Genomic DNA, 115,343 nt, shown 5'->3' on the forward strand with positions numbered 1-115,343 from the left:
GGAATAAGAAAGAGGAATAAGAAAGAGGAATAAGAAAGAGGAATAAGAAAGAGGAATAAGAAAGAGGAATAAGAAAGAGGAATAAGAAAGAGGAATAAGAAAGAGGAATAAGAAAGAGGAATAAGAAAGAGGAATAAGAAAAGTAAATTTCCCTAAAATAAATGAGTTAAATCTTGAATAATTATGCTACTTTTAACATATTATAAAAAGAATATAAGACAGAATGTACTTAACCGAATCAAAAAAATATCTCAAAGATTATCCTGAAATAACTAAAGACTTCAGAGGTTGTAATGACGAACAAATTGTAGCTCTTGAATCTCTACTCAATGTAAAAATCCCCGAAGCTTATAAAGAATTTTTAAGATGGTTTGGTTTAAAAGGTGGTCAAATAATGAGAGGTTCGGACTTTTACTACCGTTACTTAATTGGAGAAGCTTATGAAGACTATATAGAAGAGGGAATTTACAACGAAGATGTGAGTCTAAAGAAATTCGCTATAGAACTTCTTGATGAATATGGGTTTGATGGAGAAAAATTATTAGAGGATGCAATTGTAATAATGAGCCATCAAGGGACTGCTTATCAATATATAAAACTTGACGGAAGTGAGAACCCTAAGGTTTATATGTTTGCAGAACAAGGTGATTGGTTAAAAAATGGTCCGATGGTCTGGGCGGAATCATTTAGTGACTATATGGTTAATATGTTAAAACAAAATATTGATTCATTGAAACATATTGGGTATTTGAAATAAAAACGCTCTACAACACTATATATAGCAAATAGGGCGATTAGTGTTTAATCGAAAGGTCGTTGTCTATTTGCAAAGTCGCCAAATCTTTTGATTTGGTATTAAAGAGAAAAGTTAAAACAAAATACAAAAGATTTGGCTTGTGGCTAAACCGAAAATAATTGCTTGTTTTCTGCCCAACTTGCCATATATTAAACGTTAGCAACAACCATAAGAATCAAAGAATATAATGGCGACTGATGGACCAAAAATAATAGATGGAGATACAGCACATGATACCTATTGGGGGATTATGGACATGTATGATAATGAAATAAGTGTCAAAAAAATACAAAAAGAATTCTTACACGACATTGACTATTATGATGACTTTGACTATGAAATTTATTTGACTTCTTTGGCTTTAGCTTTTTGGGAAATTGGATTAATGAATGATTCTTTATTTCAAAAAGTAAATGATACTATTTTGAAAGGAGTTGGAGTGAAAGTTTGGACTGAAGAATGTAATGAAAAAATTGGAAAACAAAGAGAACAAGCACTCAATCGTCTCATTAAAAAAATAAGTGTCAAAAACGAAAAGATTCGTAAACCGAAAAAATATCGTAAAGTAATTAACTTTCATTTCCAACCAAATGACCTGTTGACTTTTAAATTAAATGATGGGCTTTATCGTGCAGTAATTTGCGCAAAAATAACCCAACAAAGAGGACAGTGTACTTATGATTTAGTTGGAACAACATATATTGGAGAAACTAAACCTGACAATCAAGTAATAAAAGATTTTGCAATTACAGGTAGATGGATACCTTGTGGATATGACAAAAAAGAAATAGTCGAAATGCAACCAGAAATTGACAAGCTATGGAAAATAATACCTAATACTTCAAATAAATTTCTTGGATTATCATATCATTTAGTTACTCACAAAGCTTTTTTCGAATTTAAAGAAAAATTTGAAAAAGTAGGAGTCGTAAAACTCAAGGAGCCATATAAAAAAGAAGGAGGTTATGGTTATGAATCAACTTTTGATAGATTTGAAGATATTTTCGGGGATATTGAAAATCACATGCAAATTTTTAAAGAAAAAAGTATCCCAATAAAACATTTAATAAATACCAACGAATAAAAGGCAGTTGCCAACAATGCTATAATTAATAAGGGTTTTTGTGTTTAATTCAAAGTTTAGAGCTTTAAACTAAGTCCGCCAAATCTTTTAATTTGGCTTTAAAAATGAAAAGATAGAACAAAATAAAAGTTTTGGTTAAATGCTTAATCGAAAGTTCACTACTCTTAGTTTTCATGATAACAATATTTAAGATGTTAGGCGAAATAAAAAAAATTAGATAAATGGAAGGGGATTTATATTTCATCTATGTACTTAAATTAGAAAATGGAGGTTTTTATGTTGGCTCAACTAAAAACTTAAAAAAAAGACTAAGAACTCATTTCAAAAATGGAGGAGCTATGGCGACAAAAGAATATAAAGCAATAGAGATAGTTGAAATAAAAAAACTTGTAGATTATAAAATGAAACACGGATTTGCTCACGGTAATTTAGAAATTGGAACAGCAATCCAGTATTCGAAAAAATATGGAAAACATTTAATTCGTGGAGCAAAACATGGAAATGGATGGCAAGATGAACCATCATCAAATAGTATAAAGATTATAGCTCGATTTACAAAATTTATGTCTTCTAATGATTATAAAACACTTCTTAAAAATGCAAGGCAAATCGATTTAACCACATTCAGAATGAATGAAAACTGAAAAACTTTGCGTAATACAGATGGTGGTTGCTCTACATTTAGCCAAACTAATAAAATTAGATAATAATTCGCATTTTAAATTCTTTGCAAAATGACTAAAACAATAATAAAATTAGGATAAACCGATACTCCAAACAGTATCAATTTTTTATGGTAACAAACGCTACCACATCAAGTTTCAAAACCACATTTTACATCTTTTGAAGCTTATTAAGCTAAAAGCCTGATTTACAACAATACATCCTCTTTTCTAATATTTCACTAAAACTACGCTACCACAGTACCACCTACTACATACCTATTATTATATATTATATATACTTAATATTAAATATAATAGTAATAAGAATAAAGGCAGCTATACAAAGGAAAATGTGGTTGTTGTGGTAACAAATTGTGAAGTGTGGTAGCGTAGTAGTTTGAAAACAACACTTTTTATTTTTTTATTTTTTCTTCCATTTATAAACCTCTATTTATGACATTCATCAGATTTCAACCTAAATCAGACTAACTACTAACTAATTCAGGGAGAAAACATACTAAATCAATCCAAATTATACAATCAAGGAAGATCCACTCCTGGTAACATAGTAACGCATGCCGAAGCTGGTGAAAGCTATCATAATTATGGGCTTGCCTTTGATGTAGTGGAGATTAAAAACGGTAAAGCAATCTGGAATAACCCCATTTGGAGCAAGATAGGTAAGAAAGGTAAAGCGATGGGGTTCGTTTGGGGTGGTGATTGGAAGAAAAAAGACAAACCACACTTTCAAATGACTTTTGGAAAACACCATTCGCAACTGGCTACCTTGTATCGTCAGGGATTAAGAAAGGGTAATTATGTAACACTGGTATAACACTACAACTACCCATCGTTAGACATCTTATCGCAGGGATATTGATTTTAGGAATTGGTTTTTACTTTGGCAATTCTTTATTCCATAAGAAGCTGACAGAAGCCAGAAAACAAACGAATGAGATCAATGGTAAGTATGAGCAACTAAATGAAAGCTACACGCTATTAGAAAGTCGTACGGATACTTTGCAGCGTGTTGTTATTGAATTAGCTAAAAAAGAACATATCTCTATTGACAACCATATTATAGATACTAAAGTGAAGAAGGGTTCTACCTTAAATTTTGTTCCGGAGACAGAAGCTAATTTGAAGATTCCTATAAAAGATTCTCTAATTATCAAACCTAAAAGAAAGAAAAGATTTTTTAAATGGTTTTGAATATAGGTTTAAAATTTAATCCTCAATTCCTATTAGGCTTAATAATGTTTAGATATGTTTGCATGTTTCGACACTTTAACACATGTTTAGAACAAAATACGAGGTAAACCCGTAACTAAATTTTCCCCTTTTTTACTTTCTTTGTGTTATAGAGAAAGTAACTAACTATAGTTAAACAGAAGATCAAATGTCTTTTAATTTAAAAGAAATCAATAAAAAGCAAACTAATGACGTTATAGATAAGAATATTTCTAGTCTATTTATTATAGAAAAAATAGGATATTTTCTTATTCTAATTAGTGGTGTATTACCTTTTGTACACTCATTTATTAAGCATGAAGTTTTAGATGAAAGACTTTTTGGTTTTACAAGTGTTCAGTCATTTTTATACTCGTTTGGAGTACATATCAGTATTCTTTTTCTTAGTGTAGGTATATTTTTTGTCACTTATATTCCTTCAACTGAAGATAGATATAAAGAAGTTCAAAAATTGTTACGTTACACTTTGATTTCTCCTTTTGCTTCAGCAATATTCTACAATACTTGGGTTTTTATTCCAAATATAGATTATAACTTAATGGCTTATATTTTTCTATCAATATTCATATGCGTAATTTCAATTTTTATATTTTTTAAAATTAATAAAGCTATTAGCATTTCAAAAGTAACTTATGAAGGTCAGTTAAACAGACTTAGAAATAGCATCAATTCTATTAAATTGAATTTTTCGCAAAATAGCTTGCCAAATAAAATCATCGAAGATATTCTTGATAAACTACAGAATTTTGAAATCTCAAATAAGTTCCTTAGTTCAGATATTAACTTGAATTCTCTTGCTACACAATTAAACACTAATAGTAAATATCTTTCTAAAGCAATTAATCAGAAGAAAAATAAAAGTTTTACGCAATACATCAATGATTTAAGAATTGAATATCTGATCAAAAAACTTCACTCAGATAATTCTTATTCAAAATATAGTATAAAAGCCTTATCGGAAGAAATTGGTTTCAAAACATCCAATGCATTTTCACGTGCATTCTTAAAAAAAATGGAAATGTATCCATCACATTATATAAATCAACTAAAAAAATAAAAGCTTCATTTTTAGCTATTTTATAGGTGCGTTTTCACTGAATCGTCACTACAACCTCTTGTTTAATCACTTTAAATACTTATAGCTTTGCCAAAATTTAAAATTATAAAAATGGCATTAGAGAATCTAATAAGTATCAATTTTACAGATAAGGAATTAGCAACCTTAGATGGACATCTTGCAGGAATCAAAACGGTATTAACAGGAAAAACGGTAAATCTTACTCCTGATCAAAGGCAACAATACGGTCGTATTGCCAATCAAAACAAATTGATAGTGGATAAAGCCAAAAATTATATGGAACAAAACCCTTCTTGGGTTCCAAAGTTTCTGGATAAAGAAGAATTTGATAATGATTACACAGCTCGTAAACAGGTAGAAGATAGAGTTCAGTTATTAGGAAGCTTATCACAACAACTATTAGATACAAAAACCTTACTGGATCACGATAATTATACTAATTCGCTAACTTTTTATAGAATGGTTCGTTTTCTAGCGGGTGAAAATGAGCCTGGAGCAAAAACAGTATATGAAGATATGAAAGTACTATTTAAAAAAACTACAAATAATACATCAAATACCTCTGATGAAACAACCTCCTAATAATTTTTAACAATCAAACTAGAATAAAAAACCGATTATATAGTGGTTTTTTATTTTTAATAGATGTAATCCCATCTATATGTACTTCTAGGTTACTAATTAAAGTACTTAAAGCCCCTATTAAACCTTTTTGCATATAAAATAACCATAGCAATGCATTTAAGCAAGTCTTACGTGCACCAAATAACTCAATCTATGCCTTTGAACAAGTTGTGAGATGCATTATACAACTACTTCTAATTACTTCATTAATTCGTTAAACTAGTTCTTTAATGGATGATACCCCATATGAGGAGGGATTAAAGCTATCTAATTTGGGAAAAATGCACTTATCAAAGGCTTTTTAATACTTTGATAAGGGGTTATAAGCATTAAACAAATAGATTGAACTACTTCATAGAGTCTTTTTACCAGTTGCTATCCGGTAAATTAAAAAATAGTACTGTAAATTCCGTAAAGTCGCAGTGCGTTTTCACGGAATTTGCACTACAACTACTTGTTTTTGAATATCTCCCAACAGTATATTTGACCTTTGTCTAGGAAAAATAATATAACTCAAATTATATCCAATATGAAAAATAACACTCTAAAAACCAATCTAAAACAAAATGAGTTTATGGGTTACATAGTTAAATCTTTAGGAATGCAGATGGAAGATTTTATGACTGTTGTATTTACCAACAATACTCATACTAGATGTTATGAAAAAATAATTTTTAGATGGATGATCAAACTTTTTGATAAAGGAAAATCAAAAAATCAAGCATTAAAAATCATTTATAAAGCACGAATCTTTGTGATCCTGAGAAAAAGTTCACAAGCTAATTTTACACCTGAACCTGTATATAATTTACAAGACCTCTTGCCTATGCTAAGTATGAATACAACCTATCAAAAATTGACAGATGAAGAAAAATTACTAGTTCAAAAAAAAATCGAAGCTTGGACAGATACAAATTCGCCACAAGATATTATTGCACAAGCTTTGAGCAGTGTAAATCCTCCCATAGAAGTAGAAAAGGAAACAAATAAGATTAAAGTAAATCGTACTACTATGGCCAGCATTAAAAAAGTAATTAGAAGTATCAATCCTAAAAATTATTGGGAGAAAAATAAAGAGGAAAATAGTAGCTTTTGATTGAGTTTGGTCTATGATCTTTCTATAGTACCCCGATCCATGATATCGGGAGTTTTTCTCCACTAAACATACTGCTGAAATCTCTATGGAAGCTCGCCAAAGTTTCTTCCATTACATAGAGATATTCTGTACTACTTAACCGACAGTAGTATGTAACCCTAACAGGAGAAAAGCCTCCCCGATATTACAAATAAATGATCTCTTAACTATCTACAACCCTTATTTCAAGGACACAGATAATATACGTTTACAAACGACTACAAATATTTACAAACGAAAGTAAAGATTTACCAACCGAATATAATTTGCTTCCTATCTAGTTTTGTGCCAGCACATTATAAAAATTGAAATTTCTTATTAAATCAGGGTCACAATTTCCTGCTCAATGTTACTTACTAATAGAGAGGTTATTAAAATATGGATTAGAAGATTCAAATATCAATTAAAAATAAGCTCTCCAAAACAATTTTTGTTTAACTAAAAATGATGCCTATGAATTAGAAAATTGAAGAATTGAGGTAACAAATTAACTGTTTCTGTTACTTACTCACACAACGTTGTATTAATATAAAATTTTAACACTTTAAATCTTTAAAAATGAAAAAAACAAAACATTATTTATGCCTATTGATACTATGCTTTATCACCATAGGCTATGGTCAATCTGATGATGAAAATGACTGTGATCATAAATTAAAAACTGCCTTAACCTATTTGACACAAGGCGCACCACTACCAGAAAGTTATCAAGAAAGTATTGTTGATCTAACGAGTGATTGCTTAGAAATATATTCAACTGATGCTTTTTTAGTAAAAGGAATTTATCAATGGCAAGGATACATTTCCGAACCAGATGAATTGACAGCTTTTTATAATATAGAACACGCTGCTTTATTTGGTAATCAAGAAGCTGCTTTTCTTCTCGGGTTATTCTATAAAAATGGAATAGGTGTAGAACAGAATTTCATTAAAGCAAAAGAATGGTTTACTATTTCCGCTGATGCAGGGAATCAAAAAGCTTTATTTGCTTTAGGATATTTTTATTTAAAGGGTTAAGCGTAAATCAAGATTATACGAAGGCTGTAACATATTTTAATAATAGTGAATATCCGATGTCAAAACATTATTTAGGAATTTGTCATTTTTTCGGATATGGAGTTATAAAAAACGAAAGTTTAGGCTTAGAAATACTTTCGAAAAACGATATCGATAATAGTGAAAACTTATTAGCATATTTAATAAATGGGGATTATGAATATACTCCAGATGAAACCGTAGTTCCTGATTTACCTTTTTACATAGATAAATTTAATACTCAGGTAGACAATGCTCATAATGAATATCTATATGATTTTTATGAAGGTAAAATTATAGAGTATGATTGGTCAGGTAAAGAAATTGTACGTACTACTGATATAAATCTTCAAATCTTATTTAATGAATCTCTTAATGAATTTGATTACTTAATTAGCTTTGAAGGTAATTCAGTCGGTTATTTTGCAGAAAACTTTTTAAGTACTGTCTCATTTAATAATCGTTCTTTCAAGATTAATAAGTTATTTCCTGATGATATAGGAAATTCTAGTATATCACGCAAAATGCAAGATGGTCTTTTTTCAATAAGGACAATAACATCAAGTCAGTTTCCTACATCTTTTTTTAGAAATACAGAATCGTCTGGTATTGTACCTAGTGAAGAATTGATAGTAGACGAATATTTAGTTGCTACCTTGAATTATCAAACTCCTCAGTATAGTGACGAACCCGGGGCACCTATGCTAATGGTGGCTAAACCTACTGGATATGCAACAAGGATATTCAAAGATAATGTGCTAGAGGAATCATATTTTGTGTATCCCAATCCATTTAGTACTCACTTATCAATTGGTTATGAATTAGAAACCTCTGCGTCGGTTACTTTGGAAATTTACAATTCTCAAGGAATACTGATGAATACAATAATTCCTAACCAATTACAATCTGCTGGGATTAATTATAAAATGATAGTTACAGATGCTTATCCATCCGGAATCTATTTTGTAAGGTTATCCGTAAACCCTTCAAATGGAGAAGAAAAAATATTATCAAAAACTATTATAAAACATTAATCATCAAATCTAAAATATATACAATGAAAAAATTAGTAACTTTTATTTTTATACTTTTTTGCTATCTAAATCCTACAGCTATTTTAGCTCAATTTGATATTTTGGCAAGAGAAGGAGAAGGCTTTAAATGCCATCAGAACATTGCGACTGTAATTTTTATGTAGAATATACTGAGACTACTATAAACCTTCAGGGTCTTTCCAATGCACTAAGAGCTGCAAGACTAAGAGAATTAGAAGATATTTTTGAAAAAGAGATAGAAGATCGATTAAACGAAGATTATGACAATTTTGATGATGCCGCATTGGGACTTTTCAATGAAACTTACTCTGAGTTTAGGTCAAAAATTGGTATAAAAACCGTCAGAAATAATTATATAAGTAATTATAGGGAAATTAGAAATCGACTTTCTACAGTATTTCCAGAAGCACAAGTGCTTAATATAAGAAAAAATGAATTATCTAGCTCATCAAGTAAGCTTGGATACCTTAAATTAGATGATGATACATATTTAAGAGATTTAACAAGCACCTCACAAGTAAATGATAAGTTAAATATAGTCAATGATAAATTAGATGATCTTAACGATAGCTATGCCTTTCCTCATAAAATCATTACCGGTTTATCTATATTAGAGAAAGATGATAGTTCGTTAAGGGAGGCTATTGCACAATCATATCTTAATCATTTTGATAGTCATGGTAATTTTGAAGATAAAATAAGATTAATGCAGGCATATTTAATCGAGAGGGGGCGAGTAGGTCCTACTTTAGGAGTTTATGATCCTCCGATCCTGAATACAGATGGGTCTACACAAGCATATAATGAAGCATTGGCAGTAGGCTCTAATGAATCATATTCACCTGATTATACTGACAAAGAAGCAATTGAGCTATTTGCAATTAATTCGCTAGGAGAAACTACAGCAAATTATCTCAATGTTAATATAAATCTAAAGGACGAAGTACTTTCATATATAGGGTCAACTACTTATGATAAGCCAGAAATGAACTGTACTTATTTCTTATTTGATACCTACTTTAGTGGGGAGCAGTTTAATACTATTCCTTCTTTTTATGATCCAGATGGGATCAACTTTAAACAAAATGCGTTCAATCCTAATCTAGCAGTTTCTTTTAAACTGACCCCAAATGCTCTTGATGAAGGTTTTGAAGGGTTTGGCAATGTGCTTTACGAATTCTTTAAGAACCCTAATGTAAGAAAGGACTATAAAGGAAAAATAATAAGCGATATTTTTTTTAGAAATAATATAAATCGGTCTCCTAGTATAACAGATGAGCAAATTGGCACTCTTTTTGAATTCACACGGACAGAATCAAGAGATAGAATGTACATTAAATTTGCTAATAACATAGGTAGTTCTTTGTACCCTAATGGTATTGCTATTGGCAATATCTTATTAGGTAATGAAGATTTTGAGTTAGCAATGCTTATGGCGCAGGGAAATCAGGAATTAAATGACTTTCTTGATGCTAACAATTATAGTGAAGATTCAGTGCTATTTGCTAAAGAAGCTGTAGAAGTTTTAAATAATGGAGGGGAGGTAGATTTTTTTAGTAGAGTAATAAAGGATTTAAGTTTTTCAAGTTCTAAAGCAAATTGTGTTTATGAAAAACTGGAATCAAGAAGTGATAGTTTCAAAAACATCATTAATAATTTTAAAAGTCCCGACCCAGTATCTTTAGACCTCCTTTTTACCGTATCTCCGATACCTAATGACGCTTTTGGCAATGAAATTAACGGTCAAACCTATGTTCCTAATCAAAACGGGGTTATTAAGATAACTTTAAATGAAACAAATTTAGATGAAAGGACAGAATTAGGATTAGCCCGTACAATAATTCATGAAGCTATACACGCTGATATGCATAGGCATTTGATTGCTATCTTAAATAACGGCATAACTTTTGATAATCTTACTTCAACACAATTAAATGAGTTAACTGAATCAAATAGGTTTCCTGAGTTATTCGATGCAATTAATCTTTATGGTTTGAATTACTATCAACACGAATTAATGACTCAGAGATATCTTGGTGTTATTGCGGAAGCTTTGAAAGATTACGATAATGCTTCTAGAAGTGATGGATTTTATATTGACATTGCTTGGGAAGGATTACAAAGAACGACGAAATTTCGTGAACTTGATAGTGATGAACAAAGTAGATTACAGAATGAATGGAAAAAATTTATGATAACAGATAAAAAAAATTGTGATTAATGAAAAAGTTTGTAATTATTTTATTGTTAACTACTGCCAATGTATATTCTCAAAATCATAAAGAAGGTAATCCACCTCTAAATAGCGAAAGTATTTTTATTCTTTTAGATAGAAAAGATGAGTTAATACTTATTGAGAATGATAGAGACGTATTTCTGTTTTTAGACAAACAAGGATTAAATGCAAAAAAGTCTCAAGATAGTATTTATAAAAAATTAAAATCTCCTTATGAATTAACAAAAAATGGACATCTCATAGTTAAGGATCAACCTTTTATTGATCCTTGGTTACAGTTTACTCTTAGTTCCAAGGTTAAATCCATTGAGGCTAGTAAATTAGATAATTATGATTTAAAAAATGGTATAGAATTTATCAAATCTCATTCAAAATATATTGATAAGTTTGCTGTTATCAAAAATTCTGTAGATTCCTGTTATCATATTTATAAAATTTATATCCACGCAATTGAATGATAGAAGCTTTTAAGACAATAGCGGTTATAACAAGTTTACTTTTTACTTCCATTCTTTTAAGTCAGGAGAAAAAGAGAGATACTTTATTTTTTAAATATGATAAAAATTATCTTATTACTTCTAAAGTATCAAAAGATAGTTATTTAATTAAAGATGGTTACTATAATAAAGGAGGGCTTTTCTTTTTTGATAAAAAGCAAGATCATTACAATTTACAGCCTGAAAAAGTTTTAAAATTCAAAAAATTCATTAGATCTTCAAAATTATTTTACAACAAGAAGAAAACTAGAAAATTAAATAACCGTAAGCTTTTAAATTATTTAACTGACTATGTGGTCATTTTTGTTACAAAAGAAGATGCTAAAATAAAATTCATTGAAATGAATACTGGTATCGAAATAGAGTAATAACGATTATTAAGAGGGAGTGGTGTATAACTATTCCCTCTTCTATTTATAACACTTTCATTTTTGTAGATACAGAAAAATTAAACATAATTTCATTATTCAATAAGCTATGAAAAAGATTAATAAAATAATAAATCCTAATTTTGGAGGGCGTATGTTTACACAAAATCAAAAATTTAATATTAAAAAGAGTTTTTATTAATTCATAATGAATCCGGAGACTTCACTATGGATTTTGGAGGGATTCAAAATTGAATAAATTCAGTTTTTGATTTGGCAAAACAAAATAATGATTTAGACAAAGATTTATACTTACAGATATTTGATGTTTCTGGTAACATCTTAGTAAATGACTATGTAATTATTTAATTACACTTCTATATTTCAGGAAGCATGGCAACTGCATTTTCGTCATCCAAAAGTCCCATTGATTTAAGATATCTTTCAGTAGTTTTTACCGTGGTATGACGGCACATTTTCTGAATTTTGATAATATCTTTTCTGCTTTGTACCAATTCACGCAAGCTGTATGCTTAAAACCGTACAACGTATAATCAGGGTCATTATCAAAGCCAAAATGTTCTTTTGCGGACTAGATCGCCCTTTTGAGTATCCCAGACATAGAAAAGTTTATAATCTCCTTTTGCTGAATTTGATTTTACACGTCTCGCTTTTTTGAACTGTGGCATATTTTGATACTGGTCTTTACTCTTTAGTTTAAAACTATCTATTAATGTGGCTTTTCCTGCCACCTCTACTGCCAACCTTCCCTCTCTAAACTAGTAAAGCCTTCATTGTCTACTGACAATGAAGGCTTTATATTAGTCGGGGTGGCAGGATTCGAACCTGCGACCTCCGCGTCCCAAACGCGGCGCGATAACCGGGCTACGCTACACCCCGAATTGATTATCTTTTAACGGCTGCAAATATATGTAAACTCTTTTATTAAAACCTATACAAAACTTGAAAAGATTTATAAAACCGTACTCCATTCTGCTCTGCTCTAAATTATAAGTTATTTTTAAGAAACTATATACCAAGAGTACACGATATTTGAAAAAAATACCTTTTTGAAAAATATAATAACATTCATCTTTTTAATATTGACTACATGCTCATATACTCAATATACTGTCTCTGGAAAAATAATCGATCAAAATACCAGAGCACTATTGACTAACAGTAAGATAACAGATCTGATTTCTGGTAATCAAACAAGCACTGATACTAACGGGGAATTTAATTTTATGATTGAAGGTAATATAATAGAAATCTCACAGATGGGATATCAAACAAAAAAAATCAGTTTCAGTAAAGATCAGTACCTGCTTATAGAACTGGCTCCAACCGTTACCAATCTTAGTGAAGTATATGTTAATAGTCAATCCATTCTAATACCAGAAAAATATGCTACAGAATCTGTAGAGGTAATCGACAGTAATGATATGAGACGTGGTAACATGGTAGAACTACACCCAATTCTTAATAAAGTTCCTGGCGTTTTTATGCAAAATGCAACACTTAATACAAATAGAATTACCATAAGAGGCATTGGTGCACGTAACTTATTTGGTACTGCCAATATCAGAACCTATTTTGGAGATATCCCATTGACAGATGGTAATGGAGAATCATCCATAGAGGATCTGGAACTTGCCTCGGTTTCCCGAATTGACATCCATAAAGGACCTGCTGCCAGTAGTTATGGTGTAGGCTTGGGAGGTACAATTCTACTAAAACCACAATATACATACTCGCAAAAAACTGACGCCTTAGTATCAACATCCCTAGGTAGTTATGGCTTACGTAGATTCGTAACAAAAGCTTCCATCAGAGGAGAAAAATCAAACCTCACTATTCTTTATGGCAATACACATTCAGATGGATATAGATACAACAATGAATATGACAGAAATACAGTGTCCGCAATTTCCAGCATTACATTAGGAATAAAAGACACACTTTCTTTTTTAGGTAGTTTTATGAATCTAAAAGCAGAAATACCAAGTTCCTTAGATCAGGAAGACTATATAAATTCTCCTCGTCAGGCGGCATTTACCTGGGGGAATTCGCAAGCTAATGAAGATGTAGATTATGGAATATTCGGACTTACCTGGCAACACGGTTACAATAAAAATCTCACACAACACACCAGTATTTTTACATCTTTCAGAACCAATGATGAAGATAGGCCTTTTAATATTTTAGAAGAAAAATCAAACATTGCAGGGATAAGAAGTAGAATAATAGGTAATACTTCCTTAGGGCAAAGAGCTATCAAATGGACTATAGGTGGTGAGTTATTCTATGAACTGTATGATAATAGTACATACCAAAACTTGTATGAAGAGTTTCCTACAGGAACGGGTAGCATACGAGGTAGTCAACTATCTGATCTCGATGAAATAAGAATTTACTACACTTTGTTTGCAGAAGTATTTGTAAAAGCAACCGAAAAACTACGTTTTAATGCTGGTATACATCTCAATCAAACTTTTTTTGATATTCAGGATAATTTCATGGATAATGGTATTGACAGTTCTGGCGATTTTTCTTTTTCTCCTATAGTTTCTCCTAAACTGGGAATTAATTATAAATTACACGAACAAGTAATTGCTTATGGCAGTATTGCTCATGGATTCTCTACTCCTACTACTTCAGAAACCTTACTGCCTGATGCAGAATTCAATCCGGATTTACAGCCAGAAATCGGTTGGAACTATGAAATTGGAAGTCGTTTCACTCTTTTAAATAATAAACTAAAAGGTACTTTATCTTTGTATTCTCTTAGAGTAAAAGATTTATTGGTTACCAGAAGAACTACAGAAGATAACTTCTTTGCAATTAATGCAGGAAAAACAACTCATAATGGCATAGAAGGCGAAATTAATTATACACTAATCAAAACTAAAACCGGCTATCTGGATTTCTTTGTAAATGCCTCTGTGTATGATTATAAATTTGATGAATTTATTGATTTAGAAAGTGATTTCTCAGGAAATGATCTTACCGGTGTACCATCAGAAGTGATCAATGCAGGAATCGACCTCATCACTACAAAAGGGCTGTATGGCAATCTAAACGTTCAACATGTAGGAGAGATTCCTGCGAATGATAATAATACAGTAATTAGTAAAACCTATCAACTAATTCATGGGAAAATAGGATATGCTAACAATCTTGGCAAACATTTGCGTTATAATATATATATAGGAGCTAATAACATATTGGATACTACATACGCATCACAGCTTCAGGTGAACGCCACTGGGTTTGGAGCTAATGCTCCCAGGTATTTTTACCCAGGGTTACCTTTTAATGCATTTAGTGGGGTCGATATAAATTATAGATTATAAATAATTATTTGTAATTTTCATTAGTAAACTAAAAGTGAATCATGAAAAAGATCATAATATTTAGAGTAGTATTGCTAACCATCTTTAGTTCCTGCGCTCAGGAAAAGGAAAACGATATTCTATTGGATACGGACCCTAAAAATTATACAACTGAGCTGGTGGTACCTGATTTACAAATCCCTTGGGGAATGGTCTGGTTGCCTGATGGCAGCATGTTAATTACTGAGAAAAGTGGAGAACTTATTCATTATAAGGAAGGAAAAAAGAATACCATTAGCAATGTACCCGAAGTATCTAATAGAGGCCAGGGAGGTTTACTGGACATTGAATTACATCCTAAGTATGAAGAAAATGGATGGATATACATCACATACTCTTCTACAGAAGGTTCAGAAAAAGGGAGTCACACAGCATTGATAAGAGCGCAATTAAAAAATAACCAACTTACCTCCATTGAAAAACTATATAAAGGAACTCCTAATACAACACGAGGGCATCATTTTGGATCTAGAATAGAGTTTGACACAAACGGCTTCTTATATTTCAGCATTGGAGAACGAGGAAATAGAGATGAAAATCCACAAGATATCACTAGAGATGGAGGTAAAATATATAGATTACATGATGATGGAAGTATCCCGGAAGATAACCCCTTTATCAATCAACAAGGTGCCAAAAAAGCAATCTTTTCTTATGGGCATCGCAACCCTCAAGGTATGGCACTACATCCTACAACTGGTACTATCTGGGTACACGAACACGGACCCAGAGGAGGAGATGAAATCAACATTATTAAGAAAAAAGCAAATTATGGCTGGCCAGTAATTACATATGGTATTAATTACAGTGGTACATCAATTACAGATATGACTGCTAAAGAAGGAATGGAGCAACCTATGTATTACTGGGTTCCTTCTATTGCTCCCAGTGGCATGGCCTTTGTTACTAGTGATAAATACCCCGACTGGAAAAATGACCTGCTCGTAGGATCATTAAAATTTCAGTATCTGGAGTTAGTTGAACTGGATGGCAATAAAGTAATAGGACGAAAAAAACTTGTAGAAGACATCGGTAGGGTTCGCAATGTAAGACAAGGACCAGATGGATATATTTATGTAGCCGTAGAGAATAAAGGAATTGTAAAAATTACACCTAATTAAAGATGAAAAAACACGTTAAAAAACTCATCCTCCTGGAAGCAATTGTCTTTCTAAGCTGTCTCTCTCTTCTGACTGGTCAAGAAGCGCATAAAAACAATAGCACAGAATACACCTCATTGTATCAAGATACCGAACTATCAAAAAGTATTGCGCGGGGTTCAGAAATTTATACAGACTTCTGCATGCAATGTCATCTTCCTGATGGAAAAGGAACACCAAAAGTGATTCCTCCTTTAGCAGGATCTGACTGGTTAGTAACTAAGAGACAAGAAAGTATTCATTCTATCAAATACGGTTTACAAGGTCCTATTAAAGTAAATGGTCAATCTTTTAATAGCGCTATGTCCTCGTTAGGACTAGAAGATGAAGAAATTGCAGATGTTATGAATTATATTATGAGTAACTGGGGAAATACACAAGAAAAAATGGTGACTACAGAAGAAGTAACCGCTGTAGAAAAATAAGAGTAAGTAATAATTTATGAAGGTTCTGTTGTTTTTTATGATAGTATACTTGGGGACTATTGGATATGCTCAAGGAAGATATGAGGAATCTCCTAACACGTATAAATTCAGATATAAGTCAGAGGCATTTAGAGGTTCTAGGCTTTCAATAACCGCAAAACTAAGAGCCATTAAAAACAGTCCTAAGTATTCTGGTATCCCTGCAGAAATACAAGTAGAATTAGATCATCTTTTTATAGCTGCAAAAGATCAGGCATTACCTAAACTATATAAAGAAAATGCAATTTTGTTTCTCGATGCTTTATACAGATATGAAGAGTTTGTAATTCTATATAATAACTCACTATACGAAGTTATAGAAAAATTAAAACGAGATATGAAACGTATCGATTTTAAACTTGAAAGAGAATTCACAAAATCAAAAGCAGTATTGGATCGGACACAAAAAGAAGATCCTACCAATACCAAAGAAATAAATCATATTGAAAAAGAACTTTACAAAAATCAAGTCAGACTAGCTAGTCATAGATGGATGAAGAAAAAATTTGATACGTATAAAGGTATTAATATGGTAGAACAACCTGATCAACTTATTAAAGATTTTAAACAACAAGCAGCAGCACAGGTGTTTTCATTATTTAATGAAGAAAAGAAATATGAAATCAAAACTTATCTGGAAAATGAGATCATAGAGTTTTACTACAACAAATCACTGGCAGAGATCGATCCAGAAATACTGGACCTTCAATATATTAATAAAATATAGTTTTAAAAAAAACAGTATCATTATTTTGCATACAAATGGTAGTAACCCCTACAATATATAAAGTAATAGGATTGATGTCTGGCACATCACTAGATGGCCTTGATATCGCTTATTGTCACTTCCAGAAAATTGGTGACAATTGGTCTTTTACTATTCCGGTGGTAGAAAGCATTGATTATACGGCTGAATTTAGGGAAAAGTTAAAAAACACAGTACAGCTGGACGCCGCTTCATTATTAACCTTTGGTAATGAATATGGTATCTGGTTAGGAAAACAAGTAAAAAAATTTATCAATCGCCATAAGTTAACAATTGATTTTATTGCCAGTCACGGTCACACTGTATTTCATCAACCAGATATTGGACTAACCTATCAAATAGGTTCTGGACAGCATATAGCAAGTAGTTCTAATCAAAAGGTAATCGCAGATTTTAGAACAAAAGATGTTGTACTTGGCGGTCAAGGAGCACCACTGGTTCCGATTGGCGATCAATTACTATTTGGTCAATACGATTTCTGTCTTAATCTGGGAGGCATCAGTAATATTTCGTTTCAATTAGAAGATAAAAGAATAGCATACGATATTTCTCCAGTAAATATGTTACTTAATTTTATTTGTAAGCAAATTGATTTAGATTATGACCACGGTGGACAATTAGCTCATACAGGAAAATTAAACCCAGTTTTATTGAATCGTTTGAATGAATTGACATACTATAAAAAGCCTTTTCCTAAGTCATTAGGGTATGAGTGGTTTATGAATAAGGTGATCCCGATTATCAATAATACTAATGATACCGTAGAAAATTTATTGCATACCTCTGTATATCATATTACAGAACAAATAGCTAACAGCCTGAAAGAGACAAAAAAAGAGAACTCAACACTTTTTATTACTGGTGGGGGAGCTAAAAATCATTTTCTAATAGAAACTTTACAAGAACGATTAAGCAAATTTTCTAAAATAATTATACCTGATGAAAATAGTATTGATTACAAAGAAGCCTTAATCTTTGCTTTCTTGGGTGTTTTAAGAGAAAGAAATGAAATAAATTGCTTAAGCTCTGTTACAGGAGCTAAAAAAGATTGCGTATCTGGTGTGGTATTCTATCCATAATTCGTTTATGCAAATCTACTTCAGAAGTCTAAGTTGAATTCTGAATTGAGAAGTAGTCATAACTCGAAAACTATTTCTAAATTTGCCAAAAAAAATATACATGCTAATTATTGGTATTGCAGGAGGAACAGGTTGCGGAAAAACAACTGTAGTAAATCAAATAGTAAATGAATTACCCGAAAACGAAGTATGTGTTATTTCACAAGACTCCTATTACAAAGATACCAGCCACCTAAGCTATGAGGAAAGAACGAAAATAAATTTTGATCATCCACAATCCATTGATTTTGATTTATTAGTAACCCACCTTAGTGATTTAAGAAATGGAAATACAATACAACAACCTGTTTATTCCTTTGTAGATCACAATAGAACTCATGAAACAGTTATTACAAAACCTAGCAAAGTAATCATCGTAGAAGGAATTTTGATCCTTACCAATCCTCGCATACGGGATATGTTTGACATAAAAATATATGTACAAACGGATAGTGATGAACGTCTTATTAGACGATTAAAAAGAGATATTTCTGAAAGAGGCAGAGACATGGAAGAAGTATTAGATCGATATCAGAACACCTTAAAACCTATGCACCAGCAATTTATTGATCCAACTAAAGAGTTTGCTGATTTAATTATTCCAAATAATAACTATAATAATGTCGCTATTGATATTGTTCGAACAATTGTAAAAGAACGTTTGACTTAACTTTTGTACCTTTATAACTAAAATTATATAATCCAGATTGAAGCTAAAACGCTATTTCGAAAAGCTAAGGAATACACCTGCATTGATTCCTGTTTTTGCCATATTTTTAAATAAATATGTCCTCATAGTCCTTGTCTTTATGGTTTGGATGTTATTTTTAGATGCTAACTCTTGGTTTACTCATAGAGAGCTTGATCAGGAGATTAAAGAATTAAAAGATAATAAGGAATATTATAAAAAAGAGATTATTAAAGATCAGAAAGATATAAAAACGCTTAAAGATAGTAATGAGCTCGAAAAATTTGCTCGAGAAGAATATTTTATGAAACGTGATGATGAAGAAATATACATTATAGAATATGAGGACAGTATTTTAAAAAATGAAGACGATGACTAAACCTTTATTTACTGATTTTGAACAAGTTTCTGCAAAACAGTGGAAACAAAAAATACAATTTGATTTAAAAGGTGCTGACTATAATGATACTTTGATATACAAATCATTAGAAAACATTGACGTTAAACCCTTCTACTCAAAGAACGATCTTCCTAAAAACAGTGTATCTATTGATCATACTACTTCTTGGAAAAATACTCAACAAATAGAAGTAACAGAAACAAAAACAGCCAATACAAAGGCACTTAATGCCATACAAAAGGGAGCTGAAAGCATCTACTTTATAATTACAAAAGAAACCATTGATCCAGAAGAACTGTTGCAAAACATTCCTGTAACTATACCAATATATATAGAACCTAATTTCCTTTCTGTAGAATATTGTACAAAATTAAACCAAGTTGCTTCTCATGTAAAACATGAATTATACCTTTTTACCGATATTATAGGAAATTTAGCAAAAACCGGAAACTGGTTCACTAGCCTAAAAGAAGATTATCAGAGATTAGGTTCAATTATAAAAGAGTCTTCGCACCTTAAAAGTTGTTTGAGTATAGATTTAGGTCTGTTACAGAATTCCGGAGCAACAATGATCCAACAATTAGCATATGGACTGGCACATGCAAATGAATATTTACACTTTATAAATACCGACAAAAGCATTGATTTTAACGATAAAAAAAACGATCTAATACACAAGAACCTTGTTTTTAAAGTAGCTATTGGAGGGAATTATTTCTTTGAAGTAGCTAAACTAAAGGCTTTACGCCTATTATGGTCTTCTCTATCTTCAGAGTACCGGATACTAAAAAAATGTCATATATTTGCATATCCTTCACACAGAAACAAAACGATCTTGGATTATAATGTAAATATGCTTCGTACAACTACAGAATGTATGAGCGCGATCATAGGAAATGCAGACACAATTTACAATCTTCCTTATGATACAATTTATAACAAGGAGAATGATTTTGGCAATAGAATAGCAATAAATCAGCTTTTAATTTTGAAAAACGAAAGCTATTTTGACAAAGTAAACAATCCGGCATCAGGATCTTTTTACATTGAAAACATAACAAATCAATTAGCAGAAAAAGCTCTCGATTTGTTTAAAAATATCGAAAAAAATGGTGGATATTTGAACCAATTAAAACAAGGAATTATACAAAGAAAAATTAAAGAAAGTGCAGAAAAAGAACAAGAACTTTTTAACGCTAAAAAACTAATTTTAACAGGAGTAAACAAATACAAAAACAACAATGAGAATACTCCTACAATTAAAAAATCAGTATCTTTAGATAAAAAACCAAGAAAAACCCTTATTAATCCTATTGTAAGAAGAAGATTAAGTGAAAAAATAGAAAAAAACCTTATATAACGCCAATAATTAGATACTTATTGTTATCTTACGCCTTATTAACAATTAATTAACATTATCAAATCTAAATCGATGCCCCATAAGATTAGATCATTGACGACTTTTTTAATAGTCACTTTGTTTTTTACCTCATATAGTAAAGCACAAACATTTGATTGTCTTTCTATTGATGAAAGCAATCTTGCTAAGAAATCTTTTGAATCGTTTCAAGAAGATCTCTTCACTTATTACAAATTTAACAACGATACCATAAAAATATATCGTAAATTTTTAATGGAAATCGCAAGTTTATCCATTGACTTGAAAAAATTTCCGTCAGCAGTTTCCATACAACTTGCTCGTGATTTTAAGAATAAAGCAAGCGATAAAAAGTCAATTTGGGTGCGACTTAGTGATTATGAACAGGATGAAGCTACAAAAAAACCTTCTCCATATATCCCACCTGCCAAAGGAGAAAAAGAAGAAATATTAACATTCAATTATAGAGGAGGCTTTATACAATGCCTCAAAAACACAAACGCAAGTGAGGATTTTAAAAAGATCATACAGACCTTAGAAGATGATGCCAATGTAAGCACTTCTTTAATTGCTCAGAAACTCTTTTATATGACAGATAAGGAAATTAACACCCCTCAAGTCAAAAAATTCATAGCGTTTGACATCTATTTCTCTATTCTGATTGTCATAGAGAAAGCATTTGGATAAGATCTAACAATTATAATATTCACAACTAAACACAATATAATTTCCGTTTTCTGTAATAAATAAGTATTTAAACTGTAATTTTACATGGTTATTGATATTTATTTCTTCTATGAAAACTCAATTATTATTTTGTTTTTACATCGACCCACTTCTTATACCATTTAGCGATGTTATAAATGAAAAAAAAATATTCCAATATATAAGAAGAAGGAACACTCATAGTATTTGTATTACTAAATATCTTACTTTAAAAAAATTACAATCTCGTTTAAAAAAAACAAGAGATTTCACAATGTTTCAATCTATCTTTGAGACTAATCATTTCAAAAAAAATATTCAGATTTTTGTTAATGGTTGTTTTTGTTACTTCCAACAAAAGGCATATATAATCAATTCAGCAACCCTGAATGAATTGAATGTTGATTCATCTATTGAAAAACGAAATTATAGTAATGGCTAGAAAAAATATTCAACATCTCACCTTGGCTTCGGGAACCTCAACTATCCCAAATAAAAATAACTCTGATGTTTTCATCAGTGCAGAAGGTATTGATATAAAAAACAGCTATACTGAAGAAGATATCTCAAACATAGAACACCTTAACTTTGCAGCAGGTATTCCACCCTATTTACGGGGGCCATATACTACAATGTATGTACGTCGCCCCTGGACGATCCGTCAATATGCAGGATTCTCCACAGCGGAAGAAAGTAATGCTTTTTACCGTAGAAATCTCGAAGCCGGTCAGAAAGGATTGTCCGTTGCTTTTGATCTTGCTACACATCGCGGTTATGATAGCGATCATGAGCGGGTTTTTGGTGATGTAGGAATGGCTGGAGTTGCCATTGATACTGTAGAAGACATGAAAATTCTTTTTGATCAGATTCCTCTGGATCAAATGTCTGTATCTATGACAATGAATGGAGCTGTACTACCCGTCATGGCATTTTACATCGTAGCTGCAGAAGAACAAGGTGCTGATAAAAAAACACTTTCAGGAACCATCCAGAACGATATCCTCAAAGAGTTTATGGTACGCAATACCTATATCTACCCTCCTGCTCCTTCAATGAGAATTATCGGTGATATTTTTGAATATTGTTCTAAAAACATGCCAAAATTTAACCCAATCAGCATTTCCGGGTACCATATGCAAGAAGCAGGTGCTACCTGTGATATAGAACTGGCATATACACTCGCAGATGGAATTGAATATGTAAAAAAAGGAATTGAAGCAGGGATGGATATCGATACTTTTGCTCCTCGCTTATCTTTTTTCTGGGCGATTGGCATGAATCATTTTATGGAAATTGCCAAAATGAGAGCAGCGCGAATGCTTTGGGCAAAATTGATCAAAAAATTTAATCCCAAAAATCCAAAATCATTAATGCTACGAACCCATTGCCAAACCAGTGGCTGGAGTCTTACTGCCCAAGACCCTTTTAATAACGTAGCCAGAACATGTATTGAAGCTAGCGCAGCAGCTTTTGGAGGAACACAAAGTTTGCATACGAATGCTTTAGACGAAGCTATTGCATTACCTACTGATTTTTCCGCTAGAATTGCCAGAAATACGCAGATTTACCTACAGGAGGAAACACAAATAACTAAAACCGTAGATCCCTGGGCAGGTAGTTATTATGTAGAAAAATTAACCCATGATATTGCAGAAAAAGCTTGGGAACTCATTGAAGAAGTAGCATCACTAGGAGGAATGACTAAAGCCATTGAAGCAGGTATTCCTAAAATGAGAATTGAAGAAGCTTCTGCGCGTAAGCAAGCTAGAATTGATAGCGAACAAGACATTATTATTGGTGTTAACAAATTTGCATTAGACAAAGAAGATCCTATCGCAACCTTAAAAGTTGACAATGATGCCGTAAGAGAACAACAAATAAAGGGGCTAAATGATGTTAAAACTTCTAGAAATGAGGCTGCCGTGCAGAAAGCATTGCATAAATTAACACAAGGAGCTAAAGACGAAACTAAAAATTTGTTAGCTTTAGCAATAGAAGCTGCCAGATTGAGAGCTACATTAGGAGAAATCAGCATGGCGCTGGAAAATGTATTTGGAAGATATAAAGCAGAAATTAAATCATTTACAGGAGTGTATGCTAAGGAAATAAAAAATGACGAATCCTTTCATAAAGCCAGGGAACTCGCCAATCAATTTGCCGATCTGGAAGGTCGTAGACCAAGAATTATGATTGCTAAAATGGGGCAAGACGGGCATGATCGAGGTGCAAAAGTAATTGCAACAAGTTATGCGGATGTAGGTTTTGATGTGGATATAGGTCCTCTATTCCAGACACCTGCAGAATCAGCAAAACAAGCCATAGAAAATGATGTCCATATTGTCGGGGTATCATCACTGGCTGGCGGACACAAAGCACTTGTGCCTCAAATTATTGAAGAACTCAAAAATTATGGAAGAGAAGATATTATGGTCATCGTAGGAGGTGTAATACCACCAGATGACTATGATTACTTATTTCAAGCGGGTGCTATAGCCATTTTTGGTCCCGGAACAAAAATTAGTGAAGCGGCCATCACCATTTTAGAGATTTTGATTTCAGCATTTGAATAATTTAAAAATACTATGCAAGCATAGTATTAAAATATAAATTGTAACTTTCAGCAGAATACTGATAATGATACTTATATAAAGAATATGGATTATACTAAAAAAATGCTTCGTGATGGAGCACTTGAAGGAAAAAACATTGTCGTTACCGGAGGGGGAAGCGGTCTAGGAAAATCAATGACAAAATACTTTCTGGAACTTGGAGCAAAAGTAGCAATTACCTCGCGTAATTTAGAAAAGCTGCAGAATACAGCAAAAGAATTGGAAACAGAAACGGGAGGAACCTGTTTTCCTGTTCAGTGCGATGTACGTCATTATGACCAAGTAGAATCAATGAAAGATGCTGTAATTAAAGAATTTGGTTCTGTAGACATTTTACTCAATAATGCAGCAGGAAACTTCATTTCTCCTACAGAACGATTATCTGCTAATGCTTTTGACACGGTTATAGACATTGTTTTAAAGGGAACCAAAAACTGTACATTAGTCTTTGGGAAGCATTGGATTGACACAAAATATAAAAACACTACAGTACTTAATATAGTCACTACATATGCCTGGACAGGCTCCGCCTATGTAGTACCCAGTGCTACCGCAAAAGCTGGTGTTTTAGCAATGACCAGATCATTAGCTGTAGAATGGGCAAAGTATGGAATGCGATTTAATGCAATCGCTCCGGGACCATTCCCTACAAAGGGTGCTTGGGATCGATTACTACCTGGCGATATGAAAGAAAAGTTTGATCTTTCTAAAAAAGTACCGTTAAAACGTGTAGGAGATCATCAAGAGTTAGCCAATCTGGCTGCATATTTAGTTTCAGATTTCTCTGCATATGTAAATGGAGAAGTAGTAACCCTGGATGGTGGAGAATGGTTAAAAGGTGCCGGACAATTTAATCTTTTAGAACAAGTTCCTGAAGAAATGTGGGATATGCTAGAAGCAGCTGTACGCGCCAAACGAAATACATAAAAGATACGACTGTTATTAAAAATCCATTATCAGACATGTCTGATAATGGATTTTTAATTCATTTTCTACAGCATAACTTTTGTAAGGTTTTAGAGATTTTTGCAAAACTCATTTGTACTCATCAATAAAAATAACACTTCATAATTCATTTTAACTTGATCTATTTTGGCAAAAAAAGAAATGAACTAACCATTTTTTAATATGTTATCGGTTTTATTATAGTATAATCACCTGAATGTTGTAACACTAATCGCTTGAATTCATAAATTGTAGTAACATACGCCACGAGTCGGCACATTATAATATTCTTTAAATTTGATTTAAATAAAAAATTACAACTAGACCTGAAACAACAAGGTATATTTAATTAAACACGGATCACACTTAATTTTATGTATCAATGTTAATAATTTCATTTTTATACTGTGTAAATAGTTGTATTTTTAACACCTAAAAACAAATATCCCCCTATGGGTAAAATTATAGCAATTGCCAACCAAAAAGGAGGCGTGGGTAAGACTACAACCTCAGTTAATTTAGCCGCTTCTCTAGGAGTTTTAGAGAAAAAAGTGTTACTTATTGATGCAGATCCTCAGGCTAACGCAACATCGGGGCTTGGCTTAGATGTAGACACCATAGAGAAAGGAACTTATCAAATTTTGGAACATACTTTAAACCCAAAAGAAGCTATCCTCTCTACAAGTGCTCCTAATGTAGAGATCCTTCCTTCTCATATAGATCTTGTCGCTATAGAAATTGAATTGGTTGATAAAGATCAAAGGGAGTATATGCTAAAAAGAGCGCTTGAAAATATTAAATCAGAATATGATTATATTCTGATTGATTGTGCACCTTCTCTGGGACTTCTTACACTAAACGCTTTAACTGCTTCTGACTCTGTACTAATCCCGATTCAATGCGAATATTTTGCTTTAGAAGGACTCGGCAAATTATTAAATACTATAAAAAGCATTCAGAAAGTTCACAATAAAGAATTAGATATTGAAGGCCTTTTGTTAACAATGTATGATTCACGATTACGTTTATCGAATCAGGTAGTAGAAGAAGTACAAAAGCATTTTAATGAAATGGTTTTTAAAACAATCATTCAAAGAAATATCCGTTTAAGTGAAGCACCCAGTTATGGCGAAAGTATAATAAATTATGATGCTTCTAGTAAAGGTGCCAGCAATTACTTAAGTTTGGCACACGAAATTATAAAGAAAAATAGTTAATGATTCATGGCGAAGGCAACAAAAAAACAAGCATTAGGTAGAGGGTTATCGGCATTATTAAAAGACCCTGAAAACGACATTAAATCAGTAGAAGATAAAAATGCGGATAAAGTTGTTGGTAATATTATAGAACTGGATATCAACAGTATTGAGGTAAATCCTTTTCAACCCCGAACTAGCTTTAATGATGAAACACTACAAGAACTCGCTACATCCATTAAAGAAATAGGCGTAATCCAACCCATAACGGTTCGTAAACTAGATTTTGATAAATACCAACTTGTTAGTGGAGAAAGGAGATACAGAGCTTCTAAGCTGATAGGACTCAAAACGATTCCTGCTTACATACGTATCGCCAATGATCAGGAATCACTAACCATGGCATTGGTAGAGAATATACAACGCCAGGATTTAGATCCAATTGAGATTTCCTTATCTTATCAGCGATTGATCGATGAAATTAATTTAACCCAAGAACAATTAAGTGATCGGGTGGGTAAAAAAAGATCTACAATAGCTAATTATTTAAGACTTCTTAAATTAGACCCTATCTTGCAAACTGGTATTCGGGATGGATTCATTTCTATGGGGCATGGACGTGCTTTAGTTAATGTGGAAGATACGAAGCAACAATTAGATATTTATGAAAAAATAATTAGTAATTCGTTATCTGTTCGTAACACTGAACAATTAGTACGGTCTTTACATAATAAGGAAGAAAATTCAGTTCCTGAAAAAACTGAGAATAAAATGCCACATTATATTGCCAAAGGAATCAAAGATTTTGCAACATACTTTGGAGCAAAAATCGATGTAAAAGTGTCTGGCAATGGTCGTGGAAAATTAATTATTCCATTTTCTTCTGAAGAAGATTTTAAACGTTTAAAGAAGCTTATTAATAGTGAAGAGTAATCTCATCTATATCACCTTAATTGTGTTTTTTTCTTTTCATCAAATCTCTGCGCAAGAGGAGGACGAAGGAGAAGAATTAAAAATCGTGACAGAAGAAGTTGCTGTTAAAAAAAAGAAAAAAGAAAAAAAGTTCAAGCCTTATGAACCTTTAGCTCCTGCGCGCGCCGCGTTTTATTCAGCAATCTTACCTGGTTTGGGTCAGTTAAACAATGGCGACTACTGGAAAGTACCTATTGTGTATGCTGCACTGGGAACAACCATCTATTTTTATAGTGAAAACAGCAGAGTGTATAACAGGCTCAGAGATGTTTATAAAAAGAGAATTTCTGGCGTAGACGCTGCCGATCTTGATTTTTCGGATTTTTCTGATGATCAGTTAATAAGCCTGCAAACAAGTTTCCGAAAGGATAGAGAGGGATTTCTTTTAGGTACTGTTGCTATATATTTAGCAAATATTATTGAAGCTAATGTTGCTGCTCATTTAAGACAATATAATATATCAGAAGACCTAACATTTAAACCAAAATTAAATTTTAATGAGTTTAATGCCAGACCTAGTTATGGTGTATCATTAAACTATAGTTTTTAAAAGTTATAAGTATAACTTTTATAATTACACAACTACCAAAATATGAAAATCGCATTGCTAGGATATGGCAAAATGGGTCAAACCATAGAAAAGATAGCTATCAAAAGAGGGCATACTATTGTGCTCAAAGTAGATAAAGATGACACTAATTACGATGTATCTGTAGCTGATGTAGCTATTGATTTTAGTATTCCCGATGCCGCCGTGAATAATATTACAAATTGTTTTAACGCCGGAGTACCTGTTGTTTCAGGAACTACTGGATGGCTATCTCACTATGACCAGATGGTAGCTTTATGTAAGAAACAGAAAGGAGCGTTCATTTATGCATCCAATTATAGTCTGGGAGTGAATTTATTTTTTGAACTTAATAAGAAATTAGCTAAAATGATGAGTCCTGTAGAGGGCTATGATATCAAAACAGAAGAGATTCATCATACTCAAAAACTAGATGCGCCTAGTGGAACCGCTATCACATTGGCAGAAGGGATTATTGAAAATACGACAAAAGAATCGTGGCAATTAGATCATGGAGATGCTACTACTATTCCTATTGTTGCGAAACGAATAGGAGATGTTCCCGGAACGCATTTAATTACCTACACCTCTGATGTAGATGATATAGAAATTAAACACACAGCACACAATCGACAAGGTTTTGCTCTTGGTGCAGTTGTAGCTGCAGAATGGTTACATACAAGAACAGGAGTTTATGGGATGAAAGATGTTTTGGGCTTATAAAAAAGAACACTAACTGTACCTTGTTTATCAATAACATTACCGACATAAAAAACACATAGAATGACACTCACAGAATGGTTTATTTTTTTCATAGTAGTACAAGTACTACATTTTTTAGGCACATGGAAATTGTACGTAAAAGCAGGTAGAAAAGCCTGGGAAGCTGCAGTACCTGTTTATAATGCAGTGATATTAATGAAAATTATCAATCGATCATGGTGGTGGGTGATTCTTCTCTTTATCCCCGTCATTAATGTCATCATGCTTCCTATTATCTGGGTAGAGACTATCCGTAGTTTTGGAAAAAATACGACAACAGATACAGTCTTAGTGATTGCAACCCTAGGCTTCTATATATTCTACATAAACTATATGGTGGATGTAACCTATATTGAAGATCGCAGTTTAAAACCAAGAACTGCCGCTGGAGAATGGACAAGTTCTATTCTTTTTGCCGTAGTTGCAGCCACAATTGTACACACTTATTTTATGCAACCGTATACTATCCCTACGGGCTCTTTAGAAAGAACATTACTCATTGGTGACTTTCTGTTTGTAAGTAAGTTTCATTATGGAGCCAGAACTCCTATGACTGCTGTCTCGTTTCCTATGGTGCATGATACAATCCCAAAATTAGGAGTCAAATCTTATCTTGAAAAACCACAATATCCATATTTTAGAATTCCCGGATTTCAGAATATCAAACGTAACGATATTGTTGTCTTTAGCTGGCCAATCGATACCGTGCGCTTTTTTAGAGATCCATCAGGTATTCATGTCTATAAACCTATCGACAAGAAATCAAATTACGTGAAACGTTGCGTAGGTATTCCTGGAGATTCTTTATCTATTATAGATGGAAAAGTACATATTAACAACAAACCTTTACAACTTCCGGAAAGAGCAAGAGTACAATACTCTTATAGCTTACAAACAAAAAGTGGTTTTGACCCAAAAGCATTATATGATCGATATAAATTAATTTATGGTCGCAATATATATCCCGTAGACAATAGCGGTGGGTATCATATTCAGGAATTATCAGAAGAAAATGCCAATAAGCTTAAGAACAATCCTTTTGTTACTAGTCTTCAGCGATCTATCGCTCCAAAATCCGCAAAAAACCCTTCGATATTTCCTAATAATGGAAAAGTAAATTGGAATATAGATAATTTTGGAGCTATTTATATCCCTGAAGCTGGAAAAACCGTCAAAATGGACTTACAGAGTTTTTCTTTATACAGAAGGATTATCGAGGTATATGAAGGTTCTGAAATGGGTATTAATAACAAATTAACTGTCAATGGTACAGAAATACTTCTTAATGGAAAACCTATAGAAAATTATACCTTTAAGCAAGATTATTATTGGATGATGGGAGACAATCGCCATAATAGTGAAGATAGCCGTATGTGGGGATATGTACCCGCTAATCATGTCGTAGGAAAACCAGTGTTCATCTGGATGAGTTGGGACTCTAACGGAAAAGGGTTTAACAAAATCAGATGGGAACGCTTATTTACAACTGTAGGAGGAAGCGGAGAGCCTGTATCTTACTTATACTACTTTCTGATTGCTCTGGCAGGATGGATCGGTTTTAAACAATATAAAAAGAGAAAGAAGGCTTAAGTAAATAGATGATTTCAATCTTCTTCGTAGAATCTTTGACATAAAAAATAACGATGTTGACCCTATGGAAATTAACATCGTTATTTCAAGCTGACATTAATAAGATAAAGTTAAAAGAATTATATCCATAAAGAGCTGACTGATTTAAAAGCCGTCCAGAGTTATTCTAAAAAAACAGGTATCGATCATTAAACAACAAAAAAAGAACTCCAAAACATTGAAAACTACCCTACTCCATCCGATGTATTTTGGATCTATAGCACAGTATATAGCTATTGCCAAGTCTGATACTATCATTTTTGAAAATCAGGATACCTATCAAAAGCAAACCTATCGCAATCGTACCTATATCTACGGAGCTAATGGTAAACTATTACTTACGGTACCTATCAAGCATACAGGAAAAGACAAACGCCAACTTTATAAAGATATTAAAATCGAAAATGATTTTCAGTGGCAATTATTACATTGGAAATCCTTGGAGACTGCCTATCGTACCTCCCCTTTTTTTGAGTATTATGAAGATGATTTTGTTCCGTTATTCAAAAAAAAGAAACAATTTTTACTAGATTTTAACTATGAGTGCATGCAAGTAGTTTGGGACTGCTTACAATTAGATTTATCCTATAATAAAACAAATTCTTATCAGAAGGAAGTTACTGATAGTAACGACCTGAGAATGCTTGTCAATGCACGTAAAGAAGCACCTATAGAAATAGAAAGCTATATCCAGGTATTTACAAGCAGACATGGATTCATCCCTAACCTCTCTATACTTGATTTACTTTTTAATGAGGGAACAAATGCGCTCGCTTATTTAGAAGAGCAATCTATTTTTTAATGATTAGACCTATCATACATTATGGCTTTCATTTATTAGTTCCATTAGGTATTGCCCTTTTACTATATCCAAAAACTTGGAAAAAAACATACCTTATCTTGATAGGTGCAATGCTAATTGATTTAGATCATTTATTAGCAGAAGACATTTTTGATCCTAATCGATGTAGTATTGGATTTCATGTTTTACACAGTACATACGCTATTATAGGGTATTTTATATTACTGATCCCAAAAAAGACCAGAATTTTTGGCATTGCTTTACTATGGCATATAGGTACTGATCAACTAGACTGCTGGATGATGTGATACTTTATAAATTAGTATCATAACCTTTATTGTTCGATTTATTTGGAGTGTAGTAAGAATCCTTTTTTGATTTATAAAATTTTTAGTACCTTCAAAATGTGTATAATTAGGATTTAACCTTAAATTCATCATCCCAGATCTATGAAAAAAATTTTACTTATCATTTTTGCTATAGCCTTGTTTTCTTGTAAAAATGAAGGAGAAACAAAAGAAAAGCAAAATACCAATCAAACAAGTGTAATACCTCTAAAAAGACCTGATATCAAATCATCCATGGTTGCTAATCTTGCTGATAAATTATCTCCTGAAGAATCAAATACCCTTTTTACCAAAAGACGAAAAAAAGAATTAAGTATTGATTATCGTCATCTCGATGTCTATACATATGAGGATATAGAAGGCACTCACTATTTAGTCAATTCAAAGCATATACTCTCTGAAGAAAAAGATACTTTATATGATAAAATGAAATTGTTTGATTTACGGTATAAAGACAAACAATTTAAAAAAAGATTTACGGTTAAGGATAATATTGATTCCGCTTGGGAAACCTCTATTTGGTTATGGACGACATATTCTGAAATCGATGATTTTGATGGAGATGGTTTAACTGATCTGATCCTTGTGTATGGAACTACGGGTCAGGATATGTATGTAGATGGTAAAGTCAGAATTGTGATTTATAGCAAGAAGAAAACTACGATCAGGCATCAGAATAGTGATCTGGATGACGGAAGAATCACTAAAATAAAAGCTTCTTTTTATGTATTACCTTCTGAAATACAAGATGTAGTAAAAGAAAAAATGAGATTAATGATGGAAAACGGTCATGCTCGCTTTGCTGCCAATTGGGAAAAAGAAATGGCTAATAAATCTTATAATATCTTAGAAAAGTAAATGAACTTTATATAGTTTTTAAAATAATAACCGCTTTTTAAATCCAATTGAATACTGCTCCCTATAGAAATCAACTACGTAACATACTCAATATAGTTAGTTTAGGTATTGATAAATATGTAATAGTTATTTTTCAAAAATACTTATGGGTATTCTATTACGATCGTATTTCTTTAGTTTATTATTTTTTAAATCAATCCCTATTAATGAGGTCCAAAAATTGTCAGAATCAGGAACAAATTCATAGGATATATAGAGGCTTTCCTGCTCCCAGGATAAAGGTACCGGTACCATTTTAGAAATAGAATATTGATTAATTATAGAATCAATCGGAGCTTTATTTCTCAATAAATAAAAGTTTTCTTTTTGTTTTTTTTCATTATAATCGCCAAAAGATAAAAATGAAATTGTATCATTCTTTATAATCATCTTATAATGAGCATAGATAGTAGTAGGAGTGAAAAGATTTTTATGTATTGTTTCTCTTAAGTAGATAGAATCTTTATGAAAAGATACACCTTTCTTAAAAACAACATCATTTTTTGACATACACACGTAGTCTTTACGTTCTTCACTAACACTACTTGTTTTGTTATAAGTTGCAATAATTTGGCTCTCTATTTGGTCAGAATAATACTCATAATTCTTTCTATATAAAGTATCTAATTTTTTTTGATCCTGATCTAAAACAATAATTGTATCCAAGCCACTAACATCAAAATAGTGCTGACCTATAGTATCCTGAATTTTATACCTTTCATGATCTTCTGTTTTACTAATCAGTTCCCCGATATAGCTTTTGAGGTTTCCATGAAATTCCTTGAATGGATCAGGCGTCAAATCATTAAAAGACAATGATATATAATAATCTTCTTCCTGATACATAGGCTGCAATACTCCAATATAGACAGATTCTTCCTGCATTTCATTGACAATAATAGAATTTTGTAAACTCTTATGATCTTCAGAAATGGACTCCCTTTCTCCTGATAAAGTTATTACTACCTCCTTTGCATCTTGATTATCTTTAGTATCTTTCTTACAAGAAAAGTTAATGATCAATAATGTTAATAGCACACTTGCTAAAGATACTTTTTTAGTAATCAAAAAATTCTTAAATATCATACATCCACACTATTACTTTTAATTACCTTTTGTAACCAAAGTGCTGATTTTTTTGGAGTACGCTTCAATGTTTTAAAATCAACATAATGCAGTCCAAAACGTTTGTCATATCCGGAAGCCCACTCAAAATTATCCATAAATGACCACGCAAAATATCCTTTGAGCTTTACTCCTCCATCAATTGCTTGCTGACAAGCTTCTAAATACCCTTTATAAAAATCCAAACGTTCCTGATCATCAACTGTACCATCAATAAGTTCATCGGCGTATGCACATCCATTTTCAGTAATATAAATATCAGGTTGATCGTACCGTTTATTAATCCATTCCAGCATTTTTTTACAACCCCAGGGTACCACTGCCCAATTCATCAAAGTAAGATTCCAATCTGGGTCTAATGACAAATCGACATCCTGATCTTCTGAAATTCCTCCATTACCATATACATTCTGTTCTTTACTATTCCCATCATTATGGGCTGCATACATGGTAGTGTAATGATTGAGCCCAAAGAAATCAGAAGTACCTTTAACCATTGTCTGTTCGGCTGATGAAAACTTAGGGAGCTTTTCTCCTAGCCTTTGTTTCATTAATTCTGGGTAATCCCCTTTATAAATCGGATCTGTAAACCAAGCCAGGAAAAATTGCAAAGACCTTTCTGCTGCTTCTTTATCTTGCTCGCTATCGGTAAGCGGTTCTCTCCAATCACAATTATTCGTAATCCCGATTTGCCCTTGCTGGTGACTATATTTTTCTCTATAAACATGAACTGCTTTTGCATGTGCTAAAATTAATTGATGACCTGCCAGATATGGCTCTGAAGTAGATATTCTACCGGGCGCAAAAACCCCCTGTCCATAACCTAAGATAGCTACTACCCAAGGTTCATTAAGTGTGATCCAATGTTTGACACGATCACCAAAACGTTCAAAACACACATCGGCATAAGCAGCAAAATAATCAGCCATCTTTTCTCCTAACCAACCATCATCTTCTAATTGTAAAGCCAATGGCAAATCCCAATGATATAAAGTAACCCACGGAACAATATCTGCTTGTATTAATTCATCGATCAAGTCCGAATAAAATCGAATCCCTTCTTCATTAATGCTATCTTTTCCCGTAGGAAATATCCTTGCCCAGGCAATAGAAAATCGATACGCTTTGACACCCATTTCCTTCATCAATCGAATATCTTCTTTAAATTTATGATAATGATCACAAGCAATTGCTCCCGTTTCTCCATTATGTGTTTTACCAGGAATACTAGAAAAAGCATCCCAAATAGATGGTCCTTTACCATCTAAGTCTGCTGCACCTTCTATCTGATAAGATGAAGTTGCCGTACCCCATATAAAATCATCAGGAAATCTATTCATATCTTAAAAAATTAATAATTCTGTATTTATTCTATACTTCTTCTTTGATTTAAATCAGTCGTAATCTCTCCCATTTTTTCACTTGTCAATGGATATAAGAACATAATGCCTGCTGCCACAACAGTAACAATAGCAGGAATCCAACTCATCAACATCACTAACCCTGGAATCGCTTGTTTTATGGATGAAGCATCTTGCCCGTTATAACCATATAAACCTAAAATAAGACCGATAATAGCTCCTGCAATACCACCACCAAACTTAGTAGCAAATGAACCCGCAGAATAGATAAGTCCTGTAGCTCTTCTTCCGTTTTTCCATTCAGAAAAATCAGCAGTATCTCCTAACATTACAAAAAATAAAGTAGGAAACATAGCAGAGGCAAATTCTGAGACGATTCCAATAGTAAAAATAGCACTAATATCATCTGGGTTACAGAATACCAATAAGGTATTTACGGCACCAGAAAATAACAATGCATATATAAATAAATTACGTTTGCCGATTTTTTTACTTAAGGAGGCAGTGATCAATGCACCAGCTATAGATGCAACCATGAGTCCCACTAAATAAGAAGCTGACAATAACTGATCATTTAAATAATGTGTAAAATAATAAATAACAACACCTTGTTTTATGGAGTTATACACATTAAACAATAGTCCTATAACTAAAAGGATGATCCATGGTTTATTGGTGATCAAATCCTTAAAATCTTTCTTTAAATTTGTTTTTTGATTTTTAGGAGGTAATACCCTTTCTTTTGTAGATAAAAAGGTAAGTAACATTAATAACGCAAGAAATGCAGACATAATATACATTGATTTACTATACCCCTGTTTTTGATCTACAATAGATATATCATCGACAGATAATTCTTTTTCACCAGTAACAATAAAAGAGTAGATACCTCCTTTTTTCATAGCAAAACTTTTACCATTTGTAGATTCTTTATCATCTTGATAATGAACCGTATCATTCCACATAAATGTAGCGACACCATTATTTGTCTTTATATTAACATGCTCCACATCTTTTGACGCTTCAACTTCTACTTTAAATGATGTTTCATCTATGGTATTAATCGCAATAGATGGATTCACATTCCCAAAATAAGCAACTAAAAATAATAATGCTCCTTGTACCAGCATACCACCTGCAAAGGCACCTGCCATTCTAAAAGACCCTATACTGGTTCGTTCCTTATCATTACCTGTCATTACCGCCATTAAAGCTCCATACGGAATATTATTAGCAGTATAGATAAGTGTGAAAATTATATAAGTGATATAAGCATACACAATTTTACCATTCTCGCCCAACTCGGGACTGGTAAATAACAATGATAGAATAACAGCAAGAGGAACGGCCGTCCATAAAATCCAAGGCCTGAATTTACCGTACTTGGAATTGGTTCTATCACCTATAATACCCATTAACACATCGCTGATACCATCGCTAAACCTTGCAACCAGAAATAAGACTCCTACCGTAATCGGACTTAATCCAAAGACATCAGTATAAAAAATCATGAGAAAAGTGGCAACACCTCTCCAAGCTATATTTGCCGCGCCATCTCCTAACGCATACCCTATTTTTTCTTTTATTGAAATCTTATTATGTATTTCCATGTATTGTTGTTTTCATAAGTATAAACACATACTTATTTTTTCCTAAGATCATATCTTGTTAAAAAAATCAGATCTGTTTTTTTTAATCCCGAAGTAAAGTTCAAAAATTATTAGTATATCTTATAGAAGAGTAAAATCAGGTAGTAACATAGACAGAATATTAAGGCTATTTGTAATTTCATGGATACGCTTTTTTAACTATAAGGGATATAAAAAAAGCTGTCAATGACGACAGCTTTTTCTGAATTAAATAGTGAAAATACTTTCATTTTATGCTACTTACAAAATCCAGCAATCTATAAAAGTAAAACTATATAACAGTAGACTACTAATAAATCCATGTAGCAGCTTTTCAACTAAATCCCTCTACTGTTATAGAGTTTTTTATTTAATAATTTATTAAAGTGAGTTATTGTCTGATAAATTCAATGCATTAACAGCATTAGATATTTCATATCCTAATCGCAATCCCTCTGTACAATCCATCCGTATATGAACACCTAATGGTATTCTGGAGAACGCATTTTCTTCTGCCATTTCCGAAAAAGAAGCAAACTGTCTTGGTGTTCCTAAAAACTCTGTAGTCCCTTTATGAGAATTATCGGTAAAGTCTGTCGCATCTCCAACTAAATCTATGAATAGGCCGGCTGCGGCTGAAGCAAAAGAAGAATGTCCTGAAGGATATCCCGGAAAACTAGGATTAGGCCAATAAATAAATTTAAATAGATTAGTTTGATAATCAGCATTTATATATTCCTGAATATATACATTAGGACGCATCACCATGTACTTATATTTATCATCCCACGTGGAGACAGCAGCATCATTAAGTGAAAAACCTAATTTAAGTAGTAATACTAAGGATTCTTGAAGATCAAGATTATACTCATCAATAATCTGTGAAGCTATAGAAATTTGTCTTCCTGGTGGACTCATCATTAATCCTTCTACATCATCAGACCAAAACTCTGCAATCCATAAGTCATCATTATTTTCTGCGGCTGCTTTTGTACTAACATCATACACTTCTAACATCTGTTGATAATAACCACTTTCTGGAGCAGCACTATATTGATCTACAGGGGGTACTGAAGTGGTTTCTTCTGGAGAAATTACAAAAGTACGAACCTCAGACCAATATGGAAACAACGCTCGTTCTTGCGCTGCACTATAGGTCCAGAAACCTGCTCCTACGGGAGGTTCATAAGACGTAGGTTGAGGCGCAAGAATTTGTTCTTCTGCTGCTATATCAGTCTTGCTATAATCGATGATAGTACTAGCAATATACTGCCCCCACCTCTTAGAATCCTGTACTAACCGTCTAGACAATCTGGATGACAATTCTCTTTCTTTTCTAACCTCTAAACCTCTTATTGCTCTAGAACTATTTTCTGGAACATTATAGATAAAATGATCCAAAACTCTTGCATAGCATGCATTTAAAGCAATAAGTGGATCAATATTTCTGGGGGCTCTATTAATTGTAAGCCCGTCTAAACGAGCACTATTAGAAGTATACCCATTCATATTAACTACTACAGTCTCATAAGTCGCCAAATGAATGTATGCCAAAGCTCTTGCAGTCGCATTAGGTCTCATTCCGGTTGCCTGACGGTCTAATTCCAGAAGCATGTCGCTCCATTCTATAATAAGATTACTATTAGATCGCGAAACCTCTGGTCTTTTATCATCCGTATCTTCAATTTCTAGATCTTTTTCTAATACTTCTGATTCAAATTCTTCTGTAGCACATGATTGTAATATCAAGAACGTTGCGGATACAAAAAGTATCCAGGTAAATTTCATTTTTTTCATAATGTAATTAAGTTAGGTTTTAGAGAGTAAGTATCTCTTGTTTGTGTTAAAAATTTAAGTTGAAAAGGGTAAAATTATTAGCATATATTCGTTGGATTTATTACTCTAAGAGACTGTTTTTCAATATATTGATTGTTAACTTTTTGATTCGTGCACGTTTATAGTTTAAAAGCGTTATTATCTCTTTCCGATTCCGGTTACTAACTGGAAGGTTATCCCCCAATTTTCATTGATTAGATTACCATAATTGTAAAAATGATTTAATCGAACTCTGGTATGAGGAGAAACTACATAAGAGAAGCTATTTACTAGGTTTCCTTTCGTTACTGTACGGTCTTCATTATCGGGCATTCCGAATAAAACAGCATTAGAAGTACTGAGAATAAATGTACTTTTAATATAAAATTCTATGTTATTTTGTAAAGCTATGTCAAAACTATCATTTCTTATTTTGTAAGAACTGATACCTCCATACACCTGACTTTCAAACTTAAATTTTTCCTTTATTTTTTTTACAACATCTGCTCCAATTCGTGTTAGATACCTTTCCTCAATTCCCTCTCCTACTTTTCCTGCCATCGCAATAAGTCCATATTCAAAGGATTTAAACAAAGGGGATCCTATTCTAGAGGTACCGAGCCAAGACATTGTATACTGCGGATCAATAAACTCAAAAGTATCTCTACCCATTCTCTGCTCAGCATTTAAATCTGGAGCATAACTTATTAAGGGCCCTGCCAATAAACCACCTGTATATAATGCAGCTTCAAAATCATATTTTTGTGATATTGCTGTTTTAAATGAGACACCCAAATCTTGGGTAAACCCTAGATCCAAGTTTAAAACATTGGCTGTAAAATCAGTGACAGGATCTATTTTGGGGTTATGTCCAAGCTTAATATTAGAATATCCAACAAAAAAACTAGTACGATCCCATTTTGTAGCAAATGACAACCCTAAATTCTGTAATTTTAGTTGATAAGTAAAGAAAGAGTCATCGTTTAAACTTCCTATAAAATCCAACGAAAATCTTGATCTAAAAGAACTCAAAGCTACAGAACGCACATAACCCTTTTGTAGAAGCCGTTGATTTTTAGCCAAATACTGATAAACTAATCTATTCTTAGGTCCTGATGTGGATAAATCAAATTGTTCAGTCTCACTAAGATATCCAACGTGTAAATTGGTTTGTAAATAGTGGAAGCGATTTGTTTGTTTTAACCTTTTTAATGAACTTTGAGCTTCTGTTTTTATAAAAAATAAACACAGCATACCCGTGATCATAAAAATGTGATTTCTCATTATTGTTAAATTGTGGTTGAGTTAAGTTGTGGTTGAACTCTTATTAATAGTTATACATTTGGTTTCTTATACGTACTTTTTCTCTTAATTGTTTAGGTAACTTAACACGTCCCATCCATAAAGGCACAATACGTTCATAAGAAATTAAATAAATGTCTAAAACATCTTTTTCTAAAGTTGGGCAGGTAATATATACTTTACTTAATCCTTTCTTAAAATTATCAACCCATTTACCTGTTTTGGTGTCAGTCATGAGCACAGATTGCTCATACTCTCTAGGCATTAAATCGGTATCAAATGATATAGTAGGTTGTGCTGGATTATAGCGTCGACCTTTGGGATACACATTAAAACCAAAATGCAATCCGTATAATTTTTGTTCTTGTATTTGTGCTAGATCGATATTTGTAATTGTAATGGCAAATGGAGCCCATTTTCCGGTAATTTGTATTTCGCTCAAGCAATCTGTTGTTGCAACATCTACAGCACTTACTGATATTGTATCAAGATATTGCAACCAATTCATATCAAAAGATAGAGCTGTAGAAGGAGAATAAAAGCCTTCATCTCTAAACTGAGCCAAATGAATAGGTTGCTTTTTTGGATCTAAAATACTTTTATAGGTTTCTCTGGATAAACTAAGAGGATCTTGGTTCAGGAATAACCCATATTCAATTTTGTAATGCTCTTCCATATCTAATAATTCAATCTGCCTTTCAGACTGATGACCTACTTCTAGCATTTTAGTATTCCAAATTTTCTTGATAGGATTTCTTAATGTATTAAAATCAATTATTACTTCTTCTGACTTTTTTGACAATTTGTTATAGTCAAATCCAGCGACATCAAATCCCTTAACATCCAGATCAGGGTTTTTAAACTTGACTAAATTTTGATAGAAAGAGGTATCCAACAAAAACCATGTATGAGCAAAAATCTTTGATTGATTATAGTTCACAGCGCTATGCAAACGTTTACTAAAATCAGAAAAATCTTCTGAGTTTAGATTGAACTCCCATTTCCCCGCAGATAAACAACCATTTGTGATACTGGCACGGTGTACTCTATCTAGAGCTTCTTTATACTTATCAGACGATGATTTTCCTTTGACTATTTTAAACTCATCAAATTCTTTTCGTAAACTCACTCCATATCTATTAAACTCTTCCATTAATAACTCTGGATAACAATGTTCTCCTTGTGCGTCGAATGATGGAACTAAACGTAATAAATCAAAATCAGGAACCATTACTTTATTTCCTTTTCCATCTTGGAAAGTAAAGTCAACCATAATTGTGCCTTCTGGCATCATATCCTTTAACTTTAGTTCTACTATATCAAAATGTATGGCTAGACTATCTTTGGCAAATACCTCATCCTTTTCCCAGGCATCATACCTATAGCTATCACTTGGGCTAATGGCCTTTATTCTCATTATTTTATCAGGAAATTGGTCAAAAAACGAACGTATAATCTCGGGAGAACTTGTGTTTTTTTGGCTTCGAGTATCATTCCATTTATAGGAATAACATCCTGTTTGCATACAGATTGCTAAGATCATAATGCTTTTAAGTGTCAATTGTATAACACTTTTTCTATAATAAAAATTCATTGTGTAGTTGGTTAATGCAGGTTATTGTTTATTCAAATACTTTCAAACATAGTTGCTATAACGTTTAAAAAGTTAGGTTATCAGAGTCTCATGTAGACAATTCTGAGTTAAAGAACGAAAAGTATTATTGGTATATTGTTTTGTTAAAATGGATCGTAGATAACGTTATTTTATTTTTTAACCACCACTGCTACGAGTTAAAAAATCCTTACTAACTAAAAAAGAATCAGTTACAAAATAAAAAACGTGTTAAAACACTTATAATTAGTTAACAAAAATTTATCTTTTTGAAAATAATATTCAGTGAATGACCTCTTTTATTCAGTGAATGACCTTTTTTGTTCAATAAATATAATGCAACAACTTGCAACGAAATAAATGTATGAGATCCAGAAAAAGCGATAACAATCAAATTTTTAATCAATAGATACTGGTATATATAATTTGCTAGATGATAAGCTAAGTATTAGATCTTAATTCTTTAAAAAATTTCCAATCCACGTATACGCTACCAGGCCAATGATAGAAATCATTCCCAGAAAATAAAGGTCTTCATGAAATAGGGGACCTATTAACCCAGCAAGAAGAATTACTCCTCCTATTCCCAGGCTTATCAGTTTAGAGGATTTTTTCTCAATCAAAACTCCTTGGGTTAATGGTATAATAGCGCATAATGCTGAAACAACAATTAATAAAAACACTTCATACCCAAGTCCAAAAAACAATGCTGTGCATACTACTGCGAGCAATACACACGAGAAAAACAATAGTCCGGATGCTTTATCTTTTGTATCCAGTAAAAACTTTCCGTGTGAATGAAATAACAAAATCATACTGGATAACGGACCAATAATCCACCCTCCTAATGCAAATAATAGATAGGGAACAATGATCAATATTACCAAATATGGATATTCAGTAAATTCTACAGCTTTTACTAAAAATCGATATACCAAATAAATCCCTATAATAAAAAACCATTGATTTTTAGTTTTCATATTAGAAATCCAAAAAGCATATTTTAAATAAGATCGATATACAAAATTCTTTGCTTTGATCGCCTCCAGCATTCCGTTCTGCGCATATCTCGAAGTAGGATCACTTTTCAGAGATTCCTTAAAATGATTCATGGCATCTTTATAATTGCCTTGTTCCAGCTGCACCCATCCTACACTAGCGTGAGAAAAGCTTCCTTCAGGATCCTGATGCAATGTATTGCCGATAGTTTCCTGTGCTTCTTCCTTTCTGTTCAATTTTGTCAATGCCTGTGCTCTTACATTGAGCGCCAGTACGTTATTAGGATCTAATGCCAGCCCTTCATCAGCAGATGAAAGACTTTCTATATACTCCTTTTCTCCCAAAAGAATATATCCTTTATACCCAAAATAATCTGCATTATAAGGGTCTAATACGATAGCTTCTGTAATAGCAGCTAATGCTGTCTTAATATCATCACGTTGCAATGCTAGTGAAGACCTATTAAAAAACAACTCATCCTCAATAGGATATTGTGAGATCAGACGTTCATTTAGTTCTTCTGCTTTTTTGTATTCTTTGAGTTCTACAAAACAGCGCACTACTAAACTCTTTGCCGTATAATGCTCAGGCTCTCTTTGCAAACCCTCTTGTAGTGATTTTAATGCCTCTGCGTACTTCCGTACCTGAAAAAGTTGAAAACCCCTTTCAAAAAATACATTCTCCATTTATTTTTTAATTTTCAGATAAGACAATATCTCATCATATAATCCCGAGTCATTGGCATACAAAGCATAATTTTTAGATGTTGTAAACCATTCTTTTGTACTAGGCTTTATTGATTTTATAGCTTTCAGAATATCTTTTGTTGTTAATGGCTTAGGGATTCCATCGCTAAACGACTGCATTAATTTTTGTTCAATGGCTACATCTATAGAAGCTAGTATATCGGCACCAGAAAACTCTTTAGCTGCTTTTGCCAATGCCTTATGGTCGATCTTATCCACTGGTTTATCTTTTAGCATGATCTCATAAATAGCTGTTTTTGCACTGAGATCCGGGGGAGAAACAAATATAATTCTATCAAATCGACCTGGTCTTCTAAATGCCGGATCTAAATGCCAAGGAGTATTGGTAGCGCCCAGTACCAATATACCATCATTATCACTTTCAATACCATCTAACTCTGCAAGAAACTGATTGATTACATTTCTACCCGCAGATTTATTCATATCACTGCGATTAGCCCCTAATGCATCAATCTCATCGATAAAAATAACACAAGGTGTATTTTGTCTGGCTGTTTCAAAGATTTCGTGTAAATTCTGCTCACTACTGCCAATCCACATATCTAAAATATCATTAATCCCTATACTAATAAAATTAGCATTGATCTCTCCAGCTGTGGCTCTTGCCAAATGGGTTTTACCACACCCGGGAGGTCCATATAACAAAATACCTCCACCGATCTTTTTACCATACGCTTTATACAGATCTTTATGTTCTAAAGGCTTAATAATCTTAAGAGAGATTTGATTCTTTACCTCATCCATGCCTCCAACATCAGCAAAATTGATAGTTGGTTTTTTAAGAAACTGTACTGCATCTTCATCTATAAAATCTCCTGCATCTTCATTTGTGGTTTGTAATCGTAAAACCTTATCAAAATCAGCATTTTGATAGGTTTTATCCAGACTTAATAGTTGTTGATATGTTTCTTTAGCTTCTACAATATTATCTTCTTGTAAGTGGCAATAACACAATAATTCTAAGTATTCAATTTCTGTAGGATCATAGGATATCAACTCTTCTAAAATAATTTCTGCAGCTGCTGTTTTCTCTAGCCTAAAATAACATTGTGCCAGTCCGAATTTAGCCTCTGTACTCGCCCCGTTTAATTTTAACACTTCTACATATTGTTCTTCTGCAAGAGGGTAATTACTTCTATCTAGATATGATTTTGCAATCCTTAGTCTTAACGGTATATTATCTGGAGAAAATGAAAGTGCTTCCAATAGATCATCTATAAAGTCTTTGCTCATTGAATTCGCTTGTTATTGTTATTATGAAAGTGATAAAATTAAAGTTTTATCTTTGAAAATATAGGGTAGTGATCAGAAAGTTCATCTTTAAACGTAGTAAATTCTAATACTTCTGCCTCGTATGGCACTAATATATAATCTATTCTTGCCGGAAAAAACTGAAACTCAAAAGTTTTTCCAAAACCACTCCCCGCTTCCCTAAAAGTATCCTGAAGGTTTTCTGATGTTATTTTATCGTAGACATAAGAATAGGCCGTATTATTAAAGTCCCCCATCACAATATTCTTATACGGAGATAGCTTCATATGATCAATTAACTGCTCTGCTTGTATTTGTTGTATTTTAAATGAAAACTGAATACGTTTTAATAATTTTTGTGAATTTTCTTTCATCCTACCACTTGCAACATCGCTTATTTTATGAGATTGTAAGTGCACGTTATATATCCTAAGAGTATCAGTAGGTGTAATCACATCTGCAAAAATCACATTATTAGCTGTATTCTCAAAACTTAAAGATCCCCTATTCAACAATGGATATTTAGAAAAAATAACTAATGCCAGTTCTCCATGATTGCGATTAAAATACTCATGTTTATGTGGATATTGATCAAAATCTATATCTGGATTATTATAATACTCCTGTGCACAAAAAATAGTTGGATCTTGTTCTTTTACCAAGCTGGAAATATCTTGTGGTATCGTCTCAGAATCAATCCAGTGAAAACGATTAAAACTATGTACATTATAACTTAAGAACGACAATACACCCGATGCTTCATCAGATGTTTTTCCTTGCAATTTATACAAAGAAGTAACATGAGAAATACCTAATATTAATACAATCAAGGATACTAATAATCTACGATTCAACTGTACTGCCCAATAGATTAAAAATAAAACATTAATTAGAATCAAAATTGGTACGGCGAGACTCAATACAGATAATAAAGGGAATGTTTGCGGTGAAACATAAGGGAGCAAATAAGAAAGCAATAAGACAAAAGCCAACAGGGAATTGATCAGAAAAATAATCTTATTAGTAAGCTTTCTCATTATTTCTATTTACCTGCTTTAAACAAAAAATCTTTTTCTTTTTGAGTTAAACTATCATATCCACTCTTACTAATCTTATCAAGAATTGCATCTATTTCTGCTTGATTAGGATTTTTTGTAGAAACAGTTTTCTTACTTTTTGGAGTTGTACTCCTTGTTTTTTTTGCTTTATGAACTGTACGTAAAGGGCTTTTCTTTTTGGGTTCAAATAAGGTTACAACCCAGTCCATCATGTTCTCAAAACCGGCACCTATATTTTTACCTTTTGCAAGCTGACTTGCATACACATATCCAAAAATAGCACCTCCAAGATGAGCAAAATGTGTTCCTGCACTATCCGGGTTAATCTGAACAAGGTCGAGTACTACAAAAAAAGCAGCGATATGCCAGAATTTTACAGATCCGATAAACATTAATCGTATTCCTAGATTAGGAACTTTTGTAGCTACAGCAATTAATACCGCCATAACCGATGCAGAGGCTCCTATTAAATAGGCATTTTTTGTGGTTAGTGCTGGAAATAATGCGTATGACACCATAAATAAAAGCGCTCCACAAATACCTCCTAAAAAATAAACTGTCCATGCATTTTTGCCTGTGAAAAAATTTAAAAAATATCTTCCGGAAAAGTAAAGGATCAACATATTAAAAAAAATATGACCTAAACCGGCATGTAAGAAAGCATAAGTAATAATAGTCCAGGGCTTGTACCAATATTGATCCAGATCGCTAAAGAAAACTAACCATTCTGTTACAAAATTAAAGTTCCATCGCATTAAGGATGCCATTGCTGAAATAATGCCAAAAAACACAAATGCCAGCACATTAATCGCAATTAACTTTTCTATTGCGGTAGCCGTTTGATATTTTAATTTTAATGTATCTTTAAATGACATTAGTACCAACGATTTTTATTAAACGAATTCTTTTTCCAATACCACATAGTTGCAAACCCAATAATAGCTCCTCCTATATGAGCCCAGTGTGCAATATTACTCATTCCATAAACACTAAAACTTGATATTCCACCTAATACATCTGGTATAAAATAAAAAGCCATTAAATATTTCGCTTTTACCGGAAAAGGAATAAATAACATACGTAGTGGCTGATTCCAATATAAAATACCAAAAGCAGCTATAATACCCGATACAGCTCCAGAGGCACCAACCATATTACTATAATATGATTTATACATCGCACTAATGCTATCTTCTGTGGTAAACTGCAAAACCTTAGTACTGTAACTTCCTGTTCTTAAAAATTCTAAAACTTCATTTTTTGCGAAACCAGCTTCCAGAAAACTTTGATACCCTGGTAAGAACTGTATATAATGAAATAAAATCTGTAAACCTAACGCTCCCAAACCTGCAGAAAAATATAAAAACAAAAACTTCTTTTGTCCTATTATATTTTCTACCTGACTACCAAACATATATAGTAAAAGCATATTAAATAAAATATGCGTTATGGATTGCTGACTATGCATAAACATATGCGTCACAATTTGCCATATCTGAAAACTATCATTCATAGGAAACCACAAAGCAAATAATTTATACCCTGCTTCTCCCAATGAAATAGATCCTACAAAAAAGATCACATTGATGATCAATAAAGTCTTTACTGTATCTGTAATTCTACCCATTTATATTTAAAATTTTTTATCTATATCATCTACTGTTAACGTGATGAATGTCGGCTTATTATCTGGTGTTACTGTAGGCTCTGTACAAGCAAACAGACTATTTACCATGTGCTGTTGTTGCTCTTTTGCCAGCTCTACTCCTGTCCTTACTGCTACGCTACTGGCAATGGAACGAGCTAACAAATCTGTTTGTGAAAAACCACTATCAGGTAGCTCATGTTCCATATCACTAATCAATTGCTCTAATAAAACCGCAACTTCACTATCTGTTGTCACTGCAGGAATACCATTAATAACTACTTCTTCTTCAGCTAATTTCTCAAACACAAACCCAGTATTCTCCAACTGTTCTTTTACAGTCTCCAATAATGCGATTTCCTGTTTAGAAAATGAAAGCTCTAAAGGAAATAACAGTTGTTGACTTACAGCACTTGCCATTGTTATATTACGAAGCATTTCTTCATATAAGATTCGCTGATGTGCGCGATGCTGATTAATGATTACCATACCACTTTTGATTGTCGTAACAATATATTTACGTCGTAATTGATACGTAATGTTATGCGCTAATTCTGACTGTTTATCTCCTGTAAACAAAGAACCTGTTACTTCTGCACTTTCAAAAGCTACCGTAGAAAAATCACTTTCTATAGGTGATGTGGTCACTATATCTTTTGTGTCCAAACCAACATATAAATTTTCCCAAGTACCACTTGTTTCTTTTTTATAGTCTTTAAAATTAGATCTTGATGTAGTACCCTCCTTCTCTGAAGTGTTTTCTTCCTTAAAAGGATTAAATGTTCTATCGATTTCAATTTTGGGTACCTGAGCAGCTTTACCTTTATATTCATAAGGTGTATCCATAGATGAATCCCTATTAAAATCAAGTACGGGTGCCACATTAAACTGCCCCAGGCTATGTTTTATAGTAGAGCGCAACATCGCATACAAGGCATGTTCATCATCAAACTTAATTTCTGTTTTAGTAGGATGAATATTTATATCTATGGATTTAGGATCTACACTCAGATATATAAAATAACTGGGATGCGCTTTTTGATGCAGTAACCCTTCAAAAGCAGAACTCACTGCATGGTTGAGATATGCACTTTTTATAAATCGATTATTGACAAAGAAGAACTGCTCTCCTCGTGTTCGTTTTGCATACTCTGGTTTTCCTACAAAACCTTTTATACTCACCAAATCTGTTTCTTCTGTTACCGGAACTAATTTTTCATTCGTTTTCCCTCCAAAAATATGTACAATTCGTTGTCTATGATTAGAGGCAGGCAAACTAAACACCTCGCTGCCATTATGATACATATCAAACTTAATATCTGAGTGCACCATGGCTACACGATGGAATTCATCGATAATATGTCTTAACTCTACGGTATTAGATTTCAGGAAATTACGTCGTGCAGGAATATTATAAAACAAGTTTTTTACGCAAATAGCTGTTCCCTTAGGTGCTACACATGCTTCTTGTGAGATCACCTCGCTACCTTCTATTTTAATTTCAGTTGCTACCTCATCAGCATCTTGCCTGGTCTTTAATTCTACATGAGCAATAGCAGCAATAGATGCTAAAGCCTCCCCTCTAAAACCCTTGGTACTTAATTGAAAAAGATCTTCTGCACTTTTAATTTTAGAAGTGGCATGACGTTCAAAACTTAATCTGGCATCTGTAACGCTCATACCGATACCGTTATCAATCACTTGTATCAATGTTTTACCAGCTTCTTTAACCACTAATTTTATATGGACAGCTCCGGCATCAATCGCATTTTCTAATAACTCCTTAACTACAGAAGATGGTCGTTGCACTACCTCTCCGGCAGCAATCTGATTAGCTACGTGATCCGGTAATAGTTGGATGATATCTGACATGTATTATCGCGCAGTAAATATGGATAAATCAAAATCTATTAAGTACAAAAAGATAAAAATCAATATCATCGCTATATAAATAACTCTTTTATTGATGGAACGATTTCCTCTGTTGCGACTTGCTTTTCTATCCTCGCTCCATTGTGCTCCAAAATCGATGGCATTAGTTGTTTCCCTGTATTTTGTAATTCTATTTTCGAAATCATAAATATTACCATCACTCTTTCCTTTATAATAACGAGGAGTGTAATTATATCTTCTATTGATTTTTCTTTTTGGGATACTTAACTTCACGACTTGTTCCTTTCTTTTTGTATTATCCAAATATACTTAAAATGCATTATAATCTACCGCTTTTAGCATGACAATAACACTGTAATTATGAATAGCAAGGATGGTGCCGTTTTTACAGAATAAATAAAAAATTGAGTTATAGATGACTTTTACCTGATATCTTGCAACACAAAAGTTATCTATTTATTAAAACTTAGCGTCTTTTCTCAATTGAGCCATTTTTATAGCGGCTATCGCTGCTTCGGTTCCTTTATTCCCATGTTTACCACCAGAACGATCAATAGATTGCTGGATAGTATTATCAGTTAATACACAAAAAATCACAGGAATATCATGCTGTATATTCAGATCTTTAATTCCTTGGGTTACACCATCACACACAAAATCAAAATGCTTAGTTTCTCCCTGAATTACGCTTCCGATAGCAATTATGGCATCTAACATATCATAAGCTTGTTGCATTTTTTTGCAACCATAGATCAATTCAAAACTCCCGGGAACATTCCAGCGTACAATATTATCTTTCAGAGCCCCACAATCCAGTAGTGCATCAAAAGCTCCTTGAAAAAGACCTTCTGTTATTGTGTCATTCCATTCTGAAACAACAATCCCAAACCGAAAATTCTTCGCGTCTGGGATCGTTGATTTATCGTATTCTGATAAATTTTTATTTTCTGTAGCCATACTAATAAGTTATAAGTACTAAGTATAAGGAGTAAGTGTATAATTACAACTCAACAACCTGTATAAACCCAAAACTATTTTGACATTCCTTGTGCTCTACCTAGATGTACATCTACCTGATTAGCCTCTGTACTCTTAGAAAACTCTTCCTTTATTCTTTCTAAATATGTAATTGCAATATCTGCCTTTCCTAAATCGATAGCGGTAATAGCTGATTTCAACAAAAATTTTGGAGTTGTAAATTCGTTAGCCTCTGTGTTAGCAGCTTTTTCATAAAAGCCAAGCGCATCTTCCATCTTGTCTTGTTGTGCATATGCATCACCAATTCCTCCTAATGCTAAAGCTCCTAAAATCTTATCATCACTATCAAATGCAGAAAGATACTTTATAGCTTCTTCATATTTATTCATATTAAGGTATGAAAATCCAGCATAATAATTTGCCAGGTTTGAGGCATCTGTTCCACCGTAATTTTCGATAATTTCCAAAAATCCGTATTTACCATCTGCTCCATTTAATGCTAATGTATATAAAGAATCAGTAACTACTCCTGTTCCATTTACTGCCTGATCAAAATATTGCTGCGCTACAAAAATCTCATTAGAAGCTTCTTGTTCTTTTGGCTGCTGGAAATACTTATCATATCCTAACCAACCCAATACAATCAATGCTATAGCCCCGACTACAATAAAAATATATTTCTGATTTGCTGCAACCCACTCTTCAGTTTTAGAAGCACCTTCATCTAAGGTATTGAATACTTCTGCTGTTGTTGAATGATCTTCTACCTGCTCAATCTCTTCTTCTTTATTTTTTGGTTTGTATCCTCGTTTCTTATAAGTTGCCATAAATTAAATTTAATGAACGGCAAAAATAAAATATTTATTCATAATTAAAAGCGAAAATATTTGTTATTTTTCAATATTTTGCACTTCTTGTTTGTGAATTCCTGAATAGCCACAAACATCTGAACACAAGTGTTTTATGATTCTAAAATCCATCTCTTTACTCAATTACAAAAATTTTGATTCTATCAATTTCGAATTTGATGATAAGATAAATTGTCTTGTTGGTAATAACGGAGTTGGAAAAACCAATATTCTGGATGCTATTTACCATTTATCTTTTGGTAAAAGTTATTTCAACCCAATTACTACACAAAACATAAAACACGACACTGATTTTTTTGTTGTTGAGGGGCATTATAACAAGTTAGATCGAGATGAAAAAGTAATTATTAGCGTTAAAAGAGGGCAAAAAAAAGTTATTAAAAAAAATGGTAAAGCATATCAAACTTTTAGTGAACATATTGGCTTTTTACCATTAGTCATTATCTCACCAGCAGATCGCGATTTAATAATGGATGGTAGTGACACCAGACGCAAATTTGTAGATGGTGTGATCTCTCAAAGTGATCCACATTACCTTTCTACATTATTAAAGTATTCTAAAATTTTATCACAGCGTAACTCATTATTAAAATATTTTGCTGCTAATAACACTTTTGATCCTTCTACTTTAGATATTTACAATCAGCAACTTAACGAATATGGTAGTTTAATTCATCAAAAACGTTCAGAGTTTTTGCAAATTTTCATACCTATATTTATAGATCGCTATCAAGCGATTAGCTCAGGAAAAGAATCGGTCTCTTTACAATACCAAAGTAAACTATCAGAAACAAATTTAATCACTCTTCTAGAACAAAGTTTAGCAAAAGACAGGATGCTACAATACACAAGTGTCGGAATTCACAAAGATGATCTTTCTTTTGAGATTGATGGTCGCCTTATTAAAAAATTTGGAAGTCAGGGACAACAAAAATCATTTTTAATAGCTCTGAAATTAGCTCAATTTGATTTTATAAAGAAACAAAGTAAGGTACATCCATTATTACTACTGGATGATATTTTTGATAAGTTAGATGAACAGCGTGTCGAACATATTATAAAACTTGTAGATGATCAGAATTTTGGTCAACTTTTTATTACAGACACTCATGCAGATAGAACTGAAAATGTGGTTAAAAAGATTTCTCAATCTTATAAAATTATTACATTGGACTAATCAGTAATATAGTGTTGTAAATACTCTATTATTCTTGTATTCCTATCTGTTTATAAAAACCCAATACCTTTAATATAAATACAAATGACTAAAAATATACTATACTTACTATGTATCATACTACTATCCAATTGTGTCCAGACTAATCCAGAGAACTACATTACCTATATTGAAGGATATTGGGAAATCGAAAAAGTAATTACACATGAAGGATTGGAAAAGCAATATAACTTCAACCAAAATATAGACTTTTTTGAAATACACGAATTAAAAGGTTTCCGTAAAAAAGTTCAACCTCAATTTGATGGAGGTTTCATTACTACTAAAGATCAGGAGAATTTTACGTTAAAAATTGAAAATGACAGTCTCAGAATCTATTATAAAACTCCATTAATGGAATGGAAAGAAACCATAATTTCTGCAAAAGAAAATGAAATGATCATAATAAATGAGGTTGGAAATCTTTATTTTTACAAACCTTATAAAAAAATGGATCTATAGTAATGGCAAGAAGACAAAATGACAACCAACCCATAAGTGATGTACTCAAAGATTTCGTCAATCAAAATAAGTTACAGAGTGGACTAGACAAAGTAGAGGTGCGTGATGTATGGGAGCAAATCATGGGATCTGCCATCCATAAATATACTAGAAATATCAAGCTAGATCGCACCACCTTATACGTAGAACTCACCTCTTCTGTACTAAGAGAAGAATTAAGTTATGGTAAAGAAAAGATTATCTCTAATCTCAATGAAACATTAGGTAGAGACTTAATAAAAAAATTAGTGTTGCGCTAATCTATCTTTTACATATTCTATTTCTGTTTTTCCATGTGCTGCTGGTTTTCCTTGATCGTCAAGATATACCATAGTGATATTATCAACTTTAATAATCGTTTTTCTTGTTAATTTGTTTCTTACTTCGCATTTAAGTATTAATGAAGAATTTCCAAATTTTACTACATCCATACCTATTTCTACAATATCTCCTTGCACTGCGGAGCTTACAAAATTAATTTCAGACATATATTTAGTTACAACCCGATTGCTTTCTAATTGTATAACTGCGTATAATGCTGCTTCTTCATCAATCCATTCTAACATTCTTCCTCCAAATAAGGTGTTATTAGGATTCAGATCTCCTGGTTTCACTAGTTTTCTTGTATGGTATCTCATGGGGCTTACTTTTTTACAAATTTACAGAAATAAGCCTTGTTAAATGTGGGTTTCATTAGCTTATGGAAAGAATTATTAAATTCGGAATTTCAAAGAAAAGAGTTTATCAAATTGTGGTTTTTTACCATCACAAATTAAATTCTTTTTATTTTACAAGTTCATCTTGCTATGTATAAGTTTGTATATGCCGATTATGGTATTATTAATTCTCTACAAAATTCTGTTCCATCAGGACAATCCGGGGTTTCTGTTGTTATACAAATTTCATAAGTACCTGTATCAAATTGAAAGAAAAAAGTATTATCTCCACTCTGACCCCCGTCTTGTTCTATAAAATCTCCATTAATTACCCACTCATAGATAACATCTCCTACACCATCAAAATCCGCAAAAAAGTTATAAGTATTAGAATTACCTTCTTGTTCAATCTCAAAGAAAAGATCTGGGCATTCCTCTACAAATAGTTCCTGACAGAATGTAGCTCCTTCTGGGCAGGATGCAGTCATAGCTTCTATACAAATAGTATGCATTCCTGCACTCAATGTTTCATTATATATATTGTCCCCATTAGTGCCACCATCAGTTTCCTTTATCACCTCATCTACAATCCATTGATATATAACATCATTTATGCCCTCAAAATCTGCAGTGAAAGTATATGATGTTTCTAAGTTATTTTCAAAAGTAAACGCTAATTCAGGACAAGCAGTAGTCACATCTATAACATTACAAACAACTACTTCTTCAAAACATGTTTCTGATTCTGTTTTCAAGCAAACATTGTAAACACCCGGACTATCAAATTCATACAATAAAAAATTAGGTTGACCATCAGAAATTCCATTACCCACAAAAACATCATTTATAAACCAGTTAAATGTATCTATTTCTCCTGTAGAAGTAAAATCAGATTCAAAACTATACTGTAAACTGAATGCATTTATAACATCGGATGTAAAATCAATTTGTGGACAAGAGGTCTCACAAGATTCAAAAACTTCATAAAAACCAAAATAAGAATCTATGGTAGTTTTGCTAAAATCAGGCGCTGTGGAAACGTCCAACGGAAATTTGAATAGCGGCTGATAATTTTCCTCTTGATTCCCATAAAACAATCTAAAATCTTCATCGTTCGATAAAATTATTTCAGTACCACTAGTCGTAAATACTGTTGTTGGATATTCGAGTATAAAACACGTTTCATAAAATGCCTCAAATTCATCTCGTAATGTATGAAACTGACAGTCTTTTAATACCATTAATAAACTAGTTTCATTAGGAATTGAGATTGAAGTATTTGTATTATTAAACTGTATGGTAATTGGAAATTGTAATCCTGTAATATTAAAATTAGTTCTCTGACTGGAAATAACAGATAACAATCCATCATAAGAATCTATACGGATATCTGCAGTAGTATTATACCCCAAAGTAATTGGATACACAAACTTAAAGCACTGTTCTACTTCTGATAACACTATGCCATCCGTCCCAAATTTATTTAAAATTGTAACTATAGAGCTACTTGAAGTAATACTACCCGTATTATCATTAGGAAAAGAAGAATCATCATCAACACAAGCACTCATCAGCACTACTGTTATTAATACTAAAAATCGTATGTTTTTAACTAAACTCTTCAAACCAGTTTGTCTTTATCTATATAACGCTTTACCCTCAGATATTCCCTACCCTATAATAACAATATCTACTCAATCATCTCTTAAATCCTTAGACTCTTTGCAGATCAAATATACAAGTTACAATCTAATACTTCTACACAGTATAAACAAAGTTCCCTGAAAGCATACTGTCACCTCCAGGGAACTCGCCCAAATAATTTAAATTATGTACTTATTCAAGTACCAATGTTTTACAAAAACTAGTTCCGTTAGGGCAATCAGGTGTTTCTACTTTTACACAGATCTCGTAAGTACCTGAAGCAAACTGATAATAAAACGGATTATTATGTGGAAATTCTGGAGATTGCCCGATATACTCATCATTAGCAAACCATTCTAAAACTACCTCATCTATACCATCAAACGCTCCTGGGTAAAAATAATAAGCATTACTATCTCCGTCTTGTTCTGCTTCAAAAGAAAGTTCTGGACAACTGCCTTCAATTATAATTTCCTGACAAAACTCATTTTCTTCTGGACTTGGGCACTCTGGAGTTTCATAATTAAGACAAATAGAATAAGTGCCTGGTGTCAGGTTTTCTAATGATAATTTGTGATCTCCTTGATGATTTGTTCCTTCATCTTCTACAGGTGCATCATCAATAAACCATCCATACCATTCTAAAGTATCTCTACCTTCAAAATCAGCATACAGATAATCCCCATCTCTAGAGAAAAACAAGTCAAGACAGGGTTCAGTGCTCTCCTCGATTACAATTTCCTGACAGAATTCATTTTCTTCCGGACTCGGGCATTCCGGAGTTTCATAATTTAAACAAATAGTATAGGTTCCTGGAGCTAAATTTTCTAATGACAACTTATGATCTCCTTGGTGATCTGTACCTTCATTTTCTACAAATTCGCCATTAATAAACCACCCATACCACTGCAAAGTATCTTTGCCTTCAAAATCTGCATATAAATAATCTCCATCTCTGGAGAAAAATAGATCCAGACATTCATTAACATTATCGGTGTCGTCGGTGTCATCTTCATTACAAGAAGTAAATCCAAATATGAATGTCAAAATCACTACAAAATAAATACTATTTCTTTTCATCATTTTACTGTTTTTAATTATGATTTGTTTTTAGTTTAAGAAACCTTAAGTGCCTCTACAGTAGTAAAACGTTATATAAAAAGAATACCCTACCCCTTTCATTTAAAAAAGTATTACATATGTTATATTTAGTATCAATTCATCAAATAAATTACCTTGACCCAAGAGTACTAAGGATGAAAAATAATACCATTCAGTTACAATGATCAGGAAATAAGACTTCCTTATCCTCATTCTATACACCACACACAAGGTAGAGGCTCAAGAAATTCTATAGATTAAATCAGATAGTGATAACAGTATTTACATCTAAAAGAGTTACTACAACATTTAATACAAAAAAGCATATAAAAGATTTTTATCAAAGTCATAAGGTTTGGAATAAGAAGTGAGCATAGCAACAGATTTATTTTATTTGTATACACCTCAATTATTAGAAACTTTACACTTTGTTCTCAATGCGCAGGCAAAACTGTTTTGACATTAAGAAAAAAAAGATATAGATTTGAAAAAATACCAATCTCAGAATGTCTGACCCTAAAAACAATACCTGTGATGAACAGGTTTTTGATTCCTTCTTTAAAAGCCATGCAAAACTTTTAAGAAGTTATCTATACTACAAATTTGGAGATTTAGATCAAGCTGAAGATATGGTTCAGGATTCCTTTATAAAACTATGGAATAATTGTACTAAAGTCCCACTCGAAAAAGCAAAAAGCTATGTATTCACAGTTGCTACTAATATGGGAATCAGCAACACCAGGCATCAAAAAGTCAAATTTAAATACCATAATTTTATTACTCAATGTAAAAGTGATAGCACTAATGAGTCTCCAGAATTTATTATTCTTGAAAAAGAATTTATGGAAAAATTACAAAATGCCATTGCTGATTTACCAGAAAGGCAAAGAGAAGTTTTCCTTCTCAGCAGAATAGATAAAAAGACATATAAGGAAATCGCTGCATTATCAGATGTTTCCGTTAAAGCAATTGAAAAACTAATGCATAAGGCATTAATTAGTCTTAGAGCGAAGATTGGAAATATTTAATAAAAATGAAACTAAGTGGTAGGGTATTTATTAACTAAACCGTTTCTATTATATACGCATGAACTATGTTAGACGATAAAAAAGATGATATATTCTTATCCCGGTGGATAAATGAAGAACTTTCTGAAGAAGAACTTCGTGATTTCCAGGCACACCCTGACTATGAATATTATTTGAAGATAAAAGTTGGAACGGATTCATTGCAATTAATGAATTATGACGAAAATGAGGCATTACATTCGATTAAATCTAAGCACCAAAAAGCATCTAAAAAAGAAGTAAAACCTATCATCAAATTATGGCCATATGCTGCGGTCGCAGCTTCTGTAGCTATTATTTTTAGTCTATTTTTATTAAATCCTAAATCATCATATACCTCAACATACGGGGAACAACTCGCGGTAACCTTACCTGATGGCTCTGAAATGCTACTAAATGCAAAATCTGAAGCAAGTTTTAATAAGGATAATTGGGATACAAACAGAACTATCAAATTAGAAGGAGAAGCATATTTTAAAGTAAAAAAAGGAAGCACATTCACCGTTATGACTAAGAACGGAAGTGTATCGGTTCTTGGAACCCAATTTAATGTACAATCACTTTCTTCATTTTTTGAAGCTGTATGCTATGAGGGCAAAGTACATGTAGAAAGTGGAAATGATAACAAGATTCTTACCGCCGGCAAAGCCTACAGAAACATTAACAGCACATCACCCGAGCAATGGGAGTTCACTGCTATTGAACCTTCTTGGATTCATAACACAAGTTCTTTCAGAAGTACACCAATACAGTATGTCTTCAGGCAACTAGAAAAACAATATGAAGTACATATCAATAGCAAAAAAATAAATACTAAACTTAGGTATACAGGAACCTTTCCTAACAATGACTTGGAGTTGGCACTTAAAACAGTTTTTAGTACTTTAGGTATACAATATGAACTATCTCAGGATGGCAAAATAGTGGTTTTAGAAAATTAATACAATGACCAAACTTTTATGTGTATGCTTATTTGTAGTAAGTATGGCTGTTTTTTCACAAGAAAAAACAAAAGTTTATGACATTAAAAATGAACTATTAGTTGATATAATTCCTATTATTGAAAATACATATGCTATAAAATTTTCTTACCTTGATATTACACTTTCTAATAAATTTGTTTCAGCACAATTTACCTCAGAAACTAGTTTTACTGAGCTATTACGAAGTTTTGAAGAACAAACTCAATTAAAATTTGAGAAAACAGGAGATAATTTTATTAGTATCAGAACATATAATAACACTGATACTATTCATATTTGTGGATATATCTTAGACGAAAATGAAAAACCACTTGAAAACATTCGTGTCTTTATTAAAAGTTCTAAAATAAACCTTGTCACAGGCGCTAATGGCTACTTTGAGAACAAAGAGGTTCCTTTTAGTTCTGCAATATTGATTAGCGCTGATGGATTCAGACAAAAAGTAGTAACAGCTTCTTCTCTTTTAAACAAGCAATGCTCTCGTATCTATATCAAGAACACCGTAGAAGAATTGAACCCTGTGGTTATCAGAGAATATCTAACCAGAGGTATTACATTAGATAAGAAAGTAATCAATATTAAATTAAATGATATTGCAATCTTACCAGGACTAACTGAACCGGATATTCTGCAAAGTATTCAATTAGCGCCGGGTGTAAACAGTCCATTTGAAACTGTATCCGGAATCTATGTACGAGGTAGTGTACCCAGTCAAAACTTAGTTTTATGGAATGGTATTAAAACATATCATCAAGGACATTTGTTTGGCATGCTATCAGCTTTTAACCCATATGCTGTCAAAGAAGTGGATTTTCATAAAAGTGGAATCAGTGCTCGGTATGGTGATAGAATTGCAGGTGTTATTGATATCAAAACAGATAATGAGGTTGCTAAACACTTTACAGGAAATACAGGTTTTAATATGATCAATACTGATGCGGTTATCCACACCCCTATCATTAAAGATAAAGTATCACTGCAACTCTCTGGAAGAAGATCATATACTGACATCTTAGAAACGTTTACTTATAAACAATTTTCAGATCGCGTTTTTCAGAACATTTCTATTACAGAAAATTCAACAGGTACAGAGGTAAAAAATGATTTCTTTTTCATGGATTATAATGCCAAACTAATCGCAGATATTTCAGATGCTGATAAAATTGAGATCAATGCATTGTACAATAAAAATGATTTGAATTATAAAAAAAATGATGGTATTACTTCTCTTAATGATGATTTAATCACTGAAAATGAAGGCTATAATATAAGCTGGAATCATATCTGGAATCGCAAACTAGTCCAATATACCAATAGTTATTACAGTAAATACCTTCTTAACTATCAATTTAAAACAGGAATATCAGGAACTACTACTGAAATTGAAAGCAAAAAAAATCAGATAAAAGATATAGGTGCTAAGCTGGAACTACATTATGCCTTAACTGATCATCAAAAGATTATTGGCGGATATCAGTATTCTAATAATGCTATCAAATATGCTTTTATCACTACAACTCCAGATTATGAGTTGATATTAGATCAAGATGATCGATTACTTAACACACACGCTTTATTTACAGAATACAGGTTTGAAACCTTCAATAATCTATATCTATCTGCAGGAATACGATGGAATCAATATGTGGGTGTATCAAAAGCTTTTATAGAACCCCGTATCTTTATTCAAAAAAATCTTTCGCCAGTCTGGAAAATTAGTGCCACCGGAGAATTTAGAAGTCAGGCAGTAAGTCAGATTAAAGAATCTGTAATTAGTGATTTACCCTTGGAGAATCAGGTTTGGACACTTGCCGATGAAGAAAAATTTCCTGTTATCACTAGCTATCAAGCCACTTTAGGTAGTAGTTTCAGAAAAAACAAATGGCATTTTGATATAGATGGGTATTATAAAAAAATCAACAATATTACTTCATTAACGGCAGGTTTTATTAACCCTGTTGATAACAACTATCATTTAGGAGAAAGCAACATCTATGGTATTGATTTTTTCTTAAAAAAACGCTTTAAAAAATATAAAACCTGGGTCAGCTATTCATATATCAACACTCAGAATACATTTGAGAATATTAATGACAATAAATCTTTTCCAGGTAACTGGAATATTGAACATACTATAAAGTGGTCTCACTTCTATAAAATACAGAATTTTCAATTCTCTCTGGGTTGGATATGGCATACTGGCAAATCATACACTAATATATCAAACATATCTACAGATGGCAATCTTATCCTACTGGATTATGACCAAATTAATGGTAATAACTTACCAGTATATCATAGATTAGACTTCTCTACCATCTATGATTTTAAAATCAAATCTAATCCTAGACTTACTTATCGTCTTGGTTTATCTGTAGTGAATCTTTATGGTCGAAAGAATTTATTAAACCGAGAATTTAGAACTACCAATTCATTAGACAATCAATTGATTAACAGAGATATCTTTGCACTGGGAGTTACACCTAATATAAGTTTTAGAGTGTTTTGGTAAAATAAAAGACCATTCAGAAATTTCTGAATGGTCTTTATAATACAAAAAATACTTCTATTGTTTAAAATTGTTCTCTTCCAGAAAAATGGAAAGCTCCTTCTATAGCAGCATTTTCATCACTATCACTACCGTGGACTGCATTTTCACTTATAGAAGTTGCAAATTTCTTACGAATTGTTCCTTCTGCTGCATCTTCTGGATTTGTTGCACCAATTAAAGTTCTAAAATCTTCTACTGCATTATCTTTCTCTAAAATAGCAGCTACGATAGGACCACTAGTCATATAATCCACTAATTCCCCATAAAAAGGACGTTCGCTATGAACTGCATAGAAAGCTTTAGCATCATCTGTAGTAAGCTGTGTTAATTTCATTGCTACTACTCTAAAACCTGAAGCTGTAATTTGCTCAAGGATTGCTCCAATGTATCCTTTTCTTACCGCATCCGGCTTAAGCATTGTAAAAGTTCTATTTGTTGCCATTTTCAAAATTTAATATTTATCATATTTTCCTATAAAAAGGAAACTTATTTTTTTTAAAATCTCCCGAACATTAGAATCGAAAGCATTTTTTTGCAAAAATATAGATAAAAGGATCAAAAACAAGAAATATCCTTATAAAGTATCGCTACAACTTATCTTTACATTTTAAAGTCTCTATAAGTGCTTCGTAAAAATGAAAATTTTATGGTACCGAACTCAATGAATAATAGGTATAAATAGTATATTCGCTGACCTATGAATACAACAGAGATCAAAGAAATAAAAGAGTTATTGAACACTCCTAAAAAAATTGTAATTATCCCACACAAAAATCCTGATGGAGATGCTATCGGTTCTACTTTAGCATTACATCATTATTTATCTGGATTAGGACATCATTCTGTAGTAATCACTCCTAATAATTACCCTACATTTTTAAAATGGATTCCTGGAGAAGACACTGTACTCACCTATGACAATGATAGAGAAACTGTAGTTTCTAAAATAAAGGAGGCCGATATTATTTTCACACTAGACTTTAATCATCTTTCGAGAAGTGGACATTTAGAAACAGTTCTGGCAACTACAGATACAACGTTCATAATGATTGATCATCATCAACAACCAGATACATATGCTACATTTACCTATAGCGACACAGGAATGAGTTCTACTTGTCAGATGGTATATCATTTTATAGATAAATTAGGAGATCTCGATAAAATTAATGCCGATATTGCAACTTGCATTTATGTAGGGATTATGACGGATACGGGCTCATTCAGATTCAGATCTACGACAAGTAATACCCATAGAGTATTAGCGGATCTGATTGATAGAGGTGCTGATAATACGGCTATTCATGAAAAAATATACGATACCAATACCTATTCGAGATTACAACTACAGGGAGTAGCTTTAAAGAATTTAAAAATTCTGCCAGAATATAATGCTGCATACATTACTATATCTCAAAAAGAATTGGATGATCATAATTTTAAAAAAGGAGACACAGAAGGATTTGTGAATATGGGATTATCACTGGAAGGAATAAAATTTGCTGCTATTTTTATTGAAAATAAAAATGAAAAAATCATTAAAATTTCATTGAGATCTAAAGGCGATTTTTCTGTGAATGAATTTTCCAGAAATCATTTTGAAGGAGGCGGTCATCATAATGCTGCAGGAGGAAAAAGTGATCTTTCATTAAAGGAAACTGTTGAGAAATTTATTAGTATCTTACCAGACTATAAAAATGCCTTACACTCATGAAACCACTTTTGATAATTTTTAGTTTTTTGACACTTCTCATTGGAGCCTGTAAAACTCCAGAAGCGAGGAGACCTATTAGTGTTTCTTCAGGATCTTTTATGAATACATCTATAAATAGAAACATTGAACTAACGGCAAAAGAAGAAACCAGAATTCAACAAATTATCAAAGAAGATTCTCTACACACTTATATTTCATCAGAAGGAGGCTTCTGGTATCACTATCATAAAAAGGATACAGTTTCTACAAGTACTCCAGAGTTTGGAGATGTAGTTCATTTTACGTATAATTTAAAAAATCTGGATGGTCAGCTAATTTATAGCGAAGCCGAAATTGACACTGTAACCTATTCTATTGATCAGGAAGAATTATTTTTTGGACTGCGAGAGGGCTTAAAGCTTATGAAAGAAGGAGAAATTGTGACATTCCTCTTCCCATCTTATCAATCTTACGGATATTATGGTGACGATGATAAGATTGGGACAAATATTCCGTTAATATCAAAAGTAACACTCAATAAAATCGACAAACAATCAACAACAGAAATTAAAACTTCACAAAAAAAATGAAAAAATTAAATCTTTTAGTTTTAGCAATTATTGCATTCACCTTTAGCAATTGCAACGACAAATACCCTGATTTAGCAGATGGAATCTATGCAGAAATCGTAACCAATAAGGGTACTGCAGTAGCAGAACTATTTTATAAAGACACACCATTAACTGTAGGAAACTTTGTTTCTCTTGCAGAAGGAACCAATACGATGGTTGATGATTCATTAAAAGGAAAAAAATATTATAATGGTATTATCTTTCATAGAATTATTAAAGATTTTATGATCCAAACAGGAGATCCTTTAGGAACCGGATCAGGAGATCCCGGTTATAAATTCCCGGATGAATTTGTAGATTCTTTAACTCATAAATCAAAAGGAATTTTATCCATGGCAAATTCTGGGCCGGCAACAAACGGAAGTCAGTTTTTTATTACTCTAAAAGAAACACCCTGGTTGAATAACAAGCATACCGTTTTTGGAGAAATCGTAGTAGGGCAGGAAATCATAGACAGCATCGGAGTTGTAGAAACTAAAAAGCCTGGTGATAAGCCGGTAGATGAAATAAAAATGCTGGAAGTAAATATCATTAGAAAAGGAGCTGATGCTAAAAGTTTTGATGCTAAAGCAGCTTTTGAGGAAAAATTAGCAGTACTAGAAGCAGAAAAATTAGAAGCAGAACGTATAGAAAAGGAAAGACTTGCAGAAATAGCGCTTAAATATCCTGGTGTTGCAGCAGAGCATGAAGAATTAAGAAAAAAAGCAACGAAATTAAAAAGTGGATTAGAAATTCTTTTAACAGAAGAAGGAAATGGTGAGAAACCAAAATCTACGGATATGGTTAATCTTAATTATGAAGGGTATTTTAAAGATGGAAAAATATTTGACACTAACAAAAGAGAAGTAGCTGAAGAATTCGGAATATTTAATGAGCGTCGTGCAGCACATCCAAAAGGATATGCTCCTATGACCATGAAATATTCTCCGGATGCGCAAATGATCCCAGGTTTTGCAGAAGGAGTTCAACAGATGAAAGTAGGTGATAAAGCAATCATCTTTATCCCACCACATCTTGGATATGGTGATAAAGCAACAGGACCTATTCCTCCTAATTCTGAATTAATTTTCGAATTAGAACTATTAAGTATTGCAGAAGCACCAACACAAGCGGCACCAGTGAAATAAAATAGTAGTTGCTCTCATAGAATGATCAATGTAAGCATAAAAAAAAAGACCTATCAAATTTAAAAAATCTGATAGGTCTTTTTTTCTATATTCTAATATAATGTAAACTTCTTAAAATCATTATCCTTATTTTAAACGATAATATACTCCTAGAACTAAATAACCTTCTAGTGTATCACTAATCCTACTTTCAGTATAGTTTGATGTGTTTATATTCTCAGCAATCTCAGAGTTATCAATATTAAGAATATTATTTCCCTCTAAAGTAAGTTCCCAATTATCATCCAATTTATACCTAACTGTAGGCTTTATATCCATTATTTCAGTTTGAGTCAAATCAGTTTTATAAATTGCATATTCTCCTCCAAGACTCCAAGACGCCTTCTTTTTAAAAAAACTACCCGTAATATATAGATATGGTTTAGTAACCACAGATTTTGTTTCAATAGAATTCACACTCGTACTATAATCAATTATTTGATAGTCAACTCCCAGATTATAATTAACTCCTTTTCTATATCCAGAATATATTCCTAATTTTTGACTAAATCTTGATGTTTCTGCTATATTATCGAGCAAACCAATCTGGTTTTCTTCCTGATTAAGAAACCAGTCAGTATTAACAAAAATATTTGCTTTCAATTTACGAACTCGATAATTAATACGAGACCCTAGCATCAACCGCTGTCTGTTATCTCCAACAATGTTTTGAGTATTGACCACATTAGTTTGACTCAAAAAAGTATTAGATGACAAAAACTCTGGGGCATAATTATAATCAGCAAATGCAAAAAAATTAGATCCTGTACTCGCTTTAAAATTCATAAAATAAGCTCTAATTGTATGAGATGGAAAGATTTCATTCTGGGCTACCATACTTATCGATGATTTAGTAAAAAAATCCTCTGCTACATCTCCACTATGAACCGTTTTACTGCCAGGTAATTCAAAATCATAAGAATAGCTAATATCTAATTGTTTCGATGAATTAATCTTATAATTCATCGAAACTGATGGGAGTACAAAATAGTCATCGAATACCTCATCAAATCTCTTAAAAAACAAATATCGATATTCTAAAGCTGTTTTATATTCCAATTTTTTAGCAATTTTCCCTCTATATCGTACTCCTATATAACTATCCGTTCGATCCGTTTGTGTTGTCTGAGTAAACTCATCTCTTACTGCAATCTCATTACCAAAAACATCATCAGAGAACAGTACTCCTTGATGAATATCCAACTTTGCATGTTTGTAGTTAGTTACCGCCTGTAATTCATAACCAAAACGTTTTGAATTTTGTTTTTGAAATTGTGTGATTTTAAAGTCATCATTAAAATTGAGTCCCAGAAAGGGAGCGCTTGCTGTAATATCCAAGTTTGCGTCTAATTCTTGTATTTCTGCTAATCCAGACCATTTTAATAATGTTTTAGCACCTATTCTACCTACAAAAGATAGTTGCTGATCCAGACTCCACCCTTCATTATCATATTGTTGCAAAAAATCAGTACTTCCATTTTGATCTGATGTATTAATCCTATATTCATCATCAGATTGCTGAGGGCTATAATTTACAACATAACTAAAAAAACTGTATTCATTAGGCTGATAGCCTAGTTCTAATAAGCTGGTATTCAGAAAAAAACCACTTGTTACATTTCTTGTTTCTTCCTGAAAAAGAAGATCATCTTCAAAAAAATTTCTAGTCAACAAAAAGCGTTGTTTTTGTGCAGTATTACTAGATAAATTGAGTAGAGATATTTTAAAGTTTTCTTTTGGCTTGTAGATAAAACTAAAAGCTCCAAAGCCATTTTCTCTTTTTGAAACATCTGTAGTAGGGTCAAAAAACTTAGGAGTTTGTTCATTTTGTTCCCGTATTTGTATCCCACTGGAACTAAAATCATCTTGTTCTATAGTCTGGGTAAGCTGATCATATTCGTTAGAAGTAATTGATTGTCTACCTAATGAATTATAATCTCCTATAAATCCAATTTTAAGCCTCCCTCCTAACCGATATAAATTTACATGGCCTAATGTTTTATCTGCATACCCTCCACCAGCTTTGACATCTCCTGTAATTTTATTTTTATATTCATCCTTAATACTGATATCCAGAGCTCGCATTTGCTTGTTATCAAATCCACTAATATTGCCAAAATCCTTAAACTTATCCAGATATCGGATGCCTTCTACCATCTCAGAGGTAACGCTCTCTGCTGTTAAACGATGTTGCTTCTTAAATAATTCTTCTCCATCAATTAACAGCTTTTTAATTGCCTTTCCATTCACCGTAATTAGTCCACTCGCATTGAGTTCTACCCCAGGTAACTTATCAATGACATCAGCAAGATTATTTTCCGTACCATTTGTTAGTGCCTTTATATTATAGGTAATAGTATCAGTACTAATCTCCATAACTTTAGGCTCAAATTTTAAAATAACTTCTCCCAGATCCTCAGCATTTTCTGTAAGAATATAATTTTTCATCAAGGTATTCTGGTCATCCGATACCACGAGTGTATCTTCTAAGGGCACAAATTGCATATGGGTTACCTTAACACTATAAGTACCTGCACTTTTAAGTTTAATAACATACGCCCCATTAGTATTAGAAGTGCCATAAGAAATTAATTTTTCACCCTTATGAATCTGTATATTTGCAAAAGATACCTTTTCATTAGTATTATCTGTAATGGTACCACGTATTTCATATTGTGCAAAAACAGAAAAAGAAAATAATAAGGAAAGTAATATAAAATATTTGTGCATAAAAAAGCTGGATTGCTCAGAAAATTTAATTAAAAATACAAGAACTTTTTATGTTTAGCATAAAAAGTTCTTGTATTTTTAATTGATTTATAATAAGAATGTTCAACACATAATTATTGTGGTCTGGAAATAGTTCTTACTGACCCGTCAGGTGCTGTAAACGTTCTCGGCTTGGTTAATTCCTTTCTCAATATCAAAAATTCTTCTTGTGTCATTTTATTGCCTTTTGTAGGACGTGGTATATCAATATCCTTATCTAATTTTTTAATTGATCTTGCAGCAATCAATACCTTATCATTAATCTGTACTTGTAAAATTAATCCTGGTAGTCCCCAATATTCTCTTGGCCCATCATTGATAGCGATATCTTCTGTAAACCACGCTACTATTTTGGCTCCATTCTTTTTTGTTGACTTTGCCAGCGTGCACGAATATCCAGAAATCGTATCTTTTATATCTGTAATTTCCCACTCAAATATAGGCAAAACATCTTGTATCAAAATATCTTCTCCATATTCAAAATTTGGCATAAAATTAAAATAATTCATGAGAAGTACTTGTTCTTTTTGATTTCTATAATAGTTGCTAGTTGACACGGCACTAGACACTTGCCTCTCTACTGCACTTTTTTCCTTATCATCTACTTCATAATTATGCTCAGAATATCCATAAAAAGACTCTCCATTTTTATACAATAATGTCATTACAGGTCTATCCTCTTTTTCGCTACTTTTAAGCTGCTCTCTCAAATCTTCAATATTACCATCTTTAAAAGAAAAGTACTCATTATAGTTCACTACATAAGATTGAGAAAACAATGAACACGACACTAATAAAAAAGATAGTATAAATAAATTTTTCATAATTATTTTATTAGAAGATATATCTAAAAACTTCGCTTATGTTTTCAATTATTCGATATAGGTCGGATCGTTTGAACCTGTCCATCGGGTGTTGTTATCGTCCTTGGACGAGTCACTTCTTTAACATATTTCTGGAATTCATCTTGAGTCATCATATTGCCTGTGGGTTTTTCCAAGTTTGTTTGCTTATTCTCTTGCCGTATAGAGGTCATTATATATAGAATCCTAGTTTCAACCTGTAGTTGTATAATAAGCCCGGGCAGTCCAAAAAAACCATTAACTCCATGCATAATCGGTATCTCATCGGTATACCATGCCGTTATTTGCTCCCCATTGATATCTATTGTTGTCGCTAACGTGCAATGATATCCAGAAATCATCATTTTTTTGTCCCTAATTTTCCAATCATACCGTTCTAATTGTTCAGAGATCACAGGGTTTTCAGTCTCTCCTAAGGGAGCCAAAAAATCACCAAAATCTTTCATAAATAGATTTTCTTCTTGATTTTGGTAATACACAGAATGACGCATACGAGTAGTTGATATCTTATTTTCATTACTGTTTTTTTCATCGCTTATTTCTTTACTTTCTGCTATTGGTCCACATAATGAAACTCCATTACAATATACCAACTGCAAATCTGGTTTACTATTTTTATCAAGAGGGTTATTTACCAGTGTTTTACTCATCTCTACGAGATCTCCATGAATACTTTCATAATACATTTGATACCCTATGGTAAAGGTTTGTGACCAGACTGGACATAATACAGCAGAAAATAATAAAAGAAATGTTACTTTAAGATTCATTAATTTATAATTTAAAAAGTTTGATAAAACACCTTTGATATGATGTTTTAATAAATAAATTTATTGAGTTATGTACTTAGTACCTATTTTATATTTTAGTGATACAGAGGCTTCGTATTTATCATTCTTTCTATAGTTTTGTAAAAAATACTTTGCTTATGTTGTGATCTATCTATCCTAAAACAAAACTCGTTAAAATAAGCTTGAATATACCATTAACTGACATGAGTTGGTATGGCTCTTAAGCAAGACTTTAATTGCATTATAACAATTTGTAACTCTTTAAAGTTCTTACCTTGGATACTTAATTTCTGTTCAATATTATACATTGCTTTTAAAAGTTCATATCCTCTCCATTTATCTGTAACAACTTTTGCTGTTTTGCTTATGTATTCCTCAAAAATAGGAGTTAGAGATTTACCTGAATAATTATCAATAGACTTTACAAAGACTCTCTTTATTTGATGTTTTCTATTTAACTCCACCGCTTTAACAGCTTTTCCTTTTTATAATCGTAGCTACGACCTTGCTTGCCTATCGTAAATTCATAAACGAGAACTAACTCCGACAAAGGGTACTGCTGGCTATTTTCAAAGGCCTTTCTAACTTTTTGCAAAAAACACCAAACCCTGGAGCTTTCTATACGTTGACAGTCATAACACTGATAATTATATCCTGCTTTTTCGCAACCGTTAGAATGACCGTATTCATACAGGTAAAGCTATCTTGCCATTTTATTTTTGCTAAATAAGCTTTACAAGCTTCATCATTGGGCATTTCTTTTATAAACTTTAGTATACTTTTGTCCTTCAAATACTTCCATTATCTTTGATTTTACTAAAACAAAATGCAGAAATTAAATGACTAACTCAATAAATTTATAATAGAATAATTTACTAAAAAGTGATTAATACCCCAAGAAGATAATCCTCTTGGGGTATTAATCAAAGTACAAAACACTACTTAACGTACACAAGAACAAATTTCATACTCTAGTTGTGGCTCAATAGTTTTTTCACATCTCCATACTATACAGCCTGCATCTTCTACTATTACTGTATTACTTTGTTCATTAAACTCTTCTAAATTGTTAAAATTCGCAAATGAAATTGACCCTACAATTAAAGCCCCCAATAAAAATACTTTCTTCATAATTTTAAATAACTTGTGATTAATAACTAATCATAAATCTATTTATAATTTAATTAAGGGGTATTTCCGCTAAATTAACTTTTAATTAGTGCTTATTTAACATAATTTTAAACTTCATTATTCCCCATAAAAGACCGTATTTAATATTGTAGTTATCGATTTTATTAGTGGTTTACTAGTTTCTACATTAGAAAAATGTGTTTAAAAAAACACATGATTACACTTTGTCATTGGAAAACAAATAAAAAATCCTATTTCATAAATAAAATAGCACTAATCCTAAATCTCACAGAAACTCAAGAATAATAATTTAACATATCTCTATTAAACCAATTTGACTTAACTCTTGGTAGGTAACTTTTTTTCTGAGTTACAAAAATTCTTTTTGTGTCATTTTATTGCCTTTTGTAGGGCGTGGTATATCAATATCCTTATCTAATTTTTTAATTGATCTTGCAGCAATCAATACCTTATCATTAATTTGCTCATTCAAAATTAATCCCAGTAGTCCCCAAAATTCTCTTAGACCGTCATTAATAGAAATCTCTCCTGTATACCGAATTAATAATATACGTCTGAGAAAACAGCGAATATGACACTAAGAAAAGTGAGAATAAGAATATAATTTTCATACTAATTTTATTAGAAGGTATATCTAAGAAAACTTCGTTTATATTTTCAATTATTCGGTATAATTCGAACCCTTCGTTCTCGCCCATCTGGAGTTATTGTAGTTCTTGGTTTTGTCAATTCTTTAGTATATTGCGTGAATTCCTCCTGACTCATCATATTGCCTGTAGGTTTTTCCAGGCTTGTCTGCTTATTCTCTTGTTGTATAGAAGTCATTACATATAGAATCCTAGTTTCTACCTGCAATTGTAAGATAAGCCCGGGCAGTCCAAAAAAGCCATTGACCCCGTGTATAATCGGTATCTCATCTGTATACCAAGCAACTATTTTCTCCCCATTACTATCTACTGTAGTCGCTAATGTACAATGATATCCAGAAATGATCATTTCTTTTTCAGTAATCTTCCAGTCATACCGCTCTAATTCTCCAGAGATCACAGGATTTTCTGTCTCTCCAAAGGGAATAAAGAAATCTCCATAATCTTGCATATACAGATTTTCTTCTTGATTTTGGTAAAATACAGAATGCATGACACGAATAGTTGATATCTTATTTTCATTACTATTTTTATTATCATCGACTTCTTTACTTTCTGATATTGGACCGCATAATGATACGCCATTGCAGTATACCAACTGTAAATCTGGCTCGCTATTTTTATCTATAGGATTGGTTAAAAATTCTTTACTCATCTCGTCGAGATCACCATGAATATTTTTGGAATACATTTTATATCCTATAGTGTACGTTTGTGACCAGACCGGACATAATAATAAAGAAAATAATAAAAGAAATGTTACTTTTACAGTCATTGATTTAAAATTAAAAAATTCTAACAAAATTATATATCTAATATTAATAATATGTTTCAATAAAACATTATTTATAATAAAATAATTTACTGAAACAGTAATTAATACTCTAAGAGGATCAACTTCTTTAAAAGACTGATCTTCTTAAAGTATTATTTGAGATTTAAAATACTACTTAGCGTACACATATACATTCTTCCGCTAATACATTCTCCCCCTCAGTCCTTACACACCTCCATAAAGTACAGCCTGCATCTTCTACTATTACTGTATTACTTTGTTCTTTAATCTCTTCTAAATTGTTAAAATTCGCAAATGAAATTGACCCTACAATTAAAGCCCCAATAAAAATAATTTCTTCATAATTTTAAATAATTTGTGCTTAATTTATAAATTATTTAAACTGAGATTATTTCCGCTAAATTAACTTTTAATTAGCAGTTAATTTACAACAATTAACATTTTTAAATTTCAATAGAGCAAAATTTAAAAACTTGTAAATTCACCATAATTTACTTCACCGGAATTTCTCGTAAGATCTCTTTAACAAATGTCCAATATTTTTGTACAGAAGAAATACTAGCTCTTTCATCTGGAGAATGTGCTCCTAATATCGTGGGACCAAAAGAAATCATATCCATATGCGGATAATGCTGTCCCAGAATACCGCATTCTAGTCCTGCATGACAAGCAGCTACGTGTGCTTTTGTACCATTTAGTTTTTCGTATAATCTATCCAGCACTTTTAGGATCGGTGAATCCATATTAGGAGCCCAACCAGGATAATCTCCTCCCGTTATAACTTCGCACCCTATTAATTGAAATGTAGCACGTAACATATTAACCATATCCTGTTTAGAGGATTCCACGCTACTTCTGGTTAAACAAGCTATATGTATGTGCCCCTTCCCTATTGTTACTTTAGCAATATTATTAGATGTTTCTACAAGATCCGGAATAGAAGCACTCATCGTATACACTCCATTATGAGCTGCGTATAACGCATTAAGTAACCCTTCTTGCACTCCCAAATCCATGATTTTATCAGGTGCTGAAGATGGTTGAATATGTATGATCAAATTAGGATCTGTTATCGATTGCTCATTCATGATAACCTTACTCAATTCATTCAACTCATACTCAAAAACTTCTGTATGCATTGCATCGATTACTACAGTTGCAAAACTTTCTCTTGGGATCGCATTGCGAAGACTTCCTCCTTGTATTTCAGAAATTCTTAATCCAAAATTTTCGAAGCCATCAAATAACAATCGATTCATAATTTTATTAGCATTACCTAACCCTTTATGAATTTCCATACCAGAATGCCCTCCGGTAAGTCCGGTTACTGCAATTGTATATGCCTTTTTACCCTCTGGCACTTCTTCTTCCTTATAAGCTCTGGTTGCAGTTACATCTATACCGCCAGCACAACCTACTCCAATCTCATCATCCTCTTCTGTATCGAGATTTAGTAAAATCTCTCCTTGCAACCAATTATGCTGTAATTCTATTGCCCCAGTCATTCCCGTTTCTTCGTCTATAGTAAATAAGGCTTCTATGGCAGGATGTGGAATATCTGTGGATTCTAAAATTGCCATAATCGTTGCAACCCCAATCCCATTATCAGCTCCTAGTGTCGTTTCTTTAGCACTCACCCAATCTCCATCAACATACATTTCTATCCCTTGTTTCTCAAAATCAAAGATTGTATCTGCATTTTTCTGATGTACCATATCAAGATGAGACTGCATTACTACCGTTTTTCGATCTTCCATACCTGCAGTAGCTGGCTTTTTGATCAATACATTCTGAATTTTATCGGTCTCAACCGTTAGTCCTAAAGATGTTCCAAAATCTTTCATAAATGCAATTACTCGTTCTTCTTTTTTAGAAGGTCTAGGCACCGCATTAAGGTCTGCAAATTTATTCCAAAGCGCTGTAGGCTTTAGCAATCTTATTTCTGAGTTCATAGTTATTGAGTTTTTAGCAAATGTACCATTTGGATTGCTGAATTCAAATCTTAAGGTACATAGTGTTTATCCCGATGTTAGTATTAAAAGACACTATATTATATCATATTCTATGCATCTATTGCTTAAAATCACTACAAATTACTTTATTACATTCTTTCATACTCCCAAAGACACTTCTCTATAAAGAGCTACTTTTGATTAAAAATCGTAGCTTTACCATTCGATTTGATTTATACTTCATGCAATCCAGAACAAAAACACTTCTTACAATACTGCTACCCATTCAAATTGTAATCATCAAAATTCTTGGGTTATTTCCAGAATTTATTGAACGTTTTTATAGCAATTGGCTTTTTATTTTTATTTCTAAAGCGTTGCGATATGCCTTTGGATGGATTCCTTTTTCGTTTGGTGATATAGGATATTGTATATTGATTGTTTTACTAATTCATTTTTTAATTACCAAAGTATTCAGAAAAGGAATTTCGTGGAAAACCATATTATTAGATATAGGAGCTACCACTTCTATAGTATATGCTTGCTTTCATATACTATGGGGCATGAATTACTATCGCCTACCGATGCACGAAATCATAAAAATCGATGATGAATATACAGAAGAAGAATTGATCCGTGTTACAGAAAAATTAATTCTCGAAGCTAACCTATTACACACATCTTTATCGTCTGATGATTCACTTGCTATCCAAATACCCTATACCAAAGAAGAAATCTTTGAGAAAACTATACCTGCCTATGAGCAAATTAGTAATATTTTACCAATATACGGCTATACGCCTAAAAGCATTAAAAAATCTATTCTTAGTATTCCGCTTACTTATATGGGATTCAGTGGATATCTTAACCCCATTACTGGCGAAGCACAAGTCAATGGTTGCATTCTAACATATAAAGCCCCTACTACCAGTTGTCATGAAGTAGCCCATCAATTAGGATTTGCTAAAGAAAATGAAGCAAATTTTATAGCGGCCTTAACGACAATGAATTATGATGATCCCTATTTTAAGTATAGCGGAACTACATTTGCTTTAAAATTTTGTTTGAACGACTTATACCTTAGAGACGAACAAAAAGCAATCTGTCAGATCGAAAAATTAAGATTTGGTATTCGTGAAAACTACAGAGAAGTCAATACATTCTGGGAAAGCTATCAAAATCCCTTAGAACCTGTTTTTAAAAGTACTTATGATAGCTATCTCAAAGCAAACAACCAACCCGATGGGATGGAAACCTATAGTTATGTAGTAGCCCTTTTAGTGAACTATTATAAGAATGGTTTGTAAAATAATAAGACAACACCTTTATAAAACACCCATTAAAGTAGTACAATAAAACGATTACAGCTAACGCTTTCTAACTAGCTAACATAGTTACATCAAAGTACTTCTATGCTTTGATCTACTAATTACATCTCTATACCCCATTGATGTACCATCCATACTATCTATCTAGAAAAGCGACGATCTATTACTTTTCTACACCTTAATCAAAAGCAAGTATACATACCTATTTATAATACCTCATTAATGTTATAGCTTTATTAAAAATAAAATCACCATTTGCGGTTTCCCGTAAAAATCATGAGGTGGATTCCCTTACTTTTAACTTTCAGAAGGGCTAGATAATCTATTTAGTCATTTACAAGTATTTATAAACATTTACAATCGGATGTATTAAGACATGTGTTTTACTCGGTTGTTGGCATTCATTAAAAAAAAACTACGAAATACAATATGAGCTTAAGAAAAGGAAGAACGAAATTAACTCTAGAAAGCTCAATTGAATCTGCATTATTAGCAGTCGAAATTTATAATAAACCTAGAACACCTTTTCGTGTAGAAGGATTTATTACACATATGATTATGGCTTGGACCAGACTATTTCACGCTTTTTTTCATAATACAATTGGAAGCAAATATTATTACAAAAATACTAATGGAAGATATCAGACAATTGACGGTGAAAAGAAATCTTGGGAGCTTAAAACTTGTATTACTAAACACGGTGGAGTCTCATCATCTGTAAAGTCTAATTTAGCTTTCTTTATTAAACTGAGAAACAAAATTGAACACAGACACATAGATAGAGACGAAGTTGGTATTATGATATTTGGAGAATGTCAAGCACTACTCTATAACTTTGAAAATACCTTAATAGATTTTTTCGGTGAGGAATATGCTTTAAATGAAAGTTTATCTTTCTCTATTCAATTTTCACGTATTAGAAAAAAGTCTCAATTAGAAGCCAGTAAAAAACTACTTTCTAAAGAGATTAAAGAATTAAAAAACTTCATTGAAACTTATAGGAATGCATTAACAGAGGAGGTTTTCAATACCCAAGAATATAGTATTAAACTAATTCAAGTCCCAAAAATATCAAATACAAATAGAAATGACTTAGCGGTTGAATTTGTGAATTGGAATTCTCTATCCGAATCAGACAGAGAAAATTATGATAAGATAACTACAATAATAAAAGATAAAGTAGTAAAAAAAGAGGCAATTAATCCAGGGAAAAGAAAACCAAGTGATGTAATTGAAAAGGTAAACTCTGAGATTGATTTTGAAATTAATCATTATGACCATCAATGTCTATATTGTTGCTTTAAAATTAGACCAGCAAGCGGAAATGATATAGATGACTCATTTGACACAAATACAAACTATTGTCATTATGATGAAGTGCATAACGATTATGTTTATCAGGATGCTTGGGCTGAATTAATAATAAAAGGAATTAGAGAAGAGAAATTGAGTAAAGAAATTTGGAAGGCAAAATTTAAGACCAAGGAAAGTTTTAATATAACTGAATTTGAAACAGTTGAATAAATAACGAAATGCCAACAATGGCTATAATTAATATGGGTTTTGGTGCTTAATCCAAAGTTTAGTGTATTTTTATAAAGTCCGCCAAATCTTTTGATTTGGCTTTTAAAATGAAAAAATTAAAACAAAATAAAAAGTTTTGGCTAAGTGCTTAATCGAAATTAATCGCTTATTTATTCCCGTACTAATCATAGCCGAGCCGTTAGCAGAAATTAAAACAAAAACAAATTAGACATAAATGAATATTTATTTTGATGAAGCTGGAAATACTGGCCAAAATTTACTTGATGAAAATCAACCTATTTATGTTTTAGTTTCACACAATTTTTCAATTGAAGAGGCAGAAGCAATATTATCACCACTAAAAACAAATTCTTCAGAAGTTCATTTTAAGAATTTAAAAAAATATCCAAAATATCAAAAACCAATTAAGGAAATATTAAATAATCCCTTGATTAAATATGAACGAATCAAAATTGCTTATTACAATAAAAAGTATGCTCTTTGCGTACATTTAGTTGACCAGTTAGTCGAAACAACCTTTTACAATCTAGGTCTAGACTATTATGAAAACGGACTGAATATTATGTTTGCGCAATCTCTCTATTTACAAGCTCATTTATTTGAATCAAAGCTTGAATACACCGAATTATTAGAGCGATTTCAAAAAATGATTAGAAAAAAAGATTATGAATCCATAGATTCCTTCTATTTGAAAGCAGAAGAAATTTTTAATCACATCGAAAAAGAAAGCGAAAAAAACTTCTTCTTTCCAATTCTAAAAAGTAAAGACTTTATTGAGGACATACTAACATCAATCAAAAAGTTTTCTATTGATTTAGCATTACCATCCTTAACAATATTGAGTGACGTTTGGTATAAAAATGAAAATGTTAGTATTAAAATCATTCACGATGATTCAAAACAAGTTGAATTTTGGAAAGACTACATTATTTTTATGGCAAAACACATTTCAAAGAAAAAGGTAGATGTTGGATTTGACGAAAGGAAAATGACCTTTCCATTGCAAATAGATTCAATCGAAATGGTTGACTCGAAAAATCACATTCAAATACAACTTTCAGATTTAATAGCAAGTTCATTCGCTTATTACGCTAAAAATATCTTACTTGAACAAAATGAAAATGATACACTTTCGAAGATAATTTCTGATTCGAAATTGGCTAATATGAATGTTCATCCATTACAACCCGATTTGTCATTTTTTGAAAAAGACTTTAAGAAAGGAGAAAATGATATAAATCCACTCGATTTTTTAGCTGAAAAAAGTTTAGAAAATAAAGATAAATTTAATGATTCATATCCAAAATAACTTCTGCTAACACCGTGCATAAATCATAGCTATTATAAGCTTTCCGAGAGATTTTTCTTATCTGCAAAGTACACCAAATTTTCTATTTGGATTTATTTAGAAAAGAAAATTAAACGTAAAAATAAAAAATTCGGCTCGTGCATAATCTGGAAAGTTAGTGTCTATTTATACGCTACGTTTCATACACAATACCGTTAGTGGTAATCCCCCCATAGACTCCAAAAAAGTCTTCAGTACGTATGCGAACGTAAAAATGAATAAATGTAAAACATTGATAAACAGTAAATTATTTTTACGTTAGTCAGAATTAAAAACACATCATTATATTGAATAGTAATCAAGAAAAAGTATTGAATATTATAAGTCAATTTTCATTTGGAGCTCCTTTTATTTTTGCTCCAGATGAATATAAAAAAGGAAATGCTACAAGAGAGCCTGCCGACTTAGTATACGCTTGTAACAATACTATTTTTTTAATTTATGCGAAACAAAAAAATAAACCGAAAAAGGGATTAGCTTCTGAAATTATTTTTAATAGAAGAAAAACATTAATAGAAGATAATATAGGGCAATTAGAAGGTTGGCTGAGAGAATGGAAAAACGGAAGAAATATAATAGGTAAAAATGAGTTTGGTAGTTTCGATATTAGTTTTGGAGAGTATGAAAATGTAATAGGTCTTGGAATCATTAACTATACCGAAGATTTCACCATATTCCATAAAGAGTTGGCAACCAAATTAAATTTAAAACATTGTTTATCAATTTCAAATGATAGTTTTGATAAATTATTTCGAGCTGGGTTTTCATTATTGGATTTGGGTATTTTAATAAAGTCGATAACTTTAATGTCAAAAGACAATATTATACCTGTTAATAAATTAATTGACAACTATTTCTCTAGTTCGATGAAAAGAAGTTCAAAAGAGAAAATTGATATTAATATTTTAAAAGAAACTGACATTTATTTTAATAATTTAAAATCTCAAATTAACGTTAATAAAAAATCCAAGGAACTTCAAGGTATGTCTGAAATTTTGAATGACTTGAAATTATATGAAACTATAAAAATAAAATATCAAATTTCTATATTATCTGAAAAATTCAAAAAAGATATAAGACAGTGGCAAATTGTAATGATTCCTTTAGAAAAATATAAAATCATTATTGGGTTTTCAGCTTGGCAAAATTGGCACGTGATAATAGATCATTTTATAAAAACAATGAAAACTTATGAAAATGATGATGGTTTAATCGGTATGTTGTATGAATTAAATACTCTATGTCCAATGGTAAACCTGTGTCTTGAAAGAAAAAACAAGAGTAAAATAGAAATACTATTAAAATAAAAAAACTACCACTAACAATGTATCCTATGTAAAGCCCTTTCCCTAGTCCTAGGTTAAATTTACGATATTTTTTTATTTTATTTATTTCATTATGATGATGATTTTAGAGTGTTGGAATGTTGGCAACGCTATTAAAGCGTTGTCAATATTTCAATACTCAGCCCTATAAGTAACTCCGCATCCTATATGTGGTAGCTGTTCTATAAGCTCCACCAGCATCTCTATGATTATGATTGGCCAACAAGGCAACTTTCTATAAAATGTGATAACTTATAAAAGCTTCATCTATAGTGTTTAGTTGTCCCATTCTGAGCTAAAAGTATTTTCGAGTTTTTAGGCTTATTATTTTCTTTTTTTTTAACTTATTACTCCTATTTGATATGGTGTTTCTGTTCGTATGACTGCATGAATTCTACTCAACAGTTTTCTAGCAACCTTTATTAAAATGCGTTTGACATCCTTGCCTTGATGGGAACGATAATACGCTTGCATCACAGGATCGAATCGTAAAGCTTGCCAAGTAGCCTCTACCATTTAGCTTTATCCCCTCTAGCTTCATTTTACAACTGGTACAGTCAATAAAAGTCCACAAAAAACATTTTAAAAGACACAGGTACACCAAAATAAAAAATAGATCAGTTACAAACCAAACATGCAGTATTTTTTAAATACTATCTATGCACTAAATTCAGCTATTCAACCTATATTTATAAAGACTAACACTACCATGGTGCTTTAGAAAAAAATACAAGAAAGAATGGGATTAGATCTATCATTAACGGCAATTCCAAAAGAAGGAACTACTATTCTTGAAAAAGCTAAACGTAGACAAAATTCAGAATATAGTACTATTATTTTTTCACTACATCGAGCTTTTGACACAAACTTTAATGACTTTGGACATTCTGAATGGATTGAGTTTAAAAAGGATGCTCAAAATTTAGCTAAACACTATCCTAACAAAAAATTTGAAAACAAGTATTATCTAGATACAAATCGTACCTATGAAGTCTTTGATTATCTGATTGCTAAAAAGTTACACCCAAATAGAAATTTTAAAGAGACACCTCCTTTCTTTTATGATGGAATTCTATGTGATTTTAGTCAGTCAGGACAAGGGCATTATCTTATGCTTTGGGATTATAAAATTATACAAAAGAAAAATGATATACTAAATCGCTTCGATTTTGAACAATACTATGAGATGTATAATTTACAAAATATGCTGGATGAAGGCGTATATAAGATACATCAGATTGCAGCAAATACGCAAGAACTAAAAAGTATCTTCAATCAGATTAAAAAATTCCTAAAAAATGCGCTCGAATTAGAAGGCTATGTTATCGTGTTCAAAATTTAATAGTAAAGGATATAGATTGGTTTGCTAATTTCTTCTTGCTATGATTTTTTTAAGTATTTCAACCAACACACTACCTTTACAACAAGTGATTACTTTGTGAAATTCTGTAAGAGCAATGTAAGTCGTGAAGCATTAGAAAAACATCTTTATAAAAGGATAAGAATGCTCCCAAAACCATGACCCTAGAAATCGAAATTCTTGATGGGTATTAGGATATCTGTGATTATTCGGATATCAACAGTTATCAAAAACAAAGCAGAATCGGTATGCATGCTGTTATTCATCAAATAATTGAAAATAAATAACAAACTAAGAAGTTGAAAATCAAATGTTTTACTAAATAAGCAACGACTAAGTAGTTAGAAAACATGTTCCCTGCTTCATTGTTAAAAAAATATTAATTTACCATTGTTTTCTATCACAACCAGTATCTTTAAAAACTAATTCATCTTTACACTAACTCTTATGAAGAAACTATACTTATCACTGCTAGTGATTATCACGGCATTGAATGTATATTCTCAGGAATATTTCCCAACAAATAGTGGAGTACAAACTACAGATAGTAATTTCACTGTATTTACAAATGCGACAATTCATACATCTCCTGACACCAAAATCAATAAGGCTACATTAATTATACAAAAAGGAATGATTACAGCGGTAGGGACCAATGTGACCATTCCAAAAAATAGTCTTATCATAGATCTCAAAGGAAAACATATCTATGCTTCCTTTATTGATCCATTTACTAATTTTGGCATCGAGAAACCAACAAATAAAAATGGCCGAGGTAGAGGCAGCAATCCACAATACGATGCATCACGAGGAGGGTATTACTGGAATGATCATATTAGACCAGAGACCAATCCTATCCATGATTTTAAATATGATACTAAATCAGCAGATATCTATCTCAAAGAAGGATTCGGAGTTCTCCATACGCATATGCCAGATGGTATTGTAAGAGGCACAGGTCTATTAGTAGCCCTCAATAATGAAGGAACTAATGGCAAACGGATGCTAAGTGATCAATCAGCACAATTTCTTTCTTTTTCTAAAAGCGTTAAAAGTAAGCAGACATATCCTACTTCGTTAATGGGCTCGATGGCTTTGATCCGTCAAATGTATCTCGATGCTGAATGGTATGCCAATGGAAATTCTACCACAAAAGATTTATCTCTAGAAGCACTGAATAAAAACAAAAAACTACCACAGATTTTTGAAGCAGGAAGTCGACTGAATGGTTTTAGGGCTGATAAAGTAGGAGATGAATTTAATACACAATATATTATTGTAGGTGGTGGCGATGAATATGCCCGAATTGATAAGGTAAAAGCAACAAATGCATCTTATATCATTCCTTTAGATTTTCCTGACGCCTATGATGTATCCGATCCGTATCAGCAATCCTTGGTGAGTCTGGGGCAAATGAGGCATTGGAATCAAGCACCAACGAATCCGGCTGTATTATCAAAAAATGGTATCCAATTTTCATTTACTACACACAAATTAAAAAAAGTAGCAGATTTCAATAAAAGAATCTTAATAGCTATTGAAAACGGACTGGATAAAAAAGCTGCATTAGCATCTCTAACTACTATCCCGGCTAAGATCTTAGGTAAAAGTGATCTCTTAGGAAGTCTTAAGAAAGGGGCGTATGCCAATTTTTTGATTACTAAAGATGAATTATTTACAAAAAATAATGTCATTTATGAAAACTGGGTACAGGGTCATAAAAATATAATACACGACATGAACCTTATGGATCTTACTGGTAACTATGATCTTACCGTAAATGGGACCACCTACGATTTATCAATTACCGGAAAGCCAACTGCTCCAAAATCCAATATAAAACTAGGAGAAACAACACTAGGGAGTAAAATAAATTATAAGGACAATTGGGTTTCTATTGTTTTTACTGATACCGATACTACTAAAAATCAATATACACGAATAGTTGCTGATATAGATAATAACCCTGCACTATGGAGCGGCAAAGCTATTTTACCAAACGGCTCAGAAACTTCATTCAATGCCAAAAGGAAACCGAGTGGCACTGATAAAAAAGAGAAAGATTCATTAACCGATAAAAAAGAAATCCCAAAAATAATGCCCGTTACATACCCTAACATAGCGTATGGAGCATCAAAATTACCTAGCGCTCAAACCACACTATTTAAGAATGCAACTGTTTGGACTAATGAAGCCTCAGGGATTCTTACTGAAACAGATGTACTTGTTAAAAATGGTAAGATTACCTCCATAGGTAAAAATATAAATGCTGGAAATGCTATGGTAGTAGATGCTACAGGAAAACATCTTACCGCTGGAATTATTGATGAACATTCTCATATTGCAGCTGCCTCCATTAATGAGGCAGGACATAACTCTACTGCAGAAGTAAGTATAGAAGATGTAGTTTCTCCTGATGATATTAGTATCTATCGTAATCTTGCTGGTGGAGTAACCTCAATACAGGTACTTCATGGATCTGCTAATCCAATAGGTGGTCAATCGGCGATCCTAAAATTAAAGTGGGGAGAATCCGCAGAAAATTTAATCTATGATAACGCACCCAAATTTATCAAATTTGCTTTGGGCGAAAATGTAAAGCAAAGTAATTGGGGAGCTGAAGAAAAAGTTCGCTTTCCACAGACACGCATGGGAGTTGAGCAATTATACATTGACTATTTCACCAGAGCGAAAGCATATGAAGAGCTGAAAACAAGTGGAAATCCATATCGAAAAGACATCGAAATGGAAATACTACTGGAAATTCTTAACGGAAAACGTTTTATAAGTTGCCACTCTTATGTACAAAGTGAAATTAATATGCTAATGAAGGTCGCAGAAAAGTTTAATTTTAAGATCAACACCTTCACCCATATTCTGGAAGGTTATAAATTGGCTGATAAGATGGCTACTCATGGAGTAGGCGGCTCTACCTTTTCTGATTGGTGGGCTTATAAGTACGAGGTAAATGATGCTATTCCTTACAATGCTGCTATTATGCATAATCAGGGTGTTACGGTTGCCATTAATAGTGACGATCCGGAAATGTCGCGGCGCTTAAATCAAGAAGCTGCTAAATCGGTAAAATATGGAGGAATTAGTGAAGAAGATGCATGGAAATTCGTAACTCTCAATCCTGCTAAATTACTACATATAGATACCCGTGTAGGAAGTATAAAGGTGGGAAAAGATGCTGATCTGGTATTGTGGTCTGATCATCCTTTATCTATTTATACCAAAGCTGAAAAAACAATGATAGAAGGTGCTATCTATTTTGATATAGAAAAAGATAAAGCCATGCGTACTGCAATGGCTTCAGAAAAAAATGAATTGTCCACCATGATGCTAAAAGCAAAAAACAAAGGACTAAAAACACAACCCGCTAAGAAAAAAGAAAAACAACATTTTCATTGTGAAACTGTAGAGACTATACACTAATCAATAGCGACTACAGAAACTTATATCTGTTATAAAAAAATAAAAAATGAAAAAAATATACTATCTCTTAGTGCTCCTTCTTTTCTATTCTGAAAAGTCTGATGCTCAACAAACTCCTGCCAAGGATCAATTAGAAACGATTACTATCACAGGCGCAACAGCTCATATCGGTAATGGTACTCTGATCAAAAATAGTATTCTGATATTTGAAAATGGTAAAATTACGGCAATAGGAGAAAACGGAAGTACTCCCGCAAAAGGGAACATAATAGACGCTACAGGAAAACACCTTTATCCTGGTTTTATTGCTCCCAATTCTACTCTGGGATTAGTAGAAATTGCTGCGGTACGTGCGACCAATGATGATGAAGAAGTGGGCTTATACAATCCACATATTAGAAGTATCATTGCGTATAATGCAGAAAGCAAAATAGTGGAGAGTATGAGACCTAATGGTATATTGATTGCCCAGATAACACCTCGTGGAGGCACTATCTCTGGTACTTCATCCATTGTTCAGCTGGATGCCTGGAACTGGGAAGATGCTGCTATAAAAATGGATGACGGGATTCATATCAACTGGCCTAATCCTTTTAAGCGAGGACGGTGGTGGCTGGGAGAAGATCCCGGATATACTGAAAACAAAGAGTATACGAAAGAAGTAAATGCAATATCGGACTATGTTGCACAAGCCAATACTTATACAAAAGATGACAACAACACAAATAATCTTCCGTATAGAGCTATGAAAGGTATTTTTGATGGTTCACAAATAGCATATATTCATGTAGATACAGAAAAAGCAATACTAGATGTTATCTCATTTACTAAAGAATTTTCCATTCCAAAACTTGTAATTATCGGAGGATATGAAGCCTATAAGGTAGCACAACAACTAAGACAAAATAATATCGCAGTATTGTTAACGAGAACGCATAGTACTCCTAAAGGTGAAGATGAAGATTATGATCTCCCCTATAAGAGTGCAAAAACTTTAATAGATGCAGGTGTATTAGTTGCATTACAAAATAGTGGACAAATGGAGCGTGCCAATGCAAGAAATTTACCTTTTCAGGCTGGTACCGTTGCGGCACATGGATTGGATAAAGAAAAAGCTCTTCAACTCATAACGGGTAATAGTGCAAAAATATTAGGGATTGATGCTACCACAGGTACATTAGAAACTGGTAAAGATGCCACTTTATTCATCAGTATTGGAGATGCGCTGGACATGAGAACCAATCAGTTAGAAAAAGCTTTTATACAAGGTCGTGATATAAGTCTGGAAAGTCATCAAACAAAACTTTGGAAACGATATAGCCAGAAATATAGTGATTAAGAATTATGATTTTCGATTAATTATATTCTGTTAAAACTTAATAGTATTCATTGTTTTAGTGCTAATTGTTAATCAGTTACTACATTCTCCATTATTAATATCGTCAATTGTCGGATTATATAAATTCCAGGCAACATCATATAAAGATGGAGAAATACTATTTTGAACCAGATTCTCAAGACTACAAAAATCACTTAGCAAACCATTTTTAAATACCTCAAAACTAGTGATTACTGATGACAAATTATCTAAACCATTTAAGCTGGTCAAAGCATCATTATTATTTATTAATAATCTATTTAATCTTTCTATATGTAGTAAACCTTTAATGGATTCCAGTTTCAAATTATTTTCAACAAAAATAGAACCATCAACTGAAGTTATACTTTGAAGAGCATCAATATTAAGAAGACTTTCGTTAGCAAGTATTTTTATATTTCCCGTCAATTCTCCTTCAATATGTAATCCATCTAAATTAAGTAATGAATCATTAGCCGCTATGAATAAATCATTATTCAGGCTTTTAAAAGAGTTTAGTCCTTCTAAGTTTACTAAAGAATGGTTTTCTCCAATAGAAAAGCCACCTTGGACTCTTTGCAACTTACCTAAATCGTAAAGATTTGATAATTTATTATGGTTAGTTATGGCAAAATAACCATTAACCGTTGTTAAAGAGTTTAATCCAGATACATTAAGTAATTTATCATTACCTCTCAAATATAAATTACCTCCAATTGAAGTAATATTATTTAATCCTTCTAAATTAAGTAAACCTTCACTATCTACAATATTGCAAGCTCCACTCAATGAGATAATATTCAGAAAGCAATTCAGACTTGTAATTAATGGATTATAGTTTATATCTATGTTAGCAAGGGTTGATATCTTTTTTAAAGCACTAATATCTTCAAGAAAATGATTATTTACTAAACGTAGTGTTCCTATGTTAGTGATATTATTTAATCCTTCGAGATTTATTAAAGACCTACTATTAGAAATAATTAGATCATCTCTTACTACTTTTATTGAAGCCAAACCAGATAAATCTGTTATCGGAGTAATTACAAAATCATTTGAGTCGTCAATTAATAATGATCCATTGATTTCTTCATACAATTTAGAACTAAATTCATCTACTTCTTCTTGATTTTTCAAATAAACATCTCCAAAATATGACTCTCCCACTACATCATTTATTGTTATCGTAATTGAACTCACCTCATACACGTCAGAATCCGAACTTGAAATTTTAATCTTACCCGTTATTTCTTTTATATTTTCATAATCAAAAAATGAATTATTTCTAACATATAATTCTCCAGTAGTAGAATTAATATCAAATGCAATGTTAAGTGGTTGCTCAAGAATTGAAAACAAAATAGTTCCTCTGTTTACAGAAGCAACAACAGTTCCAATTACCTGATTTACTTCAGGGTTTTCATTAATATTAAAATTCATATCCTGTGTTTGGATAATAACTTCCAAAGCTTCTTGATCCGCTGAATCATCTTTACTACAAGAAATAACAATAATAAATAGAAGAAGTGTCGTGTAATTATAAAATTGTCTAATCATTTTCCCTGATTTTAAAATATTTCTTTTGAATGAAATATTATTTTTTATTATTCCGTGCAAATTTCCCAAATCTCTTGCAACCTACATGTGACTATAAATATAAAACAAATAACAAATTGATTTTCAAACTACTACTCATAACATAATTAAACATAAAGTTACTTATATTCATTACTAATACAAGTCAGAATGTAATTATATAACTCATTGAAATAAATTTTGACAACATTGTTAAAGGTAACCCTCTTTTGCAAAAATCGATTTTTAAAGACCTACAATACTTTTATAGCTAACACTATTTTTATAATAGCAAATTTTATAAAACTACTTTCTTCACTCAAAATAATTTTATACCTCTCTTTCAGGTTACTATTGCAAACATTTACAAAATAATTAGTAAATATTGGGTCTAAGAAAAAAAACCAGTTAAATTTTAAAAATCTAACTGGTTTCATAATAAATTTTATTTTCCTTTATGAACTAAACAATACTTTAGATCCCCATCTTATCCATAGCATATTCAGTTTTAAAATTCCGTGCAACCGTAACTCTTACAGAGTCATAGATGTCATTTCCTCCTCGAGACCTCCATACCGCTTTTACCCCTTCCTTAAATAACCAATTAAATGAAGGTGTATAACTAGGTCTCGGCACCAAATGCATTACTTGAGATGATTCTAAAGCTTCTGCATACATCTTTGCTGCAAGATCCTTTAGTTCATCATTAATAGTATGCACTGTTATCGTATTTTTTGGATAAAAAAAGTTTAAAATTTCTACGACCATCTGATCATCCTGAAGTGAACTCATAAAAAAAGTATTAAGAGATTATATATTTATTAAATGACACCTGTTAAGGTACTAATAGTAAGTGATAGTAACCACTGATATGTTATACAAAGTTCACTTATTTTCCCCAAAAATAACACCCTGTTTTCAGTGAAAAACAACAACAATTTACCACTGAATTATAACAACACACTAAAAAACTCTTTGTAATTTAATAAAAATCAAACATCTATGCGTAACTTATTTCAAGATATTACATATAACATTTACTAACCTCTAGAATAAATAGGTTTCAATTCAATATACTTTTATTCGTTCGTTGATTTTTTATAAAATGATATGTCTTTTTTCTCTGTAGTTGCAACTGCATTGACAAAATCCACTTCCTTTCTGATTTTACCTACCACTCCTTTCTCAAAATTCCTCCATTGTAAAGCTTTTGGTAATAATAAACCATTTACATCATTCCAATCAGAATATTGAATTAAGCTTATTTTATCACTAATCTCTTTGTCAAAAAAAGTAACTGTATATCCCAGATATTTCATTTGAAAAGTAGTAGAATCATAATACAAAAAATAATTATCCTTTGGTGAGTCTCCTATTCCATCTTCATATGTTATTTTATAACCAGGGTAAGATTTTCCTTCCACAGAAAGATCAGTCACTTTTTCATAACTAATTCCATCATCACCTAAAACAAAAGGCATTGCATAAAAGTAAAACATTAAATTATGGTAAAAACGAGGATCTCTTTTAAAGTAAGTAGAATCTTGTACTACCCAAGCCTCTTCACCATCAAAACCTATGGTATAGTTCTTAGATTCTATACGAGCATTTCTGGTTTTTAGGTCTGTGATATGTTTTTCATTACCATTGGGTTTTACGATTTCAAAAGTAAGTGTTTCTTGCATATCAAACAATTGAATTCCTCCATGGGCTTTGAACACCTCGGCTATCTCTTTAGGAAAATTCTTAGAGCGATCAGAAATACTATTTTCTGTGGTTGAAAATTCTTTAGTTACGATCTCTTTTGTAGTTGTTTTCTCTTGTTTACAAGACAATAGCATGGTAGTAGCTAACAGAATCATTACAATTTTCTTCATCTTATTTGATATATTTAAATTAGCATTTAAGACCACAATAGTCGTATCATATTTATATCCTTTCAAAAAACAGTAACAATCTTTAATTGATGAATATCAGAAAAAGTATACTTTTTCAAATGGAAGTTATAACTACCTTCCTCCACGCACGATAAAATAAATAATACAAAAGGGAATAAAAGAAAGTATGTCCTATAAACAAAAACGTTAGGTTTTCTGCTTTTTCTTTTTAGCAGCCGGAAAAAGTACGTTATTAAGAATCAAACGATATCCCGGAGAATTGGGATGTAGCTCCAGCTCTGTTTTAGGATCACCCACCCGATGTTGATAATCTTCTGGATCATGACCTCCATAAAAAGTAAAAAATCCTTTTCCCTTGATACCATGTATATATCTGGCTTCATTATTTGTTTTATTCTCTCCGAGTACCAATACATTTGATTTGATTTCATTAGAATCATAGGCCGTGGTTTGCCCCATAAATCCTTTTACCAATGCCGTATGATTCTGACATAGCATGGTAGGAATTGGATCCCATTTTGCAGAAAAATCCATTAATGTAAAATAATCAGTGGTTTTAGGAATACGACGTTTGCGTGTCATATCTATTGATGAAAACTCGTATACATTTGGACTTCTTTCTAATGTAAAATCAGTAAATGCAAAAGTTTTACTAAAATCAATTTTAGACTGATACCCCGGTTCGCTCGGATCTCCATCAAACATAGGCTCACAAATATCCACACCTTCTGCGGCTAATGCTATCTCAAAACTATCTGTAGCACTGCACATGGCAAAAATAAAGCCTCCACCAACAACATAATCTCTAATTTTAAGTGCAACTGCTAATTTAGCTTCTGACACCTTTTGGTATCCCAGGTCTTTTGCTAATTTTTCAGCTTTTGCCTTTTCTTTAGTATACCAAGGTACCGCTCTATAAGTGGCATAAAACTTCCCATACTGTCCCGTAAAATCTTCGTGATGTAAATGCAACCAATCATAAAGTATAAGGTTATCTTCTAATACTTCTCTATCATATATCGTTTCATATGGAATTTCTGCAAAGGTTAACACCATCGTTACTGCGTCATCCCAAGGTTGATTACCTTTTGGAGAATACACTGCAATTTTTGGTGCTTTTTCTAAAACAACAGCCTCCATATTCTGAGACGGACTGCTGATTTCTAAAAGAATCTCTTGTGTTTCTGCATCATTTACAACTTCATATGAGACACCTCTAATGGTACATTCTTTTCTAATATTTTCTGTATCTGGTAATAAAAAAGAACCGCCTCTATAATTCAATAACCACTTTACCTTTAGATCCTTACTTAATGTCCAATACGTAATTCCATAGGCTTTTAAATGATTTTCCTGACTCTCGGCATCCATAGGAATTAACACATAAGATGCATATGTAGAAAACCCTGACAAAAATATCAGGATTAAAATAAAAAACTTTTTATATGCACATCGTAGTTTCATACAGCGGTTACTTTTTATTTCTTAAAGTTAAAAGATAAGAAATCAAGAATCATTTTACGAAAAAAGTATCGTATGTTTTACATATTAATTTCAAAAACTTTATCAAAATGGCACATCATTATCATCAGAGTTATTAAAACTACTACCAAACGCTTCATCTGCACTTGGTAAATTTTTAGTTGTAAAAGGATCTTCTTCTTCATTATCATTCATCTTCGAGTTAAACTCAAAAGGTGTACTAAAGTCATCTAAATTATCAAATTTACCAAGGTGACCAATGAATTTTAACCTAATATTCTCTAAACCACCATTACGGTGCTTTGCTACAATAAACTCTCCTTGCCCTTGTGTAGGGGATCTCTCCTCATCATCCCATTCATCAATTTTATAGTATTCTGGTCTAAAAATAAAGGCTACGATATCTGCATCTTGCTCTATCGCTCCGGATTCTCTAAGATCACTTAACAAAGGCCTCTTACTTCCTCCTCGAGTCTCTACAGCACGCGATAACTGTGATAATGCAATCACAGGAATACTTAATTCTTTTGCTAATGCTTTTAAGTTTCTGGAGATCGTAGATATCTCTTGCTCACGATTTCCATTTTTTCCACTACCACCAGCTGTCATTAATTGCAAATAATCAATAACTATCATTCTAATTCCATGCTGAGAAGCTAAACGACGTGCTTTTGCTCTTAAATCAAAAATGGATAATGATGGCGTGTCATCTATAAAAAGTGGAGCTTTTTCGAGATCTTTTACTTTTACATTCAGTTGCTCCCATTCATGCTTCTCTAGTTTTCCTGTACGTAATTTCTCTGAAGAAAGTCCTGTTTCTGAAGAGATTAAACGTGTAATTAATTGTACTGAAGACATCTCTAAAGAAAAGAAAGCAACCGGTATATTTTGACCAACAGCCATATTACGTGCCATTGATAAGGTCAAAGCCGTTTTTCCCATACCAGGACGAGCTGCAACGATAATTAAATCACTAGGTTGCCATCCGGATGTTAACTTATCTAATTTATCAAAACCAGAAGGCACTCCGCTCATCCCCTCTTGATTAGCAATTTCTTGTATTTTTTTCTTAGCCTGAATTACTAAGTTCTGTGCAGTTTCTGTGGATCGCTTAATATTTCCTTGTGTAACTTCATACAATCTGGATTCTGCCATATCCAAAAGATCAAAAACATCTGTAGTTTCGTCATAAGACTCCTCGATGATTTCATTTGATATTTTAATCAGACTTCTTTGGATATATTTTTGCAGAATTATGCGAGCATGAAATTCAATATGTGCAGAAGAGGCAACCTTTTGCGTCAATTGTATCAGATAAAATTCCCCTCCCGCTAATTCTAATTTTGCATCTTTTTTTAATTGGCTAGAAACCGTTAATAAGTCAATTGGTTCTGAATTTTCGAAGAGTTTAAAGATAGCTTCAAAAATATATTTATGTGATTCCCGATAGAATACATCAGGATTCAATATATCGATAATTTCATCAACTCCTTTCTTATCGATCATCATTGCCCCCAACACAACTTCCTCTAAATCAGTTGCTTGAGGAGGAATTTTTCCTTTTTCAAGCGAGATTACGTTCCCCTGACCGTAATTAACTTGCTTAGTTTGCTGTACTTTTTCCATAGCTACGAAAGTAAAAAAAATGTAAAGAGATGGACTGTAAACAAAGGTAGTCAATGTTCACTGGTCTTCAACAATTCAACTGTTAATAACTTAATTTTATTGTTAATAAGCATAAAAAAATCTGAAGTTGCTAACTTCAGATTTAAGGTATCAAGTGGTTCTTTAAGGGTTACCCTTTAAACGATCCCATATTTGCATATTTGTCCATTCGCTTTTCTACCAATTCTTGTGGTGATAAGTTTTTAAATTCATCATAAGATGTTAAAATTTTATCTCTTACAGTTCTGAATGTAGTTTCACGATCATTGTGAGCGCCTCCTATCGGTTCGCGAACTATTTCGTCAATAACCTTTAACTTGGCACTATCTGTTGCTGTCAATTTTAAAGCTTCTGCAGCGATTTCTTTTTGCTCCCAGCTTCTCCACAATATAGAGGAACAATTTTCTGGAGAAATAACAGAATACCACGAATTTTCTAACATTAACACTTTATCTCCTACCCCAATTCCTAGGGCTCCACCACTAGCTCCTTCTCCAATAATTACTACAATAATTGGCACTTTAAGCCTTGTCATCTCCAGTATATTCCTGGCAATTGCTTCTCCTTGCCCTCTTTCTTCTGCTTCAAGACCTGGATAAGCTCCTGGAGTATCAATAAAACTTACCACAGGAAGTCCAAACTTTTCTGCACTTTTCATCAAACGAAGTGCTTTTCTATATCCTTCAGGATTTGCCATCCCAAAATTACGATATTGTCTGGTTTTTGTATTATACCCTTTTTGCTGGCCTATAAACATAAAACTTTGATCGCCTATCTTGCCTAAGCCACCGATCATTGCCTTATCATCCTTTACATTACGATCTCCGTGTAATTCTAAGAAAGAATCACCGCATATGGCATTGATGTAATCTAAGGTATAAGGTCTGGACGGATGTCTGGACAACTGAACCCGCTGCCAGGCAGTTAAGTTTTTATATATCTCTTTTTTTGTCTCCTTTAGTTTCTTCTCTATCTGCTTACAGGTATCGGTAACATCAACATCACTCTCCTGACCGATGGCGCATGCTTTTTGAAACTGCTCTTCGAGCTCTTTAATCGGAAGTTCAAATTCTAAATATTCCATAACAAGAATATATTTTTATTTTTAACTAGGTTAGCCTACAAATATAAAAACTTTACTTGGTAAAGTAGTACTATGAGCTTTGTCTTTTTGTTTTTTTCATGTTTTTAAATATCCCGTTAAGAATAACGGTGCCTAAAATAATAAGTGCACCGTAATAAAATCCCGGATTCATTTTTTCAGAATCACCAAAAATTAAAAATGCCAATACTATACCATAAACCGGTTCCATATTGATCGTTAACATTACGGTATAAGGACTTAAATATTTCATTACATGAACTGAACCTATAAAAGCATAAGCTGTACAAACTGATGCTAACACCAATAATAGCAGCCAATCAGAAGTGCTCAAATGAAAAAAACCTGCAGAAAAGCCTTCAGCTCCTTGACCTATAATGGTCATTATAAGTAGGTATATAGTCACAAAGCCTACTCCACTTGCCAGTTCATAAAAAGAAATCATAGATGCATTATATTTTTGTGCTATTTTACCATTGATTAATGAAAATACTGACGATAAAAACGCAGAGCATAGTGCATATATAATTCCTAATGTATAATCTCCTTCTACATTAAAAATAATATATAACCCGACAATGACCATAATACCAAATACCACCTCGTACCAAATTAGTTTACGTTTATAAAAAATCGGCTCTAATAAAGAGGTAAAAAAGGCTCCTGAAGAAAGTATTGCTAAAGTGATAGATACGTTAGACACCTTAATTGCACCAAAAAAAGTAATCCAGTGGAGTGCTATAATAAGACCCGCTACACATAAATGAAAGAATAATTTTATAGATATTCTAAGTGAAACTTTTTTTAGCAAGACAAATAGTAATACAAAGCCTGAAGCCATCAACATTCTGTACCATACTAATGATAATGCCTCTATTGTTATGAGCTCACCTAGTATAGCTGTAAATCCCCAGATGAATACAATAAAATGGAGATGTAAGTAATTCTTAAACTTAACGTCTGGCATTGTATAATAAATAAATTGCTAAAATCCCAAAAGATACATTAGGAAACCACACTGCAATTAATGGAGGGAAATCAGATTGATTAGCAATTGTACCTAATACCTTGTCAAAAAAGATAAAAACAAAGGCTAAAGAAATACCAACAGCCAAATTAACTCCCATCCCTCCTCTTCTCTTCATTGATGATACTGCTACACCTATTACCGTAAGTATAAAAGCCGAAATAGGAATACTCCACCTTTTATAAGCAACTACTTTGTATCGATTGATATCAGAAGACCCTCTTTTACTTTCCTTTTCAATAAATTTACTAAGTTCTGTGTAATTTAAAGTCTCTGCCACATAGGATACCGGTGTGAATTCATCAATATTAAAGGGCAATATGGTATCTTTTTTCTTTGCTTTTTCAATGATATCTTCATTCTCAAGAATTGTTCTTTTTACATAATCCTTTAATTCGTAGATACTATCCTTTTCGTTATATGTAATATTTCTTGCAGAAATTTTTGTAATTAATTTGTTTCCATCAAAATATTCTAATGTAAAGTTTGTAGCTGACTTTTGGATAGGCTTAAAATTAGTTGCATACAAAAAGACGCTATCACTAATTTGCCTGTAAACATTACGTGTTTCCTGTACTTTTTTAGTTTTATGTAAATGATTATGTTTAAACTCATTAAATCCTTTACTTGCTTTTGGCGCTAAAAATAATCCCATCGCTAATGCAGCCACGCAGATAATAACAGCTCCTATTAAATAAGGCCTAAGAAACCTCCAGAAGGAAACTCCCGAACTTAAGAAAGCAATAATCTCTGTTTTATTTGCCAATTTAGAGGTAAACCAAATTACAGATAGAAAAACAAAAAGGGGAAATAATAAATTTGCAAAGTATACCGTAAAATCAAGATAGTATCCTACTACTGCATCAAAAGGGACATCATTTTTTAAAATATTATCGATCTTTTCTGACAGATCTACAATAATACCAATAGGAATGAATAAAAGAATCATTGTAAAAAATGTTCCCAAATATCTTTTAAGTATGTACCAATCTAATATTTTCATTAAAACAATTTAGTAGTTAGTATTAAGTATTGACTCTATCTTGTGTCTACCTACACCTTCTTTTTTACTAGTATTTACTTTTATTTTAAAATTATATTTTATGAATCAAATTAGGTTTCAATATAAATTAACCTCATTATGATTCCATAAAAATCTCTCAACTACGTGTAATCAAATTAATTAATAATGCCTATACCAAACTTATGTATAGAACACTTTCATTAGACTTACAATCGTTTATCCATTTGTTTCACCATCATATTTTTCCAGGAATAAAAATCTCCTGCCAAGATATGTTTTCTGGCTTCACGAACTAACCACAAATAGAAACCTAAGTTATGAATTGTAGCTATCTGCTTACCTAATAATTCATTAACAGAAAAAAGGTGTCTTAAATAAGCTTTAGAATACTCTGTATCCACATAGGTAATTGCCATTTCATCAATAGCAGAAAAATCATCTTCCCACTTCTTGTTTTTTATATTAATTGTCCCATGGGCTGTAAAAAGCATCCCATTACGTGCATTACGAGTAGGCATGACACAGTCAAACATATCGACTCCAAGTGCTATGTTTTCCAAAATATTAATAGGAGTTCCTACTCCCATTAAATACCTAGGTTTATCTTCTGGCAATATTTCTGTTACTACTTCTGTCATAGCATACATCTCTTCTGCAGGTTCGCCTACAGATAAACCACCAATTGCGTTACCTTGCGCTCCCGCATTCGCAATATATTCTGCAGATTGTTGTCTAAGATCTTTATAAGTACTTCCCTGAACAATCGGAAAAAATGTTTGATCATACCCATATTTAACCGGAATTTTTTCAAGATGTTGCATACATCGGTCCAGCCATCTATGTGTCATATGCATACTTCTTTTAGCATATTTATAATCACAAGGATATGGAGTACATTCATCAAATGCCATAATAATATCCGCCCCAATAGTCCGTTGAATTTCCATTACATTTTCTGGAGTAAAAAAATGCATGGAACCATCTATATGAGATTTAAATTTAACACCCTCTTCTTTAATTTTTCGATTCGCAGACAAAGAATATACCTGATAGCCTCCGCTGTCTGTAAGAATATTTCGATCCCAATTCATAAATTTATGTAATCCTCCTGCCTTTTCCAGAATAGATGTCTGAGGTCTTAGATATAGATGATAGGTATTTCCTAAGATTATATCTGGATTGATGTCATTTTTTAATTCTCTTTGATGAACTCCTTTTACAGTCCCTACTGTACCAACTGGCATAAAAATCGGAGTTTCTATAACTCCATGATCAGTAGTTATTTTTCCAGCTCTGGCTTTACTTGAAGCGTCTTTGGATAATAGATCGAATTGCATAATTTATTTTTCGTAGGGCGCAAAGATACTTAATAAAAGTACGCTGATAAATGAATGTAATTTAAAAAGTTATAATGATCACTATTAAAAGCTGTTCAGACATTTTGCTACCCTAAACAAAACCTGTACTTTTGCTCCTTAATAATAAGTTAATTAGCATCATAATGCCAAAAACACAACAATTAGAAGATTTTGTCACTCAAGTACGTAGAGATATTCTACGACAAGTACACAAAGTAAACTCAGGACATCCCGGAGGATCATTAGGTTGCGCCGAGTTTTTCGTAGCCTTATATCAAGAAATCATGGAAAGAAAAGATGGTTTTGATATGGATGGATTAGAAGAAGATCTTTTCTTCTTATCTAATGGTCATATTTCACCTGTTTTTTACAGTGTATTAGCAAGAAGCGGATATTTTCCGGTAGAAGAGTTAAATACATTTAGATTGATTAACAGTAGATTACAGGGACACCCAACAACACATGAAGGGCTTCCTGGAGTTCGCATTGCTTCTGGATCTTTAGGGCAGGGAATGTCTGTTGCTATAGGCGCTGCACAAGCTAAGAAATTAAACAAAGACAGTCATCTGGTATATACGTTGCACGGTGATGGAGAATTACAGGAAGGACAAATTTGGGAAGCTGCTATGTATGCCGCAGGAAAAAATGTTGATAATCTAATTTCTACGATTGATCTTAACGGACAGCAGATCGATGGTTCTACAGATGATGTTCTCCCTATGGGAAGTATCAAAGCTAAATTTGAAGCTTTTGGTTGGGATGTTATGGAAATCAAACAAGGTAATAATATATCAGCGGTAGTAGAAGGATTAACAGAAGCTAAAAGCAGAACAGGAAAAGGAAAACCTGTTTGCGTTCTATTACATACAGTAATGGGTAATGGTGTAGATTTTATGATGCATACCCACGCATGGCACGGTAAAGCTCCAAATGATGAGCAATTAGCTACAGGTTTAGATCAAAATCCTGAAACATTGGGAGATTACTAAAAGTACATCTAATACCTGATGTAAAAACAGGTTTAGATTCAAAAATAAAATAAATAATTTTTTAAAACATAACCCGTTAAGGCTTTTATTTAAAAAAAGTTAGGGAGGCTTATGAAAAAATATACAGATACCGGTAAAAAAGATACACGCTCAGGTTTTGGAGCTGGTCTCGAAGAACTTGGAAAAACAAATGAGAATGTAGTTGCATTATGTGCGGATCTTATTGGTTCCTTAAAAATGGATGCCTTTATCGCTAATAATCCAGAACGCTTTTTTCAGATAGGGATCGCAGAAGCTAATATGATGGGGATCGCAGCAGGAATGACTATAGGAGGCAAAATACCGTTTACAGGAACATTTGCTAACTTCTCTACTGGAAGAGTATATGACCAGATTCGTCAATCCATCGCTTATAGTGATAAAAATGTAAAAATCTGTGCTTCTCACGCTGGTTTAACACTTGGAGAGGATGGTGCCACTCACCAGATATTAGAAGATATTGGTTTAATGAAAATGTTACCCGGTATGGTTGTCATCAATACGTGTGATTATAATCAAACCAAAGCAGCAACGATCGCTATTGCTGATTATGAAGGTCCTGTATATTTACGTTTTGGCAGACCTAAAGTAGCCAATTTTACTGCTGTTGATCAAAATTTTGTGATAGGTAAAGCTGTTCATCTACAAGAGGGTACTGATATAACTATTGTAGCTACCGGACATATGGTATGGGAAGCATTACTAGCCGCAGAGTCACTAGAAGAACAAGGGATCAGTGCAGAAGTAATTAATATTCATACGATCAAACCATTAGATAGTGACGCAATTATTAAATCGGTTCAAAAAACCGGATGCATAGTCACTGCAGAAGAACACAACTATTTAGGCGGGTTAGGAGAAAGTGTATCAAGAGTTTTAGCACAGCATCAACCTACACCTCAAGAATTTATTGCTACTAATGATACTTTTGGAGAAAGTGGTACTCCAGAACAATTAATGGAAAAATACGGACTTAATGCAGCAGCAATTCTAAAAGCAGCTCAAAAAGTACTTAAGAGAAAATAAAAATTTATCAAATAGTTAAATAGCCTTCTGTAATTTATAATCGCAGGAGGTTTTTTGTACCAGTAAAAATAAACAAGGCGATATTACGTTATATTAATACCATCCCACCAAAAAATCAATTTATTTATTCATCTTAAAAAATCAAGTACAATGAAAAATGTATTAATGTGTTTACTTATAGCCTATGCTTGTACAGTAGCTGCGCAAGACAATGGGGTAAATTTTGGGGTAAAAGCAGGACTTAATTATGGCGATAATGGTAAAATTGAAATTTCTGACGTCGCTGATGCAGGTAGTAATATACTATCAGAAAACGCAAATGATCGCGTAGGGTATCATCTGGGAGTTTTCTTAAGAGGTAATATAACAAATAGCATTTATATCAAACCAGAACTACAATATACTCAAAATAGTAGTTCTTATGATATTGATAACACAACCCTAAGCTATACTATTAAAAAACTAGACGCTCCTATTCTGGTCGGCGCAACAGTTATAGGACCTCTACACGTGTTTGGTGGTCCATCTCTACAATATATCGTAGACAATGACCTGGAAGATGTACGACTAGGAGATGTTAAAAATGAATTTACTGTAGGCCTGCAATTTGGAGTGGGTCTGCAATTAGGTCGATTAAATGCGGATATCCGTTATGAAAGAGGATTGAGCGATAATCAGGCACAAGCAATTGATGATAACCTGGGACAAACAGTACGAGTAGACTCCAGGCCTAATCAACTTATTCTTAGTGTAGGATTAGACTTATAGAAAGACCTAAATTATCTCTAGCCTATTACTATAAAACAACCGTAATAAGCCTATTTAATCAGAAAAACAATAAAAATATAAAGCTCCTATATCATATGATGTAGGAGCTTTATATTTTATTGTAATTATAGTGTACCTTTTAATCATCTCTTGATTCTTCATTATCTGTATCTAAGTAGTTAGGAACTCCATCTCCATCAGTATCATCATTCATAGGATTTCCATCACCCAGATCATTTGTTGCGTCACCATCGCCATCTCTATCAACATTTATATCCTGATCAGCTTCTAAATCCTCATCTTCTGTAAGCGTACCATCACCATCATCGTCAGTATCCGCATAATTAGGAATTCCGTCATCATCAGTATCATCATTAGAATCTTCATCTAAATCATTTACTATTCGATCTCCATCGATATCTTCTAGATAAGACGGTACACCGTCGCCATCATGATCAGCCTCTTCAGAGGCATACAATTGAACCGTAAAAATTAATGGAGAATATGCCGGAATGGATGATTGTAGATTATTAAAATACCCTAAACCAGAAGGCATAAAAACCGTGTAGTTACCAAAATTCATTTCGTAACTTATCGTACCATCTGTAGGATTCTCGCTAAAACCTGAGGCACCACTAAACTCTGTTACTGCCTCTCTAAATCCGCCTACAATAGAAACTAAGTCAAGCCAAACAGGAGTTACTGTGCTATCAAATACCCTTCTACCCGGATCATTATTATCCACAGTATCATAGTCGTCAATAACACCATCACCGTCAGAATCAGAAGCTTCTGCATTAGAATCTATATCAGCAATATCAGCAATACCATCACCATCAGTATCTACTCTAGTTACTTCAACTCCATTAATCATATCTGTTTCAGCATTGCCATCATCGTCAGTATCTACCTGAGCATTATCAGGAACACCATTAACATCATCATCCAGGTTATCATAAAACAATTCTCCTCTATATGTTACTAAGGTAGAATCGGCAAATGTGGGTTTACGCTCAGTTGCGACGCCACTACTATATCTTAATAAATACAATGTATAATCAACTTCATCGAAGGTAGCCGTTTTTGTCTCTAAAAGCTCAGATTCCCAGATAGGAGTTCTATCACTGTTTTCTCCTGCGATCGTATCAAAAATAATAATCTTATAATCACTATTAGCAGGATTGTCTATAGAATCATAAAAATGGGTCTTTAAATAACTCTCTATTATCAACTCTTCGTCTGCCTGTTGCTCAGCAAAATCCCTCAACTCTACTGTGATGACATCACTATCATCATCATCATTGCTACAACCATAAATCGCTGCAATGACAAGGGTTAAACCAACAATATATTTCTTCATGTTCATCTGGTTACTTTTTTGAAGCCGCAAGATACAATTTTCTTGTACTTTTGTTTTACAATTATTAGAGATATAACGCATTTTTTAATCATTTTTTATGCGAATAGATAAATACTTATGGTGTATCCGATATTACAAAACACGTAGTATTGCCACTAAAGCCTGCAAAGAAGGAAAAATCAGAGTCAATGGAGATTCTGTGAAACCATCACGAGATGTGTATCCTACGGATAAAATTACGGTACGAAAAAATCAAGTCAACTATGAGCTTATTGTTTTGGATACACCAAAAAGTCGACTAGGTGCTAAGCTTGTCGACATCTACCGTAAGGACGTCACTCCACAAGAAACGTTGCAAAAATTAGATCTTCTAAAATATTCTAAAGAATATTACCGAAAAAGAGGTATGGGAAGACCTACAAAAAAAGATCGTAGAGATATTGATGATTGGTTTGACACTCCAGAATCTCCTGAAAATAAAGATGATAGTGAAGAGTAAAAATTCAGACTACAATTAGAATAACGCCCTCAATAACAGTAAAATAATATATGAATTTTTATTGATGTTTCCAGAATTAAATATAATAGTTCGTAATAAGGTAGAGCTGTATACTTTATATAATATGACACTACAAAGAACTTTCTATTAGTATCTAACTCATATGTTTATTATTCATTATTAGTTAAAATAACCCAGGTTTTTAATATAATTAGTTAACGAACTCAACATTAAAAAACTCTTTTCTATCTTTGGTATTATTTATACCATAAGATTATGCAGGCTAAAGACAATATCATCCTCACCCATGAGCAAATTCAACATAAAATTAAGCGAATTGCATATCAGATTTACGAAACTAATGTAAATGAAAAGGAAATTGTTATCGCCGGTATCGCAGAAAATGGGTATATTTTTGCACAGCGCCTTGCTAATATTCTAGAAGACATTTCAGGTATTCACGTTACTATTTGTAAGGTTACCATGGATAAATCTACTCCTCAAAACACTGTGAAAACGTCCTTAGAGCCATTGGCTTATCAAAATAAATCATTGGTCTTAGCAGATGATGTTCTTAATTCTGGTACTGCATTAGCATATGGAGTGAAACATTTTTTGGATGTTCCTTTAACGAGATTCAAAACAGCAGTTTTAGTCAATCGAAATCATAAAAAGTATCCTATTAAAGCCGACTTCAAGGGGATATCATTATCCACCTCACTTCATGAACATGTAACTGTGACCTTTGGAGAAAGCGATGTCGCTGTCTTACAATAAAACAATTTTTAGCTCTTCTACAATCTCCTGAACGGATTTATTATCTGTAGTTACTGAAAAAGATGCCTGATTATAATAAAAAGATCGTTCAAAAACGTGTTTCCTTATAAAATCTTTCAGGTCTTCTTTATCCTGTATATGTGCTATCAGTGGACGTTTTTCTTTTTCTTTAAACAATCTATTGACTAATTCATCAAGAGAAGTTTTAAGATATACACTTTTTGCATTTGCATTAGCTAAGATTAATTCCATATTCCCTGCAAAACAAGGAGTTCCTCCTCCAAGTGAAATTATAGTATTAGCAGACGTTTCTAAAATTTCTTTTAGATATTCAGTTTCTTTTTTTCTAAAGTATATTTCACCTTCATCTTCAAAAATTTGTTTTATAGTTTTTTTTTCTTTTATCTCGAGGTATTGATCAAGATCAAGATACATTGCTTTTAACTCTGAAGCTAAGTTCTTACCTACAGCGGATTTACCACAACCCATATATCCCATCAAAACGATATTCATACATTAAAGATTAACCGGTTCTTGCCTAAAAAAAAGGGCTTTTAAAATAAAATGTAAATTTATAGTAAATTCTTCTTGAAAAATAAATTAATGATAGTATATTTGCACCCGCATTCAAGGAATGAAATGAATGACCTGGTAGCTCAGTTGGTAGAGCATCTCCCTTTTAAGGAGAGGGTCCTGGGTTCGAGCCCCAGCCCGGTCACTAATAATTCTGAAAATCAAAATCCAGAGTTATAATTTTGAAACAAAAGTTCTTTAAAATCATTTTATGTTTCTTATAAAGAAATTTTAAAAATGAATGACCTGGTAGCTCAGTTGGTAGAGCATCTCCCTTTTAAGGAGAGGGTCCTGGGTTCGAGCCCCAGCCCGGTCACTGATTATTCACAAAAGTATCGTATCTTATACGATACTTTTTTAGTTTTATACCTTATTATAGTGATATAAGCATCTATTTTTTTGCCCAGGTGCTGGAATTGGTAGACAGGCATGGTTGAGGGCCATGTGTCCTTATGGGCGTGTGGGTTCGACTCCCATCCTGGGCACTTTATAATTGCTTTTTTAAATTTCAAACGTATTATTAGATCTATAATGAGAAATTCAATCTCTACGTATCTTCCATTAAGGAACTATTTTCTTCTTTATTTCAATAAATAGATCAAAAGCATAAAATCTTTTAAGCTAGTAAACTTATTTTTTCATTACAACCTTATGATGTAGAACTGAATAATATGAAGTTAAAGCCCCGTTAATTACTTGTTATATACAAGTAATTATGCTATCATAGATAGAATAATTTAGCAATAAATATTAATAAGCATTTCTTGTTTTCAATTCTTATTATTTACTTTATACAAAATTAGTAAACTTAAAAAAATCTTAAAAACTACTTATTCTTGATAACTCACTCACTTCATAGAATATATAATCATTTTTAAAAATATTCATACAATAACCTATATTTAAAATTAAAGAATGAAAAGTAATCACAACATACAAGCTACTGGATTAAGAAGAAAAAAATTTGGTAGTAAATCATATCTTAGAAGCATTGCCAAAAGAGTTAAGAATAGATCCGTACGCACTAAGAAAATCTCTATAAAATAAGTATTTTAGCTTACTAATAATCGTTTGATATAAACTCATGTAAAGTATTAGTTTACATTAAACTAGTAATAAGGTATCAAAAGAATATGGCATTAAATACGCAGAAGTACTACCATAGAGATCTTTCATGGCTTAAATTTAACCACAGAGTTCTTCAGGAAGCTTCAGATACAAGAAATGAATTGTACGAACGAATTAAGTTCTTAGCTATCTTTTCTTCTAATTTAGACGAATTTTTTAAAGTACGAGTTTCTGATATTAGAAAAATAAAAGATCTTGATAAAAAATTAAGAAAAAAATTAATTACTAAGCCTAATAAGCTTCTTAAAAAAATAAAGAAGGAAGTTAATAATCAGCAGGCAGAATTTGGTCGAATTTACAGAAATCAAATCATCCCTGATTTAAAGAAAGAAGGCATCGAAATCATTTCTTCAGAACATTTTTTGCCTGGTCAGCAAACGTTTTCAGAAAATTACTTTCTTGAAAATTTTGAAAATGAAGCTCCTATAGTTTTAAATAATAAAGCGCTTTGTATTGACAACGAAGAATTATATTTAGCTGCCCTCGGGAAGGAGGAGCAACTTATAATATTCAAAATACCTTCTGATCACAATCGATTTATACAACTACCATCAGAAAACAACAAACATTACATCACCTATCTAGACGATATTTTTAAACAAAACTTATCCTTGCGATATGAAACCACATTCTACTCTTTAAAGATTTCTCGCGACGCAGAATTATATATAGATAATGAATATTCTGGTGACTTACTGGATAAAATCAAAAACTCATTAGGCAATAGGGATGTTGGACAGGTTACACGGGCTTTAATTGATGCTAGCATGCCTGAAAACTTGATAATTGCCATTGAGAAATTCTTAGATATCAATGATACTGATTTAATAAAAGGAGGGGTATATCATAATTTTAAAGACTTCTTTAGTTTCCCTAATCCAACAGATAAGAAACTAGCAGCTGCTCCATTACCTCCTTTAGACAAAGAGGAGCTTCTACCTTATAATTGTATGTTTGATGCAATTAAGCGAAAAGATAGATTGATCTTTTTCCCTTATGAATCATTTAACATAGTGTTGCGGTGGATTGAAGAAGCTGCCAATGATCCAATGGTTCGGAAAATTAAAATTACTATGTATCGAATTGCTAAGGATTCTAGTGTTGCTGATTTACTTTTAAAAGCATTAAAAAATAAAATAGAAGTTTTTGTATTTATTGAAACTAAAGCCAGGTTCGATGAAGAAAACAATATCAAATGGGGAGCTATTCTGCAGAAACACGGTGCTCAGGTAATATATAGTTATCCAGGAATTAAAGTGCATTCTAAAATTTTATACATAGAACGTGTTGAAGATGAAAAAAAATGTGGTTACGGATACATTAGTACCGGGAATTTTAATGAGAAAACTGCTAAGATTTATACCGATTATGGATTAATGACAGCTCATAAGAAAATCACAACAGAACTGCTTCAGGTTTTCCAAGTATTAGATCGCAGTATTATCATGCCCAGATCAAAAAAACTATTGATTTCTCCTTTTTCTACAAGAACTACCTTTACGAATCTTATCCATACAGAAATTGAAAATGCAAGACAAGGGAAAGAAGCCTGTATTACTGCAAAAATGAATAGTTTACAAGATCAAAAAATCATTGATTTATTATATCAAGCCAGTAATGCAGGTGTAATTATCAGATTATTGGTACGAGGAATCTGTTGTTTAGTTCCTGGAATTGACGGACAAAGTAAAAACATTAGTGTTACCAGTATTGTTGATGCCTTTCTTGAACATGGAAGAATCTATGTATTTGCTAATGGCGGAGAGGAAAAGATGTATATAGGTTCTGCCGATTGGATGACTCGTAATCTTGATCATAGAATAGAGGTAATCACTCCTATATTAGATAAGGATATCTTTGATGGTATAAAAAAACAGCTCAACCTTCAACTTGAAGATCGGGTGAAAGCAAGAGTAATTGACGCATTGCAAAAAAATGAATATGTTGCTCCTAATACTGATGGTAAAAGTTCACAGCAGTTAATTTATGAATCGTTAGTAGAACAAAACAGTTAACGTATCCTCAAAACCTTCACAAGATTTTATTAATTTATGATTTGGGTTAATCCCTCCTTTTTTACGACACATGACCTTAAAGAAGTTTTTCTAATTTTAAAGTAGCTTGAAACTAAAATAATTTGCGAGCATAAAAAAATAACTTTAAAAAAGAAAATTATGAAATTACAAGAAAAAAAAGTAGCTATTCTTGCTACAGATGGATTTGAGAAATCAGAGCTTTTTAAACCTATGGAAGCATTAAAAAACGAAGGAGCTACTGTACACATTATCTCTGTTAAAGAAGGAGAAATTAAAAGTTGGGATGGAGAGAACTGGGGTGAACAAATTAAAGTTGATCACCTTGTAGAAGACACAAATGAATCAGACTATAATGCATTAGTACTTCCTGGTGGCGTTGCAAATCCAGATCTATTGCGCACCCATGAAACCGCTCTAGATTTTATAAGAGCATTTTTTAAAAGCGGAAAACCCGTTGCTGCTATTTGTCACGCACCTTGGTTATTAATTAGTGCAGGAGTAATTGAAAATCGAGAAGTTACTTCGTATCACAGCATAAAAGACGATGTAGTGAATGCTGGAGCTAAGTGGCTAGATAAGGAGGTAGTAGTAGACAGTGGTCTTGTTACAAGTAGAAATCCTGATGATTTACCTGCTTTTATCGATAAGGTAATTGAAGAGATTAAGGAAGGTAAACACGAAGAGCAGGTAGTAAATGCATAATATCATTTTTAGCATTACTATCTTTTAAAATAGAATTTAAAAAAGCTTTCTAAAAGTTAATACACAAAGATTAAACTGATATAACATTACATCTTTTAACTTTTAGAAAGCTTACTAATTATAAAATATGATCAAAAAAAATATAATAGAAAAAGAAACTCCGGTAGCTTATCCTATTCTGTCTTTATTAAAAAAAAGATATAGTCCAAGAGTCTTTTCTGAGATCCCTATCACTACGACTGATCTTCACTCATTACTCGAAGCCGGAAGATGGGCTCCCAGTTCTAATAATTTACAACCCTGGACTATCATTTGGGGAATCAAAGGAAGTGAAAGCTATGATAGAATTTTTGCTTGTTTAGATACATTTAATCAATCCTGGGCATCTAATGCTCCCGTTTTATGGATCTGTGCTTACAAGAAGACAACGCCAGATGGAAAAGAAAATTTTCATGCATTATATGATTTAGGTCTTTTTGTAGGTAATGTAACTGTTCAGGCTCAAGAAATGGGAATCGCACTTCATCAAATGGCTGGTGTACAATTTGAAAAAGCGAAGAAAGAATTTAAATTACCCAATGATTATCACGTGGCATCTGCAATAGCGCTGGGATATTATGGCGGAAATACCACAGATCTCTCAGAAGACCTACAGAAATCAGAAGAAAAAGTAACGCGAGAGCGAAAGCTACAGGAAGAATTTACATTTAATGGTGATTTTGTTGACAGAGCCAAAATCAAACCAGAGAATCAACATAACACTCATAAAGAAAAATAATAAATGAAAACAATTTTTGAATACGATAATGTAAGTGCAAGTGAACGATTAGAATCTATTGTCAATGAGAGATTAGAATTTTTATCTACTAAATACCCTTTTTTAATACGAGGAGATGTATTCTTTAAAAGGGAAAATAAAAGTGATGACACCGGATTTGTATGTGGAATAAGATTGAGTGCCCCTGGCCCAAGATTATATGCTTCTTCTGATAAAACAAATTTTGAAGATGCCGTACGTGAAACGGTCAGAGATCTTGGAGATCAATTAGAACGGAGAAAAGCGAAAATGAGTTCCTAAAGTTTATTCTAATAGTATTAAATAAGAATATGTTTTATTTTACTATTTATGACTTTTAAGATATAACATAAAATTCCAATACTATCAGAATGCTAATTTTGATATAAATACTTCGGATCTGGATGAAGCTCTGTCAATTGCCGGAATTAACGTGGCAAAAACTTCAAACTTTTTTTCATATACCGAAGTATTTTTAGTTATTTTTCCTAGATTAAGAGTCATTGATTTCACAACAGTCATTTTATTATCCTTTTGATGTAATGAAGAAATCAAAATACGTTTTTTACATAAAAAATCATCACTTTGTTGCTCACTTACTACTCTATGCACTTTACTTTCATCCCAATTAGAAATTAACACAGGTATATCAGAAGATCCATGTACATCGTATACAAATAAATATAATTGGTACTCCATCTCTAACTTTATATCCAAAGAATGAAAACTAATATCAGCAATTACAGTTATAGTATTAGTTGTTTTATCATCTACATATATTTGCTCAGGAATTTCCTGAAGACATACTTTTTCAATTTTTGCCATCAAAAATTTATTTTAATTATAGCCGATACTAATGTAACTATAAAATTCTAAAAAGGATAACCAATCGCAAAATTGAGTTTCAAATTATCCGAACTAAAATCAAAACCAGAATTCCATCGCTCACCCTCCTCAGCATAAGGTATGTGTAATGGCGTTGCAAGATCAAACCGAATCACAAAGCTTTGAATATCTACACGAAGCCCAACTCCAGCTCCAATTCCTAATTCATTTATCCAATCAGAACCAAAAGTCCCTCTGGTAATTAATTCCTCATTGATATTTTCCTCATCTTCGTCTTCTCCTTCTATCTCCTTTCCTCCAGTAAGCCAAACATTACCAGCATCTGCAAAGACAGCACCTTTTAAATAGGAGAAGATAGGAAACCGATATTCTATATTTGCTTCCAGTTTAATATCTCCCGATTGATCAAAAAAAGACGTAGTACTATCTTCATCAGACGTATAGGTACCAGGCCCCAATGAACGTATTTTGAAGGCTCTAACACTATAAGGACCACCAGAAAAATATTGCTTGACAAAAGGTAAGGTTGTGGAATTCCCATAAGGTAATCCAATGCCAGCAAAAACACGAGTGACCAATGCCTGCTCTTTTCCAAACCTAAAATAATACCTTAGATCCACATCTGCCTTAGCATATTGAGCATATTCTAAATTAAGAAATGTCTGTTCACCACCACTTAGGAGGTTTAAAACATTTCCTGCTACATCAATACCGGTAGATAAGTAAATACTATGCGTATCCTGCTGATCAACCAATCCATTATATGTGAAATTATAGGTAAGCCCCGCAATAAATTGCTGATCAAAACTTCTTTCTAAAAACGAATTTTCATCTAAAATTGCTTCAAACTCTGCTGTTGTATTTGATAAATTCACATAATTAATACTAATAGGATTTAGTTGATGATAAACAAAACGATTTGCATTCCAGGTATATCCATAAGATGTAGAGAATGAATTAAGACTATACAGTTGGCTTCTGTTTAAATATTCTACACCCATACTAACTTTTGTCTTAGGTACTGCATATTTAAATCTACTGGGAGAGAACGGAACTAATCTGGGGAGAATTAAATCTGCTTTAAGTCCACCAGCAATACTAGTGAGTCCAGACTGATCACCTCCAGATAATTGCGTTTCATATGCAAATGTACCTGTGAGACTAAGTGTCTCTCCTCCTTTAAATAAATTACGATTACTATATACTACAGAAATACCTGGTCCAGCAAAATCATTGGATTTAGTAACAGCCTCAACAGATGCTCTTAATGACCTTTTATTTAATGGAGATAATTTTATATCTGCAGCCAGTGAACCTTCATCATATCCAGTAAGCACACTATCTAGTTCTTTAAATTTAATATTCACAAATTTATAACTTCCAATAGAAGACAATCGGTTACTGGTCAATCGAGACGTATTAGCATTATATTTCTGACCTTTTTCAAAAAGAATGTAAGGTTCTAATAATCTTGGTTTAAAATATTCCTCATCTTGTATAAAACTAATATCATCTAATACTATAGTATCATTAACTTTAGACGTTTGATCTACATTATGATTAGGATAAACAATAATAGAATCTATAGTGTAAGGAACCATAGCCCTAGTAGGCGTATCTTTTTTTAATCTCAAAAACAAATCAAATCTTTTATTGCGATAACGATTGGTATCTGCCTCAAAAATTAAAAAGTCCGGATTAAAGTTGTAGTACCCTATTTGCTTTAATTCTCTATCAATACGTTCTCTCTCAAATTTCATTACCTCCAGATCAAAACGACGCCCTGATTTTAGTGCTGTTTGTGACATTAACTCTTTAATCTCTTTATAGATTGGTAAAGAATCTCCCTCTATGGTTAGGTTATTAAGCTTATATGGAGTCTTAAGTTCTACTATATATTGAATTTCTGACTTCTTATCAGAGCTATCAATTACTGCTTGTAGTTTATTGTAAAAAAAGCCTCTGTTCTCTAATCTATTATTGATAAGTTCTTTGATACGTTCGGGGTTTACCTCTGATAAATAAACAGGTTCCTCACCTATTTTTTTATTGATCCACTTACTTATAAAATTCAGTTTTTTTTGTTGTGCCCGATAATGATAAAACAGTCCTAATCTCATCCCTAAGATTTTACTGTTAGGAGTAGGCCTTATTAAAGCGTCTAATTCACTTTTTACTTTGGTGAGACTTCTGGTAGAGTCCGGTTTTTTCATGGTAAGAACCGCTCCTGTGTATAATGATTCATCTTCTGGTATAAACCTTTCTACGCTACAAGAGCAAGATAATATTATCAGAAATACCAAAATCCAATATTTACATGTTGTGTACACCTTCACTATTCCTCAGTTTCTTGATTTGTTTCTTCAGAAGGGAGTTCTTTTACTGGCTTAAAAAGCTGACTAAATTTATTAAACTCTCTGTTAAATATGAAAGCGAATCCTGTAAGAATTAATTGCCCGTCAATGACATTTTCATATTCACTTTTTCTAAAACCTTTTAAACGATATCTGCCATTTTTGGTCAATAAATATTCTAAGCTTACATTTCCTATAATGGGAGTCTCTTCCTGACTTGACTGCGCACTGCCTTCTACATCTAATGCACTACCTGCGGTAACAATTAAACGATCATTAAATAGCTTTTTACTGGCACTGATATTTAGTTGTGTTCGGTCCTGAGGTGCATCTCCCTGGTAATCAGTGAAACTATCTAAGTCAAAATCAACATCAAAACCAGTATTTCCAAATATTTTATCCGAAAATGTATTAAGCTGACCTGATAATACTTTATTCACATTATCTCTGGCAATTGCCGTAGCTCCTCCTCCACTGCCATCACTACCTGAATCAGGGAAAAAGCGATTTAATGCTAACAGCGAGAAAACTTGTTTATTTAGCTCTGATTCTTGTTCATTAAGTTGTTGAACCTGACCATAAACTGCCCCTCCGAGAGATCCCTGATCTTCTTCGGGCATATCTAACCCAAATGATAATTCAGGACTCATAAGTTCTCCATCCACATTAAGGTATACCATAAATGGTAATACTTGTCTGTATTTATTAGTTACACTAACATCCTGACCAGAAGTCACTGATGCCATAAGCGGAGAAGCTGAGGTTTCTAATCGATAAATAGCTGTGACATCAAGTGCTGCATCCATCGGATTCCCTTGCCAGGTAATGGTGCTACCCGGATTTATTTCAAATTTTCTTTTAACTAAATTATACAAACTAGCTTCATAATGACCAGAGTTTAATTTGTACCTGCCAGAAAGATTGATCTGACCTGTAGGCTGGATTCCCAAATTTAAAGCCGCCTCTCCAGAAATCTGAAGATTATCACCTGTTTTTTTATCCATAATAATATGAAACACTGCATCATCTGCAATTTCTAAAATGGCATCCATGCTAATCCCTGTAATTAGATTTTGCGATTCTTCTTCGGTGCGAGTTAATATGGCATCTGGATTATCCTTATTTACAAAAAGAACAACACCGTCCCGCTCCTGAACATCTAATTGATCTTCTGGTACTACATAGGTCACATCTGTAACTGGTCGTAATTTCATTTTACCCTTAATACGTGGTAAAGTAAGGTCTCCTTTTACTGATACTGTGGCATCAATACTTGCATTCCCATATACCAATTCATTATCCTCTGATGTAGCATCCAGTACCTGAAACTGCTTTGCCTTAATATTTAAATTAAATTGCGGGTTCGTCAATTCTTTTGTCAATATCTCCCCTCCAATCGTAAATGAATTATTTTTAGCATCTGCGATTTTAAAACTATCAAAATAAACTCCTTCGTTATTCACTTTAATCGTTTCATCTGCAATTTTAAATCTGGTATTAAGTGCGGATACTTTGATATCAGTATCTCTAAAAGACAATGTACCATCATATAAGGGTTCCTCCAGAGTACCGCGAATTTTAATTTGTGAGGTGACGATACCTTTAGCATCATCCAAATATTCTTCAGTAAATCCTTTTATAACATCTAATTCTAATTTTTTTAAATTAAAATCCAAATTGAGTTTTGGGCTATCTGATGCAGCCAGATAATCTCCGGTAATATCTAAATCTGCTCCACCATCTTTTAAAACTAAATTAAAGTCATATTTTGCATATCCTTCTGAAGTTGCTTTTAACTTTAAATTACCTAACGGATTCTCTAATACTTGTAGTTCATTGATACCAACATCCGCGATTATACCTGAATCATCAAATGGATTTTCTACAATAAAGTCTCCATCCACCTGTCCTGTCGCGAAAGCAATATCCGGATTTAATAAACTGAGAAATGCTTGTAGATTAAAATTATTAAATACCACACCAATATGTTCCTTATCGATTCCCGGAATCTCATTACTTACCGTTAATTCCTGAGCGTTTCTACTTAAAGTAACATTTTTAAATTCGAGCAATTTTTCTGCAATTAGTATTCCATTATCTTCAGGGATCTGCCAGTTATTTTTATTAAGGATGAGTGATGAAGGGTTTATATGTAATTGAATTGAATCTTTTGACAATGTCATTTCTGATGCTATGTGTAAAAGTTTTTCTGAATCATCATATGATAAAAAATCCAATTGTAACTCCTTATTTTTCAACACTCCTTCAAAATAGGTTTTCTTTATCTGTAATGGATCCGCTATCACATTTGCTACTCCTGCATTAAAATTAAAACTGGAACTATCTCCATCCACTGCAACGACCAAACTATCTATCGTACTACCGTTATAAGTAATTAAAGGCACATCAAGACGAGCCTTTAATTTTTGGGTAATAGCATCAAAACGTGCACTGGCTTTAATTGTATCCAGTCGTTCTATACCAGTAAGAAAAACCTCTGTCATGATAGGAGTTGGTGTTAATGCCAACTTCATTTCTAATTGCACTGGATCTACGATCGTATCGGTATGGATACTATCAGAAAAATAATTTTTAAATTGTTGTTGTAGTGCAGCTGCAATTAGATTTGGTTCAGCATTAGAAGCCAGAGAAGCATTAAGAAAATCACTTTTTATTGCGATATTAGTACTTTCTTTATCTACAATAGCTTCAAAATCCGTAGCATCAAGTCGAAATTGATTATTGTCGTAAATAGCAATACCATTAGCTAGTTTTGCATCCAACGTAAAATCCTCAGAATTACCTTCAAATTCAGCATTAAGATCTACAGCAACTTTAATATCGTTTCTGGTAACTTTTAACGCTTGCAGATCTGCGCCAATAAGGTTTAATTGCATTCCTATTTTGGAAGCTACCGTATCCAGATCTACCGTAGTATTCAATTCAACATTTAGATTTTTATCTTTGAATACCGTTTTTATATCTCCTACTCCATTTGTAATAGTACCTCCTAATGTAAGTGCAGAAAAATCGTAATTATTAAATTCTAGTTGGGAGAACTCTGATTGTATAGTTGCATCCAGAGTTTCAATATCTTTACCTTTTCCCTTTGCATCCAAAGTGAATGAAATGGCTCCAATCTGTTCATTTTTAAGAAGTGTACCTATAGCTAAACTATCTATATCCAACTGTCCATCAAAAGCAATTTGATCAGCATTTTCAAACTTACCTTTTAATTGTGCCTTTCCTTCTGGGATTTTCAGAAGTATATTACCTTTGGCTTTGGTAAGTGAACCTATCACATTTCCTGAGACTGATATAGTCTTAGGAATTGCAATTCCCAAAGAATCTTCTGATACGAAATTTATAAGATCGCTACGTGTAGAAAGTGCGTTTATATTTTTTATATCAAAAGTCAGCTGCTCTGTATCCATAGCATTAGTCACATCAGCTTGTAAAGTAATAGAAGTATTTTCTCCCCAATGCAAAGCACTTTCTGACAAACTTATGGCTTTTAAGGAACCTTCTGCATTAAAATACCCATCTATCTGCTTCTTAGATAATGAATCTATGTATTGATTATTCGCTATTTCTGGTTGAAAAAGATAAGCATCTTCTATGGCTAATGAAACTGTAGGAAGAGTAATAGCAAATCTTGTTTGATCGGGAGTATTGATGAGCTGATTTACAGAGTCATATTGTAATGAGACATTTCCATCTAGCCTACTCTGATTTATTTTAACATCTAATTGCGATAGGGAAAGAGCTTGATCATTCACATTAAATCCGCCGCTAAGAGTTTTTAAATTAAAACCACTTTTTTCTTTAAATGAAAGAGTTTCCAAATTAAGTTTTGCTGAGCGTTCTCCATAAAATATTTGATGAGCCTTCATTGTAAAATCACTAACAGAAATGGCTTCAGGATTAAAGAAACCGACTTGTGGAGTTTGACCATTTACTCCATATGAAATATGATTATTTGTTAGCTGTAGGTTCTCAACCTTTATAAAATATGTAGGCCACTCAAAAGTTATCGCTTCATTAGAAACTGTGGTATCTTCTATAGTTACCGGATTTATATCATACCTATCTACATTAATATTCGAATTTGCAAAAGATACCGTTTCGATTTCAATCTCATTTTTTGTCAAATCTGCTTTTGGAAGTTCGACTAAGAAATCTCCAATATCCACTTGCGCTTTTATGTGATCAGGAATAGATACATAGTCTGTTTTTACATTATGCAATTTAAGACTTTCCACAATTAAAAAAGGCAAAGGACTATTTTCGTCTTCTGTATCTGGTTCTTCTATGAAAGGCTTAGTCTGTTTATACTCAATTATAGTATTAGCTAACTCCACGTCAGCGATATGAAATTTTGATGTATTTAAATCTATATCCTCTGATTCTGCGGTTAGTTTTCCTAAAAGAAGCTTACTTTCAATACCTAAAAAAGCATCTATATACGTGAGTTCAAAATCCTGAAAATTAATAGTTCCTAAGTTAACTTTCATTGGATCTGACTCATTTACAGACTGTGGTATACTATCATTATTAGTAACAAAAGCTTCTATTAAAAAATTAAAATTGAAGCTATCCTTAATTTCTTCCCGGCGTACATTTGCTTTTAAACCTTGCCAATCAATTGACTTTATATTAATAGTATTATCAAAAATTGCCGCGTACAAACCTACATTTGTTTCTAAATTCTTTGAGTATACTAAAGTATCCCCTTTTTTATCTTCCAGATATAATCCTTCCAAAAATATATTACCAGTATAGGTAACAAAAAGTCGATCAATAGCAATTTTAGTATTAGTTTTATCAGCGTAGAATGAAGTGATTCTTTTTACAATAATATCTTGTCCCCACGGACTTCTTATAAAGAGTACAATCATTAAAAAGAAGAGTATAAAAAATACTAATATTTTTATACCCTTTTTTAAAATTTTAGTTATTCTCTTTTTTTGCATGCTAATAATATAACGACATCTTCAGAACCTACAAAGCTAGTTACTTTTTACACGTAAAACTCTAATGTTATATTAATTAATATCTTCTTTGCCTGTGAATATGATAAAAAAGCATTAAAAAAGCTCAAAATATAAACCAGATGCTACTACGCCAATGACTAGTAGTATTAAAACAATGATAATAAATCCGGTACCAAACTTAGTTTTTGTGTTTTTTTGAAAAATATAATCTTCTCTATTTTCCTCTTCTTCTTTAACAAATTTCATCTATTTCAATTTATTTAATGTATACTGTTTTTTTATTTACAAACTCCATCATTCCTTCTTTAGACAATTCTCTTCCATAACCAGAAGCTTTAGTGCCGCCAAAGGGAAGTCTAGGGTCTGATTTTACCATTTCATTAATAAAAAATGCACCATCTGCAATTTGACTTATTTGCATTCTTGCCGCATCAATATCTTCGGTAAAAAGCATGGTACCTAACCCAAATCTTGATTTTGACGCTAATTCATAAGCCTCCTTCTCATTTTTTACTT

The 115,343-nt window shown here is 32.4% G+C and carries 99 protein-coding genes, 4 tRNA genes and 1 pseudogene (1 of these 104 cut by a window edge); 60 read left to right on the forward strand and 44 right to left on the reverse strand.

Going from position 1 to position 115,343, the window contains the following annotated elements:
• The first annotated feature begins 223 nt into the window (after nt 1-223).
• The 13 genes from ABD816_RS00250 (at nt 224) to ABD816_RS00310 (ending at nt 11,824) form a co-directional block, all read left to right on the forward strand.
• Entirely contained in the window at nt 224-757 is a 534-nt protein-coding gene (locus ABD816_RS00250; protein WP_344923693.1) for an SMI1/KNR4 family protein, read from the forward strand.
• 226 nt (nt 758-983) lie between these two features.
• On the forward strand, nt 984-1,880 hold the full coding sequence (locus tag ABD816_RS00255) for a hypothetical protein (protein ID WP_344923695.1): 897 nt from the start codon (nt 984-986) through the stop codon (nt 1,878-1,880).
• 221 nt (nt 1,881-2,101) lie between these two features.
• Entirely contained in the window at nt 2,102-2,524 is a 423-nt protein-coding gene (locus ABD816_RS00260) for a GIY-YIG nuclease family protein (RefSeq protein ID WP_344923697.1), read from the forward strand.
• Nucleotides 2,525-3,170: 646 nt separating this feature from the next.
• Nucleotides 3,171-3,380: a M15 family metallopeptidase gene (locus tag ABD816_RS00265; RefSeq protein WP_425549098.1), complete on the forward strand. Its 210-nt coding sequence runs from the start codon at nt 3,171-3,173 to the stop codon at nt 3,378-3,380.
• Nucleotides 3,381-3,421: 41 nt separating this feature from the next.
• On the forward strand, nt 3,422-3,757 hold the full coding sequence (locus tag ABD816_RS00270) for a hypothetical protein (protein WP_344923699.1): 336 nt from the start codon (nt 3,422-3,424) through the stop codon (nt 3,755-3,757).
• Nucleotides 3,758-3,944: 187 nt separating this feature from the next.
• Nucleotides 3,945-4,853 carry a helix-turn-helix domain-containing protein gene (locus tag ABD816_RS00275; protein ID WP_344923701.1) on the forward strand — a complete coding sequence of 303 codons (909 nt, stop codon included), beginning with the start codon at nt 3,945-3,947 and terminating at the stop codon, nt 4,851-4,853.
• A gap of 111 nt (nt 4,854-4,964) precedes the next feature.
• Nucleotides 4,965-5,456, forward strand: a complete 492-nt coding sequence (locus tag ABD816_RS00280; protein WP_344923703.1) for a hypothetical protein — start codon at nt 4,965-4,967, stop codon at nt 5,454-5,456.
• 571 nt (nt 5,457-6,027) lie between these two features.
• On the forward strand, nt 6,028-6,594 hold the full coding sequence (locus tag ABD816_RS00285; RefSeq protein ID WP_344923705.1) for a hypothetical protein: 567 nt from the start codon (nt 6,028-6,030) through the stop codon (nt 6,592-6,594).
• 597 nt (nt 6,595-7,191) lie between these two features.
• Nucleotides 7,192-7,650, forward strand: coding sequence for a tetratricopeptide repeat protein (locus ABD816_RS00290; protein WP_344923707.1), 459 nt, complete (start codon nt 7,192-7,194; stop codon nt 7,648-7,650).
• Nucleotides 7,651-7,706: 56 nt separating this feature from the next.
• Nucleotides 7,707-8,702, forward strand: a complete 996-nt coding sequence (locus tag ABD816_RS00295; RefSeq protein WP_344923708.1) for a T9SS type A sorting domain-containing protein — start codon at nt 7,707-7,709, stop codon at nt 8,700-8,702.
• A gap of 127 nt (nt 8,703-8,829) precedes the next feature.
• On the forward strand, nt 8,830-10,944 hold the full coding sequence (locus ABD816_RS00300; protein ID WP_344923710.1) for a hypothetical protein: 2,115 nt from the start codon (nt 8,830-8,832) through the stop codon (nt 10,942-10,944).
• On the forward strand, nt 10,944-11,417 hold the full coding sequence (locus ABD816_RS00305) for a hypothetical protein (protein WP_344923712.1): 474 nt from the start codon (nt 10,944-10,946) through the stop codon (nt 11,415-11,417). The genes ABD816_RS00300 and ABD816_RS00305 overlap by 1 nt, the downstream gene beginning before the upstream one ends.
• The gene (locus ABD816_RS00310; RefSeq protein ID WP_344923714.1) at nt 11,414-11,824 is read left to right on the forward strand and encodes a hypothetical protein; all 411 of its coding nucleotides are present in this window, start codon (nt 11,414-11,416) and stop codon (nt 11,822-11,824) included. The genes ABD816_RS00305 and ABD816_RS00310 overlap by 4 nt, the downstream gene beginning before the upstream one ends.
• Before the next feature lie 825 nt (nt 11,825-12,649).
• Here ABD816_RS00310 and ABD816_RS00315 read toward each other — a convergent pair.
• Nucleotides 12,650-12,724, reverse strand: a tRNA-Pro gene (locus ABD816_RS00315).
• Between the two features lie 170 nt (nt 12,725-12,894).
• Here ABD816_RS00315 and ABD816_RS00320 point away from each other — a divergent pair.
• From ABD816_RS00320 to ABD816_RS00410, 19 genes are all read left to right on the forward strand, one after another.
• Nucleotides 12,895-15,180, forward strand: a complete 2,286-nt coding sequence (locus ABD816_RS00320; RefSeq protein ID WP_344923716.1) for a TonB-dependent receptor — start codon at nt 12,895-12,897, stop codon at nt 15,178-15,180.
• Nucleotides 15,181-15,221: 41 nt separating this feature from the next.
• A complete protein-coding gene (locus ABD816_RS00325) occupies nt 15,222-16,340 on the forward strand; it encodes a PQQ-dependent sugar dehydrogenase (protein WP_344923718.1) in 1,119 nt (372 codons plus the stop codon).
• A 2-nt stretch (nt 16,341-16,342) separates the two neighbouring features.
• Nucleotides 16,343-16,804 (forward strand): c-type cytochrome, encoded by a 462-nt coding sequence (locus ABD816_RS00330; protein WP_344923719.1) that lies wholly within the window; start codon nt 16,343-16,345, stop codon nt 16,802-16,804.
• 16 nt (nt 16,805-16,820) lie between these two features.
• A complete protein-coding gene (locus ABD816_RS00335) occupies nt 16,821-17,570 on the forward strand; it encodes a hypothetical protein (RefSeq protein ID WP_344923720.1) in 750 nt (249 codons plus the stop codon).
• Between the two features lie 35 nt (nt 17,571-17,605).
• On the forward strand, nt 17,606-18,688 hold the full coding sequence (locus tag ABD816_RS00340) for an anhydro-N-acetylmuramic acid kinase (RefSeq protein ID WP_344923721.1): 1,083 nt from the start codon (nt 17,606-17,608) through the stop codon (nt 18,686-18,688).
• A 100-nt stretch (nt 18,689-18,788) separates the two neighbouring features.
• Nucleotides 18,789-19,397: a uridine kinase gene (udk, locus tag ABD816_RS00345; RefSeq protein WP_344923722.1), complete on the forward strand. Its 609-nt coding sequence runs from the start codon at nt 18,789-18,791 to the stop codon at nt 19,395-19,397.
• A 37-nt stretch (nt 19,398-19,434) separates the two neighbouring features.
• Nucleotides 19,435-19,794 (forward strand): FtsB family cell division protein, encoded by a 360-nt coding sequence (locus ABD816_RS00350; RefSeq protein WP_425549099.1) that lies wholly within the window; start codon nt 19,435-19,437, stop codon nt 19,792-19,794.
• Entirely contained in the window at nt 19,787-21,175 is a 1,389-nt protein-coding gene (locus ABD816_RS00355; protein ID WP_344923724.1) for a methylmalonyl-CoA mutase subunit beta, read from the forward strand. The genes ABD816_RS00350 and ABD816_RS00355 overlap by 8 nt, the downstream gene beginning before the upstream one ends.
• A gap of 72 nt (nt 21,176-21,247) precedes the next feature.
• On the forward strand, nt 21,248-21,880 hold the full coding sequence (locus ABD816_RS00360) for a hypothetical protein (RefSeq protein ID WP_344923725.1): 633 nt from the start codon (nt 21,248-21,250) through the stop codon (nt 21,878-21,880).
• A 452-nt stretch (nt 21,881-22,332) separates the two neighbouring features.
• On the forward strand, nt 22,333-24,468 hold the full coding sequence (scpA, locus tag ABD816_RS00365; protein ID WP_344923727.1) for a methylmalonyl-CoA mutase: 2,136 nt from the start codon (nt 22,333-22,335) through the stop codon (nt 24,466-24,468).
• Nucleotides 24,469-24,552: 84 nt separating this feature from the next.
• Complete coding sequence (locus ABD816_RS00370) at nt 24,553-25,434, forward strand: SDR family oxidoreductase (RefSeq protein ID WP_344923729.1); 882 nt, start codon at nt 24,553-24,555, stop codon at nt 25,432-25,434.
• A 470-nt stretch (nt 25,435-25,904) separates the two neighbouring features.
• The gene (locus ABD816_RS00375) at nt 25,905-26,669 is read left to right on the forward strand and encodes a ParA family protein (protein WP_344923731.1); all 765 of its coding nucleotides are present in this window, start codon (nt 25,905-25,907) and stop codon (nt 26,667-26,669) included.
• 6 nt (nt 26,670-26,675) lie between these two features.
• A complete protein-coding gene (locus ABD816_RS00380; RefSeq protein ID WP_344923732.1) occupies nt 26,676-27,581 on the forward strand; it encodes a ParB/RepB/Spo0J family partition protein in 906 nt (301 codons plus the stop codon).
• Nucleotides 27,571-28,170: a DUF5683 domain-containing protein gene (locus ABD816_RS00385; RefSeq protein WP_344923734.1), complete on the forward strand. Its 600-nt coding sequence runs from the start codon at nt 27,571-27,573 to the stop codon at nt 28,168-28,170. Before ABD816_RS00380 ends, ABD816_RS00385 begins: the two co-directional genes overlap by 11 nt.
• A 42-nt stretch (nt 28,171-28,212) precedes the next feature.
• On the forward strand, nt 28,213-28,911 hold the full coding sequence (dapB, locus tag ABD816_RS00390; RefSeq protein ID WP_344923735.1) for a 4-hydroxy-tetrahydrodipicolinate reductase: 699 nt from the start codon (nt 28,213-28,215) through the stop codon (nt 28,909-28,911).
• Nucleotides 28,912-28,971: 60 nt separating this feature from the next.
• Nucleotides 28,972-30,540 carry a signal peptidase I gene (gene lepB / locus ABD816_RS00395; protein ID WP_344923737.1) on the forward strand — a complete coding sequence of 523 codons (1,569 nt, stop codon included), beginning with the start codon at nt 28,972-28,974 and terminating at the stop codon, nt 30,538-30,540.
• 217 nt (nt 30,541-30,757) lie between these two features.
• Entirely contained in the window at nt 30,758-31,381 is a 624-nt protein-coding gene (locus ABD816_RS00400; RefSeq protein WP_344923739.1) for a WbqC family protein, read from the forward strand.
• On the forward strand, nt 31,381-31,689 hold the full coding sequence (locus ABD816_RS00405; RefSeq protein ID WP_344923741.1) for a DUF6122 family protein: 309 nt from the start codon (nt 31,381-31,383) through the stop codon (nt 31,687-31,689). Before ABD816_RS00400 ends, ABD816_RS00405 begins: the two co-directional genes overlap by 1 nt.
• A 141-nt stretch (nt 31,690-31,830) precedes the next feature.
• On the forward strand, nt 31,831-32,586 hold the full coding sequence (locus tag ABD816_RS00410) for a M949_RS01915 family surface polysaccharide biosynthesis protein (RefSeq protein ID WP_344923743.1): 756 nt from the start codon (nt 31,831-31,833) through the stop codon (nt 32,584-32,586).
• Between the two features lie 126 nt (nt 32,587-32,712).
• Here ABD816_RS00410 and ABD816_RS00415 read toward each other — a convergent pair whose 3' ends face one another.
• From ABD816_RS00415 to ABD816_RS00485, 15 genes are all read right to left on the reverse strand, one after another.
• Nucleotides 32,713-33,711 carry a hypothetical protein gene (locus tag ABD816_RS00415; RefSeq protein ID WP_344923744.1) on the reverse strand — a complete coding sequence of 333 codons (999 nt, stop codon included), beginning with the start codon at nt 33,709-33,711 and terminating at the stop codon, nt 32,713-32,715.
• On the reverse strand, nt 33,708-35,090 hold the full coding sequence (locus tag ABD816_RS00420; RefSeq protein WP_344923746.1) for a GH1 family beta-glucosidase: 1,383 nt from the start codon (nt 35,088-35,090) through the stop codon (nt 33,708-33,710). The genes ABD816_RS00415 and ABD816_RS00420 overlap by 4 nt, the downstream gene beginning before the upstream one ends.
• Nucleotides 35,091-35,116: 26 nt before the next feature.
• Nucleotides 35,117-36,721, reverse strand: coding sequence for an MFS transporter (locus tag ABD816_RS00425; RefSeq protein ID WP_344923748.1), 1,605 nt, complete (start codon nt 36,719-36,721; stop codon nt 35,117-35,119).
• A gap of 399 nt (nt 36,722-37,120) precedes the next feature.
• The gene (locus ABD816_RS00430; protein ID WP_344923750.1) at nt 37,121-38,536 is read right to left on the reverse strand and encodes a vanadium-dependent haloperoxidase; all 1,416 of its coding nucleotides are present in this window, start codon (nt 38,534-38,536) and stop codon (nt 37,121-37,123) included.
• A 177-nt stretch (nt 38,537-38,713) separates the two neighbouring features.
• On the reverse strand, nt 38,714-39,838 hold the full coding sequence (locus ABD816_RS00435) for a hypothetical protein (protein ID WP_344923751.1): 1,125 nt from the start codon (nt 39,836-39,838) through the stop codon (nt 38,714-38,716).
• 43 nt (nt 39,839-39,881) lie between these two features.
• Nucleotides 39,882-41,450, reverse strand: coding sequence for a hypothetical protein (locus ABD816_RS00440; protein ID WP_344923753.1), 1,569 nt, complete (start codon nt 41,448-41,450; stop codon nt 39,882-39,884).
• A 473-nt stretch (nt 41,451-41,923) separates the two neighbouring features.
• Nucleotides 41,924-43,153: a tetratricopeptide repeat protein gene (locus tag ABD816_RS00445; protein WP_344923754.1), complete on the reverse strand. Its 1,230-nt coding sequence runs from the start codon at nt 43,151-43,153 to the stop codon at nt 41,924-41,926.
• Nucleotides 43,154-44,467: an AAA family ATPase gene (locus ABD816_RS00450; protein WP_344923756.1), complete on the reverse strand. Its 1,314-nt coding sequence runs from the start codon at nt 44,465-44,467 to the stop codon at nt 43,154-43,156.
• Between the two features lie 38 nt (nt 44,468-44,505).
• Nucleotides 44,506-45,522, reverse strand: coding sequence for an endonuclease/exonuclease/phosphatase family protein (locus ABD816_RS00455; RefSeq protein WP_344923759.1), 1,017 nt, complete (start codon nt 45,520-45,522; stop codon nt 44,506-44,508).
• A gap of 5 nt (nt 45,523-45,527) precedes the next feature.
• Nucleotides 45,528-46,418 carry a rhomboid family intramembrane serine protease gene (locus ABD816_RS00460; RefSeq protein ID WP_344923761.1) on the reverse strand — a complete coding sequence of 297 codons (891 nt, stop codon included), beginning with the start codon at nt 46,416-46,418 and terminating at the stop codon, nt 45,528-45,530.
• Nucleotides 46,418-47,170 (reverse strand): rhomboid family intramembrane serine protease, encoded by a 753-nt coding sequence (locus ABD816_RS00465; RefSeq protein ID WP_344923763.1) that lies wholly within the window; start codon nt 47,168-47,170, stop codon nt 46,418-46,420. The genes ABD816_RS00460 and ABD816_RS00465 overlap by 1 nt, the downstream gene beginning before the upstream one ends.
• A 6-nt stretch (nt 47,171-47,176) precedes the next feature.
• A complete protein-coding gene (mutL, locus tag ABD816_RS00470) occupies nt 47,177-49,060 on the reverse strand; it encodes a DNA mismatch repair endonuclease MutL (RefSeq protein ID WP_344923766.1) in 1,884 nt (627 codons plus the stop codon).
• 3 nt (nt 49,061-49,063) lie between these two features.
• Entirely contained in the window at nt 49,064-49,384 is a 321-nt protein-coding gene (locus ABD816_RS00475; RefSeq protein ID WP_344923768.1) for a hypothetical protein, read from the reverse strand.
• Between the two features lie 156 nt (nt 49,385-49,540).
• A complete protein-coding gene (gene ribH / locus ABD816_RS00480; protein ID WP_344923770.1) occupies nt 49,541-50,038 on the reverse strand; it encodes a 6,7-dimethyl-8-ribityllumazine synthase in 498 nt (165 codons plus the stop codon).
• Nucleotides 50,039-50,112: 74 nt separating this feature from the next.
• Nucleotides 50,113-50,886 (reverse strand): tetratricopeptide repeat protein, encoded by a 774-nt coding sequence (locus ABD816_RS00485; RefSeq protein WP_344923772.1) that lies wholly within the window; start codon nt 50,884-50,886, stop codon nt 50,113-50,115.
• A 136-nt stretch (nt 50,887-51,022) separates the two neighbouring features.
• Between ABD816_RS00485 and recF the strand changes: the two genes are divergently transcribed.
• The 3 genes from recF (at nt 51,023) to ABD816_RS00500 (ending at nt 52,905) form a co-directional block, all read left to right on the forward strand.
• Nucleotides 51,023-52,105: a DNA replication/repair protein RecF gene (gene recF, locus ABD816_RS00490; protein WP_344923773.1), complete on the forward strand. Its 1,083-nt coding sequence runs from the start codon at nt 51,023-51,025 to the stop codon at nt 52,103-52,105.
• Between the two features lie 84 nt (nt 52,106-52,189).
• Entirely contained in the window at nt 52,190-52,606 is a 417-nt protein-coding gene (locus ABD816_RS00495) for a lipocalin-like domain-containing protein (protein WP_344923775.1), read from the forward strand.
• Between the two features lie 2 nt (nt 52,607-52,608).
• Nucleotides 52,609-52,905, forward strand: a complete 297-nt coding sequence (locus tag ABD816_RS00500; protein WP_344923777.1) for a DciA family protein — start codon at nt 52,609-52,611, stop codon at nt 52,903-52,905.
• On the opposite strand, the gene ABD816_RS00505 is transcribed toward ABD816_RS00500, so the two are convergent.
• The 3 genes from ABD816_RS00505 to ABD816_RS00515 form a co-directional block, all read right to left on the reverse strand.
• Entirely contained in the window at nt 52,891-53,283 is a 393-nt protein-coding gene (locus ABD816_RS00505) for an acyl-CoA thioesterase (RefSeq protein WP_344923778.1), read from the reverse strand. The genes ABD816_RS00500 and ABD816_RS00505 overlap by 15 nt on opposite strands.
• A 191-nt stretch (nt 53,284-53,474) precedes the next feature.
• Complete coding sequence (locus tag ABD816_RS00510; protein WP_344923780.1) at nt 53,475-54,926, reverse strand: hypothetical protein; 1,452 nt, start codon at nt 54,924-54,926, stop codon at nt 53,475-53,477.
• Between the two features lie 211 nt (nt 54,927-55,137).
• Nucleotides 55,138-56,028, reverse strand: a complete 891-nt coding sequence (locus ABD816_RS00515) for a hypothetical protein (RefSeq protein WP_344923782.1) — start codon at nt 56,026-56,028, stop codon at nt 55,138-55,140.
• A 524-nt stretch (nt 56,029-56,552) separates the two neighbouring features.
• Between ABD816_RS00515 and ABD816_RS00520 the strand changes: the two genes are divergently transcribed.
• From ABD816_RS00520 to ABD816_RS00530, 3 genes are all read left to right on the forward strand, one after another.
• Nucleotides 56,553-57,074: an RNA polymerase sigma factor gene (locus ABD816_RS00520; protein WP_344923784.1), complete on the forward strand. Its 522-nt coding sequence runs from the start codon at nt 56,553-56,555 to the stop codon at nt 57,072-57,074.
• Between the two features lie 65 nt (nt 57,075-57,139).
• Entirely contained in the window at nt 57,140-58,054 is a 915-nt protein-coding gene (locus tag ABD816_RS00525) for a FecR family protein (RefSeq protein WP_344923786.1), read from the forward strand.
• A 4-nt stretch (nt 58,055-58,058) separates the two neighbouring features.
• Nucleotides 58,059-60,608 carry a TonB-dependent receptor gene (locus ABD816_RS00530; RefSeq protein ID WP_344923787.1) on the forward strand — a complete coding sequence of 850 codons (2,550 nt, stop codon included), beginning with the start codon at nt 58,059-58,061 and terminating at the stop codon, nt 60,606-60,608.
• 61 nt (nt 60,609-60,669) lie between these two features.
• On the opposite strand, the gene ABD816_RS00535 is transcribed toward ABD816_RS00530, so the two are convergent.
• Nucleotides 60,670-61,089 (reverse strand): nucleoside-diphosphate kinase, encoded by a 420-nt coding sequence (locus tag ABD816_RS00535; protein ID WP_344923789.1) that lies wholly within the window; start codon nt 61,087-61,089, stop codon nt 60,670-60,672.
• A 255-nt stretch (nt 61,090-61,344) separates the two neighbouring features.
• Here ABD816_RS00535 and ABD816_RS00540 point away from each other — a divergent pair, with 255 nt between their 5' ends.
• The 3 genes from ABD816_RS00540 to ABD816_RS00550 are packed head-to-tail and all read left to right on the forward strand — an operon-like array spanning nt 61,345 to nt 64,099.
• Nucleotides 61,345-62,361: a DHH family phosphoesterase gene (locus tag ABD816_RS00540; protein WP_344923790.1), complete on the forward strand. Its 1,017-nt coding sequence runs from the start codon at nt 61,345-61,347 to the stop codon at nt 62,359-62,361.
• Nucleotides 62,358-62,930, forward strand: coding sequence for a gliding motility-associated peptidyl-prolyl isomerase GldI (gene gldI, locus ABD816_RS00545; protein ID WP_344923792.1), 573 nt, complete (start codon nt 62,358-62,360; stop codon nt 62,928-62,930). The genes ABD816_RS00540 and gldI overlap by 4 nt, the downstream gene beginning before the upstream one ends.
• The gene (locus ABD816_RS00550; RefSeq protein WP_344923793.1) at nt 62,927-64,099 is read left to right on the forward strand and encodes a peptidylprolyl isomerase; all 1,173 of its coding nucleotides are present in this window, start codon (nt 62,927-62,929) and stop codon (nt 64,097-64,099) included. The genes gldI and ABD816_RS00550 overlap by 4 nt, the downstream gene beginning before the upstream one ends.
• A 126-nt stretch (nt 64,100-64,225) precedes the next feature.
• Here the strand turns inward: ABD816_RS00550 and ABD816_RS00555 are convergent, their stop codons facing one another.
• The 7 genes and pseudogenes from ABD816_RS00555 to ABD816_RS00585 all read right to left on the reverse strand — a co-directional run bounded on the left by ABD816_RS00555 (nt 64,226) and on the right by ABD816_RS00585 (nt 73,108).
• The gene (locus ABD816_RS00555; RefSeq protein ID WP_344923794.1) at nt 64,226-66,868 is read right to left on the reverse strand and encodes a carboxypeptidase regulatory-like domain-containing protein; all 2,643 of its coding nucleotides are present in this window, start codon (nt 66,866-66,868) and stop codon (nt 64,226-64,228) included.
• Between the two features lie 113 nt (nt 66,869-66,981).
• Nucleotides 66,982-67,731, reverse strand: a complete 750-nt coding sequence (locus ABD816_RS00560) for a GLPGLI family protein (RefSeq protein ID WP_344923795.1) — start codon at nt 67,729-67,731, stop codon at nt 66,982-66,984.
• Nucleotides 67,732-67,775: 44 nt separating this feature from the next.
• Nucleotides 67,776-68,540 carry a GLPGLI family protein gene (locus ABD816_RS00565; protein ID WP_344923797.1) on the reverse strand — a complete coding sequence of 255 codons (765 nt, stop codon included), beginning with the start codon at nt 68,538-68,540 and terminating at the stop codon, nt 67,776-67,778.
• A gap of 95 nt (nt 68,541-68,635) precedes the next feature.
• Nucleotides 68,636-69,363 (reverse strand): annotated as a pseudogene (locus ABD816_RS00570) (IS1595 family transposase).
• A gap of 140 nt (nt 69,364-69,503) precedes the next feature.
• Entirely contained in the window at nt 69,504-69,692 is a 189-nt protein-coding gene (locus tag ABD816_RS00575; protein ID WP_344923799.1) for a hypothetical protein, read from the reverse strand.
• A 678-nt stretch (nt 69,693-70,370) separates the two neighbouring features.
• The gene (locus ABD816_RS00580; protein ID WP_344923801.1) at nt 70,371-71,135 is read right to left on the reverse strand and encodes a GLPGLI family protein; all 765 of its coding nucleotides are present in this window, start codon (nt 71,133-71,135) and stop codon (nt 70,371-70,373) included.
• Between the two features lie 512 nt (nt 71,136-71,647).
• Nucleotides 71,648-73,108, reverse strand: coding sequence for an aminoacyl-histidine dipeptidase (locus ABD816_RS00585; protein WP_344923803.1), 1,461 nt, complete (start codon nt 73,106-73,108; stop codon nt 71,648-71,650).
• 197 nt (nt 73,109-73,305) lie between these two features.
• Between ABD816_RS00585 and ABD816_RS00590 the strand changes: the two genes are divergently transcribed.
• The 4 genes from ABD816_RS00590 (at nt 73,306) to ABD816_RS00605 (ending at nt 78,636) form a co-directional block, all read left to right on the forward strand.
• The gene (locus ABD816_RS00590) at nt 73,306-74,415 is read left to right on the forward strand and encodes a DUF3810 domain-containing protein (protein ID WP_344923805.1); all 1,110 of its coding nucleotides are present in this window, start codon (nt 73,306-73,308) and stop codon (nt 74,413-74,415) included.
• A gap of 450 nt (nt 74,416-74,865) precedes the next feature.
• Complete coding sequence (locus tag ABD816_RS00595) at nt 74,866-75,960, forward strand: DUF3644 domain-containing protein (RefSeq protein WP_344923807.1); 1,095 nt, start codon at nt 74,866-74,868, stop codon at nt 75,958-75,960.
• Between the two features lie 235 nt (nt 75,961-76,195).
• Nucleotides 76,196-77,290, forward strand: a complete 1,095-nt coding sequence (locus ABD816_RS00600) for a DUF3800 domain-containing protein (protein ID WP_344923809.1) — start codon at nt 76,196-76,198, stop codon at nt 77,288-77,290.
• Nucleotides 77,291-77,616: 326 nt separating this feature from the next.
• Nucleotides 77,617-78,636: a hypothetical protein gene (locus ABD816_RS00605; RefSeq protein WP_344923810.1), complete on the forward strand. Its 1,020-nt coding sequence runs from the start codon at nt 77,617-77,619 to the stop codon at nt 78,634-78,636.
• 357 nt (nt 78,637-78,993) lie between these two features.
• Here ABD816_RS00605 and ABD816_RS00610 read toward each other — a convergent pair whose 3' ends face one another.
• Nucleotides 78,994-79,170 carry a hypothetical protein gene (locus ABD816_RS00610; RefSeq protein ID WP_344923812.1) on the reverse strand — a complete coding sequence of 59 codons (177 nt, stop codon included), beginning with the start codon at nt 79,168-79,170 and terminating at the stop codon, nt 78,994-78,996.
• Nucleotides 79,171-79,393: 223 nt separating this feature from the next.
• On the opposite strand from ABD816_RS00610, the gene ABD816_RS00615 reads away from it, so the two are divergent.
• The 3 genes from ABD816_RS00615 (at nt 79,394) to ABD816_RS00625 (ending at nt 84,791) form a co-directional block, all read left to right on the forward strand.
• Nucleotides 79,394-79,996, forward strand: a complete 603-nt coding sequence (locus tag ABD816_RS00615) for a DUF1877 family protein (RefSeq protein ID WP_344923815.1) — start codon at nt 79,394-79,396, stop codon at nt 79,994-79,996.
• A 465-nt stretch (nt 79,997-80,461) separates the two neighbouring features.
• Nucleotides 80,462-83,452, forward strand: coding sequence for an amidohydrolase family protein (locus ABD816_RS00620; RefSeq protein ID WP_344923817.1), 2,991 nt, complete (start codon nt 80,462-80,464; stop codon nt 83,450-83,452).
• Nucleotides 83,453-83,498: 46 nt separating this feature from the next.
• Nucleotides 83,499-84,791, forward strand: coding sequence for an amidohydrolase family protein (locus tag ABD816_RS00625; protein WP_344923819.1), 1,293 nt, complete (start codon nt 83,499-83,501; stop codon nt 84,789-84,791).
• A gap of 72 nt (nt 84,792-84,863) precedes the next feature.
• Here ABD816_RS00625 and ABD816_RS00630 read toward each other — a convergent pair whose 3' ends face one another.
• From ABD816_RS00630 to tgt, 9 genes are all read right to left on the reverse strand, one after another.
• Nucleotides 84,864-86,366 carry a cadherin repeat domain-containing protein gene (locus tag ABD816_RS00630; RefSeq protein ID WP_344923821.1) on the reverse strand — a complete coding sequence of 501 codons (1,503 nt, stop codon included), beginning with the start codon at nt 86,364-86,366 and terminating at the stop codon, nt 84,864-84,866.
• Nucleotides 86,367-86,858: 492 nt separating this feature from the next.
• Nucleotides 86,859-87,176, reverse strand: a complete 318-nt coding sequence (locus ABD816_RS00635; RefSeq protein WP_344923822.1) for a hypothetical protein — start codon at nt 87,174-87,176, stop codon at nt 86,859-86,861.
• A 287-nt stretch (nt 87,177-87,463) separates the two neighbouring features.
• A complete protein-coding gene (locus ABD816_RS00640; RefSeq protein ID WP_344923824.1) occupies nt 87,464-88,261 on the reverse strand; it encodes a DUF6503 family protein in 798 nt (265 codons plus the stop codon).
• Nucleotides 88,262-88,468: 207 nt separating this feature from the next.
• Nucleotides 88,469-89,653 (reverse strand): asparagine synthetase B, encoded by a 1,185-nt coding sequence (locus ABD816_RS00645; protein ID WP_425549103.1) that lies wholly within the window; start codon nt 89,651-89,653, stop codon nt 88,469-88,471.
• A gap of 195 nt (nt 89,654-89,848) precedes the next feature.
• On the reverse strand, nt 89,849-91,390 hold the full coding sequence (gene dnaB / locus ABD816_RS00650; RefSeq protein WP_344923828.1) for a replicative DNA helicase: 1,542 nt from the start codon (nt 91,388-91,390) through the stop codon (nt 89,849-89,851).
• 169 nt (nt 91,391-91,559) lie between these two features.
• On the reverse strand, nt 91,560-92,513 hold the full coding sequence (locus ABD816_RS00655) for an acetyl-CoA carboxylase carboxyltransferase subunit alpha (RefSeq protein WP_344923829.1): 954 nt from the start codon (nt 92,511-92,513) through the stop codon (nt 91,560-91,562).
• A gap of 70 nt (nt 92,514-92,583) precedes the next feature.
• The gene (locus tag ABD816_RS00660; RefSeq protein ID WP_344923831.1) at nt 92,584-93,498 is read right to left on the reverse strand and encodes a DMT family transporter; all 915 of its coding nucleotides are present in this window, start codon (nt 93,496-93,498) and stop codon (nt 92,584-92,586) included.
• A complete protein-coding gene (locus ABD816_RS00665; RefSeq protein ID WP_344923833.1) occupies nt 93,485-94,561 on the reverse strand; it encodes an LptF/LptG family permease in 1,077 nt (358 codons plus the stop codon). The genes ABD816_RS00660 and ABD816_RS00665 overlap by 14 nt, the downstream gene beginning before the upstream one ends.
• 227 nt (nt 94,562-94,788) lie before the next feature.
• Nucleotides 94,789-95,919, reverse strand: coding sequence for a tRNA guanosine(34) transglycosylase Tgt (tgt, locus tag ABD816_RS00670; protein ID WP_344923835.1), 1,131 nt, complete (start codon nt 95,917-95,919; stop codon nt 94,789-94,791).
• A 164-nt stretch (nt 95,920-96,083) separates the two neighbouring features.
• Between tgt and ABD816_RS00675 the strand changes: the two genes are divergently transcribed.
• The 3 genes from ABD816_RS00675 to ABD816_RS00685 all read left to right on the forward strand — a co-directional run bounded on the left by ABD816_RS00675 (nt 96,084) and on the right by ABD816_RS00685 (nt 98,762).
• On the forward strand, nt 96,084-96,929 hold the full coding sequence (locus tag ABD816_RS00675) for a transketolase (protein ID WP_344923836.1): 846 nt from the start codon (nt 96,084-96,086) through the stop codon (nt 96,927-96,929).
• A 111-nt stretch (nt 96,930-97,040) separates the two neighbouring features.
• Nucleotides 97,041-97,994, forward strand: coding sequence for a transketolase family protein (locus tag ABD816_RS00680; RefSeq protein ID WP_344923837.1), 954 nt, complete (start codon nt 97,041-97,043; stop codon nt 97,992-97,994).
• 150 nt (nt 97,995-98,144) lie between these two features.
• On the forward strand, nt 98,145-98,762 hold the full coding sequence (locus ABD816_RS00685) for a porin family protein (protein WP_344923838.1): 618 nt from the start codon (nt 98,145-98,147) through the stop codon (nt 98,760-98,762).
• A gap of 139 nt (nt 98,763-98,901) precedes the next feature.
• Here the strand turns inward: ABD816_RS00685 and ABD816_RS00690 are convergent, their stop codons facing one another.
• On the reverse strand, nt 98,902-100,122 hold the full coding sequence (locus ABD816_RS00690) for an FKBP-type peptidyl-prolyl cis-trans isomerase (RefSeq protein WP_344923839.1): 1,221 nt from the start codon (nt 100,120-100,122) through the stop codon (nt 98,902-98,904).
• 97 nt (nt 100,123-100,219) lie between these two features.
• On the opposite strand from ABD816_RS00690, the gene ABD816_RS00695 reads away from it, so the two are divergent.
• Both ABD816_RS00695 and ABD816_RS00700 read left to right on the forward strand, forming a co-directional pair.
• Nucleotides 100,220-100,621 (forward strand): RNA-binding S4 domain-containing protein, encoded by a 402-nt coding sequence (locus tag ABD816_RS00695; RefSeq protein ID WP_344923841.1) that lies wholly within the window; start codon nt 100,220-100,222, stop codon nt 100,619-100,621.
• A gap of 276 nt (nt 100,622-100,897) precedes the next feature.
• On the forward strand, nt 100,898-101,398 hold the full coding sequence (locus ABD816_RS00700) for a phosphoribosyltransferase family protein (RefSeq protein WP_344923842.1): 501 nt from the start codon (nt 100,898-100,900) through the stop codon (nt 101,396-101,398).
• On the opposite strand, the gene ABD816_RS00705 is transcribed toward ABD816_RS00700, so the two are convergent.
• Complete coding sequence (locus tag ABD816_RS00705; protein WP_344923844.1) at nt 101,390-101,911, reverse strand: shikimate kinase; 522 nt, start codon at nt 101,909-101,911, stop codon at nt 101,390-101,392. The genes ABD816_RS00700 and ABD816_RS00705 overlap by 9 nt on opposite strands.
• A 132-nt stretch (nt 101,912-102,043) precedes the next feature.
• Here ABD816_RS00705 and ABD816_RS00710 point away from each other — a divergent pair.
• The 7 genes from ABD816_RS00710 (at nt 102,044) to ABD816_RS00740 (ending at nt 106,915) form a co-directional block, all read left to right on the forward strand.
• Nucleotides 102,044-102,116 (forward strand) — tRNA-Lys (locus ABD816_RS00710).
• Nucleotides 102,117-102,214: 98 nt separating this feature from the next.
• Nucleotides 102,215-102,287 (forward strand) — tRNA-Lys (locus tag ABD816_RS00715).
• Between the two features lie 85 nt (nt 102,288-102,372).
• A tRNA-Leu gene (locus ABD816_RS00720) sits at nt 102,373-102,456 on the forward strand.
• Nucleotides 102,457-103,104: 648 nt separating this feature from the next.
• Entirely contained in the window at nt 103,105-105,114 is a 2,010-nt protein-coding gene (gene ppk1, locus ABD816_RS00725) for a polyphosphate kinase 1 (RefSeq protein WP_344923846.1), read from the forward strand.
• Between the two features lie 159 nt (nt 105,115-105,273).
• The gene (locus tag ABD816_RS00730) at nt 105,274-105,837 is read left to right on the forward strand and encodes a type 1 glutamine amidotransferase domain-containing protein (RefSeq protein ID WP_344923848.1); all 564 of its coding nucleotides are present in this window, start codon (nt 105,274-105,276) and stop codon (nt 105,835-105,837) included.
• A gap of 127 nt (nt 105,838-105,964) precedes the next feature.
• Nucleotides 105,965-106,615 (forward strand): nitroreductase family protein, encoded by a 651-nt coding sequence (locus ABD816_RS00735; protein ID WP_344923850.1) that lies wholly within the window; start codon nt 105,965-105,967, stop codon nt 106,613-106,615.
• Between the two features lie 3 nt (nt 106,616-106,618).
• A complete protein-coding gene (locus tag ABD816_RS00740; protein ID WP_344923852.1) occupies nt 106,619-106,915 on the forward strand; it encodes an HPF/RaiA family ribosome-associated protein in 297 nt (98 codons plus the stop codon).
• A gap of 84 nt (nt 106,916-106,999) precedes the next feature.
• Here the strand turns inward: ABD816_RS00740 and ABD816_RS00745 are convergent, their stop codons facing one another.
• The 5 genes from ABD816_RS00745 to ABD816_RS00765 all read right to left on the reverse strand — a co-directional run.
• The gene (locus ABD816_RS00745; protein WP_344923854.1) at nt 107,000-107,458 is read right to left on the reverse strand and encodes a hypothetical protein; all 459 of its coding nucleotides are present in this window, start codon (nt 107,456-107,458) and stop codon (nt 107,000-107,002) included.
• Between the two features lie 47 nt (nt 107,459-107,505).
• Entirely contained in the window at nt 107,506-109,782 is a 2,277-nt protein-coding gene (tamL, locus tag ABD816_RS00750) for a translocation and assembly module lipoprotein TamL (protein WP_344923856.1), read from the reverse strand.
• 32 nt (nt 109,783-109,814) lie between these two features.
• A complete protein-coding gene (locus ABD816_RS00755) occupies nt 109,815-114,731 on the reverse strand; it encodes a translocation/assembly module TamB domain-containing protein (RefSeq protein ID WP_344923858.1) in 4,917 nt (1,638 codons plus the stop codon).
• A 189-nt stretch (nt 114,732-114,920) separates the two neighbouring features.
• Nucleotides 114,921-115,073, reverse strand: a complete 153-nt coding sequence (locus ABD816_RS00760; RefSeq protein ID WP_344923860.1) for a hypothetical protein — start codon at nt 115,071-115,073, stop codon at nt 114,921-114,923.
• Nucleotides 115,074-115,083: 10 nt separating this feature from the next.
• Nucleotides 115,084-115,343, reverse strand: the 3' portion of a protein-coding gene (locus ABD816_RS00765; RefSeq protein WP_344923862.1) for an NAD-dependent succinate-semialdehyde dehydrogenase. 1,102 nt of this gene lie beyond the right edge of the window; only the last 260 of its 1,362 coding nucleotides appear in the window; its start codon lies beyond the right edge, outside the window; the stop codon is at nt 115,084-115,086.

Origin of the sequence: Aquimarina addita (assembly GCF_039539305.1) — a bacterium.
GTDB classification, from domain to species: Bacteria; Bacteroidota; Bacteroidia; order Flavobacteriales; family Flavobacteriaceae; genus Aquimarina; species Aquimarina addita.

What these genes read in the sequence shown, in the direction of transcription:
- ABD816_RS00250 (WP_344923693.1), top strand. Translation starts at nt 224, where the DNA reads ATGTACTTAACCGAATCAAAAAAATATCTCAAAGATTATCCTGAAATA.
- ABD816_RS00255 (WP_344923695.1), top strand. Translation starts at nt 984, where the DNA reads ATGGCGACTGATGGACCAAAAATAATAGATGGAGATACAGCACATGAT.
- ABD816_RS00260 (WP_344923697.1), top strand. Translation starts at nt 2,102, where the DNA reads ATGGAAGGGGATTTATATTTCATCTATGTACTTAAATTAGAAAATGGA.
- ABD816_RS00275 (WP_344923701.1), top strand. Translation starts at nt 3,945, where the DNA reads ATGTCTTTTAATTTAAAAGAAATCAATAAAAAGCAAACTAATGACGTT.
- ABD816_RS00280 (WP_344923703.1), top strand. Translation starts at nt 4,965, where the DNA reads ATGGCATTAGAGAATCTAATAAGTATCAATTTTACAGATAAGGAATTA.
- ABD816_RS00285 (WP_344923705.1), top strand. Translation starts at nt 6,028, where the DNA reads ATGAAAAATAACACTCTAAAAACCAATCTAAAACAAAATGAGTTTATG.
- ABD816_RS00290 (WP_344923707.1), top strand. Translation starts at nt 7,192, where the DNA reads ATGAAAAAAACAAAACATTATTTATGCCTATTGATACTATGCTTTATC.
- ABD816_RS00295 (WP_344923708.1), top strand. Translation starts at nt 7,707, where the DNA reads ATGTCAAAACATTATTTAGGAATTTGTCATTTTTTCGGATATGGAGTT.
- ABD816_RS00300 (WP_344923710.1), top strand. Translation starts at nt 8,830, where the DNA reads ATGCCATCAGAACATTGCGACTGTAATTTTTATGTAGAATATACTGAG.
- ABD816_RS00305 (WP_344923712.1), top strand. Translation starts at nt 10,944, where the DNA reads ATGAAAAAGTTTGTAATTATTTTATTGTTAACTACTGCCAATGTATAT.
- ABD816_RS00310 (WP_344923714.1), top strand. Translation starts at nt 11,414, where the DNA reads ATGATAGAAGCTTTTAAGACAATAGCGGTTATAACAAGTTTACTTTTT.
- ABD816_RS00325 (WP_344923718.1), top strand. Translation starts at nt 15,222, where the DNA reads ATGAAAAAGATCATAATATTTAGAGTAGTATTGCTAACCATCTTTAGT.
- ABD816_RS00330 (WP_344923719.1), top strand. Translation starts at nt 16,343, where the DNA reads ATGAAAAAACACGTTAAAAAACTCATCCTCCTGGAAGCAATTGTCTTT.
- ABD816_RS00335 (WP_344923720.1), top strand. Translation starts at nt 16,821, where the DNA reads ATGAAGGTTCTGTTGTTTTTTATGATAGTATACTTGGGGACTATTGGA.
- ABD816_RS00340 (WP_344923721.1), top strand. Translation starts at nt 17,606, where the DNA reads ATGGTAGTAACCCCTACAATATATAAAGTAATAGGATTGATGTCTGGC.
- udk (WP_344923722.1), top strand. Translation starts at nt 18,789, where the DNA reads ATGCTAATTATTGGTATTGCAGGAGGAACAGGTTGCGGAAAAACAACT.
- ABD816_RS00355 (WP_344923724.1), top strand. Translation starts at nt 19,787, where the DNA reads ATGACTAAACCTTTATTTACTGATTTTGAACAAGTTTCTGCAAAACAG.
- ABD816_RS00360 (WP_344923725.1), top strand. Translation starts at nt 21,248, where the DNA reads ATGCCCCATAAGATTAGATCATTGACGACTTTTTTAATAGTCACTTTG.
- scpA (WP_344923727.1), top strand. Translation starts at nt 22,333, where the DNA reads ATGGCTAGAAAAAATATTCAACATCTCACCTTGGCTTCGGGAACCTCA.
- ABD816_RS00370 (WP_344923729.1), top strand. Translation starts at nt 24,553, where the DNA reads ATGGATTATACTAAAAAAATGCTTCGTGATGGAGCACTTGAAGGAAAA.
- ABD816_RS00375 (WP_344923731.1), top strand. Translation starts at nt 25,905, where the DNA reads ATGGGTAAAATTATAGCAATTGCCAACCAAAAAGGAGGCGTGGGTAAG.
- ABD816_RS00380 (WP_344923732.1), top strand. Translation starts at nt 26,676, where the DNA reads ATGGCGAAGGCAACAAAAAAACAAGCATTAGGTAGAGGGTTATCGGCA.
- dapB (WP_344923735.1), top strand. Translation starts at nt 28,213, where the DNA reads ATGAAAATCGCATTGCTAGGATATGGCAAAATGGGTCAAACCATAGAA.
- lepB (WP_344923737.1), top strand. Translation starts at nt 28,972, where the DNA reads ATGACACTCACAGAATGGTTTATTTTTTTCATAGTAGTACAAGTACTA.
- ABD816_RS00405 (WP_344923741.1), top strand. Translation starts at nt 31,381, where the DNA reads ATGATTAGACCTATCATACATTATGGCTTTCATTTATTAGTTCCATTA.
- ABD816_RS00410 (WP_344923743.1), top strand. Translation starts at nt 31,831, where the DNA reads ATGAAAAAAATTTTACTTATCATTTTTGCTATAGCCTTGTTTTCTTGT.
- ABD816_RS00415 (WP_344923744.1), bottom strand. Translation starts at nt 33,711, where the DNA reads ATGATATTTAAGAATTTTTTGATTACTAAAAAAGTATCTTTAGCAAGT.
- ABD816_RS00420 (WP_344923746.1), bottom strand. Translation starts at nt 35,090, where the DNA reads ATGAATAGATTTCCTGATGATTTTATATGGGGTACGGCAACTTCATCT.
- ABD816_RS00425 (WP_344923748.1), bottom strand. Translation starts at nt 36,721, where the DNA reads ATGGAAATACATAATAAGATTTCAATAAAAGAAAAAATAGGGTATGCG.
- ABD816_RS00430 (WP_344923750.1), bottom strand. Translation starts at nt 38,536, where the DNA reads ATGAAAAAAATGAAATTTACCTGGATACTTTTTGTATCCGCAACGTTC.
- ABD816_RS00435 (WP_344923751.1), bottom strand. Translation starts at nt 39,838, where the DNA reads ATGAGAAATCACATTTTTATGATCACGGGTATGCTGTGTTTATTTTTT.
- ABD816_RS00440 (WP_344923753.1), bottom strand. Translation starts at nt 41,450, where the DNA reads ATGAATTTTTATTATAGAAAAAGTGTTATACAATTGACACTTAAAAGC.
- ABD816_RS00445 (WP_344923754.1), bottom strand. Translation starts at nt 43,153, where the DNA reads ATGGAGAATGTATTTTTTGAAAGGGGTTTTCAACTTTTTCAGGTACGG.
- ABD816_RS00450 (WP_344923756.1), bottom strand. Translation starts at nt 44,467, where the DNA reads ATGAGCAAAGACTTTATAGATGATCTATTGGAAGCACTTTCATTTTCT.
- ABD816_RS00455 (WP_344923759.1), bottom strand. Translation starts at nt 45,522, where the DNA reads ATGAGAAAGCTTACTAATAAGATTATTTTTCTGATCAATTCCCTGTTG.
- ABD816_RS00460 (WP_344923761.1), bottom strand. Translation starts at nt 46,418, where the DNA reads ATGTCATTTAAAGATACATTAAAATTAAAATATCAAACGGCTACCGCA.
- ABD816_RS00465 (WP_344923763.1), bottom strand. Translation starts at nt 47,170, where the DNA reads ATGGGTAGAATTACAGATACAGTAAAGACTTTATTGATCATCAATGTG.
- mutL (WP_344923766.1), bottom strand. Translation starts at nt 49,060, where the DNA reads ATGTCAGATATCATCCAACTATTACCGGATCACGTAGCTAATCAGATT.
- ribH (WP_344923770.1), bottom strand. Translation starts at nt 50,038, where the DNA reads ATGGCTACAGAAAATAAAAATTTATCAGAATACGATAAATCAACGATC.
- ABD816_RS00485 (WP_344923772.1), bottom strand. Translation starts at nt 50,886, where the DNA reads ATGGCAACTTATAAGAAACGAGGATACAAACCAAAAAATAAAGAAGAA.
- recF (WP_344923773.1), top strand. Translation starts at nt 51,023, where the DNA reads ATGATTCTAAAATCCATCTCTTTACTCAATTACAAAAATTTTGATTCT.
- ABD816_RS00495 (WP_344923775.1), top strand. Translation starts at nt 52,190, where the DNA reads ATGACTAAAAATATACTATACTTACTATGTATCATACTACTATCCAAT.
- ABD816_RS00500 (WP_344923777.1), top strand. Translation starts at nt 52,609, where the DNA reads ATGGCAAGAAGACAAAATGACAACCAACCCATAAGTGATGTACTCAAA.
- ABD816_RS00505 (WP_344923778.1), bottom strand. Translation starts at nt 53,283, where the DNA reads ATGAGATACCATACAAGAAAACTAGTGAAACCAGGAGATCTGAATCCT.
- ABD816_RS00515 (WP_344923782.1), bottom strand. Translation starts at nt 56,028, where the DNA reads ATGATGAAAAGAAATAGTATTTATTTTGTAGTGATTTTGACATTCATA.
- ABD816_RS00520 (WP_344923784.1), top strand. Translation starts at nt 56,553, where the DNA reads ATGTCTGACCCTAAAAACAATACCTGTGATGAACAGGTTTTTGATTCC.
- ABD816_RS00525 (WP_344923786.1), top strand. Translation starts at nt 57,140, where the DNA reads ATGTTAGACGATAAAAAAGATGATATATTCTTATCCCGGTGGATAAAT.
- ABD816_RS00530 (WP_344923787.1), top strand. Translation starts at nt 58,059, where the DNA reads ATGACCAAACTTTTATGTGTATGCTTATTTGTAGTAAGTATGGCTGTT.
- ABD816_RS00535 (WP_344923789.1), bottom strand. Translation starts at nt 61,089, where the DNA reads ATGGCAACAAATAGAACTTTTACAATGCTTAAGCCGGATGCGGTAAGA.
- ABD816_RS00540 (WP_344923790.1), top strand. Translation starts at nt 61,345, where the DNA reads ATGAATACAACAGAGATCAAAGAAATAAAAGAGTTATTGAACACTCCT.
- gldI (WP_344923792.1), top strand. Translation starts at nt 62,358, where the DNA reads ATGAAACCACTTTTGATAATTTTTAGTTTTTTGACACTTCTCATTGGA.
- ABD816_RS00550 (WP_344923793.1), top strand. Translation starts at nt 62,927, where the DNA reads ATGAAAAAATTAAATCTTTTAGTTTTAGCAATTATTGCATTCACCTTT.
- ABD816_RS00555 (WP_344923794.1), bottom strand. Translation starts at nt 66,868, where the DNA reads ATGCACAAATATTTTATATTACTTTCCTTATTATTTTCTTTTTCTGTT.
- ABD816_RS00560 (WP_344923795.1), bottom strand. Translation starts at nt 67,731, where the DNA reads ATGAAAAATTTATTTATACTATCTTTTTTATTAGTGTCGTGTTCATTG.
- ABD816_RS00565 (WP_344923797.1), bottom strand. Translation starts at nt 68,540, where the DNA reads ATGAATCTTAAAGTAACATTTCTTTTATTATTTTCTGCTGTATTATGT.
- ABD816_RS00575 (WP_344923799.1), bottom strand. Translation starts at nt 69,692, where the DNA reads ATGAAGAAAGTATTTTTATTGGGGGCTTTAATTGTAGGGTCAATTTCA.
- ABD816_RS00580 (WP_344923801.1), bottom strand. Translation starts at nt 71,135, where the DNA reads ATGACTGTAAAAGTAACATTTCTTTTATTATTTTCTTTATTATTATGT.
- ABD816_RS00585 (WP_344923803.1), bottom strand. Translation starts at nt 73,108, where the DNA reads ATGAACTCAGAAATAAGATTGCTAAAGCCTACAGCGCTTTGGAATAAA.
- ABD816_RS00595 (WP_344923807.1), top strand. Translation starts at nt 74,866, where the DNA reads ATGAGCTTAAGAAAAGGAAGAACGAAATTAACTCTAGAAAGCTCAATT.
- ABD816_RS00600 (WP_344923809.1), top strand. Translation starts at nt 76,196, where the DNA reads ATGAATATTTATTTTGATGAAGCTGGAAATACTGGCCAAAATTTACTT.
- ABD816_RS00610 (WP_344923812.1), bottom strand. Translation starts at nt 79,170, where the DNA reads ATGGTAGAGGCTACTTGGCAAGCTTTACGATTCGATCCTGTGATGCAA.
- ABD816_RS00615 (WP_344923815.1), top strand. Translation starts at nt 79,394, where the DNA reads ATGGGATTAGATCTATCATTAACGGCAATTCCAAAAGAAGGAACTACT.
- ABD816_RS00620 (WP_344923817.1), top strand. Translation starts at nt 80,462, where the DNA reads ATGAAGAAACTATACTTATCACTGCTAGTGATTATCACGGCATTGAAT.
- ABD816_RS00625 (WP_344923819.1), top strand. Translation starts at nt 83,499, where the DNA reads ATGAAAAAAATATACTATCTCTTAGTGCTCCTTCTTTTCTATTCTGAA.
- ABD816_RS00630 (WP_344923821.1), bottom strand. Translation starts at nt 86,366, where the DNA reads ATGATTAGACAATTTTATAATTACACGACACTTCTTCTATTTATTATT.
- ABD816_RS00635 (WP_344923822.1), bottom strand. Translation starts at nt 87,176, where the DNA reads ATGAGTTCACTTCAGGATGATCAGATGGTCGTAGAAATTTTAAACTTT.
- ABD816_RS00640 (WP_344923824.1), bottom strand. Translation starts at nt 88,261, where the DNA reads ATGAAGAAAATTGTAATGATTCTGTTAGCTACTACCATGCTATTGTCT.
- ABD816_RS00645 (WP_425549103.1), bottom strand. Translation starts at nt 89,653, where the DNA reads ATGGATGCCGAGAGTCAGGAAAATCATTTAAAAGCCTATGGAATTACG.
- dnaB (WP_344923828.1), bottom strand. Translation starts at nt 91,390, where the DNA reads ATGGAAAAAGTACAGCAAACTAAGCAAGTTAATTACGGTCAGGGGAAC.
- ABD816_RS00655 (WP_344923829.1), bottom strand. Translation starts at nt 92,513, where the DNA reads ATGGAATATTTAGAATTTGAACTTCCGATTAAAGAGCTCGAAGAGCAG.
- ABD816_RS00660 (WP_344923831.1), bottom strand. Translation starts at nt 93,498, where the DNA reads ATGCCAGACGTTAAGTTTAAGAATTACTTACATCTCCATTTTATTGTA.
- ABD816_RS00665 (WP_344923833.1), bottom strand. Translation starts at nt 94,561, where the DNA reads ATGAAAATATTAGATTGGTACATACTTAAAAGATATTTGGGAACATTT.
- tgt (WP_344923835.1), bottom strand. Translation starts at nt 95,919, where the DNA reads ATGCAATTCGATCTATTATCCAAAGACGCTTCAAGTAAAGCCAGAGCT.
- ABD816_RS00675 (WP_344923836.1), top strand. Translation starts at nt 96,084, where the DNA reads ATGCCAAAAACACAACAATTAGAAGATTTTGTCACTCAAGTACGTAGA.
- ABD816_RS00680 (WP_344923837.1), top strand. Translation starts at nt 97,041, where the DNA reads ATGAAAAAATATACAGATACCGGTAAAAAAGATACACGCTCAGGTTTT.
- ABD816_RS00685 (WP_344923838.1), top strand. Translation starts at nt 98,145, where the DNA reads ATGAAAAATGTATTAATGTGTTTACTTATAGCCTATGCTTGTACAGTA.
- ABD816_RS00690 (WP_344923839.1), bottom strand. Translation starts at nt 100,122, where the DNA reads ATGAAGAAATATATTGTTGGTTTAACCCTTGTCATTGCAGCGATTTAT.
- ABD816_RS00695 (WP_344923841.1), top strand. Translation starts at nt 100,220, where the DNA reads ATGCGAATAGATAAATACTTATGGTGTATCCGATATTACAAAACACGT.
- ABD816_RS00700 (WP_344923842.1), top strand. Translation starts at nt 100,898, where the DNA reads ATGCAGGCTAAAGACAATATCATCCTCACCCATGAGCAAATTCAACAT.
- ABD816_RS00705 (WP_344923844.1), bottom strand. Translation starts at nt 101,911, where the DNA reads ATGAATATCGTTTTGATGGGATATATGGGTTGTGGTAAATCCGCTGTA.
- ppk1 (WP_344923846.1), top strand. Translation starts at nt 103,105, where the DNA reads ATGGCATTAAATACGCAGAAGTACTACCATAGAGATCTTTCATGGCTT.
- ABD816_RS00730 (WP_344923848.1), top strand. Translation starts at nt 105,274, where the DNA reads ATGAAATTACAAGAAAAAAAAGTAGCTATTCTTGCTACAGATGGATTT.
- ABD816_RS00735 (WP_344923850.1), top strand. Translation starts at nt 105,965, where the DNA reads ATGATCAAAAAAAATATAATAGAAAAAGAAACTCCGGTAGCTTATCCT.
- ABD816_RS00740 (WP_344923852.1), top strand. Translation starts at nt 106,619, where the DNA reads ATGAAAACAATTTTTGAATACGATAATGTAAGTGCAAGTGAACGATTA.
- ABD816_RS00745 (WP_344923854.1), bottom strand. Translation starts at nt 107,458, where the DNA reads ATGGCAAAAATTGAAAAAGTATGTCTTCAGGAAATTCCTGAGCAAATA.
- ABD816_RS00755 (WP_344923858.1), bottom strand. Translation starts at nt 114,731, where the DNA reads ATGATTGTACTCTTTATAAGAAGTCCGTGGGGACAAGATATTATTGTA.
- ABD816_RS00760 (WP_344923860.1), bottom strand. Translation starts at nt 115,073, where the DNA reads ATGAAATTTGTTAAAGAAGAAGAGGAAAATAGAGAAGATTATATTTTT.